87 protein-coding genes, 3 tRNA genes, 1 pseudogene and 1 riboswitch are annotated in these 111,065 nt (G+C 32.8%); of the genes and pseudogenes, 55 read left to right on the top strand and 36 right to left on the bottom strand.

What is annotated here, in order from left to right; all coding sequences use genetic code 11:
* Window positions 1-126 precede the first annotated feature (126 nt).
* Window positions 127-681: a hypothetical protein gene (locus BOW55_RS05175; RefSeq protein WP_129023270.1), complete on the top strand. Its 555-nt coding sequence runs from the start codon at window positions 127-129 to the stop codon at window positions 679-681.
* A 247-nt stretch (window positions 682-928) separates the two neighbouring features.
* Here the strand turns inward: BOW55_RS05175 and BOW55_RS05170 are convergent, their stop codons facing one another.
* From BOW55_RS05170 to BOW55_RS05135, 8 genes are all read right to left on the bottom strand, one after another.
* The gene (locus BOW55_RS05170; protein WP_129023269.1) at window positions 929-2,023 is read right to left on the bottom strand and encodes an exopolyphosphatase; all 1,095 of its coding nucleotides are present in this window, start codon (window positions 2,021-2,023) and stop codon (window positions 929-931) included.
* Between the two features lie 130 nt (window positions 2,024-2,153).
* Window positions 2,154-2,226: transfer RNA gene (locus BOW55_RS05165), tRNA-Met, on the bottom strand.
* 128 nt (window positions 2,227-2,354) lie between these two features.
* A complete protein-coding gene (locus tag BOW55_RS05160) occupies window positions 2,355-2,879 on the bottom strand; it encodes a DUF4269 domain-containing protein (protein WP_129023268.1) in 525 nt (174 codons plus the stop codon).
* A gap of 3 nt (window positions 2,880-2,882) precedes the next feature.
* Window positions 2,883-4,409 (bottom strand): glycosyltransferase family 39 protein, encoded by a 1,527-nt coding sequence (locus tag BOW55_RS05155; protein ID WP_129023267.1) that lies wholly within the window; start codon window positions 4,407-4,409, stop codon window positions 2,883-2,885.
* Between the two features lie 166 nt (window positions 4,410-4,575).
* A complete protein-coding gene (locus tag BOW55_RS05150) occupies window positions 4,576-5,124 on the bottom strand; it encodes a DUF4494 domain-containing protein (protein ID WP_129023266.1) in 549 nt (182 codons plus the stop codon).
* Between the two features lie 237 nt (window positions 5,125-5,361).
* Window positions 5,362-6,924, bottom strand: coding sequence for a PKD-like domain-containing protein (locus BOW55_RS05145; protein ID WP_129023265.1), 1,563 nt, complete (start codon window positions 6,922-6,924; stop codon window positions 5,362-5,364).
* Between the two features lie 20 nt (window positions 6,925-6,944).
* On the bottom strand, window positions 6,945-8,090 hold the full coding sequence (locus tag BOW55_RS05140; protein ID WP_129023264.1) for a YncE family protein: 1,146 nt from the start codon (window positions 8,088-8,090) through the stop codon (window positions 6,945-6,947).
* A 33-nt stretch (window positions 8,091-8,123) separates the two neighbouring features.
* The gene (locus BOW55_RS05135; RefSeq protein ID WP_241686480.1) at window positions 8,124-10,193 is read right to left on the bottom strand and encodes a TonB-dependent receptor; all 2,070 of its coding nucleotides are present in this window, start codon (window positions 10,191-10,193) and stop codon (window positions 8,124-8,126) included.
* A 79-nt stretch (window positions 10,194-10,272) separates the two neighbouring features.
* Window positions 10,273-10,510, bottom strand: a riboswitch (cobalamin riboswitch).
* Between the two features lie 175 nt (window positions 10,511-10,685).
* Between BOW55_RS05135 and BOW55_RS05130 the strand changes: the two genes are divergently transcribed.
* Window positions 10,686-11,636: a homocysteine S-methyltransferase family protein gene (locus BOW55_RS05130; RefSeq protein ID WP_129023263.1), complete on the top strand. Its 951-nt coding sequence runs from the start codon at window positions 10,686-10,688 to the stop codon at window positions 11,634-11,636.
* Window positions 11,637-11,795: 159 nt separating this feature from the next.
* Here the strand turns inward: BOW55_RS05130 and BOW55_RS05125 are convergent, their stop codons facing one another.
* A complete protein-coding gene (locus BOW55_RS05125) occupies window positions 11,796-14,180 on the bottom strand; it encodes an outer membrane beta-barrel family protein (RefSeq protein WP_129023262.1) in 2,385 nt (794 codons plus the stop codon).
* Window positions 14,181-14,301: 121 nt separating this feature from the next.
* Here BOW55_RS05125 and BOW55_RS21245 point away from each other — a divergent pair, with 121 nt between their 5' ends.
* Genes BOW55_RS21245 through BOW55_RS05115 form a run of 3 tightly spaced genes read left to right on the top strand, consistent with a single transcriptional unit; the run spans window position 14,302 to window position 16,030 of the window.
* A complete protein-coding gene (locus tag BOW55_RS21245) occupies window positions 14,302-14,670 on the top strand; it encodes a hypothetical protein (RefSeq protein WP_241686479.1) in 369 nt (122 codons plus the stop codon).
* Window positions 14,664-15,344, top strand: a complete 681-nt coding sequence (locus BOW55_RS05120) for a sensor histidine kinase (RefSeq protein WP_241686478.1) — start codon at window positions 14,664-14,666, stop codon at window positions 15,342-15,344. Before BOW55_RS21245 ends, BOW55_RS05120 begins: the two co-directional genes overlap by 7 nt.
* Complete coding sequence (locus tag BOW55_RS05115) at window positions 15,341-16,030, top strand: LytTR family DNA-binding domain-containing protein (RefSeq protein ID WP_129023261.1); 690 nt, start codon at window positions 15,341-15,343, stop codon at window positions 16,028-16,030. Before BOW55_RS05120 ends, BOW55_RS05115 begins: the two co-directional genes overlap by 4 nt.
* A gap of 57 nt (window positions 16,031-16,087) precedes the next feature.
* Here the strand turns inward: BOW55_RS05115 and BOW55_RS05110 are convergent.
* Window positions 16,088-16,159, bottom strand: a tRNA-Glu gene (locus tag BOW55_RS05110).
* A 556-nt stretch (window positions 16,160-16,715) separates the two neighbouring features.
* On the opposite strand from BOW55_RS05110, the gene pnuC reads away from it, so the two are divergent.
* From pnuC to BOW55_RS05075, 7 genes are read left to right on the top strand one after another with little or no spacing between them, the layout of a single operon-like run.
* Entirely contained in the window at window positions 16,716-17,291 is a 576-nt protein-coding gene (gene pnuC, locus BOW55_RS05105; protein ID WP_129023260.1) for a nicotinamide riboside transporter PnuC, read from the top strand.
* Entirely contained in the window at window positions 17,278-18,273 is a 996-nt protein-coding gene (locus BOW55_RS05100; protein WP_206733589.1) for an AAA family ATPase, read from the top strand. The genes pnuC and BOW55_RS05100 overlap by 14 nt, the downstream gene beginning before the upstream one ends.
* 24 nt (window positions 18,274-18,297) lie before the next feature.
* Complete coding sequence (locus BOW55_RS05095) at window positions 18,298-19,890, top strand: AAA family ATPase (protein WP_206733588.1); 1,593 nt, start codon at window positions 18,298-18,300, stop codon at window positions 19,888-19,890.
* The gene (locus tag BOW55_RS05090; RefSeq protein ID WP_129023259.1) at window positions 19,878-20,849 is read left to right on the top strand and encodes a hypothetical protein; all 972 of its coding nucleotides are present in this window, start codon (window positions 19,878-19,880) and stop codon (window positions 20,847-20,849) included. The genes BOW55_RS05095 and BOW55_RS05090 overlap by 13 nt, the downstream gene beginning before the upstream one ends.
* Entirely contained in the window at window positions 20,842-22,602 is a 1,761-nt protein-coding gene (locus tag BOW55_RS05085) for a hypothetical protein (RefSeq protein ID WP_129023258.1), read from the top strand. The genes BOW55_RS05090 and BOW55_RS05085 overlap by 8 nt, the downstream gene beginning before the upstream one ends.
* Complete coding sequence (locus tag BOW55_RS05080; protein ID WP_129023257.1) at window positions 22,595-23,176, top strand: hypothetical protein; 582 nt, start codon at window positions 22,595-22,597, stop codon at window positions 23,174-23,176. The genes BOW55_RS05085 and BOW55_RS05080 overlap by 8 nt, the downstream gene beginning before the upstream one ends.
* Window positions 23,163-24,521, top strand: coding sequence for an AMP-binding protein (locus tag BOW55_RS05075; RefSeq protein WP_129023256.1), 1,359 nt, complete (start codon window positions 23,163-23,165; stop codon window positions 24,519-24,521). The genes BOW55_RS05080 and BOW55_RS05075 overlap by 14 nt, the downstream gene beginning before the upstream one ends.
* 289 nt (window positions 24,522-24,810) lie before the next feature.
* On the opposite strand, the gene BOW55_RS05070 is transcribed toward BOW55_RS05075, so the two are convergent.
* A complete protein-coding gene (locus tag BOW55_RS05070) occupies window positions 24,811-25,365 on the bottom strand; it encodes a porin family protein (protein WP_129023255.1) in 555 nt (184 codons plus the stop codon).
* Window positions 25,366-25,453: 88 nt separating this feature from the next.
* Window positions 25,454-26,608: an AraC family transcriptional regulator gene (locus tag BOW55_RS05065; protein WP_129023254.1), complete on the bottom strand. Its 1,155-nt coding sequence runs from the start codon at window positions 26,606-26,608 to the stop codon at window positions 25,454-25,456.
* 309 nt (window positions 26,609-26,917) lie between these two features.
* Between BOW55_RS05065 and BOW55_RS05060 the strand changes: the two genes are divergently transcribed.
* Window positions 26,918-28,261 carry a serine hydrolase gene (locus BOW55_RS05060; RefSeq protein ID WP_129023253.1) on the top strand — a complete coding sequence of 448 codons (1,344 nt, stop codon included), beginning with the start codon at window positions 26,918-26,920 and terminating at the stop codon, window positions 28,259-28,261.
* Between the two features lie 443 nt (window positions 28,262-28,704).
* A complete protein-coding gene (locus BOW55_RS05055) occupies window positions 28,705-29,412 on the top strand; it encodes a DUF6090 family protein (RefSeq protein ID WP_129023252.1) in 708 nt (235 codons plus the stop codon).
* A 90-nt stretch (window positions 29,413-29,502) separates the two neighbouring features.
* On the opposite strand, the gene BOW55_RS05050 is transcribed toward BOW55_RS05055, so the two are convergent.
* Window positions 29,503-30,957, bottom strand: a complete 1,455-nt coding sequence (locus BOW55_RS05050) for a S41 family peptidase (RefSeq protein ID WP_164975001.1) — start codon at window positions 30,955-30,957, stop codon at window positions 29,503-29,505.
* A gap of 499 nt (window positions 30,958-31,456) precedes the next feature.
* Between BOW55_RS05050 and BOW55_RS05045 the strand changes: the two genes are divergently transcribed.
* The 10 genes from BOW55_RS05045 to BOW55_RS05000 all read left to right on the top strand — a co-directional run bounded on the left by BOW55_RS05045 (window position 31,457) and on the right by BOW55_RS05000 (window position 41,976).
* Complete coding sequence (locus BOW55_RS05045; protein ID WP_129023250.1) at window positions 31,457-33,469, top strand: M13 family metallopeptidase; 2,013 nt, start codon at window positions 31,457-31,459, stop codon at window positions 33,467-33,469.
* 326 nt (window positions 33,470-33,795) lie between these two features.
* Window positions 33,796-34,158 carry a lipocalin family protein gene (locus BOW55_RS05040; RefSeq protein WP_129023249.1) on the top strand — a complete coding sequence of 121 codons (363 nt, stop codon included), beginning with the start codon at window positions 33,796-33,798 and terminating at the stop codon, window positions 34,156-34,158.
* An 11-nt stretch (window positions 34,159-34,169) separates the two neighbouring features.
* Entirely contained in the window at window positions 34,170-34,754 is a 585-nt protein-coding gene (locus BOW55_RS05035; RefSeq protein ID WP_129023248.1) for a hypothetical protein, read from the top strand.
* 84 nt (window positions 34,755-34,838) lie between these two features.
* Window positions 34,839-35,390, top strand: coding sequence for a GNAT family N-acetyltransferase (locus tag BOW55_RS05030; RefSeq protein ID WP_129023247.1), 552 nt, complete (start codon window positions 34,839-34,841; stop codon window positions 35,388-35,390).
* A gap of 97 nt (window positions 35,391-35,487) precedes the next feature.
* Window positions 35,488-36,300, top strand: coding sequence for an SUMF1/EgtB/PvdO family nonheme iron enzyme (locus BOW55_RS05025; RefSeq protein WP_129023246.1), 813 nt, complete (start codon window positions 35,488-35,490; stop codon window positions 36,298-36,300).
* A 462-nt stretch (window positions 36,301-36,762) separates the two neighbouring features.
* Window positions 36,763-37,317 (top strand): hypothetical protein, encoded by a 555-nt coding sequence (locus BOW55_RS05020; RefSeq protein WP_089053910.1) that lies wholly within the window; start codon window positions 36,763-36,765, stop codon window positions 37,315-37,317.
* Window positions 37,318-37,428: 111 nt separating this feature from the next.
* Window positions 37,429-38,226, top strand: a complete 798-nt coding sequence (locus BOW55_RS05015; RefSeq protein WP_129023245.1) for a hypothetical protein — start codon at window positions 37,429-37,431, stop codon at window positions 38,224-38,226.
* Entirely contained in the window at window positions 38,219-40,468 is a 2,250-nt protein-coding gene (locus tag BOW55_RS05010; RefSeq protein WP_129023244.1) for a hypothetical protein, read from the top strand. Before BOW55_RS05015 ends, BOW55_RS05010 begins: the two co-directional genes overlap by 8 nt.
* A 421-nt stretch (window positions 40,469-40,889) precedes the next feature.
* A complete protein-coding gene (locus tag BOW55_RS05005) occupies window positions 40,890-41,438 on the top strand; it encodes a hypothetical protein (RefSeq protein ID WP_129023243.1) in 549 nt (182 codons plus the stop codon).
* A gap of 4 nt (window positions 41,439-41,442) precedes the next feature.
* Window positions 41,443-41,976 carry a hypothetical protein gene (locus BOW55_RS05000; RefSeq protein WP_129023242.1) on the top strand — a complete coding sequence of 178 codons (534 nt, stop codon included), beginning with the start codon at window positions 41,443-41,445 and terminating at the stop codon, window positions 41,974-41,976.
* Between the two features lie 150 nt (window positions 41,977-42,126).
* Here BOW55_RS05000 and BOW55_RS04995 read toward each other — a convergent pair whose 3' ends face one another.
* From BOW55_RS04995 to BOW55_RS04985, 3 genes are all read right to left on the bottom strand, one after another.
* Entirely contained in the window at window positions 42,127-42,666 is a 540-nt protein-coding gene (locus BOW55_RS04995; RefSeq protein ID WP_129023241.1) for a DUF3575 domain-containing protein, read from the bottom strand.
* A gap of 477 nt (window positions 42,667-43,143) precedes the next feature.
* The gene (locus tag BOW55_RS04990) at window positions 43,144-44,187 is read right to left on the bottom strand and encodes a serine hydrolase (RefSeq protein ID WP_129023240.1); all 1,044 of its coding nucleotides are present in this window, start codon (window positions 44,185-44,187) and stop codon (window positions 43,144-43,146) included.
* A gap of 404 nt (window positions 44,188-44,591) precedes the next feature.
* Window positions 44,592-44,664: transfer RNA gene (locus BOW55_RS04985), tRNA-Met, on the bottom strand.
* A gap of 117 nt (window positions 44,665-44,781) precedes the next feature.
* Here BOW55_RS04985 and era point away from each other — a divergent pair.
* The 4 genes from era (at window position 44,782) to BOW55_RS04970 (ending at window position 50,202) form a co-directional block, all read left to right on the top strand.
* Window positions 44,782-45,663: a GTPase Era gene (gene era / locus BOW55_RS04980; protein WP_129023239.1), complete on the top strand. Its 882-nt coding sequence runs from the start codon at window positions 44,782-44,784 to the stop codon at window positions 45,661-45,663.
* Window positions 45,664-46,009: 346 nt separating this feature from the next.
* Window positions 46,010-47,317: a ribosome biogenesis GTPase Der gene (gene der, locus BOW55_RS04975; protein WP_089053902.1), complete on the top strand. Its 1,308-nt coding sequence runs from the start codon at window positions 46,010-46,012 to the stop codon at window positions 47,315-47,317.
* Window positions 47,318-47,452: 135 nt separating this feature from the next.
* A complete protein-coding gene (locus BOW55_RS21240) occupies window positions 47,453-48,220 on the top strand; it encodes a carboxypeptidase-like regulatory domain-containing protein (RefSeq protein WP_241686477.1) in 768 nt (255 codons plus the stop codon).
* Window positions 48,175-50,202: an outer membrane beta-barrel protein gene (locus BOW55_RS04970; protein ID WP_241686476.1), complete on the top strand. Its 2,028-nt coding sequence runs from the start codon at window positions 48,175-48,177 to the stop codon at window positions 50,200-50,202. The genes BOW55_RS21240 and BOW55_RS04970 overlap by 46 nt, the downstream gene beginning before the upstream one ends.
* A gap of 129 nt (window positions 50,203-50,331) precedes the next feature.
* Here the strand turns inward: BOW55_RS04970 and BOW55_RS04965 are convergent, their stop codons facing one another.
* The 9 genes from BOW55_RS04965 to BOW55_RS04925 all read right to left on the bottom strand — a co-directional run bounded on the left by BOW55_RS04965 (window position 50,332) and on the right by BOW55_RS04925 (window position 58,753).
* Complete coding sequence (locus tag BOW55_RS04965; protein WP_129023238.1) at window positions 50,332-51,069, bottom strand: DUF2490 domain-containing protein; 738 nt, start codon at window positions 51,067-51,069, stop codon at window positions 50,332-50,334.
* A gap of 108 nt (window positions 51,070-51,177) precedes the next feature.
* Entirely contained in the window at window positions 51,178-51,720 is a 543-nt protein-coding gene (locus BOW55_RS04960) for a hypothetical protein (RefSeq protein WP_129023237.1), read from the bottom strand.
* Between the two features lie 222 nt (window positions 51,721-51,942).
* Window positions 51,943-54,489, bottom strand: coding sequence for a TonB-dependent receptor (locus BOW55_RS04955; RefSeq protein ID WP_129023236.1), 2,547 nt, complete (start codon window positions 54,487-54,489; stop codon window positions 51,943-51,945).
* A gap of 251 nt (window positions 54,490-54,740) precedes the next feature.
* A complete protein-coding gene (locus BOW55_RS04950) occupies window positions 54,741-55,154 on the bottom strand; it encodes an Rrf2 family transcriptional regulator (protein ID WP_053470541.1) in 414 nt (137 codons plus the stop codon).
* A gap of 109 nt (window positions 55,155-55,263) precedes the next feature.
* Window positions 55,264-56,094: a YgcG family protein gene (locus BOW55_RS04945; protein WP_129023235.1), complete on the bottom strand. Its 831-nt coding sequence runs from the start codon at window positions 56,092-56,094 to the stop codon at window positions 55,264-55,266.
* A 3-nt stretch (window positions 56,095-56,097) separates the two neighbouring features.
* On the bottom strand, window positions 56,098-56,535 hold the full coding sequence (locus BOW55_RS04940; protein WP_089053896.1) for a TPM domain-containing protein: 438 nt from the start codon (window positions 56,533-56,535) through the stop codon (window positions 56,098-56,100).
* An 86-nt stretch (window positions 56,536-56,621) separates the two neighbouring features.
* A complete protein-coding gene (locus tag BOW55_RS04935; RefSeq protein WP_129023234.1) occupies window positions 56,622-57,206 on the bottom strand; it encodes a LemA family protein in 585 nt (194 codons plus the stop codon).
* Window positions 57,207-57,240: 34 nt separating this feature from the next.
* Window positions 57,241-57,573, bottom strand: coding sequence for a MerR family transcriptional regulator (locus BOW55_RS04930; RefSeq protein WP_089053894.1), 333 nt, complete (start codon window positions 57,571-57,573; stop codon window positions 57,241-57,243).
* A gap of 202 nt (window positions 57,574-57,775) precedes the next feature.
* Window positions 57,776-58,753 (bottom strand): peptidoglycan DD-metalloendopeptidase family protein, encoded by a 978-nt coding sequence (locus BOW55_RS04925; RefSeq protein ID WP_129023233.1) that lies wholly within the window; start codon window positions 58,751-58,753, stop codon window positions 57,776-57,778.
* A 212-nt stretch (window positions 58,754-58,965) separates the two neighbouring features.
* On the opposite strand from BOW55_RS04925, the gene alaS reads away from it, so the two are divergent.
* Window positions 58,966-61,605, top strand: a complete 2,640-nt coding sequence (alaS, locus tag BOW55_RS04920; RefSeq protein WP_129023232.1) for an alanine--tRNA ligase — start codon at window positions 58,966-58,968, stop codon at window positions 61,603-61,605.
* A 296-nt stretch (window positions 61,606-61,901) separates the two neighbouring features.
* On the opposite strand, the pseudogene BOW55_RS04915 reads toward alaS, so the two are convergent.
* A pseudogene (locus BOW55_RS04915) lies at window positions 61,902-63,646 on the bottom strand (ABC transporter ATP-binding protein).
* Between the two features lie 218 nt (window positions 63,647-63,864).
* Here BOW55_RS04915 and BOW55_RS04910 point away from each other — a divergent pair.
* From BOW55_RS04910 to BOW55_RS04885, 6 genes are all read left to right on the top strand, one after another.
* The gene (locus tag BOW55_RS04910; protein WP_129023230.1) at window positions 63,865-64,662 is read left to right on the top strand and encodes a hypothetical protein; all 798 of its coding nucleotides are present in this window, start codon (window positions 63,865-63,867) and stop codon (window positions 64,660-64,662) included.
* Between the two features lie 230 nt (window positions 64,663-64,892).
* Entirely contained in the window at window positions 64,893-65,687 is a 795-nt protein-coding gene (locus BOW55_RS04905) for a hypothetical protein (protein WP_129023229.1), read from the top strand.
* A 97-nt stretch (window positions 65,688-65,784) separates the two neighbouring features.
* The gene (locus BOW55_RS04900) at window positions 65,785-66,735 is read left to right on the top strand and encodes a GSCFA domain-containing protein (RefSeq protein ID WP_129023228.1); all 951 of its coding nucleotides are present in this window, start codon (window positions 65,785-65,787) and stop codon (window positions 66,733-66,735) included.
* Between the two features lie 249 nt (window positions 66,736-66,984).
* Entirely contained in the window at window positions 66,985-72,075 is a 5,091-nt protein-coding gene (locus BOW55_RS04895; protein WP_129023227.1) for a translocation/assembly module TamB, read from the top strand.
* On the top strand, window positions 72,059-74,377 hold the full coding sequence (locus BOW55_RS04890) for a BamA/TamA family outer membrane protein (protein ID WP_129023226.1): 2,319 nt from the start codon (window positions 72,059-72,061) through the stop codon (window positions 74,375-74,377). The genes BOW55_RS04895 and BOW55_RS04890 overlap by 17 nt, the downstream gene beginning before the upstream one ends.
* Window positions 74,378-74,702: 325 nt before the next feature.
* A complete protein-coding gene (locus BOW55_RS04885; protein ID WP_129023225.1) occupies window positions 74,703-75,332 on the top strand; it encodes a DUF4230 domain-containing protein in 630 nt (209 codons plus the stop codon).
* A 236-nt stretch (window positions 75,333-75,568) separates the two neighbouring features.
* Here the strand turns inward: BOW55_RS04885 and BOW55_RS04880 are convergent, their stop codons facing one another.
* From BOW55_RS04880 to BOW55_RS04855, 6 genes are all read right to left on the bottom strand, one after another.
* Complete coding sequence (locus BOW55_RS04880; protein WP_129023224.1) at window positions 75,569-77,326, bottom strand: aromatic amino acid hydroxylase; 1,758 nt, start codon at window positions 77,324-77,326, stop codon at window positions 75,569-75,571.
* 215 nt (window positions 77,327-77,541) lie between these two features.
* Complete coding sequence (locus BOW55_RS04875; protein WP_129023223.1) at window positions 77,542-77,952, bottom strand: group III truncated hemoglobin; 411 nt, start codon at window positions 77,950-77,952, stop codon at window positions 77,542-77,544.
* 80 nt (window positions 77,953-78,032) lie between these two features.
* Window positions 78,033-79,277, bottom strand: coding sequence for a threonine ammonia-lyase IlvA (ilvA, locus tag BOW55_RS04870; RefSeq protein WP_129023222.1), 1,245 nt, complete (start codon window positions 79,275-79,277; stop codon window positions 78,033-78,035).
* Window positions 79,278-79,554: 277 nt separating this feature from the next.
* Window positions 79,555-80,094 carry a DUF4136 domain-containing protein gene (locus BOW55_RS04865; RefSeq protein WP_129023221.1) on the bottom strand — a complete coding sequence of 180 codons (540 nt, stop codon included), beginning with the start codon at window positions 80,092-80,094 and terminating at the stop codon, window positions 79,555-79,557.
* Between the two features lie 125 nt (window positions 80,095-80,219).
* Window positions 80,220-82,196, bottom strand: coding sequence for a urocanate hydratase (locus BOW55_RS04860; protein ID WP_129023220.1), 1,977 nt, complete (start codon window positions 82,194-82,196; stop codon window positions 80,220-80,222).
* A gap of 470 nt (window positions 82,197-82,666) precedes the next feature.
* Window positions 82,667-82,852, bottom strand: coding sequence for a DUF5522 domain-containing protein (locus BOW55_RS04855; RefSeq protein WP_071636586.1), 186 nt, complete (start codon window positions 82,850-82,852; stop codon window positions 82,667-82,669).
* 116 nt (window positions 82,853-82,968) lie between these two features.
* On the opposite strand from BOW55_RS04855, the gene BOW55_RS04850 reads away from it, so the two are divergent.
* The 5 genes from BOW55_RS04850 (at window position 82,969) to BOW55_RS04830 (ending at window position 89,120) form a co-directional block, all read left to right on the top strand.
* On the top strand, window positions 82,969-83,304 hold the full coding sequence (locus tag BOW55_RS04850) for a hypothetical protein (protein WP_129023219.1): 336 nt from the start codon (window positions 82,969-82,971) through the stop codon (window positions 83,302-83,304).
* A complete protein-coding gene (locus BOW55_RS04845; protein ID WP_129023218.1) occupies window positions 83,301-84,209 on the top strand; it encodes a 1-aminocyclopropane-1-carboxylate deaminase/D-cysteine desulfhydrase in 909 nt (302 codons plus the stop codon). Before BOW55_RS04850 ends, BOW55_RS04845 begins: the two co-directional genes overlap by 4 nt.
* On the top strand, window positions 84,202-85,104 hold the full coding sequence (locus BOW55_RS04840) for a glucosaminidase domain-containing protein (RefSeq protein WP_129023217.1): 903 nt from the start codon (window positions 84,202-84,204) through the stop codon (window positions 85,102-85,104). The genes BOW55_RS04845 and BOW55_RS04840 overlap by 8 nt, the downstream gene beginning before the upstream one ends.
* Before the next feature lie 74 nt (window positions 85,105-85,178).
* Window positions 85,179-86,465: a glutamate-1-semialdehyde 2,1-aminomutase gene (hemL, locus tag BOW55_RS04835; protein WP_129023216.1), complete on the top strand. Its 1,287-nt coding sequence runs from the start codon at window positions 85,179-85,181 to the stop codon at window positions 86,463-86,465.
* 177 nt (window positions 86,466-86,642) lie between these two features.
* Window positions 86,643-89,120, top strand: coding sequence for a zinc-dependent metalloprotease (locus tag BOW55_RS04830; RefSeq protein WP_129023215.1), 2,478 nt, complete (start codon window positions 86,643-86,645; stop codon window positions 89,118-89,120).
* Window positions 89,121-89,160: 40 nt separating this feature from the next.
* Here the strand turns inward: BOW55_RS04830 and BOW55_RS04825 are convergent, their stop codons facing one another.
* Entirely contained in the window at window positions 89,161-89,598 is a 438-nt protein-coding gene (locus tag BOW55_RS04825; RefSeq protein ID WP_129023214.1) for a hypothetical protein, read from the bottom strand.
* A 191-nt stretch (window positions 89,599-89,789) separates the two neighbouring features.
* Here BOW55_RS04825 and BOW55_RS04820 point away from each other — a divergent pair, with 191 nt between their 5' ends.
* Entirely contained in the window at window positions 89,790-90,809 is a 1,020-nt protein-coding gene (locus BOW55_RS04820; RefSeq protein ID WP_129023213.1) for a 2-hydroxyacid dehydrogenase, read from the top strand.
* 38 nt (window positions 90,810-90,847) lie between these two features.
* Window positions 90,848-91,444: a hypothetical protein gene (locus BOW55_RS04815; RefSeq protein WP_129023212.1), complete on the top strand. Its 597-nt coding sequence runs from the start codon at window positions 90,848-90,850 to the stop codon at window positions 91,442-91,444.
* A gap of 94 nt (window positions 91,445-91,538) precedes the next feature.
* On the opposite strand, the gene lysS is transcribed toward BOW55_RS04815, so the two are convergent.
* On the bottom strand, window positions 91,539-93,239 hold the full coding sequence (gene lysS, locus BOW55_RS04810) for a lysine--tRNA ligase (RefSeq protein WP_129023211.1): 1,701 nt from the start codon (window positions 93,237-93,239) through the stop codon (window positions 91,539-91,541).
* 225 nt (window positions 93,240-93,464) lie between these two features.
* On the opposite strand from lysS, the gene BOW55_RS04805 reads away from it, so the two are divergent.
* The 6 genes from BOW55_RS04805 (at window position 93,465) to BOW55_RS04780 (ending at window position 98,030) form a co-directional block, all read left to right on the top strand.
* The gene (locus tag BOW55_RS04805; protein ID WP_129023210.1) at window positions 93,465-94,181 is read left to right on the top strand and encodes a hypothetical protein; all 717 of its coding nucleotides are present in this window, start codon (window positions 93,465-93,467) and stop codon (window positions 94,179-94,181) included.
* Between the two features lie 60 nt (window positions 94,182-94,241).
* Entirely contained in the window at window positions 94,242-95,021 is a 780-nt protein-coding gene (locus BOW55_RS04800) for a hypothetical protein (RefSeq protein WP_129023209.1), read from the top strand.
* Window positions 95,022-95,089: 68 nt separating this feature from the next.
* Window positions 95,090-95,839, top strand: a complete 750-nt coding sequence (locus BOW55_RS04795) for a hypothetical protein (protein ID WP_129023208.1) — start codon at window positions 95,090-95,092, stop codon at window positions 95,837-95,839.
* Between the two features lie 5 nt (window positions 95,840-95,844).
* Window positions 95,845-96,558, top strand: coding sequence for a lipoyl(octanoyl) transferase LipB (gene lipB / locus BOW55_RS04790; protein ID WP_129023207.1), 714 nt, complete (start codon window positions 95,845-95,847; stop codon window positions 96,556-96,558).
* Window positions 96,559-96,656: 98 nt separating this feature from the next.
* Window positions 96,657-97,226: a Crp/Fnr family transcriptional regulator gene (locus BOW55_RS04785; RefSeq protein ID WP_241686475.1), complete on the top strand. Its 570-nt coding sequence runs from the start codon at window positions 96,657-96,659 to the stop codon at window positions 97,224-97,226.
* A 63-nt stretch (window positions 97,227-97,289) separates the two neighbouring features.
* Window positions 97,290-98,030 carry an SDR family oxidoreductase gene (locus BOW55_RS04780; protein WP_129023205.1) on the top strand — a complete coding sequence of 247 codons (741 nt, stop codon included), beginning with the start codon at window positions 97,290-97,292 and terminating at the stop codon, window positions 98,028-98,030.
* Between the two features lie 44 nt (window positions 98,031-98,074).
* Here the strand turns inward: BOW55_RS04780 and BOW55_RS04775 are convergent, their stop codons facing one another.
* Window positions 98,075-98,734, bottom strand: a complete 660-nt coding sequence (locus BOW55_RS04775) for a ribonuclease HII (protein WP_129023204.1) — start codon at window positions 98,732-98,734, stop codon at window positions 98,075-98,077.
* A gap of 699 nt (window positions 98,735-99,433) precedes the next feature.
* Between BOW55_RS04775 and BOW55_RS04770 the strand changes: the two genes are divergently transcribed.
* The 7 genes from BOW55_RS04770 (at window position 99,434) to BOW55_RS21235 (ending at window position 109,955) form a co-directional block, all read left to right on the top strand.
* The gene (locus BOW55_RS04770) at window positions 99,434-102,577 is read left to right on the top strand and encodes a TonB-dependent receptor (protein WP_129023203.1); all 3,144 of its coding nucleotides are present in this window, start codon (window positions 99,434-99,436) and stop codon (window positions 102,575-102,577) included.
* 11 nt (window positions 102,578-102,588) lie between these two features.
* Window positions 102,589-104,064 (top strand): RagB/SusD family nutrient uptake outer membrane protein, encoded by a 1,476-nt coding sequence (locus BOW55_RS04765; protein ID WP_129023202.1) that lies wholly within the window; start codon window positions 102,589-102,591, stop codon window positions 104,062-104,064.
* Between the two features lie 278 nt (window positions 104,065-104,342).
* Window positions 104,343-106,310 carry a putative porin gene (locus BOW55_RS04760; protein WP_129023201.1) on the top strand — a complete coding sequence of 656 codons (1,968 nt, stop codon included), beginning with the start codon at window positions 104,343-104,345 and terminating at the stop codon, window positions 106,308-106,310.
* Between the two features lie 47 nt (window positions 106,311-106,357).
* Window positions 106,358-107,719 (top strand): pyridoxal-phosphate dependent enzyme, encoded by a 1,362-nt coding sequence (locus tag BOW55_RS04755; protein WP_089053860.1) that lies wholly within the window; start codon window positions 106,358-106,360, stop codon window positions 107,717-107,719.
* A gap of 83 nt (window positions 107,720-107,802) precedes the next feature.
* Entirely contained in the window at window positions 107,803-108,285 is a 483-nt protein-coding gene (locus tag BOW55_RS04750; protein WP_129023200.1) for a 3'-5' exonuclease, read from the top strand.
* A gap of 75 nt (window positions 108,286-108,360) precedes the next feature.
* Complete coding sequence (locus tag BOW55_RS04745) at window positions 108,361-109,629, top strand: DUF2851 family protein (protein ID WP_129023199.1); 1,269 nt, start codon at window positions 108,361-108,363, stop codon at window positions 109,627-109,629.
* Window positions 109,630-109,727: 98 nt separating this feature from the next.
* Window positions 109,728-109,955, top strand: coding sequence for a PspC family transcriptional regulator (locus BOW55_RS21235; protein WP_007810860.1), 228 nt, complete (start codon window positions 109,728-109,730; stop codon window positions 109,953-109,955).
* A gap of 79 nt (window positions 109,956-110,034) precedes the next feature.
* Here the strand turns inward: BOW55_RS21235 and BOW55_RS04735 are convergent.
* On the bottom strand, window positions 110,035-111,065 hold a 1,031-nt coding region (locus BOW55_RS04735), incomplete at its 5' end, for an APC family permease (protein ID WP_129023198.1).

Raw genomic sequence — 111,065 nt, 5'->3', positions numbered from 1 at the left:
TTTTAGAACCTTACGTTTTTAAGAAGAAGATAAGGTAGCGCAAAGTCAGAGACATTTGCGCAGCGCTTGTCATGAACACTTTGGGGAGCAGGGTGAAATAAAAGAACAAATGCAAAATAAAAAATAATGAAGCAAAAATTAAATAAAGAATTTTATACAACGATTGGATTTGCAGTGTGTATATTTGTACTGACATTTTTCTTTTTTAAAGAATATGTTCTTCAATCTTCTTCACTATTAGGAAGTCTTTTTTTTAGTATTATAGGTGTGTTTTTAAGTTTTTGCCTTACATGGTTCTTAAAAAATAAAAGCCTTGTTCAAAAGCTAATTGTTCTCCTGATTTATGTTGTTTTTATTGCGGTTTTTGCTTACTCCAAAAATAATAATTTAATAACGGATAGTCCTGTTGGTAAAACAAATATAAATTCTGTTTGTGGTAACTGGGTTACAAAGGAAAATGACTTAATTCTTAAATTGAATATTAGTGATAAGGCAATGAAAATGAACTTTTATCCTAATGATAAGCAATTGTTTTTTGAGTATGAAATAAAAGGTAAAGTAATTGATTTTTTTAATGATGATGATGTGTCTAATTTTCAATGGAAAATTTTAAAGCTAACAAGTGATTCATTAGTTGTACTTGAAAAAAAACAGATTTTGAAATTTAAAAAGGAGAAATGAGGGTAATTGGTAGTGTATCAGATTGTTTTTTTTACTCGCTCCCGCACGAATCCTTTCGTGTGGCGCAAAGAGAATCGACAAAGAATGTAAAATAAAACATCCTCGCTTCACGAAGAATTCTAACTAAAAAATGCATAAGTATACATTTTTTATTCAAAAAAAAGCTCCAGATTTCTCTGAAGCTTTGATTAGTTTAAAATGCAAAATCGAATAACAATTGTGCAATGTATACATTAAATAGTGATCTTTAAAAATTAGTATTTACTTTTTTAGAGCGATCGGCAATGTAAGAGATCAACCAAGTTACTTGTCCTTCTTTTACAAAATATATTTTCTTTGTTTCTAAGTTTGGAATACTTTCTAAACACGTTACCAATATGTTGTTTGCCGAAATAAGGTATTTCTGGTCATAAGTGCTTAAAACTCTCGCCATTTCTTTGTTGGTTTTGGCAAGGTTTGTAAATTTTCCAAAGTTATTTTTCAGAATAGCGTCATAATCGATAACATCTTGAAGCGTCAAAGGAATGTAATGATCTTTAACGTTTTCATCATAATAAAGCGTTGAAAATGCCCAAACAGCACCGCCAGATAAATATAATTTATCTTTTTTCATTAAAAGCGGATTTGCGTCAAACAGCTCTTTAGTTTTCTTGCGTAATTTTGGATTAAAATCAAATGACTTTTCTTGATAGGTTGACATATCATTAAGCTGACTTTTATTGGTCACTGTTTTTTCTACAGCATCAGTAAGCGTCATGGTGCCAAAATCAAGTTCTAGAGGGATAAATTCTAATTTATTGTCTTTAAGTTCGTCAATGTAACCGCCTTTAGTAGTTTGAGCGCCAATATCTAAAAGAAAAGCATTTGCATAATCAACAGGCGGTATTGCGCCTTTAACTAACGTTTTGGCTTCTTCAGTACCATCAAGTATTTCAAGTTCTTTATTGGTAAGAGAAGTGATTTTGCTTTTTAAAACATCAAAGTTGCTGGCAGATGTAAATACAGGAGCGGCAACGATAAAGATATTTTCGTCCAGCATTTTATAGTCGGCTTTGATTTTTTTTAATTGATCGACTATAGTCAGACTCGTTTTGTTTATGTCTTCTGGTGTAAGTTTTCCAGAAGCGCTGATATGATCGGCAAACGGAATTCTTTCTGTCCAGAAAGAAAGTATTTTATAATCAGCTTTTTTAATGTTATTTACATCAACAACAGACACTTTAATAGCTCTGCGTCCAATTTCGATTCCGGCATAAATACTTTTTTGCGCAAACGAATTGAGGGTGAAAAATAAATTTAAAAGAATAAAAAATAGAACTTGGGGTTTGTTTTTTTTAAGCATTGGATTTTAATTACGATTATAATATAATTTATTTTTTATCGAACAAAGGCTGTAGGTAGTCTATTGTTTCTAATAGTTTAAGTCGTAGTTTAAAAAAAAAGCCTCAGATTTCTCTGAAGCTTTGTCTTAGTAGCGGGAACAGGACTCGAACCTGTGACCTTCGGGTTATGAGCCCGACGAGCTGCCTACTGCTCTATCCCGCGATGTTTCGGGTGCAAAGATAAGTACTAAATACGGTTATGCAAAGAAATAACTGAAAAATTTTGAATTATTGCTTTTTAGTTTCTAATTAATTGTATTTTAATATGTTGTATTTGGTGTTTGTTCTTGGTTAGATTTTGTAATCGAGTAATTCTGTATAAGGATCGTTTTTTAAACCCAATAATTTACCAAAAGCAGGTTCTGTTTTGTAACCATTTTGCTTGAGCGCAATGATTTTTAATCTGAAATTCTCATCTCTTGACTGTAGAATTTGATGTTCAATAAGCATATGTTTATAGGCGTTTTGATTTTTAGTCGGAGTATTTTGCCCGAAGATCTCTATTTCAAAACCATCAATTTTAAAATTTGCAATTACAGATTCATTGTTATTGATCAAACGGTTTCTAATTTTAAACTCAGGTTTAGTACTAAAAGCTGTGGAAATTTTGGTTATAAAATCGGTTTTGTTTGTCCAGTAACAAATAATATCAAGATCGCTGTTTTCAATATCAATATTTATAGGAATGGTGCCAGTTAAAATAGGATCAAATTCATATAGGATTTCTAAAATCTTATTTTGGGTTAAGATTTCATAAACTCGAACTTGTTTTGAATTTCCTGTTTTTAAATAGGTAATAGAGGTAAAATCAATCATTTTTTAGTCGGCATAATTTTTTTCTTCTTTAATTTCCTGCTCCAGTCTTTTGGTTATGTTGATTTTGGCATTGGTAAAAACAAAAAGGGTTGTTTTGTATTCTCTTGCGTATTGATTTGTTATTTCACCAGCGATAAAAGCAGTTTCAAAATACGGGCTTGTTTCTGCGAGTTCATTGCTGTTTTCTTCAAATTCCTTAACTCTAATCAAGTTTTGGTATTTGATATTCAAATTAAACCAATTCACATAATCAGCATTAAAAGAAACAGCTTTTATTCCTTTTTGAGTATAAAAATTTATTGCTCCCGCTTGTCCGTAATTATCGCAAAGCACCAACGTATTTTCTGATTTTGGGAATAATGCATAAACAGAATCCGTTTTTCGGGCAAGCTCTTTCCAACCCAGCATATCGGCAAAATCTTGCGGTAGTTTGTGATCTTTTCCATCTTCCCAGCGCAGCATTCCTAATTTTTTATACTTCTCAGGATGTTTTACAATGTATTCTGGCGTTTTGTTTGGAAACGCAATATTGTACATCGGAATAAACAATAATATCGGAATGGCGGCAAATACATATCGCAAATAATATTTCCATCCTTTTTGCAACACTTCAGAAAGGTATACGGCACCAAAAGCAATATAAATAGGATATAAACCAATGGCATAATACGCTTTGGCTTTGAAATAAATAAAGACAATGAGCGTAAAAATTATCGCCCCAAAAAAGAACCTGTATTTTGCAAAAGGCTTATAAAATAATAAGCTGTATAAAGCTGCGAAAAGAACAAAGATAGATCCTATAAAAAACAAGAGTTGTTCTTTTAGAAAATCGAGACGATCTACATTTACCAATTGTGTTTCTGCCAATTCTTTCATGTGATGTACAATCGGAAAATGATTATTATACTGCCATAATAAGTTTGGAAGTATTAAAAGAAGTCCTAAAATCAAGGCAGAATACAGCTTTTTTTCGGTCAGTATTTTTCTTTGGTTTGACAGTAAAAGTGCAGGTAAAAGACCAATCAGCAGGAAAAGAATGTTGTATTTGTTTAAAAACCCAAAAGCAAATACAATTGCGCCTATATAAAACCATTTTGATTTTTGAGTCGTGATAAATTGAATTATGATATAATAAAATAGTGTCCAGCACAAAACGTCGAGCGAGTTGGGTTGATACAACATATTGAGTCTTAAAAGAGACGAAAACAAAATACATATGGCGCCAAGAACCAATGCATAAAAACTACCTTTTAAAACCTCAATTGTTTTCCACACAAATAAAAGAGTGAGTGCGCCAAAAAGGGCAGGGAAGAACTTAACCCAAAAAACGGAATTTCCGAGTTGAAATATTAGATAAGAAAACCATGAAGTAACGGGAGGAACAGATAAATAGCCCCAAGCCAAATGGTGCGCTTGATCGAGATGCAAATATTCGTCGCGCTGCAAATCATATTCAGGACTTAAAAGCGTGTACTGTAAAACAAATTTTAAAATGATAAATCCAATTAAAACAAGTGTTTTTTTTGTCATGGAATTTTTGGTTTAGTGTGCAAGTGCTTTTAGGTCAGTTTTGTAATAACGAATATATGATTTATTTTAATTTTATAATTAATAGAAGTTATGTTGGCTGATAAAAAAAAGCTCCAGATTTCTCTGAAGCTAATTTGTAATTTTAATTTTTGGAGTTTAAGAAAATTTATTCCTCTGATGCAGTTTCAAATTCCATGTGGTCTATTGTTTCTTCGTCTGGTTTTACAGTTTTAGAAGCTTTTAGAGCATTGAATCTTTCCAGCATTTCGGTTTCTCCTTCTTCACCGCTGAAGTATGGGAAAACGTCCATAATTGGCGATTCAGAAATGGCAGGAATCGAATATTCTCCCATAGTGTTTTTCATAACATGAATCGTATTGTCATAAGCTTCTCTCACATCATTTGCCTGAATCAGCATATACATATTCGATTTTCTTTCCTTTCCGCTTTCTTCGTCATAAGCGATCAAAGAAACTTTTGATCTAAACCAACGATCTGTGTTTTCAAAAGGATGAATCTCGGCATAATTTGCCACTTTTATGTTCGTGATTTTGAATTCTTCACTTATATAAGCAGCCATTTCTTCATTGATTCTTTTTTCAGCTTCTGTATAAGATACTGCATCTACCAAATAAGGTTCTGTTAGTACTTTTTGGCCTCCAGTTTCATCTGTTTTTCTATATTTTACTTTGCATTCGTACCAAATTGCGCTCATCTCTTTAATTTTTTTAAGGATGCCAAAGATAGATTTTACAGGAAAATAAACTCATAAAATACTCAAATAGATATTCACAATTTGAGTATGATTTAGATAAAGTGTTGAGTGTTTTGTTTTTAAGTCGGCTTTAGAAGTGTAATTATTTCTCGGCCGCAGATTAGAAAGATTTTCAGGCATAAAAAAAGTCTCAGAGATTCTGAGACTTTCCTTTTTTCAAAAAATAAGAATACGGAATTATGGTAAATTTAAATCTTTAAATCCTGAAACTTCTGTTGAAACTTCTCCAAGCCATCCGCCTTCAGCACGGTTAGAATTGTATACCTTAATAAAATCAACTCCTTTTAGTTTTACTGATTCTCCTTTAGCATTTACAGCCCAGCTTATGTCGATTTGACCTCTTACATCAGCATTAGCCCAGTTGTCAGTATAACCCCATTCGTAAGCAGGATTTGCCCAGTTGTTTCCTTTTCCGCCAGATTTATCGTAAATATTAGATTTTAAGAATGTTCCTTTAAAAGTTACACTATTTCCTTTCCATAAAGGGAAAAACGTTTGTTTGTGGAATTGGTTTTTTGCTATATAACCAGTTTGTCCTTGATTGTCAGTCCAACGAATGTAATTTGGTTCATTCGGATTAGTTGGTTCAGCTTCTGGTTTATAATACGTCATTTCGTAATTTTTGATAGTCGTCGCTTTATTGTGTTCAGAACCTGCAATTTCAAACCATTCATCATCCGCTTTTCCGTTACCATTTGCATCGTAAGAAACCATTACAATTCCAGGTTCAGCCCAATCTGTAAAAGCATTTCCAAGAACAACAAAATCATTTCCTTCTTTATTGATAATCGTATGGTCAAAACCAAATTGCACATAACCTCCAAATCCTCCAAGGCTGATCATGTTTCCTGCTGTTAAAGCTGTTTCGGCTTTTACACGCATTGTTTCGTCAGTATCTGCGGCAGTCGCAGCAGGCAGCGCATTTACAAATTGTCCTGGAGCAGGAAAGAAGTCAAAAACACGTGTAATTTTGTTTAAATATGCTTTTTCGGCAACAGTAACAGTAAAAGATTTAGAACTTTCGCCAACTCCATTTTTAGCTTTAAACTCGATATTGTAAGTTCCTGCAGCACTAAAAATATAGAACAAGTCAGTTGTTGCAGCAACTTCTTGGCTGTTTACAATCCATCTATAAGTTGCATTTGCAGCATTTGTTAATTGAGGCTGAACTTTAAACCATTGCATTTTATCTACAGCAAAACCACCAGCTGGATTAGGCAGTGTAATTTCTGGAGCGCTTGCAACGATGCTGATTGTACGGCCATCGGCAAAAGTAAAAGTCATAATTCCGTTTGCCAATGCAACCGATGTAATTTCTGCAGCGTCCTTTCCTTTTTGACCAGAAGCAGAAACGCCAGTGTCTACATTATCAACAAACCAGTTTCCGTTAGTTCCAATAGTGATTTTTGCAGCTTCGCCTTTAGCTCCGCTTTCCCCTTTGGCAGATTTTCCAGTGTCAACACCATCGATCCACCAGTTTCCGTTTTCACCAATTTTTATAAACGATGAGGTATTGCGGACATTTAATTTAGATCCGTCGCTCATTGTAATTACATAACTTCCGTCTTTAGTTTCGTAGTTTACCACATACAACCTTTTGTTTAATACATCAAGCAGGTTCTCGTATTGTGCCATTCGGTTTTTCAAATCATTGACATCATTTTTTAGATCATTAATATCGTCTTTATAACAGCCCGAAAGAAGCAGGACAACCGACAATGCAAGTAGAATTTTCTTCATTTTTAAAATTTATGGATTAATTATTGTTTTTTTGTTTTAAAGGCAAAATGTGCAGGAATATCTCCAGTTGTAACCGTGAATTTTGTATTCCCGTTTTTGTCAATACAGTATAATTTTCCGGGCGAAACATAATCTCCAGCATCCGTTATAAAAACATTTAGAGAAACAGGATCAACCGCAAGCCCGTATGGAGTTTTAATTTCGTCGCTGACCGCTTTAGGTAAAAAGCTCTCTGTAAGTAAAGTTTCGGTTTTAACATTAATCAAATTGTAGTTTATGATATAATCGAAGGTGCTGTAACTAAATTCAGATCCAATTATATAAGCTTTGTCACCAACGATAGTAAGATTGGAGCAGGCAATATCAAAAGTTTTTTTAATGAGGTCAGTTTTAGTATCAATTACAAATAGTTTGGAAGGAATATCATAATAATCGCCGCGAGAGCTTACATACAAATCTCCATCTTCATCAGCCTCAAGTCTGTGCAGATTTATGGCAACATCAATATCTTTTGTTTTGGTAAAAGTTTTTAGATCAATTACAGAAACGGTTCTTTCGTAATTTGGCGGACTATATCCTCCTGAATTGGCAACATAAAGTTTATTGCCTACAACAGCCATTTCTTCGGGTTGACGGCCTACTTTCACTGTTTTTGTGATCGAAAGCGAAGTGGTGTCGATTTCGGCAACAAAGCCATTTGGAGAATTTTCTCCCAATTGTACTTCGCCGTCATAGGCGCTTGCGTAAGCTTTTCCATTGGCAAAAGTTATGTATCGGCAATTTTTGATGTCAATTACTTTAAGACGTTTTGCGGTAACCACATCCATAACTTCAATTTTGTTTGAGTTGTTGATAACCGAATACAATTTTGAACCGTAAATACCAATGTCGTTTCCTACATCGCCTAAACCTAAAGTCGCATCAGGATTTGCTTGACCGTAAACATTACGCTTGTAACTTCCGGTTTCATAATCGTAATAATCTAATGAAGCTTTATTCATGTTCATATTCCCCTCGTTAAGAAGATAAAAACCTTGTACGGTCGTAACGGTTTCGGGCGGTAAAACTTCTACTTCTTCACGAATAATAGGATCATCTTCCTGACATCCTTGAAGAGCTATTGCCGCAAAAGCGAGTAAAAGCCAAAATTTGAAATTTGTTTTCATTGCTGAGAATTTATTTAGTGTTGCTGTTTTATTTTAAAAATTTAGAGAAAGGCTTAATCGATAGTTTCTGCCCGGCATAGGAAAATTGAGTACTACATCATAATATTGATTGAATAAATTATTGACTTCGCCACTTAATTTTACAGGAATTTTTGAGAATTTTCCATTCCAAATAAGAGCCATATCGCTGGTGTACCAAGGTTTAACATAATTAACAGGAATGTTTGCTTTTTGACTGTAACGCTCGCCGGTATATATAAAACTGTAGTTAAGATTCCAGTTTTTCCAGTTGATCGATGAGGTTATTGTACCACTGTTTTCTGGTGTATAAGGAATTTGATCACCGTAAGTTGTTCCTTTTGCAGTAATGTCAATTGCTTTTTGATAGGTATAACTTAAACCTAAATCTAGAAAGATTTGCTGCGGGAATTTAAAAACGAAATTGGTGTTTAGTTCTAAGCCGCGAATATCGACTTCGCCCAAATTCATCATAGTCCATCTAAAAAGGTTAGATGACGGCATTGCGATAATTTTATCTTTTACACGATTGTAATAAACATCGGCTTGAAATGATATTGATTGCAGCATTTTTTTAGGCTCAATACTGTAAGTTGTTCCCACATCGTATTGCGTTGTAAATTCTGGACGCAAAGAACTGTTGCCTATAAAAGTGTAATACAGATCATTGAAAGTCGGCATTCTAAAAGACTCTTTGTAAAACGCTCGAACTCTGAAATTCTTTATCGTAAAAGGTTGATAAGAAGCGGATACAACCGGACAGAAAACATGCTGACTATCGCCTTGCTGATAATATTTAACCTGCTCGTCGATATAAGCTCCAAGCAAATTGGCTTGAATATCAAGTCGTTTCCAATGCATTTCGCTGGAAATAACGCCTAGATAAGAATATCGGGTAGGATAGGGAAAACGGTATAAATTAGCATCAAGCGTATTAATGGAGAAATCTGCTGCAAACGACATTTTCCACCAATCTTTTATAGTGTAGAGATTGACAATCGAAGCGTAAAATTCGTTTTGGTAATATTTATTATCCAATGCGCCTTCAAGAGTTTTATAATCAGGATCGATATAACGGCTGTAGTCTCTGCTGAATTTTACATTAGTAAGTATTTCATGTTTTTCGAAAAAGGAATTCTGTACAGAACCATGAATGAAAAAATTACGATCCCATTGTCTTTGCACATGTTCGTATCTATTAGCTAGAATAGCGCCCGGAAGTCCTCTTTCAGAATCGTAGTAATAAGCCTTAAAGTTGGCAATAGCGTTTGAACCAAATTTGGTATGCAGGTTCAATTCAGCCCGAAGTGCGGTTATGTCTCCGTTTTGGCGAACAGCCGTTGTATCATAACCGTCTTTTTTCTGATAGCGGTATTTGTATTTTCCATCGGCTTTAAGCCATTCAATATTGGAGGAAAGCGCTGTTTTAGAAGTTATTTTTTGCTGATAAAGAACAGAAGGATTTACTAATCCAAAAGATCCAGTTTTAAAAGAAGTTCTAATATTTGTGGTTTTACCCGATTCAAAAACAGGAATTTTTGTTTTTAGTAAAAGTGTACTTGAAGCGAAAAAACCTCGTGCAGGCTGAAAAATAGTCGATTTTTGACCATTATAAAGTTCGATGGCTTCAATATTATCCAAAGAATATTTTCCTAAATCAACTTGACCGTTTTGCGCATTTCCAACCGTCATTCCGTCATAAAAAACTGCTGTATGAGCGCTTCCTAAACTTCGAACGTTTATGGTTTTTAAACCGCCAATTCCGCCGTAATCTTTCAGTTGAACGCCCGAAAAATAACGAACCGCATCTGCAACCGAAAGACTGTTTAGTGCTTCGAGCTGTTTACCCGATAAAATCTGAACAGGCATAGGCGATTCGATCCTAAACTCGCGTTTGCTCGCAGTTAGAATCACTTCGTTTAACACAAGTGGTTTTAAAGAGTCTCGCTCCTTAGTTTTAGGATTATCCTGTGCCATAATCGGATTCATAAATAAAATCCATAATAAGGCACATAATCCACAATGCAGCAGACTTGAATGCCTGTTTTTACATACGTGCATAGCAAAATAGTCTATTTGTGACAAATAGTTTTAAACGGAAAAAATGAAATCAAATGTTTAGTTTGATAAATGTGTTTGTCTTTAAAACTCTGGTCCGCGAGAGCCTAAAATTATATGCAGTGGCAGGTCTCCTGACTTATTCCCATTTTGAGCCGCCTTCCCACATTTGATAAAAATGCAGTGGCAAAAGATTTGATTCCGAAAGCCAAAAAAGCTCTCCTAATCTGTCAAAATGTTGCATGGAATTTACAGTAACGGGCTTGTTCAGGATTTGCACCTGATTCCCTCTTCGTTAACTGCACTTGAAAAGTTGCAGCTAAACCATTGCGGGTGCAAAAGTAAATAAACTCTTTATGGTTATGGTTATGTTTTTGAAAAAAATGCCGAAAAGTATTCTTGAAAAGCAAAGTTCTTGATTTTGCTTTTGTTTGATTTTTTATTTGAAGAAGTCGAAATTTTGTATATTTATAGTGCTATTTGTTTGATTATTAATTATTTGTGTTTAATGAAGTGAAGATGAAAAAGACTAAAAATACACTGCCAAACGAATCTGAAGATTTGTTTTTAACCGATGGCGGACTCGAAACAACATTGTTTTTTCTAGAAGGTTATGATCTGCCTTATTTTGCTGCCTTTGATATATTAAAAGATCAAAAAGGATACGACAGCATGAAAAATTATTATTCGCGTTATTTAAAAATTGCCGAAAAGTATAAAACCAATTTTATTTTAGAAAGCCCAACTTGGCGCGCAAATCCAGAGTGGATTGAAAAAATTGGGTACTCAAAAGATTCCTTATTTGAGTTGAATAAAAAAGCAGTTTCGCTTTTATCAGATTTAAAAACAGAATTTTCGAATACTGTAAAATCTATTCTTATAAGCGGCTGCATTGGTCCTAGAGGCGATGGTTATGTGCCTGATAATTGTATGAATGTCGACGAAGCAAAGCAATATCATTTAACGCAAATAAAAGCATTGAGTCAAATGCCGGTTGATTTTGTTTCGGCACTTACCATGAATTATATCGAAGAAGTGATAGGTATTGTTCAAGCTGCAGAAACTGTAAGTTTGCCTGTAGTCATTTCGTTTACAGTCGAAACTGATGGAAAACTGCCAACTGGAATGAGCTTAAAAGACGCAATCGAAAAAATAGACAAAAGCGTGAATATTCCTCCAATGTATTATATGATAAATTGTGCGCATCCTACGCATTTTGTAAACGAACTGAAAGCGAATGCAAATGAAAATTGGATAAAAAGAATAAAAGGTTTTCGAGCAAATGCATCTTGTAAAAGCCACGCCGAATTAGACGAAGCCACAGAATTAGACCGAGGAATTCCTAAGGATTTGGGTAAAGAATACAAAAACTTAAAAGATACTTTTAGCCACTTAAATGTATTTGGCGGCTGCTGCGGCACTGATGAAGAACATATGCACGAGATTGTAAAGCAATTGAAAGTAATTTAAAACAGCTTTATAATTCTAAACTTAAATAATTTGCCTCTTTGATTGCAGAATTTTTTATTTGTTTTGAAAGCTCCAGCGGAGCGGAATATTTATAGCACAATTTATTTCCATGCACAAAAAGCCCCAGATTTCTCTGAAGCTCTGTTTTTGTTGCTGCAATTAGTTTATTCTATTTCTTTCGTCTTCGTTTCCAAAATCGCGTTGTTTTGATTTAATATTTTGATTTCCAAATTTATAACTTAACGAAATTCTAAAACCTCTAGTGTCACCGTAACTTTTTATATTTGTTTTTATTCCGTTTGAAGTGTAGGTAATTAATGGTTTTTGAGCATTCAATACGTCTTCGGCTAGAAATGTAATTGACAGGTTTTTTTTGAAAGTGAGCATTTTAACCGAGATATCTAAAATGTTCAAAGTCGAAATATTAAAAATTTGATAACGTCCAGGAAGCTGTAAACCGTAGTTTAATCCAATAAATACTGTTTTGTTAGTGCTTATCGTAAAGTCATTATTGCTGTAAATATATCCGTTGTATCCATCTATAGAACTAATGAAATTTGTTCTTGATTTTACATTTTGATAGTTTAAATTAAAACCTGTAAAACTGTTCCACCAAGAATATTTATTGAAGTTGTACGAAGTAGAAAACCCTATTTGATACGTATTTGCATAGTTTAACGGCATTCTTTTGGTGCTGTTTGTTTCAGGATCGATGATAGATAATTCCTGCCCAAAATCTGAAACCTGAGAAAAATAAACAGAGTTAACCCATTTTTGATTTCGGATAAACGAAAATTCAAAATTATCAATTAACGAAGGTTTTAAATATGGATTTCCCTGCGAATAAGAATAAGGACTTGTTTGAATTACAAAAGGATTTAAATACTCAAACTCTGGTCTGCGGATTCTTCGACTGTAATTTAAAGAGAAAGAATTGTTTTCATTTGGCGCATAAGTCAAATAAGCCGTTGGGAATAATTTGATATAATGGTTTTCAGTTGTTTGATTTAGATTTTCAGAATAACCTTTGGTTTGTGTAGCTTCAATTCGCAAACCCATTTGTGTCTCCCATTTAGAATTTATCTTTTTGCTTCCCGAAAAATATAAAGCTTGATTGTACTCTTTGTAATTAAAAATATTCGAATGGTTTGTATTGAAAACCGCAATTCCTGTTTCATTGTTGTATACGGCTAAATTGTTATCAGTATTGGTATGAAAAGCTTTTGCTCCAAAACTAATCTCTGCCCATTGATACGGTAACGAAACGTCGATATTTGCAGAGTAATTTTTGATTGTATTGACATTGCTGGTGGTCGACGAAAAAAAAGTGTTAGGAATAACATTTTTATTGCGATCTAATTCATTTCCAGAAAAGAAACGATAATCATTTTTACTGTAATTGAAGTAATCCAGATTAATCGAAATATTTTTCCCTAAGCTGTCTAATACAAAAGAATTTTGAAAATTAACAGTATTCATTTTCGGATTGTTGGCCGCATTAACATCCGAAGCGATATAAGAATCTGCCGTTCCGCTATTATTATATATAGTTGTAAACGGATTATTAGTTGAGGTTTTGTCTGTAAAACTGCCAAGATACTGAATTCCTGCTGTCCATTTATTAGTTAGTTTGTAATCAAGACCAAAGCCTAAACTCAATACATCAATTACAGATTTATTTTTAATATCTTCTTTCCATAACTCGTTTGTGTAAAATATAGCACTTTCTGAAGTAGAGCGTAATTTTTGTTTTCCTTTGTTAACAGAAGCCTGCACCGAAATTTTATCATAGTTGTAAGTAAATAATCCATTTAGGTTTTCGCCTGTATACGTTTTTTGTGTGTATGAAGTTCCAATATTCGCATTCCATGAATTTGCTTTGGCATTTTTTAATTTGATATTAATAAGCCCGCTGTTGCCCTCTGCATCATATTTTGCCGGCGGAGTAGTTATGACTTCAATACTTTTAATGTTATCAGACGGAATTGATTTTAGAAACGCAGCTAAATCTTCTTGCGGCATTTTTTGCAAGCGATCATCAATCATGACAAAAATTTCACCTTTTCCAACAATCGAAATAATTTCATTTTGAACTCTTACCGTTGGCGTTGCTTTTAAGGCATCTAAAGCTGTTCCGCCTGTGGCAGTTACAGAATTTTCGACATTAAAAACAAGTCGATCGACTTTTTGTTCAACCAGTTTTTTTCTAGATTTTATGGTTACTCCTTCAAGGTTTATTGATTCTTTAATTTCAATTACCGCTAGATCAATGTTTTGGTCAAGAGTAACTTCTTTGTTCAAGTATTCTGTTCCAAATTGTTCCAGCAGCAATCTATAGATTCCTTTTTCAGTTTTCAATTCAAAATTCCCCAAACTGTCAGTCGAAACGGATGTGACCATTTTGTTGTCCTTAAATAAACTGGCAATTACAAATTCGACTTGCTCTTTGTTTTGATTTATTACTTTTCCTTTAATAGAAAATTGCTGGCTGAATACATTAGTTTGACTAAGAAGAATAAACAATAGGATGATAACTTTTTTCATAGGTTTTGATTTAATTACCATGCAAAACTGTGCTGAAAAAATGCCTAAAACTAGTTTTATCGACAAACCCCCTTGAATAATCTACAAACCCGTTTTTAGACTTTTTTATGAATGTATATCTTTGAAAAAAATAAATATCAATATGCGTAAGGAAACATTATCACTAAAGGCAGAGATTATCATTCATGTTATATATTGGCTTTTGATGGCGTATTTTATATTTGCCAAAAATCCAATACAAACAAATGTTTTTGTTCTAGATTTGTTTTTTATAACTTATTGCATTGTTTTTGTTTTTACCTTTTACTTTCACTATTTAATTGTAATGAAAAGGGTTTTTAAAGCCTTTCAATGGAAAATATTTTTTGCAGGCGTATTAGTTTCTTACCTGTTTTTTACCTTATTAAGATGGCTTATTGAACAAGTTATAACAGCAGTTTTGTTTGATAAAATAAACTATATAAATCCTGAATTTTTAACTATATGTTAGATAATTTGAATTACTGCAGTATGGCTGTAATTTTGAGTTCACTGCTTTGGTTTGTAATTTATTTTATTCGTCTTTTAGAGTACAATCAGATTATTTTGGAAGAAAATAAAAATACCGAAATCAAATTTCTAAGAGCGCAGATTAACCCTCATTTTGTTTTTAATACACTAAATAATATTTACTCGATGGTCTATTTTCAATCGGATAAATCTTTGGAGGCGATTGAAAAATTAAGTCAAATTATGCGTTTTACGACTTATGAATCTCAAAAAGAAAAAATTAGATTGCAAGATGAAATCGATTATATAAAAGCCTACATCGAACTTGAACAATTAAGGCATCAGGAAAATGCTTATATCGATTTTCGAATTGAAACGGCAGAGGTTTCAGAAGAAATTCCGCCTTATGTTTTATCTCCATTAATTGAAAATGCTTTAAAACATGGATTAACTTCGAACGAAAATCCGATTTTAATTAATTTGAACTTGAAAGACAAAAAGCTCAATTTTAAGGTCGTAAATAGTATCGCAATACAAAAGAAAGATAAGCTGGGCGGAATTGGGCTGGATAATTTAAAGAAGCGATTAGAATTTCATTATCCTCAAAAACATCAATTAAAATTAGTGAATCAAAATAATCAGTTTACAGCTGAACTTGAAATAGATTTAAAATGAAAAAAATAAATTGTATTATATTAGACGATGAGCCGTTTGCAGTAAAACTTATGGCAGATTATGCATCAAAAGTTCCTAGATTGAATGTTTTGTATGCTGATTCGGATGTTTTTAAAGCAATAGAGATATTGAACAATGAAACAGTCGATTTGGTTTTTATTGATATTCAAATGCCGCAGCTTACCGGAATCGAATTAATGCAGATGTTTAATCAAAAACATAACTTTATTGTTACAACTGCTTATACAGATTATGCTTTAGATGTTTTTCAGTTTCATGTAATTGATTATTTACTGAAACCTATAGTGTTCAATAGGTTTTATCAAAGTGTTGAGAAATTCATTCGCTGGCAGGAAACTTTTCAGAACCAAGATTCTGAGGATTTTTTGCTTGTTAAAGCCGAAAGGAAGCATTATAAAATTGCGACAGCTAACATTCTTTACATTGAAGGATTAAAAGATTATATCCGAATACACACAAAAGGCGAAAAAATTATGGTTCTCGAAAATATGAAAGATATTCTCGAAAAACTGCCTGTAAACCAATTTGTACGCATTCACCGTTCGTATATTATTCCAAAGAACAAAATAAAAATTATTGATGGAAATCAAATTCAGTTGATTAGCGGAGAGCAGCTTCCTATTGGTGAAACCTACCGAAAATTAGTGTCTGATTGGTTAAATTAAAAGTAGTGCAAGTACCTAAAAACAAAAAAGCTTCAGATTTCTCTGAAGCTTTTTTTGTAGTCCGTGGGGGAATCGAACCCCCCTTACCAGGATGAAAACCTGGCGTCCTAACCGATAGACGAACGGACCTGTTTTGCTATTGCGGGTGCAAAAATGCAACTATTTTTGAAATACACAAAAAGATTCCGAAAAAAACTTTTTGAAATTAGGCTTGAAATAACACGTTTTGAGCTAGAAAATCACAAACGAAACGAGTTAGTTTAAGTGTATTTATTTGGTTAATAACAGGTTATTTTACACTAAAAAATAAGGTAAAGAAGGTTTTTATTCGAATAAAAATTTTTAATAAAATTTAGAAATGTTTTGTTTTAAAGAATATTCTTGCGGATTTTTCATAGTTTTTTTGAAAAGTCCAGCTGAAAATAAATGTCAATATCTCCTTTTTTAGACAATTGTATAGTTTTTTCTTCGTCCATAATTCGAAAGAACACATCAAAAACAGAAGGATGTGTTTTTCTAATTTTTTAGATCTCCATTTTTCAGACAATAAGATGGTTAATGATTCTAATTTGTTCAAAAAGTATTAGTCGTTCAAAAAGTACTTAAATAAAGAGATGCAAATTGTTTAAATGTTATTCGTTATCAATTAAAATTTTGATTCATTATTATATATTTATACCCAATTATGGATACAACTTTAGAAATATTTGGCGCATTTTTCGGCTTTATGGCTGTTTATTTTACTATTAAACAAAATATCTGGTGTTGGTATTTTGGTTTACTTCAAGTAATATTATATTGTTTTATTTTCTACACAGCCAAATTATATTCAGATATGATTTTGCATGTTGTTTATGTTTTTCTGCAAGTATTTGGCTGGTATAATTGGAAATATGGCGGTTCAAATCACAGTACATTGCGTATAACATTGATAAAAAACGAAACTTTTTGGATTGGTTCAACCATTTTATTATCCTTTTGTTTAGGTTATTTTATGCAGACAAAAACGGATGCATCTTTTCCTTATGAAGATGCTTTTATAACCATTGCAAGTCTTGTTGCTCAATATTTAATGATTAAAAAAGTATTACATTCTTGGATGTTTTGGATAGTTGTAGATGTAGTTGCTATAGGTGTATATTGGTACAAAGGTTTGTATTTTACAACAGGGTTGTATGTGCTTTTTTTAATAATGGCAATAATTGGTTATCTAGAATGGAGAAAAGTATATAATGAAGAATTTGAATATGAGCGAGCATAAAGTTGGATTAACACTAGGTAAGTTTGCGCCTTTTCATAAAGGACATCAATTATTAATAGAAACTGCTGTTAATGAAGTTGATGAATTAATAGTGTTAATTTATGATGATCCAGTAATAAATATTGCTTTAGCGACCAGAGCAGCTTGGATACGTGAAATATACCCGAAAATTGTAGTCATCGAAGGTGTGAATTCACCAAATGATACTGGTTATACGCCAGAGATTATGAAAATTCAGGAAGATTATGTTTTAAGTGTTTTAGGTAATCGTACTATCTCGCATTTTTACTCGAGTGAGCCTTATGGCGTACATATGAGTATTGCGCTGAATGCTGTAAATCGACAAGTTGATGTTAGTCGGAATATTATTCCAATCTCTGCCACAAAAATTAGAAAAGATTCATTTGAAAATAAGAAATTTATTCATCCCATAGTTTATAAAGATTTGATAACAAAAGTGGTATTGCTTGGAGCTCCATCAACTGGTAAAACTACGTTAGCAGAAAAATTGGCTCTTCATTTTGATACGCAATGGATGCCTGAATACGGAAGAGAATATTGGGAGAAGCATCAAATAAATAAAAGACTAACTTTAGAAGATCTTTTAAAAATTGCTGAAACACACATTGAGAGAGAAGATGCTCTTGTGCTGCAATCAAATCGAATTTTGTTCTCAGATACTAATGCGATTACGACCTATTTATTTTCGCTGGATTACCATGGAACGGCTCTTGCAGCCTTAGAAAATTTAGCAAAAGCAGCAGAGAACAGGCACGATATTATTTTTGTCTGTGATACTGATATTCCTTATGATGACACTTGGGATCGATCTGGTGATGTGAAAAGAAAGGAATTTCAGCAAAAAATAATAGAAGATTTAAACAATAGAAATCTTAAATATTATATGCTCAGTGGTACTATCGATGAACGAATTGAGCAAGTATCAAAAGTATTATCTGCTGCAGAGAATTGTAAATTTTAAATAACTTAGAATCAAAATATAGCTATGTCTGATTTATTAAATAAAACGATGGGATTTTTTAAGAAAGTTCCAGAATCACCAACAAATCCGCAAGATGCCAAAAGCAATAATAAATTTCAAGTAGAAGATCTTTATTCAACTGATGATTTTCAAAAAGAATCTGGTGATGCGATTACTTTAGATGAGAAATTGCGCCAAGCGTATTTTTGGATCGCTAATACGGCCATTATCAGTCCGTATTATGATATCGAATTTAATGACAGCGATCCTAAAAAGTTTTTATTTGGAGACAGTAAAGTACCTGTTTATCTGCCTACAGATCAAAGCTATTCTAGTTTTGTATTAATGCCTCTGTTAAATTTAGCTGTAAGAGGTAAATGTCTTATTGTTGGCGGGCCAGGTCGCGGAAAAACAGCTACTTCTGTTTTGATGGGTTTGCTGGCTGGATATGATAATAAAGATGTAATGCGAGCCATTCAGCATGGTCAGCCTCAAATGACAATTTCAGATTTATTAGGACATCCATTGCCTTCGGATATGGTAAAGGCCGAAAAAACTTCAGATATTCGAATTGCTTGGCGAAAATGGTTAGGCATGAGAGTAAAAATTATTGATGAATATAATCGAATTCCAACCAGAACGCAATCTGCTTTATTAACCGTACTGGCCGATAACTACGCTGAAATTTTTGATCAGATTTATGAATGTCCTGATGGCGCATGGTATCTGACTGCTAACGATGATGCAGGTGGAGGAACTTATCAGGTTATTGAAGCCTTAAAGGATAGAATTGATATTGTTATTAGAGCTATGCACTTTAATACAAGGTTTATTGAAGATTTATTGCAGCGCATTGAGCTCAATTTTAAGCCAGAAGCAATAATTCCTGAAGAAATTATTTTTACAGAAGAAGAATTAACGACTGTAAATAAACAAATTAGAGGGATTCAAATAGATCCAGAATTACGTAAACGTATTGAGTTTTTCTGTCGCCAGTTTGAATTTTTTGAACCTGCGTCTAACCGACTGGAATATATGACCAAAGACACGGCAAAATTATCTGGTATGGATATGCGTGTTCTTTTTAGAAAAGAAACAGGAAAAGATCCAATTAAAGATTTAGGTTCGCAGGCAAAGAATGGTTTATCTGTTAGAAAAATCATGACATTACTAATGTTTTCTAAAGCATTGGCTTATTTTAGAGGAAATCGAAAAGTAGAATTAGAAGATATTAGACAAGTTTTGCCATTTGTTTTACACGACAGTTTGACGCCGCATTTAGAATCTCCATTTTTCGATCAAATAGGCAATGAAGTATACAGAGTAGATAGAATTGTGTGGCTGCGAAACTTATTCGATTTGTCTTGCGATGAATATGTGAGTCAGGATTTGGATAGAAATGATCCAGTTGATCGATTTGAAGAGGAATTTAAAAAAGGTCTTGAAAATATATCTTCAAAAGAAATTGATAATCGACTTTTAAGTATTGAAAAGCAGCTGCAAAAGTGGTCTGAAGAGAAAAAGCTGTACGGTTATCGAGCTGATGATATTTTAAAACTAAAATATCTGCATCAACGATATACCAATTACAAAAGATGGCTGCAATGGAAAAAATAAGCTTTCAACCACTTATTGCAGAATTAAGCGAAAAAAGTACGTTATACAATCGATGGTACAATGAGAGCGAAATGAAATATGGCAATTTGCCTGCTCATGCAATTACGAGCTGGATGGTAGAAGTTGTTGAACCAATTGTAAAAGAAACGGCTGCTTTAAATTCTGCTCCAGAAAAAATTCATGAAATCGTAAAAGCGCTTTATCAAGAATCATTGAAGTTAATTGGAAACGGATCTGCAATTCGCTATAAAGACGAATACAAAGAGGCTTGGCTGTTAATGGCGCAAATGCCAAACTTGGTCGTGAAATTTCCTGTAAAAGTAATTTCATTGTTAAATGATGTTCTTTTTAATCTGCATATATATGCACCAGAAAAAACAATAGATTGGTGTAATCTAATCAAGCTCAGCAGCTCTGAGATTAAAACTATTGAAGATTTTAAAATTGCAGGACGTATTTATGCGTGGAGATGCGGTTTGGCGCATTTGAGGATTCGTTTAAATACAGATTTCAAAGAACTTTCTGAGAATCTGCAAGAAATAGTTAGTAATGCCATAAGTTCAGACAAAAGTTCGATTCAGCTTTTTAAGAATCCTTGGGCGGATGAAAAACCAAAATTTGAAGGCGTACAAGGCGGTTTTAAAGACACAGATGGATTTTTTGAAAATCCGCCGAGACTAGCAAAAATTGATGGAAACATATTTGTAACCGATTCGAAAAGCAGTTATGCACTTTTTGCAGACCAATTTGGAAAAGTTTTGGTTCCTGCAAATTCTGTTGATGCATCTCTAATTTTATCAAATTCTAATCGATTAGATAACTTGGAGAAATGGCTCGGAAAAGGCAACGAAAAAATTGACACAAAAAAGATTTCATCTTTTGCGACAACAGAAAACACATTGGTTTTAACGTTGCAAAATTCCTATTTTTTATACTTATTCAGTCTTGGAAATGCATAATCAATCTGAAATAAAAGAAACATTAGCCGCTTGGAAATCGTGCTGGCAGCAGGCAAAACTGGAGTGGAATCCTTTGCTGCGCTTGCAAGAACCTATTTGGTGTTTGTCGCATCAGGAAGCTCAAAAAGAAGGGCTTTCGGGCAGCTTTGCAATGATTCGGTTAACAGATCATCGCATAGTGATAAACTTAGAAGAAATTGTAGAACGCGGTATTGTCGATTACGCTGTTGAGGTATTAGCACACGAAATAGGGCATCACATTTTTGCACCTGCAAATTTATACGACAACGCTGTTTTGTTGAACCGAATTCGTTTTGCTTTACCCGGTATTGAGGATCGAGCACCTATGGTGTCAAATTTATATACTGATTTTTTAATCAATGATAAATTACAGCGTGTCAATAAATTAAAAATTTCAGAGGTTTATAAAGCGATTAATTCAGAAGATAATTTTTCTGAATTATGGACATTAATGATGCGTACTTATGAATATTTGTGGCGTTTGAAACGCGGCGAATTAGCAGTGAATTTATCATTTCACAGTAAAAAAATAGATGCTGATGCTTCATTATTAGCTTCTTTGGTTAGAAGTTATTCAAAAGGCTGGATTCATGGAGGAGGAAGATTTGCTGTAATGTTATATCCCTATTTAATGGATGATAAAACGTTTCGAGATGCACGTAAAAAGATTTTGATACTATTAGATGCTGAAGATGCAGGCAAAGGAGCTATGGATATCTCGGGCATGACAGAACTTGATTTAGAAGGCTATGATGAAATAGTCGATATGCGAAAAGAAGCGATTAGTTTAAAAGAAGACGGCGGCAAGAAAAACATCGATGTTTTAGGTTTAGATGAAAATATAAAAGGCGGATTTGGACCAAGAAATGGATATATGGGTCCGGGAAATTATATCGACTTAATGCAGCAAGTCAACCCAAATGCTGATGAGCAGAGTTTGGTTAATGCCTATTATAAGGAAATTGCTTTATCTCATTTAATTGATTTTCCTGTAGAGACTTCAGAAAATGTTTCTATGGATTTACCAGAAGGTTTGGAAACGTGGGATATTGGAGATGCCATAGAAGAAGTAGACTGGCTGCAATCGGCTATTTTATCACCAGCAATTATTCCCGGATTAACCACTCAAAAAAGAACTTACGGTGCAGACTCTGATAATAATATTTCAGAAGGACCTTTAGATGTATATATGGGGATAGACTGTTCTGGTTCGATGATGAATCCAAAAGAAAATTTTTCATGGCCGGTTCTCGCAGCAACAATTATTGGATTATCTGCTTTACGTGCTGGAGCATCCGTTATGGGGTGTTTATCTGGTGAACCAGGAAGTTACTTGGAAACAGATGGTTTTATTTCTGATGAAACAGATTTGCTAACTACCTTAACCTCTTATTTGGGAACTGGTTATGCTTACGGAATTGAGCGATTGCGAAAACCGTTTGGAGAAAAACCAAATAAAAAATCACATATTGTAATCGTTACGGACAATGATATATTCAGCATGTTAAATTCTGATACACAAAAGAAACAAACACATTGGGAATTGGCTGAAATTGCATTAAAAAATGCTGGCGGGCACGGAACTATGGTTCTGCATTCTTATCCAGATTACCAAAAAGATTTAGTAATACGGTTAGAAAAAATGGGTTGGAAAGTATATTATGTCACAAACGAAGCTGAACTTTTAAAATTTGCATCAGAATTTTCACAACAAAATTATGCCTATGTCTAAATATGATGTTTTTGAACTAGTTACCTATTTAAGAAAATGTCCAGACAGCTTTTTAAAGTCTTCGGATTTTCTTATTAAAGATGGATTGAATTCAACAGCCTTAATTTGTGATACATACAGAATTGTAAGTAATGATTTTTTAAGAACGGAATTTAACATACCAACCAATATTGATTTAAATCTTATTAAAGATAATCATTGGCTGGCAATTCATATTTCGGTATGGCTTCTTAGTCATCAAGATTTTATAAATAAGCCATTTATTGCAGATAAACTCTATAATTTTTGGTTTGAAGAATTGCGTGAAGCTGCTGCATATGTAAAATTTAAGGAATGGATTAATGATGATGAACGTGCGGAAGAAATGGTGCGTTTGCTGCTAAATTGTTGTGAGATCATACCTAACGGCGAAAGTTATGATGAAGCGGCAGATAAATTATCTTCATTAAGCAGTGCAGACAGGCATAAAGTTTTAAAACAATCTTATGAAGCGCACGAAAGAATAATGGCCATTAAAAGAGAAATGGCAGAGAAAAAAGCCAGAGAAGCAGCAAATACCTATGGACGCGAGTAGTAATCCACAAATTGCATTAACAGATGAGGAGCGTTTTCCGCTGCTTGATGATTTAAGTTTGTTAAATGAACTTAGACAAGATGCTTTTGCTCCAAAATTTAATTTTAAAAGCGGCGATCGATTAAACGCAGTACAACTTTTAAAAGTCCATTCCTATAAAAAAAAGTACTATGATAAAACAGTATTTTGGAACGAAGGACAAACGCCAATTTGGGTAAATGACTATTTAAAATGGTGTCTTAAAACAGTACCTTTTTATGAAAAAAAAGGCACTGATTTAGATTCTTTTCCAACCATTTCCAGAGAAGACATTAGAAAATATCCTTATTTATTTGTTTCTAATGAAGCAAATTTAGAGGAGTTGTTAGTGTATCATACATCTGGATCTACAGGACCAAAGTTAGATGTGCTTTTTGATGCCGTTTCACAAGCCAATTGGCTGCCGCAAATAGAATCGGTTCTAAAAGATTTCGATATTCATATAAAAGAAAGTAAAAATACAGCAGCAATTGCTTTGATTTGTGCACAGCAAAAAACATTGACATACGCTTCTTTATCAACCTATTTAGAAGGAGCGGGTATTTTAAAAATAAATCTAAATCCGTCAGATTGGAACCATCCTGATGATTGTAAAAAATACCTTGAGAAGTATAATCCGCAAATTCTTACTGGTGATCCAATCGCTTTTACAGCATTATTAGATTTAAAGCCTAAACTGAATCCAAAGGCCTTAATATCTTCTGCTATGAAGTTAACAAAAGGCACCAAAAGCAAATTAGAAAATTATTTTAAATGCCCTGTTATCGATCTTTATTCGTTAACAGAATGTAGAAACATAGCTTATGCTTCAGAAATTGGACATAAGGTTATTCGGCCGGATTTGTATTTAGAAATTTTTGATGAATATCAAGATGTGAAGCTTCCATATGGCGAAAGAGGAGAATTAGTAGTTACCGGAGGCAGTAACCCTTTCTTGCCCTTAATACGATATAGAACAGGTGATTTTTGTAGTTTAAAGATAGAAAATGGAGTTCCGTTTTTAATAGATTTAGAAGCTCGAAATCCAATAGTTTTTTTAACAAAATCAAACGTGAAAATCAATAATATTGATGTTTCTAATCGTTTGTCTCAGTTGTCTTTGGCAGGGTTTAAAATGCATCAGCAAAAAGATAAGCTGATTCAGTTTGTAGGATATTCTAATGAACATACTTCAGAGGAAGTTGCTGAAGTATTGAACACAATTTTTAAAAATGATGTTGATATTCTGGTAGATATTCAAAAAATATCTCAAAATAATGCTGTAGAAAAGACTCTGTATTCTTCAGACCTGCAGACAGATTTGTAATTATAAAATAAAGTGTCAATCAAGAAGCTGTCCTTTTAAAATACAACTGTTTGTGAGTAATGTACTTGAATTTATGTTTTATGAATTTTAGAAACGTAACACGACTGGAACTTGTATTTGTTACTACGGTTATGATTTTGCTGAATCTGAAATAGAAAAAAAACACCAGCTTTTTCAAGTGGTGTTTTACTTAGTTTCAGGCAGCGTTAAAATGTCTGACCAGTTTTTTTAAGATTTTGATAATGTTGTTACAAGAATTTGAATTCCTTTTTAGACCAAATCATAAGCTTTAGAAAAAGAAATAACCAACAGATACTTGAAACAGTCCGTTTTTATTTTTGCTAGAAGAATTATCTACATTATTAATGTCAGTTAATCCTAGATTATATCTTACGCCAAAATTAAGTCCGTTTTCAAGTTTATAGCCTAAACCAAAATTAACGCCAAAATCAAAAGTATTAAACGAATCTTTTACGTTTATTTTTTCATTTTTAGCATCAAGCAAAAAGCCTATTTGCGGTCCGGCTTCAACACTAAATCCTTTAGTTAGGTAATATTTTCCCATTAAAGGAAGGTTCAGGTAACTTAAAGCAATTGTATTATCATTGAAACTGTATCCTTGACCAGAATACATTAATTCAGGCTGAAAAGAAAATTTATCTGAAATAGGAATTTCTGATAAAACACCTAAGTTAAATGCTGTTACATAATCAATGCCTTTGGTGTTATCTCCGCTGACAGTTGCGAAGTTTATACCTCCTTTTGCACCAAATTTAATTTCTTGGGCATTAACATTTGCAAAACCTAAAACTGTAAGAACAGCTAGTAATAATAGTTTTTTCATAAAAAGTGATTTGAATTATTTGAGTACAAAATTGATTTTAAAAAAAGTAGAAAAGGTTTCAAAAACTTAAAATTGCACAAATCGGTACTTATTTAATAGTGTTTTTGTATTCATTAGGTGTTTGATCGGTTACTTTTTTAAACGCCTTATAAAAAGTGGTTTTTGAAGTAAACCCAGACTCTAATCCCATTGCCAGCAAATTGTAGTTTTCATAGTCAGAATTTGAAATCATTTTCTTGACCGCTTCAACTCGATAGTTATTTATATAATTGGCAAAATTGTCTCCAGTAATCGTATTTATAATTAGTGAAACATAACCTGCACTTATGCCAAGTTGTTCGGCAACTTTTTCTCTGTTTAATGTGCTGTCAGTATAAATATGCTGCTCTTTGCAAAGAAGTTCTAGTTTTTGAAAATAAAGATTATCTGCTGTGATAGATTCTCTGTATTCTTCCGAGGTATTATTTTCTTCTGTTGGGCCGCTTTCTATAATTTGAAGGCTGGCAGATGAAAGCGCTAAATCATTGTTTAGAAAATGATAAATAGCATCTTTGTTCTTGGCAAGTTTGTATTTGTAAATGCCGGCATAAGCTGTCCAATGAATTATAAAGGTAGCGCATATAGCCAGCCAGCTCATGGCAGCAGAAATATCTAATTGAAAAAAATAACCAGCCAAATAAGTAGTCAGCCATGTAACCAGCAGCAAATGCATGAAGGTTAATATGGTAATGACCCATTTTTTCTCCTGAGGGTCTTTTAAATGCCTTATCATAAAATAAGAATAAAGGGGCAGAAACAGGACAATGATAACGGCCATTAAAAGCTGAATAATCCTGAGTATATTGATTACAGGTATGTATGCCTCGGGAATTTTATAAATTCCTGCTATAATGTCAAGACAAACAGCAACATTAAGAATGCTGTTAAAGACAAATGGAATGTAATACAAATACGTTTTTTGTTTGTTTTTTACTGTATCATCAATGCGGTTTATAATAAACTGGAAAGTGAAAACGGGTAATAGAAATATCCAATCGACAGCGTCTGTAAAACGTATTAAGGGATAGGATTTAAACACATTTTCAAGTTCAAAAACATAGTTTAGTAAAACGATAGAAAGTGCAAATAGCAAGTAGGCTAGATATTTATTTGAATTACTATTGAATAAGGAAGATTTTAGAATAATGATGCCCAAGATTACTCCTTGAAAAATCGCAATATTTAAAATTGTGGTATAAATCAATTTTTTAAAGTAAAAGTTATTTTTAAGATTTGTTTTTGGGGAACAATGGTATTTAGTTGTTTTTTAAAACATAGCTTATTTCATACTAAATTACAGAACGAATTTAGGTTAATGCAAATGATTTTTTTGAAGGGATTAAGAAATGATTAACTAAAATGTAAATTAGAAATTTGATCTAAAAGAAACTTTTTTAAAATAATTAAGTAAAATATACAAATATAATTGATATGTCAATTATATTTGTATCAATAAAACTGAATTACTAGAAAGCAAACAGACTAAAACAATCTCAAACGGAAAAAAAATAATATGGAAAAAAAATATCTAATCAATAAATTGCTGCCAAGTTTGATATTCATTCTTTTCTCGACACTAATTTTTGGACAAAAAAAAGAAGCAGTTAATCTGGCAAATTATATGCAGGCACAGGTTGACGTAAATAATTTTAGCGGTACAGTCATAGTCACAAAAAATAGCTCAGTTTTACTAAAAAAAGCATATGGTTTGGCAGACTACGAGTGGAATACTAAAAATACAATTGATACTAAATTTCAGTTGGCATCTGTTACAAAGCAATTTACGGCAGCTGCTATTCTCTTGCTAGTCCAAGAAGGGAAGTTGTCACTTACCGATAAGTTAAGTAAATTTTTTCCAGATTATCCAAAAGCAGATAGTGTTACCATTCATATGTTATTATGTCATTCTTCAGGACTGGCGTTAGGTTTTAAAGAATTGGCATTAACTACTGTTTCTAGTGATGTTGCGTACGAAGAAATAAAAAAAATACCCTATGAGTTTTCGCCGGGAATTCAAAGTGCTTATAGTAATATCGGCTATTATTTATTGGGGAAGATTATTGAAAAAACATCTGGTGAAAAATACGCGGTTTTTTTGAAGAAAAATATATTTGACAAAGCAGGAATGAAAAATACAGGAGTAAGTAATAATGATTCGATAATTTCAAAAAAAGCAAGAGTTTATTATAGAACCGAAACAGGATTTGTTCAAAATCCTTATATCAATTGGGGATTTAATGTTGGACACGACGGCATTTATTCTACTATTGAAGATTTGGCATTATGGGACAATATACTTTATGGAACAACAATACTAACAGCCGAAATGAAAAAACTGATGTTTACTTCCTATAGTGATGAAGGTTTTGGATATGGATTTATGATTAATCCATTTTATAATCACGGACATCAGCTAATTGGACATGATGGAGGTTTTTTTGGTACAATGACTTCTTTTAATCGGTTTACAGAGGATAAAATTTTTGTGACAGTACTTTCAAACAACGAATCATCTTCGCAGATTATAGCTTACGGTCTTTCAGCAATTGCATTACAGATGGAGGTTGAACTTCCTTACAAACATCATCAAACGAAAGCAGATAGTGCTCAGTATGATAAATACGCAGGCAAGTATGGAAAAATCGAAATAATCAAAATTGGAGAAAAACTATTTTATAACAGTTCAGAAATGGAGCTTTTGCCTGAGTCAAAAACAAAATTTTTTAGAGCGGATAATAATGATAGGACGATAGAATTTATACTTGATAAATCAGGTGCTTACAATTCAATATTTCTAACAAAAGGAGGAGTGAAAGAAATTGTAAAGAGAAATGGCGCACTTACCAATGAACAATAATCCTTTGTCGATGCGAGTATTTTATTGGTGGATATAAAGTTATTTCAAAGTGTAAACAGACTACTAAAAAAAGCTTCAGAGAAATCTGAAGCTTTTTTAGTAGTAGAAATGGTCGATTAGTCAGCCAAATATAGTATTGCAGAATAAGAATCTTAGTTTTAAAATATCGTGATTGTTTGTGTGTAGAATAGAAAAAAACCTTTTTTGTTTTCATGTCCAGATTCATTTTATGCATCAAAAACAGCAGTAAAATAAAAGTCCATATGATGATTTATAATTGAAAAATTATATATTTGAGAATTAATATTGTGAGATATTTATATCACAATATTAGCCCAAATTTGCATGGATAAGTATCGATTTTCCAAATGCATAATAAGTTGTGCTATTTTATAAAACAAAGACAAAAACAAATTAATCAGAGAATATTTTAACCAAAAATTATGCAAGAAGAAGTACAAAAACACACTCAAAGAATTTACAAAGCGGCGAAAAATAAAGAGCACTCATTGGGAGATAAAGTGAAAGAAATCCTAATAGAAATATTCATAATTGTTTTTGCAGTAACACTTTCAATATCGCTGCACAGTTGGAGCGAACATAAACATCAACAAGAAGAAGTAAAGGTATTTCTTGAAAATTTAAAGAATGATTTGCAAAATGATGTAAAAAGCATCGACATTGAAAAGGAAGCATACAAAAAATCAAACATAGATTATGAAAAAATTTTAGCATTAACACCTCGCCAACTTGACAGTATTTATAAGTCTAAAAATAAAGTTGAGTTCCCAATTTATTCACATGGACCAAAAATGAATATTGGTAACTTTGAAGGCTTTAAGTCTAGTGGTAAAATTGGGTATATTGAAGACGAAAAATTAAAACAGAAAATCTTAAATTATTACCAAATATATGTACCGGCAATCAACGAAGTCGACAAATATTATAATGATTTTCTGTTTAAGTGTTTTGATAAAATGATAGAAAATGCAGATAAATCAGAACAAGAGATGTATGCAGACCCAAAATTTAAAAAGACAGTTGAATTTCTTGTCAAACTAGGTAAGAATAATATAAGGGTTTATGATCAAAACACAAGACCACTAACAATTGAACTTATTAAAGAAATTGAAAAAGAGCTGAATAAATAAAACACACATACCTGAGTCAGGCAATAGATAAACAAAAAAGCTTCAGATTCTCTGAAGCTTTTTGTTGTTTTTTAAAGTATAAAAAATAAATTATTTCATTTCTATAAGTTTAAGCGTAAATTCCATTTGCGTATCCTTATGTTGAAAAAAATCATCTAGAGACGGCCATACTTCATGATCAGGCATAATGCCGTGACCTTCTGACTGGTTATCCTTCTTTGGGGCATCCTGAACCAGATTTACAATTGAAAATTGTGTTTTTATCTTTGAATTTGGAAGCTCATAGACCAATGGTGAATGTCCGTTGTGACGATAGTAACCGCCTACAGTTTCTACGCCCACTATAGTAACATTTTCAACATACGCTTTTACCAGAGAAGCAAAATGTGAAGCAGCTGATGCCACATTTTCATTAATCAAAAGATAAATTTTGCCTTTAAATTTGGGTGATTTGGGATAATAAACGGGATTATATTTTTGGTTTTGCACACTAATATTGTTTTTGAAAACCGGATACACATCTTTTAAGTATTCTTTTCCCATTTTTTTGGTAATACTATCCATGCGTTCTGATGTCGAAACGCCCCAGAAATATTTCTCGAAAGGCAAAAAGTTGGGATCAAAGATTATGGTCGCCTTTACATTTTCTTTGAATGGTTTATCTGTAAGATACATTACAGGTTGTTCAAAGTTAGGATCACTTCCGCCTGGATTATTTCTAACATCAATGATCAGATTAGCAACCTTGTTTTTATCTAGTTTTGTAAAAACGCTGTCCAAAAATTGAACATACGTTTGAAACTTAGGATCGTCAGATCCGTATGCCATACCAAACCATCTTAGATTTAATAAACCTGTAACAGGATTAAGCATGCTAAAGCTGTAAGGAGCCTGCTTTTTGTAATCGATCAAATCAGTAACAGGAGCACTAAATCTATTTTTAATGTTTGCTTCTCTTTGCTTCAGTGTTACTGCAGAAAGCACCTTTTTTTCAAGAGATCCAGATTTTGGTGCATTGTATTCTATGACGAATTCTTTACAAAGACCATATTCCAGCAGATAGTTTATTCCAAACGATTTATTTACGCTTGCCGATAACTTTTCTGTACTATTATGACCATCCGCTGTATAATATTTATAAAAAGATCGCATCAATTGTGCGTCATTTATACCGTTTATGCTTCTTATTCTCGAACCAGCAGGTATCTCTGACGATTGACCATCGAAAATAATTTGTCCGTTAATATAAAGAAGAGGATAAGGGAAAAACGATTTCTGCCGATTTAAAAAATTTATTAAATCAAGATCAGGGATAGTATAGTTATGTACACTGCCTTCATAATCTGCCAAACGAAGCATTATTTTGTAAAACTCAGTAACGCTCAAAGGCTTTTTAATACTTTTAATGGCTGCGCTATAAATGCTGTCTATTTGTTTTTTAGAGCGGTATTGATATAAGCCCGAATTTGCTTTTTCATTTATGGCAAGAAGTAGTTTAAGATCCTCATGCATCTGTTTTTCTGAAAGCATTTTGTTGTAGATCATTACACTATCCTTCGTGTTCTTATCAAATCCTTGCGCCTGAATTTTACAGGAAAAGAAAAATAATAGTGCGAAAATGGAGATCAGATTTTTGTTTTTTATGTAATACATTAGTTATAGGTTATGGTTTATGGGGTTAATTTTTAGAGTTTAATCAATCATTTTTTACTTTATTTTTTTAGTGGTATTCTTGTGATAAAAGTAAGATAAAATTGTATTATAATAAAAGAAAAATGATGCTAAGAGATTTAATGAAAAGCACTGAAATTAAATAAGGTAAGATTGTAGTGTTTTGATTGATAGTTGTTTAGTTTTTATTTTTGAAAAATTCTCATGCGAGAGTCAGCGGCATTTGTCTTTGCTTTGGATTTGATAAAAAACTTTAGAATTAAAAACTGAATTCGTATATTGTTCTGCTAAAATTAACGATGCCAGGCATATCCATTTTAAAATTGCTTTTCAAACGTTTTTTCAGTTCATTTTAATAGAAACCATCTAGCTTATGAAAAAATCCTTATTGCTCTTTATTGCATTCTTAGCTTTTACAGCGTGTTCAAAACATCAGGAGAAAAAAAATGTCGTCATCACTGGAATAGATTCCACATTGACACCTGGTAATGATTTTTTTAAATATGTAAATGGCAAATGGTACGATTCTGTATCGATACCACCATCTCAAGCCGGAGTAGGCGCCTATATGTTTATGAATTTCCCGCAGCGAATGCGCCTGCAGCGAATATTAGACAGTATTTCTAAAAGTGAGAATTCAGCAGGAAGTATAGCACAAAAAGTAGGTGATTTTTATGCATCAGGAATGGATACCGTAACCATTGACAAACGTGGTTATACACCAATCAAACCCTTGCTTGCTAAAATTGAAGCCATTAGTGATTTACCGTCTTTAATGAAATTTGTAGCTAATGAAGAAAAAGCAGGCAATTCTTCTATAATAGCTTTTGGAGTGTCACCCGATGATAAAAACAGCAGCATGAACATTGCTCAACTTTATCAAACTGGGATTGGCTTGCCAGACAGGGATTATTATTTCAAATCAGATTCATCGACTGCTGCTATACAAGAATCATATAAAAAATACCTTACTGTATTATTTCAACAAACAGGCAGCAGTGCCGAAGAGGCTAAAAAGAATGCTGATTTAGTTTACGATATTGACAAACAAATTGCTGTTTCGCATAAAACAAAAGTTGAACTTCGAGATGTGCAAGCCAATTATAATAAAACGGCTGTGGCAGATCTTGTAAAAAGACATCCGAACATAGACTGGACTGCTTTTTTAAATAATTTAGGTGCTAAAACTGATTTTATTAATGTAGGTCAACCAGCCTATTATGACGCTCTAAATAAGCTTTTGAAAACCATTCCTATTAATAATTGGAAAATTTACTTGAAAGCGAATGCTATAGAAAGATATGCAGATGATTTAAGTAAACCTTTTGCAGATGCCTCATTTGAGTACACCAAAGTGCTTTCTGGTCAAGCTGTACAAAAAACACGCGGAGAAAAAATGGCTAATGTTGTTGATAATTACTTAGGCGATGCACTGGGTGAATTGTATGTAAAGAAATATTTTTCAGAAGATGCTAAAAAACGTATGTTAATCCTCGTGAATAATTTGCAAAAAGCGTACGGCAAAAGAATTGATAAATTAGAATGGATGAGTCCTATCACGAAACAAAAAGCCAAAGAAAAATTATTTGCCATTACTAAGAAAATAGGATATCCAGATAAATGGAGAGACTATAGCAATGTACACATAGCTAGAAACACTTATTTTGAAAATATGGTTTCGGCCGCTGCGGCTGCATATCAATTTCAATTGGCAAAATTGGGCAAACCAGTTGATAAATCAGAATGGTATACTACAACTCCAACAGTTACGGCATATAATAATCCCACTGCAAATGAAATTGTTTTTCCTGCAGGGATTTTACAAGCCCCATATTTTGATAACAATGCAGATGATGCCCTTAATTATGGCGGTATTGGAATGGTTATAGGTCACGAAATAACCCATACTTTTGATGATCAAGGTGCTCAATATGATAAGGATGGAAACCTGAAAAACTGGTGGACAAAAGAGGATTACGCGCAGTTTAAATCTAGAATACAACAGGTTGTCAATCTGTACAGTACCTATACTGTTTTGGGGGATTTACATATTAATGGTGCAATGACAGTTGGCGAAAATACGGCAGATATTGCAGGAATAGCAGTTGCTTATGATGCTTTTAAAATGACGGAACAAGGTAAAGGGAATACAAAAATCGACGGCTTTACTCCAGACCAACGCTTCTTTATTTCTATAGCTAAAATATGGAGAGTAAAAATGAAAGACGAGTTTCTGCGTTTATGGATCAACAATAATCCGCATTCGCCGCCAAATTGGCGTGTTAATGGTCCTTTAATGAATACGACACCTTTTTACAATGCATTTAATGTAAAACCTGGTGATAAAATGTTTTTACCAGAGAAAGATAGAATAACGATCTGGTAATACCCTTTCCAAAATCTTCAAATGAAAAGCAAAAGCTTCAGAGAAATCTGGAGCTTTTGTCTTAGTAGCGGGAAACATTCAAATATCTAATTGGACTATTGCACTTGCTTCTTAATTTAACTTTAAAATTACTGGTATTGTTAAGCTATATAGTTTCTTACCAATTAGAGAACTGTATTTTTTGTTTATACATTACCATTTTTTTTGTTTTAATTTAGCTGTTAATATTATAATGAATATTCGATTCAAATTATTTAATATTCAGATTTTTTTTTTTGTAATTTAGTTTTTGAAGCTGCAATATTGTACAACTTAAAAAACTATTTATGAAAACAACTCTCTCTCTAATCCTTCTCTTTTTTATGTGCACTATCTCTGCACAAACATCGACTCAGCTTATTGGTAAATGGCAACTGGTAAAACTAACAAAGAATGGCAAAGAGAAAAGTATAAAAGAAAAATTTAAAAGTGACCAGGTTTTCCAAGTCTTTACTGAGGATGGAAAATTTACTGGAATTGTTGGGGATAAGAGTACAAAAGGTAAATGGAAATTATCCAAAAACAATGAGGTGCTTACAGTGATTGTTGATCTTATCTCTGTAAAATTTCAAATAGAATATTTTGACAGTGATAAACGTATTATAACAAATGATCAGTTGGGGACATTGGAATATAAAAAAGTAAATTAATTATCTAGCACATGAAAAAACAATTATTACTTTCAATTTTTATTGTATTTGGATTTGTGATAACAGGACAAGCGCAAGAAAAAGGTACCAGCGACATTAGCTTTAGTGTAGGTGCAGCTACATCAACAGACTTAGCAAACCTTTTTACAGATGTCCTTACAGGAGGCTTTACAGGTGGTCAAATTACAACCCAGAATATGAATGCTGGTCCCACCTTTGGGTTAACGTATCGTTATGCTGTTGCAAAGAGATGGATGGTATATGCAGATGGTTTTTATCAAAAAATGTCACAAGATGTATATGTAAGTGGAGCAAAAAACGGAGAGCTTGATTATTCTTATATTACTGTAGGGTTGGGTACGGATTACCGTTATATTTCCAGTAGTTTTTTTCAAATGTACTCAGGAATTGCAGTTGCTTATACTTCTGAAAGTGTAGATTATTCAGGTCCGGGAAGCTCTCCTGATGGTGATGGTTTTGTAAACTATCAGTTAAACGCCTTAGGATTTCGTGTAGGAAAATCACTTGCAGGTTTTGCAGAATTTGGTTTTGGATACAAAGGGATCGCTAGTGCCGGTATATCGTACCAGTTTTAGAAATTATGATTTTGTAACTTGATGTAATATTGCTTTCCATCCTTAAAAGCACTTGGGTAATATTAATCAAACAAACAAAAAATCATGAAGAAAGAATTTCCAACTATAAAAACAGAAAGACTTTTACTGCGACAATTTGCAGATAGTGATCTTGAAAATGTTTTCAAAGGACTTTCACATCCAGAAGTTATTAAATATTATGGAGTGAGTTTTCAAACATTGGAAGCAACTAAAGAGCAAATGCTTTTTTTTGCTGACCTTGAAAAAAATGAAACAGGAATTTGGTTTGCTATTTGCTCGGCTGATAACAAAACATTCTACGGAGCGGGTGGATTAAATAATTTAAGCAAAGAACATAAAAAAGTAGAAATAGGTTTTTGGTTAATTCCAAATTTTTGGGGACAAGGAATTATGAAAGAAGCAATGCCCTTAATTTGTCATCATGGATTTGAGAATTTAGACCTTAACAGAATTGAGGGATTTGTTGAGTCGGAAAATATGAATTGTAAAAACGCAATGGCTAAACTTGACTTTCAATTCGAAGGAACTATGAAAGACTGCGAAATTAAAAATGGTAAATTTATAAGTCTTGATATTTATGCTAAAGTAAAAGATAATTTAATAAAGCCTGAGTAAGAAATCAAGTAGAAAAGGCCAGAACTTCTAAGGGCACTTCCCATCAGTTAGCACTTGCTTTTTTTTTACGTTTTGGAAGTAATTTTAAATAGATTATATGAAAACACAAATACTTATAATTTTTCTTGGATTTTTTGCATTCACTTCCTGTAAAGAAGACAATATTGATTGGGTTTTTGTAGAAGGAGGGACTTTTGAGCAAGGAAAAAACCAAATTATTATTACTCCCAAAGGTGATACAATAAATGGTTTTACAAGTCCACACCGAATGGTTGAACTTGATAATTTTTACATAAGTAAATATGAAATAACGGTTAAGCAGTTTAAAGAGTTTTGTAAAAAAACAGGCAGAAAAATGCCTGACGCGCCTATTGAAAATGCCTATGGAAAAAAGGTATATTATAAATGGATAGATAATAATCCAATGCTTGCAACTTGGGATGAAGCAAATGACTATGCAAAATGGGCAGGAGGAAGATTGCCAACAGAAGCAGAGTGGGAATATGCTGCCAAAGGTGGAAAGAAAACTAAAAACTACAAATATAGCGGCAGCAATAATCCAATCGAGATTGGTTGGGTAAAAGAAAACTCAGACAGCATTTTTCATAAAGTTGGACTTCTTAAACCTAATGAATTAGGAATTCATGATATGACTGGAAATGTTGGTGAATGGGTTTCTGATTGGTATAATCCTGAAAAGGATAGTTTGGTAAGCAAACAGAATCCTCAAGGACCAATAGAAGGAGAAGGGAAATATAAAATTTCGAAAGGCGTTAGTTGGTTTTACGAAACCCAAAGTGCAGATGGAAAACCATTAGAATATGGAATTCATATGCCCGAAGTGAGATATCAATCTCCGAAAGACACACGAAATGACGGTTTTGGATTTAGAATCGCGAAAAGTAAATAAAAAGAACCGCCGCTTATAGAAACATTTTTTATCTCAAATTTGAGCTGAATTGTCTTTATATATTTTTACTTCTTGTGTAAAATTATTTTAGAACAAGATAAGCAAATCCGTTACTTTCGGGGCGTAAATTTTTCTCTGGATCTTACAAAATAGAGTAATGATATTTTTTGCTTTTAGCAATGCTTTATGTTATAGGCAGCTTAATCTTTTTTATTAAAACGGTTGCACCAAAATGATTTTTATGAATTATAATCGGTATAGATTTACTTAACATATTTTGTAAAAGAAGCAATGGTGTTTTTTTTAATTTGTAGTAATGGTACTGTTAATCATTGTTGCGGCTATTATAGATGAAACAGGAACTTGAAGATTGTTAAGTAAAAAAACTTATTAAAATTGTAAGATTTTATAGAGATATGTTTGAAAATTTTATAAATTTATATAAAATATAAAACATTTCGTATGAAAAAATTTAACATTTTATCGGTTGTATTTTTTATGGTTGTTTTTGGCAAAGCCCATGCTCAAGACACTAGGACAGATTTTCACACAGTAGGAATTACAATTCCCACAGTCGCTATTGTGGATATTGAACCAGCGTTGTCAAAAAATATTACGATGGCTTTTACTGCTCCCGTAGAGGCAGGTTTACCTATTGTAGCTCCTGCTAACAATGCTAGTTTGTGGCTCAATTATTCTTACATTCCAACAGCAAGTGCAAAAACGGCTAAAGTATCTGTCAAAATGGATGCAGTTGTACCAGGCTTAGATGTAAGAGTTCAGGCAGCTACAGCTACTGGATCAAATGGCGGAGGAACGCTGGGAACTATTGCCGGCAGTGCAATTACTCTTACCGCTGCTGACCAGCAAATTGTATCAGCAATTGGAGCTTCATATACTGGAGATGGTGCTTCAAACGGACACAATTTGACTTATTCATTACATGCTAATAATTACACAGGTTTGTTTGCCTCGACGCCTTCGGTAACAGTTACTTATACTATTGCTGAAAACTAAAAGCAGTATTTTTTACAAGATCTTTGAGCAAAAATAGTGTCGCTTATGTAAAATCAGGAGGCACTTTTTTTGTTTACCCCAACTACCAGAATATCTTAAATACCTACTACAATGACTTTAAAAAAAACACTCTTTTTTATTGCAGTTTTCTTTGCGTATACTAATTTATTCGCAAGTATTGTTATTACCAATGGTTTGACGCATAATTACAGACTAAAAGAAGGAACACTGCAAAAAGGAATTATCACAATCGAAAATACTTCTGATATTCCTCAAAATGTAAGGCTTTATCAACAAGATTACAGCTACAATGCGACAGGTACTTCATTTTATGAAGATTATGGAAAAAATAAGAGGAGTAATTTAAAATGGATTAAATTAAATACTGATTTATTAAAAATAGAAGGTAAAGGTAAGGCCAGTGTATCTTATGAAATCATTATTCCAGAAAACACTCCTGGCGGCAGCTTTTGGAGTGTTGTAATGGTCGAGCCTGTTGACGATATTGTTCCAAATAATGTCAAAAATGGTATTCAGCTGCGAACACTCATTCGTTATAGCATTCAGATCATTACAACAAATGAAAAACCAGCAAGTGCTTTAATGACTTTTGATGCTATTGATTTAAAGAAAATTACTGGAAAGAATATTTTGGAACTTTCAATTTCAAATAATGGAGAAATATTTCATCTTGTTGAAGCCTCCATCGAGATATTTGATAGTAAAGACGGCAGTAATAAAGGAAAATTCAAGAGCGATATAATGAGTTTATTGCCTAATAATTCCAAGCTGTTTACTATAGATTTAAGTTCAGTTCCTGCTGGAAAATATAATGCTTCGATACTCGCGAGTAGTAGTGATGATAATGTTTTTGGAATAAATATTGAACTAAATATACCAAATGAATAAAATAATAATTATATTATTATTTATTATTCCTTATTTTTTTCAGGCGCAAAATCTCGCGGTTAATTTAGTAAACCAAAACGAGTTTCTTACCCCGGGAAAAGTACAAACATTGGTTTTTAAGATTACTAATCCATTTTCAAAAGATATTTTGGTTACTCCAAAAGTCACCCTTCCAAAAGGCTGGATTTTAGCTGCTGCACCTTATGATTTTGATTTAGCAGCAAATGAAACTAAAATATATTTAGCGGCTATTCAAGTACCAATTAATGAACCAAAAGGTAAAGACAGCATACATTTAATTATTAATGATAAAACAAATGCTATTTTGTATTCTCAAGAGTTTGCGTTAATGGTAAGTCAAGTGCAGCGGATAACATTAGATGTTATTTCTACGCCAAGCTATGTAAAAGCCGGAGATACTATTAATAGCTTTTTTATTCTAAAAAATGAGGGAAACGTTGAAGAAAATATCTTTATCGAGACCTCTGCAGCAACTTTTGTAAAAGGAGATAATCCTATTTTGTTATCACCCGGAATGGCAGCAACAATAAACGCATATCAATCTACTGATCTTAAACAACCCAAACCTTCTCAAAACTTAATTAAACTTACAGCTTCTGTAAAAAGCGACACTACGCAATCCGTTTTTGCTTCGCAGATTACAAATGTTATTCCCGCTTTTCCTGTAAATGAAGATGTCTGGCTTCGTTTTCCTATTAGAGTAGCGGCAACGTATATTGGGAGACAGCAGCGAAATGATTATGAATCTGGTTTTCAGGGAGAAATTTATGGAAGAGGAGCTTTAAATGAAGAGAATACAAAATTTCTTGAATTTAGAGCAGTCGGTCCAGATCGTTTCGGATTAACTGTCTTTTCTCAGTATGAAGAATATTTTGTTAATTATAAATCCAATAATTTTTATGCTCATTTAGGAGATAAGATCTTTTATTCGTCATTTTTGACCGAGTTTTCAAGATACGGGAGAGGTGTAGAACTAAGACAAAAATACAAGAAATTAGAGGTAGGTGGGTTTTACAATAAACCACGCTTTTTTAAAGATATTAAAGAAGAGATTAATGTTTATGCTAAAGTGAACTTTAATGCCAAAAATAATATACGCTACGGATATTTATTGAAACGAAAAGATAGTCATCAAGAGGATCATTTGCATTATGTTTCTGGAGAGACAAATGTTTTTGATAAAATAGGGATACAAGGAGAATATGCTGTAAGTAATAATGAAAAAACACAAGGAACTGCATGGCAGCTGCAAGCTCAAACTTATTTTAATGATCTAAATGTCAGTGCGAGTTATATATATGCGTCTCCTCATTTTTCGGGCTATTATACAGATACGCAATTTTTTACTTCCAATGTTAATTATCGGATTTTACCCAAACTAAACCTTTCGGCTAATTATCAAAAGGATGCGAGAAATTTTGAAAGAGATACGCTCTATGGTGCGGCTCCATTTAGAGAAGCTTTTCAAATAGGAATACGTTACAACTATTTAAAAACTGGTGCAGTTTCTTTGTTTAGTGGAACTCAGGAATACGAAGACAGAATGGAGCATAAACAGTTTTTTTATAAAGAAAGATTTAATCGTATCGAATTATCTCAGGATATTTATAAATTTTCGGTCAATTTTCAAATGTTTTTCGCAGAAACAACTAATTTTTTGATTAATTCAACAGGCAAAACATCAATACAAACTGCAAACGTCAGCTATAATTACAAACGAAATTCTATAAGTCTTTATGGCAGTTATTCTACCGTGAGTCGATATGCAGCAAAGGATGAGAAGCTGTTTTTATATGGAGGACGCATAAATGCGACTATTTATGATCGATGGTATTTGAGTTTATTCTATCAAAATACATATTATTTGGAGGAATACTATAGAGATCGAAATCTTCTGGAATTGGCATTAAATTACAGAATATCACCAAGACAGCAAATAAACCTGCTTTCTCGATATGCTTTAGCACAAAATCAACTTGAGAATAAAGATTTTTCATTTTCTGTACGGTATACGCTGGATATTCATGCGCCCATAAAAAAAGTCAAAGAGTATGGTTTTTTTGAAGGAAATATCACTACTTTAGAGAGTGCACAAATACAAGGTGTAAAACTTCATTTGGGACCTTACTCAGCTATTACTGATGAAAGAGGTCATTTTTTGTTTAAAAATGTAAAACCCGATACTTACTTTCTTGAGATAGAACAAGGCACACAGGGGTAAAAGATATTACAGATATTGATATTCCTGCTAAAGTCACAATAGCAGAAGGAGGAAATTATCTCAATTTTGGTATTACAAAAGCCTCAAATATTAAAGGAATTATAATACTCGATGACAAAGATATTGCCGACAAAGAACAAAGTGTAATTGTTGAAATAATATCAGATAGTCAGGTTTTTAGAAAAATATGTAAAATAACCAAGCCTTTTGATTTTACATATCTAAGACCAGGAGATTGGAAGTTAAAAGTATATCGCAACGCATTAGACAGCAAATATAAAATTCTTACCGATGATATAAATTTGACACTTAACCCTAATGAAGATAAGCAGGTTCAGCTTAAGATAAGTAAAACAGAAAAAGAAATAAAATATTTGCAAAAACCAATGAAAGTAGGTTTTAACACTTCAAAAGATAAAAAATGATTTTTAATTCAATTCAATTTGTTTTTGGGGTATTGCTGTTTTTTTGTGGTACTTTTTTTCTTTCAGCGCAAACGTCTGGAAACCGTAATATTAATATAAATCTTTCAGAAGTTGCATTACTTGATGTTGAGCCGAGTATGACTGCTATTTCTTTTAGCTTTTTAGCTCCAACAGAAGCGGGTCGTCCGCTGACGATTCCTGCTGTTAATACCACAAAATGGTTAAACTATACTTCTGCTAAAAAAACAACAACGCCGCCAAGATTTGTTACTGCCCAAATTGATCAGTCCTTTGCGGGACTATTTGTAAAGCTTCAAGCGGCGGCTGCTACTGGTAGCGGCGGAGGTACTCTTGGAACTTCAGCCGGTAAAGTTACACTAACAACTTCGCCTACTACGATTATAACGGGTATTGGTGGTGCTTATACAGGAAATGGCATTAATAACGGACACTTACTGAATATTTCTTTAGAAATTGATGATTATAAGAAATTGGTACAAACAACGAGTAAAATAATTACGATAACCTACACTATTAGTAACTAAAAAGATGGTGAAACAATCCTGTATAAAAAATCGAATAAATGCATCTATAAGGTTATTGCTTTTAGCGGGGGCTTTATTGGTGTGTATAGCCGGTAAATCTCAAACGATTACAGTAGTAGGTACAGATTGGAGTCCTGTTATTCCAACCATTACGGAAGCAGGGTCTGATTATGCAGGAACTTATGAAAGTACCTCTACTCAAATGAGTTTAAATTTGACAGTGCCGCTTCTTTTAGGTACAGGTAAGATTTCGGTACGATATGAACCCAATCCTACATGGAATAATACTCTAAAAATTGATGTTAGAAAATTAAACAATGGATCAGGATTATGTGTGGGTTGTAGTATGACTCCAAATCAAGCGGCACCCTATCAGGAGGTTCTTACAAATGATACAGAGTTATTTAAAGTAACTGCTGTTTTGTCATTGGCAACTGTAACTAATATAGGTTTAAACCTTCGAGTACGCGGCGTGTCTGTTACAACTCCAGTTGACAACTACACTGCTCGTATTGTATTTACTATTGGTCCGCAATAAAAAATGTCATATACAAAAAAAAGCCTCAGAATTTCTCTGAAGCTTTGTCTTAGTAGTGGGAAGCATTCAAATATCTAACCAGTTTATGGATGATTTTAATAAAGTTGTCGTAAGAATTTGACGTTTTTTTAGATTGAATCATAAGTTTTATTAAAATCTATATCCAGCAGTAAGCCCAAATTTTGCAACAATAGTATGATCTGTTTTATCTGCATTGATTAATATACCACCATAACCAATATTTGCTTCAAAAAGAAATCCGCTTTTACTGACCCATTTCCAGCCTCCGCCGGCACCGAGAGCAAAATTAATAACGTCGGGATTTTCAGTATATATAGAATGATCTTTTGAAGCGTATATTTTTTTTCCATCTGTTGAAGCCAGCATTCCAAATCCTTCAACAAACCAGCCTGATGCGTATTTTTTACCAAAATATCTTCTGTAATACGGAGATATTGAATAATTTAAATCCTTTTCATTCTTTTTATTGTCAAACACATAATAAAAAGAAATTCCTAATGACGAATTATGATTTAAATGTCTTTCATAACCAACCTGAAAAGATTGCCATAAAGGAGCAAGAGCATTTAATTTAATTTCATTATTTTTCTGATAAAGATCAGTTCCATTTTGAGCATTGGCAGAATAAAAGGCAAATAAAATGATCAGTAGTAAAAAGTTTTTTTTCATAAAAAGTGCTTTGAATTATTTAAATCCAAAATTCATATAAGAAAAATTAGAAAAGGTCTCAAAAGCTCAAAACTGTATAAATTGGTACCTATTTGCTTGTGGTTTTATATTCATTTGGCGTCTGGCTTGTAACCCCGCTCTTCGAAGATTTCTTGGGGAAAGCTGTCCGAATGTCTCGTGATTTCGCGCCCGCAAAGAGAATCAAGGTATAAACAAAAAAAGGCTCCAGATTTCTCTGAAGCTTTGTCTTAGTAACAGGAGCGGTCAATTATCTCACTAGTTTATTGAGGTTATTATGCGATTTTTGCATTAACATCTTAAAATTAATAATTAAAAAAAATAATATAAATTGACTTGATTTAAATCCAAGCGGTTTGCAGCTTGGCTAACTGGTGGAAATTGAAGCGGAAATATTCAGTTTTGCATTAAAGTTCAATTCAGAAACTAAACTCGAATTTAGCACTTAGTTGTTATGCGTTATTTATTTATGTCATCATACAATTTATCAACTACTTTTTCTAAAATTTCTCCTGTTTCATTAAAGCTGGTATTTGTCAATATGGATATCCCTATATTTTGTTTTGGATAAATCACAAACCAATTCTGCATTCCGTATATACCTCCGTGATGTCTATAAATTAATTCCTCATCATTTTCTATGATGTACCAATGGTAGCCTTCCCAAAAATCAGAACCTTCTTTGTATAATTTTTTATGAGATTCGTTTACAATAGGATTTGATTTGTCTAGTTGCAATTTCAAATATTTCACTAAATCCGTAGTTGTCGAATGCAATCCCGAAATTCCACCCCATAAAGTTCTATTGAAGTTAGGCATTAACTCGTTTTTGTCGTTATAACCTTTTACCAATCTTATTTTGTCATTTTCATTTAATGTAAATTTGGTTTGAGTCATTTTATTTGGCTTCAAAACAAAATCCATTACCAATTCCTCATATGGTTTTTGATATACTTTTTCAAGTATATATGCTGTCAACTCTGGAGCTGTGTTTGAATAGTAATATACTTCTCCAGGTTTTGTTTCAATTTTGATTAGTTTTAGTCCTTCAAAAAAAGCTTTTTTATTTTCGCTTTTTATAGGGAAATTCGGAAATCCACTTGTATGCGTAATGAGATGTTTTATTTTTATAGGTTCACCTTTAAATTCAAGATTAGGATAAGGTTTATCAAGGTAGATTCTAATATCATCATCTAAATTTATTTTTTTGTCAAGTACAGCTTTTGCAACTATATACCCTGTAAAAGTTTTAGTTACAGAAGCTAGTTCATATAGTGTAGAATCGTTTGGTTTATTTCCTTTTCCGATAGTTAATTCGCCAAAATGTTTTATTGTGGTTTTTCCATCTTTAAACACTGCAACGGAAACAGAATGAAACCGTTTGTCTTCTAATAACTGAACAGCATTATTCGTAATCGCATTTTCAACAGTTTGTTTATTGGTTTGATGCACACTTTTACAGGCAAGTAATGTAAAAAATAAAATAGTGGTTAAATATTTCATTGTCGTAATTTATAGTTTGATTCCCTGATTAAAGGGTTAAATAGCTGAGAGAAGAAGGAAGATGAAAATACTTTGTATTATAACTTTCGATGCTTTTATCATTTTTTAAGATTATTAATAATAAGTGCAAATATCCGGAATGCAGATTGTTTCTTAGTTTTAATTTATAAGATAGGAGTTCAATTCTATAATATTGAACTCATTTTAGGGAGGATTTTTGATATTCTGCAGGAGTTAGCCCTGTAGTTTTTTTAAATGCAGTAAAGAAGGAGAATTTTGAACTGAAACCCTGATCGCTCCGATATGTAGATAGCGATAGCGCAGATTTGTAATCTGTATTCGCAAAATAATCAGAAAGGTAGAAAATAAAAAAAGCCTCAGATTTCTCTGAAGCTTTGTCTTAGTAGCGGGAACAGGACTCGAACCTGTGACCTTCGGGTTATGAGCCCGACGAGCTGCCTACTGCTCTATCCCGCGATGTTTCGGGTGCAAAGATACGCCGATTTTTTAGAAATCCAACGAAAACTTAAAAAAATGTTTTATTTTCTGTATTGAGTTGATATGACTACCTTTGCACCTTAAAATATTATGCAAATGTCACATAAAGCAGGTTTTGTAAACATCATCGGGAATCCAAACGTTGGAAAATCAACACTAATGAATGCCTTTGTTGGTGAAAGACTATCTATCATTACATCAAAAGCACAAACAACACGTCATAGAATTCTAGGAATTGTAAATGGCGAAGATTTTCAATTGGTACTTTCTGATACACCCGGAATTATAAAACCGGCGTATGAAATGCAGGAGTCGATGATGAATTTCGTAAAATCGGCTTTTGAAGATGCTGATATTTTAATCTATATGGTCGAAATAGGGGAGCAAGACTTAAAAGACGAAGCTTTTTTCAATAAAATCATATATGCTAAAATTCCAGTTTTGTTATTGTTGAATAAAATCGACAATTCAAATCAGGAACAATTAGAAGAGCAGGTTGCTTTTTGGAAAGAAAAAGTGCCAAATGCAGAAATTTTTCCAATTTCCGCTTTACAAAACTTTAATGTACCAGAAGTTTTTGGCAGAATTATCGAGTTATTGCCAGAATCACCAGCTTATTATCCAAAAGATCAATTAACAGATAAGCCTGAACGTTTTTTTGTGAACGAAACTATTCGCGAAAAAATCTTGTTGAATTACAGTAAAGAGATTCCGTATGCAGTAGAAATTGTAACAGAAGAATTTTTTGAAGATGAAAAGATTATCAGAATTCGTTCTGTAATTATGGTCGAACGTGATACTCAAAAAGGAATTATCATTGGGCATAAAGGTACTGCTCTAAAGAAAGTAGGAATGGATGCTCGAGTTGATTTGGAGAAATTCTTCGGAAAACAAATTCACATTGAGCTTTATGTAAAAGTGAATAAAAACTGGAGAAGTAACGCTAATATGTTGAAACGATTTGGTTATAATCAGTAATTTTTTGTTGAATCGGTTAATCGTTTATTTGTTTAATCGTTAAATTAAAAGTTCTTGTTACCGAGATGTCCTAGCCTAGATGGGAACGGCATCCTTTTGTGGCGGGGTTCGCCACAAAAGATATAGTGGAAAGCTGGATTAAGCTCCTGAAAAAAAGTAGTCTGTTTTCAGTTTAAAGTCACAGTTTTATCAATTTTTTTACTGAATACTTAAAACTGATAACTGCAAACTAAAAAAGACTACCTTTGCAAAAAATTTAAATAAGGCATTTAAGGTTATTAGTTATTAGATTTTTAGGAAGCTAAAAGTCTGAAATCTAAAATCTAAAGTCTAAAATTCAAAAAAAATGAATAACATTGTTGCGATAGTAGGAAGACCTAATGTAGGGAAATCGACCCTTTTTAATAGGCTGATACAAAGAAGAGAAGCTATTGTAGATTCAGTATCTGGGGTTACCCGTGATAGAAACTATGGTAAAAGCGAGTGGAACGGAAAAGAGTTTTCTGTTATTGATACGGGTGGATACGTTCGCGGATCTGATGACGTATTTGAAGGTGAAATCCGTAAACAAGTAGAACTTGCTATCGACGAAGCCGATGTTATTATTTTTGTTGTTGATGTAGAAGAAGGAATTACTCCAATGGACGAAACGGTTGCTAAATTGTTGCGTAAAGTAACAAAACCAGTTTTATTGGCAGTAAATAAAGTTGATAACGCAATGCGTGAGAAAGATGCAATTGAGTTTTATAATCTTGGTTTAGGAGATTATTTTACGTTTGCAAGTATCTCAGGAAGCGGAACCGGAGATTTATTAGATGCTTTAATTGATGCATTTCCAGAAAAAGAACCAGTTGAGGTTACTGAAGAATTACCTCGTTTTGCAGTTGTAGGACGTCCTAATGCAGGAAAATCAAGTTTTATCAATGCCTTAATTGGCCAGGATCGTTATATTGTAACGGATATTGCTGGTACAACTCGTGATGCGATTGATACAAAATTTGACCGTTTTGGTTTTGAGTTTAATTTAGTTGATACTGCGGGAATCCGTCGTAAAGCAAAAGTTAAAGAAGATTTAGAGTTTTACTCTGTAATGCGTTCCGTAAGAGCAATTGAGCATGCCGATGTTTGTATCTTAGTAATCGATGCAACTCGTGGTTTTGAAGGTCAGGATCAAAGTATTTTTTGGCTTGCCGAGAAAAACCGTAAAGGGGTTGTAATCTTAGTAAACAAATGGGATTTGGTTGAAAAAGATACCATGTCAAGCCGTGATTACGAAGAAAGAATCAAAAAAGAATTAATGCCATTTACAGATGTGCCAATTTTGTTTGTTTCGGCATTAACAAAACAACGTTTACTAAAAGCATTAGAAGCTACAGTTCAAGTTTTTGAAAATAGAAAACAAAGAATTTCAACTTCGAAATTCAATGAATATATGTTGAAAGTAATTGAAGCATATCCGCCGCCGGCAACAAAAGGTAAATATGTAAAAATTAAATATTGTATGCAATTGCCAACTCAAACGCCTCAGTTTGTATTTTTCGCCAATATGCCGCAATATGTAAAAGAACCTTACAAAAGATATTTAGAGAATAAAATCCGTGACAACTGGGATTTTGCAGGAGTTCCGATCGATATTTATATTCGTGAGAAATAAAAATAGAAGTCCCCGTTTAAGGGGACTTTTTTTTGCTGTTAGTTTTTTAACGGCACGCTATTTGAATAAATGTAAAAGACACAATTAAACCTTTTGCAATTATTTGAGTCTTATTGATCTAACTAACCAAATTTTATGACCAAAATTTATTCATTTCTATTGTTTTTAGCTTTTGTTTATTCGGCAAATGCACAAAATAATATTGTTGTTAAAGGAACTGTGGTGGATATCAATTCGCAGCTTCCCCTTGAACTAGCTACGGTTTATTTTACAACAGTAAAAGATTCTACAATTATAGAATATGCTACAACCGATAAAAACGGAAACTTTATTATTAATACTAAAAAGTATGATAAACCAGTTTTTTTAAAAGTAAATTATACCGGATATCAGACCTATTACGAAGAGCAAAAAGGACTTACAGAAAGTAAAGACTTCGGAAAATTGTATATGCTTGAAAATGCAAATGTTTTAAATGAAGTAATAGTTAAAAGTGAAGCACCGCCAATTACCATTAAAAAAGATACACTAGAATTTAATGCAGGTTCTTATAAAGTGCGTCCAGATGCAAACGTGGAAACTTTATTGAAACAGCTGCCAGGATTTGATGTTGATAATACTGGGAAAATTACAGTAAATGGGCGAGAAGTCAATCAGGTTTTAGTCAACGGAAAAGCATTTTTTGATAAAGATGGCGCTATTGCCATTAAAAATCTTCCAGCCGATATTATTAAAAAAGTTCAGGTTTCTGATTTTAAAACCAAAAAAGAAGAACTGGCTAAACAAGAATCGACTTCAGATTTTTCAAGTATAAATATTACAATCGACGAGAAAAAAATAAAGGTTATTTCGGAAAAGTGCTTGGCGGATACGGTTCAGACGAACGCTACGAGAGCAGTTTAATGATGAACTTTTTTAAGAATAAACAAAAAATAAGTGTACTGGCTTCGTCCAACAATATCAACTCAACCGGCTTCTCTATGGATGAGGTATTTGATAATATGGGAGGCGGACGAAATGCAAGAGGCGGCGGTCAGGGTTCTGGCAGCGGAGGAAAGGGAATTACGCAGTCTACTTTGGCTGGAATTAATTATTCTGATGACTGGACAAAAGATTTGGAGTTTATGAGCAGTTATAATTTTACAAATGCTGTCACTAAAAATGAAAGTAAATCGAATCAGCTTAGTTTCTTGCCAACAGGAAATATTTTGACTGAAGCGGATTCTAAAACTAAAAATGAAAACACAGGAAATAAAGCCAATTTTGAATTAGAATACAAAATCAATCCTTCTATGCAGATTGTTTTTGCACCTAAATTGAATTTGTCCCAATCAAACAACAATTCATCTTCTTCGACTTTTTCTGAAAATGAAAATGGCGACGCTTTAAACGAAAGCACAGCTGCTTCACATACAGAAAGTTTTAATACAAGTTTTGCCAATAGCATTAATTTCAATAAAACTTTTGAAAAGGAATCGCGAAATTTAAGTGTGGTTTTTAATAACAATAACACTAAAAATGATTCGAACGGAATCAATATTTCTGAGACTATTTTTTATCAGGATAATAAACCAAATGATGAAAGAAATCAGAATGCAAAAAATGAATCAAAAAGCGATGCGTATTCACTTGATGTAGAATATACAGAACCAGTTACAGATTCACTTAGATTAAGATTCGGAACCAATTTTGATTGGCAGAGTTCTATGAACGATCAAAAAACATTTAATTTTGATGATGCATCACAAGAATATTCAGATTTAAATTTATCGCTGACTAATTATACAACATCAAAGCAAAACTCGATTACACCAAAAGTTGGGATTTCCTGGCAGAAAAGTAAATTTACACTTAATGTAAATTCGAGAACATCAATTGTAGAGTTTGATAATCATTCTTTTTATTTAAATCAAACTACAGATTTGAATAAAAGATATATGCTGCCATATGGAACAGCGCAGCTTCGATACAAATTTAATCGTTCTAAAAATTTGACATTTAAGTACGATTATTCAAACGCGCTTCCGTCAGCAACACAATTAATGCCTGTTGCAGATTTAAATAATCCGCTGAATAGCGTTGTAGGAAATCCAAATCTAAATCCGATTGAAAAAAATACAGCAGGTATCAATTTTAAGAATTTTGATTTTAGAACACGTTCAGGCTATAGTTTATTCCTAAAAGGAGATTATTATAATAATGATGTTGTTTCTACCTCGATTTATGATGAAAGTGGAAAAAGAAACACAACTTATGTAAACATTTCAGGAACTTATTCAGCTTCGCTTGGAGGAAACTGGAATCAGCAGATTAAAAAAGATGCTCACACTTTAAGATACGGTTTGCGTTTAAGCGGTAATTATAATTTTGATAAAGGATTTACAAATGCGGTTTTGTATTATGCAAAATCAGTTGTAATTACTCCAAGTGTATATGCTTCTTATGATTATGGAGAAGTGCTTTCAATTGCACCATCTTATAGTTTATCTTATAATGAAACACGTTATGAAAATTATTCTAGAGATGCTACTTCAAACGTAATTCACAGAATTAATATGCAGACAACATCGTATTGGCCTGCTAATTTAATCTTCGGAAATGATTTTGGATATACATATAATTCAAATATTTCAGATGATTTTAAAAAGGATTTTTTCCTTTGGAATACGAGTTTATCTTATGGATTTTTGGATAAAAAATTATATGCTAAAGTAAAAGTATATGATGTTTTAAATCAGAACCAAAGTGCAACAAGAACTATTTCGCCAACTTCGATCCGAGATGAAGAAAATACGGTTTTAAAAAGGTATGTAATGTTTTCTCTAGCCTATAAAATTGGAAACTTTGCCGAAAGTAAAAAAGGAAGAAAACAAAGAGGATTTTGATTTTTTTTAAGGGGCTAAGGGTCTAAGGTGCTGAGATACTAAGATGTAAAGGTACAAAGGCTCAAAGGGACAAAGAATAAAAAAAACGGTGAATCAAATTTCTGATTTGCCGTTTTTTTATTAGAAAATCTAAAATTCCCGATTAATCCTATGATAAATTGTAAATCGGATAATATCCCTATCATAAAAATCGACTCCGCTGGCGCGTCTTTGAAAGCTTTTTAAGTAACCTAATTCTAAACCAATGTTTGGGTTAATGTGATAGCGAAGCGCTGCATAAATCCTGTTTTGATCGAATGTATTTCGTTTATTGTCTTTTCCGAAATTAAACATAATTTCATCAGATATTGTTGCTTTTAAACTTCGTTTTTCTTTTTCCCATAACGTAAATGTTGACTGCAGTCTATAACGGAATCGGTAAGCAAACCAATAGTTGTCAAGTAACTCTGTTTTGGTTGCTTTCTGAAAAAAGCGTTCTTCAAGCTGAAAACGATTATGAAAAGTGATTTTGGCAATATCGTTTATAAAAGTAATATCCTGCTGTGCGCGATATTCTGGAATCGAAAAATCAGGATCAACATTTGGGTCTTGCGTATTTACATTAAAATAAGCAAAACCTCCACCTAAATCGATAGTTTTTGCAGCACGATATCGTCCTTGAACTCGTATTGCAAATAAGTTTTCATGAATAGGATTAAGAAAGCTTCGATTATCAAATTCAGAATGAAGCGCCCATTTTTCACTCAAAGGCAAGATATTATAATACCTAATCCAAGTTAATGTCTGCTGATCAGTTTTCTTTTGATTTTGCGCCGATAAAGAGGGACTTATTAAGCTTAAAATAAGTACTAATTTGAAAAACTTCATGCAACCAATAAATTCAGGCTGCGAATATATACAAATGAGAATAAATGAATTGAAATAGAAAACGTTTTTTATTACGCTTTTGGTTTGATTTTGTGATTGTTTTGAAAATTAAATATTAATTAATTCAGAATCAAAAACCGTAAAACCTTCTTTTTTTATGTTTAAAAAAGATTCCAATTGAGGAATAATTTCCATTTCTAAAAAACGAACTTCAGGATTATTTTGATTATCATTTTTAATAGTATTTGTTAAAGGAATATTTTTAAAGGAAGCTTTGTTTTGAAGTGTTAGAATGTAATAAAAATTTCGTGATCCCGATTTTGTTTTAATGTTTAAAATATCACTTAGAGCAGTAATTTTCTTTTTTGAAAGCGGTGTAATTTTATAAAAAGCGTCATCATTTTTGTCAAAAATAAAGGTCGTTTTATTTTTAATTTTCCATTCGTAAATACCACGAAAAAATAAAGCTGTACTAATTAGAATAGAAAGAACCAGTACACTTTTAAGATCATTTAAATGCGATGCGATAATTCCTAAAGTTAAAAGAATAATTCCTAAAAAAGAGTGTAAAAGCATGCTTGAGTTATCGTACCAATAAGGATCAAACGAAATCTGTTTTTTTGAAACTGTAAAATTGTAGTAGTGCTGCATTTTTGTATTTGATTAATTCCCGCTTAATATTGCTAATGCCGAGATTAGAAAAAAGTTCATTTACATAAAATCATCAATAAAGATCATTTTAAAAAATGAAATAAAATGCTGCTAAAAGTTTTTAAAATAACAGTTTATGTCTTTTTGTGTTGTTTTGATAAAAAAAAACGAGATACGTGTAAAACGCATCTCGTTAATTTAGTTTCTAACTTTAATTTAAATCTATAAGTTATATTTCAATGTAATTCCATAAGTTCTTTGATCACCAAGTACACCTGCATATTGTCCCGCATTTCCTCCTGCAGGTAATAATTGCTCATAATAATCTTTGTTTAAAAGGTTACGTCCCCAAAAGTGAACTGATAATCCTTGTGATGCACGGAAACCTAAACGAGCATTAAAGATCGCATAACCCGGAACAACTAAATATTTTGATGCCGAAGGGCTTGACGAAAATTCAGAACGAGCGTATGAATCAACAGCTAAAAAAACTTTTCCTGCGTTTCCAAAGAATCTTGCATTATCAGAAAGTTCACCACCTAAAGATCCTGCCCATCTTGATGCGCCCGGTAAAGCAGTTCCAGAAACATCTTTGAACGATACCGGAGCTCCGGTTTCTTCTAATGGAAGCGGTGCATTTGTAAATTTAACATACTTTCCATCAGTATAAGTAGCCGCTGCATTTATAGTTAAGTGTGTGTTTACAACAAAGCTAGCATCAAGTTCAGCACCTTTTACACGTACTTTGTCAGCATTAGCAAGATAACCTCTGTTTACACCCAATTCTGCAGCCTGAACGTTCGTTTGAAAATCTTTAATATCAGTATTAAAAAAGGCTAAATTGAAGATAGAATTTTTAAATGGAGAAGTCTTAATTCCAATCTCATAATGGTTTACCTTTTCTGGTTTAATAACTGCAAGATCTAACAATGGCTGTCCTTTCGAATCTGTTGGCAGACCGGCAACATTTACACCAACAGGTTTGTAACTTTTAGCATAAGTTCCGTAAGCATTAATTTTATCACTGAATTTATAAGTAACAGTTATGTTTCCTGAAAAATCCGTGTTGTCAGTACTAGAATCAAAAGCTTGATCAGAGTAAACTTGTTTTTTCAAAGCCAGCAATGCAGGATCAGTTGTTTGTAGTCCGCCGTATGTTGTACGAGCATAATGAGCATCTTTTTTGTCGAAATTATATCTCAAACCCGGTAAAACATGTAAACGCTCTGTTAATGCCCAGTCTAATTGTCCAAATACCGCAGCACTTGATGCTCTAATGCGAGCGTCGGTTTTGATGCCGTAACCTTCAAAAAGACCCGGAGTTTTCCATAATGGACTTGTTGAACTTTGAGCAAATCTCCATTGCGCATTTCCAGATTCTTCGGTACCATTTGTTTGTGATGTTTGGTCAATAAAGAATACTCCAGCAACACCGCTTAATTTTGATGTAAGTTGTCCCGCATAACGTACTTCTTGTGTTAACTGCGTTTGTCTTGTTGGGTTTTGCGATTTAGCCAATACTTGTAATCCTGTAAAATCTCTGTCGTTTGACGGATCCCAGTTCCAGAAACGCCAAGCTGTTGTAGACGTTAAAGTTCCTCCTCCAATTTTTGTGTCAATATTCAACGAAACACCTCCCATATCTTGTCCAGAACGCCATGGAGTATCTTGATCAATTTTACGGTCAAATGCATTTTGACTTGGAAGCTTGTAATTTAAATCTTTGATAATAGCATCAAATTGACGATATGCAGCTCTTTGTGTTGGTGCAACACCTGCAATAACCTGAGCGTATCCATCTGGACGCTGTGTTGTAATATCAGCAGCAAGAATAATGTTTGTATTTACAGAAGGAGTAAAAAGTAATTGACCTCTAATTCCTTGATTGTTTAATGTATTTGTAGGTCTTCCAGTTACGATATTATCAACTAAACCATCACGTTGCGTTCCAGAGAAAGACAATCTACCAGCAACCTTTTTTCCTAAAGCACCAGTGACCGAAGCTTTAGCTTGCAAGAATGCAAAATTTCCGTAGCTTACTTCAAAATCTGCACCAGTAGTAAAACTTGGTTTGCGAGTTGTTATATTAAAAGCTCCCGAAGTTGTGTTTTTTCCAAACAATGATCCTTGAGGACCGCGCAATACCTCAATTTGTTCGATGTCAATAAAATCTAGAGTTGTAGCTGCCGGACGTGCATAGTAAACACCATCAACGTAGAAACCAACACCTGGATCAATACCATCATTTGTTAATCCAAAAGGAGAGCCTAAACTTCTAATATTGATACCTGTGTTTCTTGGGTTTGAAGAATAAAGTTGTACTGATGGAACTAATTCTTTAATTCTATTAACATTAAAAGCTCCAGTTTGTTCCGCTTGTTTTCCTGTAATAACTGAAATAGCAATTGGCACATCTTGAACTTTTTCGATACGACGTCTTGAAGATACTACAACTTCAATAAGTTCATTTTCTTCTTTTAGCAGAACTTGAATCGGATTTACTGGTATTGCAGTTACTTCGATTTCAGCTGTTGTATATCCAACGTACTGAATTAAAAGTGTCAAAGGCAGTCTTCCTTTTGAATCGATTGTGAATTTTCCGCTGTTGTCAGTAACAGCGCTGTTAGTAGTTCCTTTAACTACTACGTTAACGGCTTCTAAAGGTATATTTTCGCTTGTTGTAACAACACCTTCAATGTTTTGTGCAAATGAGACAGAGAAGATTAAAAAGAATACTATTGTAAAGATATTTTGTGTAAATGTTTTCATTTTTATATTAAGTATATGTGATTAGTAGAGTTTAAAATAAAATTTTTTTAAATCAACACATACACATTATAGAGGAATTGCTTTTTGCAACTGCGAAAAGTCTTGTAGAATTGTTTTGCCAAAGTTTTGTTACACCTGATGAACTAAAATGTACTTTCATGAGTTAAAATTTTGTAAATGGTTTGTTAATTATTTTTGGCAAATATATATAATTAATTCTATGGATTTACTAGGAATTAGAAAATATTTTTTTATTTGTTTACTAATGAAGCGATTGTGATGCCTTCCATTGCCTTCAAAGTTTTATCTCTAATAAGCATTAAACCGTGACGCAGACTGCATTCAGACTCGGTTTTGCAATCAGAGCAAGGCTCATAAAAATTTAAAGAAGCGCATGGCAAAAGTGCAATTGCACCGTCAAATAATCGGTGAATTTCTGCCAAAGTGATGTCATTTTTTGATTTTATCAGATAATATCCACCAAATTTTCCTTGCTTGCTGCTCACAAAACGTCCTCGTTTTAGATCTAATAAAATTTGTTCTAAAAACTTTTTAGGAATGTTAGCGCCATCAGCAATTTCTATAGTTCTAGAAATGTGATTTTCGTCTTGTTCTGCTAAATAAAGTAAGGCCTTAAGGGCGTATTTTGCTTTATGTGATAACATCTATATTGAATTGTAATTTGTAAAAGTAAGATTTTTTAAACTTGAAACCTAAAACAATGAAAATTTGATACTAAGCTTTAGCCTGATTGACGTAGTAAACAAAATTAGTTTACCAGCTTCCTCCAGAACCACCGCCAGAGAATCCGCCTCCGCCAAATCCACCGCCGAAGCCTCCGCCTCCGCCAAAACCACCTCCAGATGATCCGCCGCCAAAACCTCCAAATCCGCCGCCGCTTCTTCCAAGATTACTTAGAATAATTACATCGAGCAGGCTGGGACCGCCGCCGCCATTGTTGCCAGAATTTCCTCCTCCGCCTCTTTTATTTCGAGAGAGTAAAATTAAAACAATTACAACAATTATAATGAACGGGAGTATTGGGAAATCTTTTCCTTTAGATTGTTTGCGTTCGCCTTTATATTTGCCTGTAAAAACGTCAAAAAGAGCATCGGCACCCTTATCAAGTCCTCGATAATAACTTCCAGCTTTAAATTCTGGAATAATAATATTACGAGTAATGGTTCCGCCAATACCTGCAGTCAAACGATCTTCCAATCCATAACCAGGTGAAATCCATATTTTTTTTTCGGCTTTAGCTAATAAAATCAATACACCATTATCTTCTTTAGCTTGTCCAATTCCCCATTCCTGAGCCCATTTGGGAGTAAGAATTCCAATATCTTCTCCTTTTAAACTTTCAATTGTAATGACTACAATTTGTGTTGACGTAGAATCGGAATATCGAATTAGTTTTTCTTCTAACTGCGTTTTTTCAGAAGCACTTAAAACATTAGCATAATCATAAACTGAGGTTTGAAAATCAGGTTTTTTAGGAATCTCAAATTGTGCAAAAATACTATTAGAAGTAAAAAGCACTATAAGTAAAAAGGCAAACTGAAAAATTCTATTGGAATTTGTGATTTTATTTTTTGAATTTTTCATTATTTATCCTTTTGAGATTTCGTTAGATAATTCGTTTGTATCGTCTGCCAATGAAGGGAAATATTTTTTCAGCTGTTCGCCTGCATTCAAAATACCATCAACAATACCTTGTTTAAAGTTTCCGGATTTAAAATGATTTGTCATAATGTCTTTGGTACAATGCCAAAAATCGTCTGCAACTAAATCATTAATTCCTTTGTCGCCGCAAATGACAAAATTTTTATCATCAACAGCAAAATAAAGCAATACACCATTTTTTAATCTGGTTTCATGCATTTTTAATTCATGGAAAACTTCTAAAGCTCGGTCATAATGAGCTTTAGAAGATGTTCTTTCTATATGAACTCTAATTTCGCCAGAAGTGTTTTTTTCGGCCATACGAATAGCTTCAACAATTTCTTGCTCTTCTTCTTTGCTTAAAAAATCTTCTACTTTTGACATTGAAATTATTTTAGAGTTTAGATTGTGGATTTTAGATTTCAGATTAAATCTGAAATCTAAAATCGTTAATCAAAAATATTAAATCTTTAGAATTTTACTTCAACTGGTTTATCAGCACCTGCAACAGCTTCAAAGTATGGTTTTTCTTTGTATTCACTCAAGAACCATTTGTTCGGGATTGATAAAATGTAACCATTATAAACTTGTACGCTTTCGTTAAAACGAGTCCTAGCTGTTAAAATTTGGTTTTCAGTACTAGCTAATTCATCTTGTAATTTCAAGAAATTCTCATTAGCTTTTAAAGTTGGGTATTGCTCAACAGAAACCAATAATTTTGATAATGATGAAGTTACACCGCTTTGTGCTTGGTTGAATTGTGCTAATTGTTCTGGAGTTACATTACTTGGGTCAATAGTTACAGAGGTAGCTTTTGCACGAGCTTCAATAACCGCCGTTAAAGTTGATTTTTCAAAATCAGCAGCACCTTTTACCGTGTTTACTAAGTTTCCAATAAGGTCATTTCTTCTTTGGTAAGCAGTTTGTACATTTCCCCAATCTTTGTTAACCGCTTGACTGTGCTGTAAAGCAGTATTTTTAATTCCAATTGACCAAAAAGCAATGATAGCAATTAGTGCAACAATAATTCCTACGGGGATTAACCATTTTTTCATATTAGTTTTGATTTAAGTTTATTTCTATTTTTAATTACAATTCGTTTTTTATTTCGTTCAATTGTGTTTTTATCGTCTCTAATTTACGTATTATTTCGAATTTATCTAATGTTTTCTTTTGGCCCTCTTTTAAGTGTGTTTTTGCGCCTTCCAGTGTAAAACCTCTTTCTTTAACAAGATGATAAATCAATTGTAAATTGGTAATATCATCCGGCGTGAACATTCTGTTGCCTTTGGCATTCTTTTTTGGTTTCAGAATATCAAATTCGCTGTCCCAAAACCGAATTAATGATGCATTGACATTAAAAGCTTTGGCAACTTCGCCAATACTGAAATATCTTTTATCTTTTGAAAGCTCAATATGCATGTTTTTTTCTTTCTAATTTATTTCAAAAATAGTACTTTTTAGAGTGGAACCCTAAAGTCGAAAGTCAAAAGTCATAAAGTTTTTAAAGTCCTGCATTTGTTTTTTTATTTTCACCCACTGGGTATGTTTAAAAAAAAGCACAAAGTCAACATCGGTAACAACTTTATGACTTTACAACTTTACAACTTTTGACTACCGTATGTTAATCTAATGACTGATTTTCTTGGTTTGCCATTTGAGAAATCGCAACATATTCGACTGCAGAAATGTTTCCGTAATAAAAATTCAACGGATTTACGACTTTACCATCTTTATGAACTTCATAATGGCAATGCGGTCCTTCAGATCTTCCGGTGCTTCCTACATAACCAATTATATCTCCTCTTTTTACTTTTTGCCCCGGTCTGCAATTGTACTTGCTTAAATGAGCGTACAAACTTTCATAACCAAAACCATGCCTGATTACAACATGATTTCCAAATCCAGATGCAGCGGCGTCAGCTCTTTCAACAACACCGTCTCCAGTGGCAAAAACGGGAGAGCCTGTGCTGGCAGTAAAATCCATTCCGTTGTGCATTTTTCTCACTTTCGTAAAAGGATCAATTCGATATCCAAAACCAGATGCAACTCTTTTTAGACTTTCATTTTGAACGGGCTGAATTGCCGGAATGGCTAATAATAAGTTTCCTTTTGTACTTGCCAATTTTAATATTTCATCTAATGATTTAGATTGAATAGCCAGCTCTTTTGAAAGTTTATCGATTCGTTTCGTGGTGTTTAGAACCAATTGCGAGTTATTGTATCCTTCTAATATTTTATATCTTTCAGGATCTCTAAACCCTGCTTTTCTAATAGAATCTGGAATTTCAGCTTTATTAAAATAAACTCTGTAAATATTATTGTCTCGATCTTCTAGTGCTGCAGCAACAGCGTCAATTTCCTCCAATTTTTTATTCAAAATAGAATAATGCAGTTTTAGATTTTCGATTTCTCGTGCTTGTAAACGATCTTTTGGAGTTTCAAAATAAGGAGTATTAAGCAGAACTACAAAAACTAAAAAACCAAATAACGCCGAAGCCAATAAAAACAGCATAGCATAGCCGAATTTAATCCTTTTTCTGGTTTTTATTTTTGTATAAGCCAGATTTTCTGAGTCGTAATAATATTTTACTTTCGCCATATTTTAAAATACCCTATTTTTGCAGCTTGTAAAAGTAGTTAGTCGAACAAAATTAGTAAATGTTTCAGTTGTTCGGGGCTTTTTTTCAAGATAAAGCAATTAGATAATTAGATAATGTGACAATTAGATAATTATTGTTTAAGAATTATTTTTAATTATTTAATTGTCGTATTATCTAATTGACACATTTTCAAATTATCTCATTATAAAACATGAAATCACAAGACGTACGTAAACAATTTTTAGATTTTTTTGAGAGTAAAGGACATACAATTGTTCCTTCGGCTCCTATTGTACTTAAAGACGATCCAACCTTAATGTTCAATAACTCGGGAATGGCCCAGTTTAAAGAATTTTTCTTAGGTAATGGAACGCCAAAAAGTCCAAGAATCGCCGATACGCAAAAATGTCTTCGTGTTTCAGGAAAACATAACGATCTTGAAGAGGTTGGTATCGATACCTACCACCACACCATGTTTGAGATGTTAGGTAACTGGTCTTTTGGTGATTACTTTAAGAAAGAAGCAATCAACTGGGCTTGGGAATTATTGACAGAAGTGTATAAAATTCCAAAAGAGAATCTTTATGTTTCTGTTTTTGAAGGAAGTAAAGAAGATAATGTTCCTTTTGATCAAGAAGCTTGGGATATTTGGAAAACTTTAATCGACGAAGACCGAATTATTCTTGGTAATAAAAAAGATAATTTCTGGGAAATGGGAGATCAAGGGCCATGCGGACCTTGTTCTGAAATTCACGTTGATTTACGTACTCCAGAAGAAAAAGCTGCAGTTTCAGGAAAAAGTTTAGTAAATAATGATCACCCTCAAGTAGTTGAAATCTGGAATAATGTATTCATGGAATTCAATCGTAAAGCTGACAGTTCTCTAGAAAAACTTCCTGCACAACACGTTGATACCGGAATGGGATTTGAGCGTTTGTGTATGGCTTTACAAGGAAAAATATCAAATTATGATACTGATGTTTTTATGCCTTTAATTAGAGAAATCGAAACTATTACAGGATCAAAATATACAACTAATGACGTAACGGATATTAGTGATGAGCAAAATAAAATGAATATTGCGATTCGTGTAATTGCAGATCACGTTCGTGCCGTAGCTTTTGCTATTGCCGATGGACAATTGCCATCTAATACTGGAGCTGGATACGTAATTCGTAGAATTTTACGTCGTGCTATTCGTTACGGATTTACATTCTTAAACACAAAAGAGCCGTTTATTTATAAATTGGTTGAAACTTTAAGCGAGCAAATGGGAGATTCTTTCCCAGAAATCAGAACGCAGAAAGCGCTTTGTTCAAATGTTATCCGTGAAGAAGAAAACTCTTTCTTACGCACATTAGATCAAGGTTTGATTCTTTTAGACGCTGTAATTTTAAATAATCAAGGAGATACAATCGATGGTAAAAAAGCATTCGAATTGTATGATACTTATGGTTTTCCAATCGATTTAACAGCTTTGATTCTTTCTGAAAAAGGATTGAAATTAGATGAAGCAGGATTCCAGGAACAATTGCAATTACAAAAAGAAAGATCTCGTGCTGCATCAAAAGTAACAGCTGGAGACTGGAACGTAATTGTTGAAGATGATATTCAGGAGTTTATAGGATATGATAGATTATCTCATCAGGTAAAAATCACTAAATACCGTAGAGTTGACAGTGTAAAAGATGGTGAAATTTACCAATTGGTTTTCAATGCAACTCCATTTTATGGAGAAAGCGGAGGGCAAACAGGAGATAAAGGATATTTAGAATCTCAAAATGGAGATATTATTTATATCATTGACACTAAAAAAGAGAATAACCAAACGATACATTTAGCAAAATCACTGCCTGAAAATATTACAGGTGCTTTTAATGCTGTTGTTGATGCTACACAAAGAGCTAAAACTTCATCAAATCACTCGGCTACGCATTTATTGCACCAAGGTTTGAGAAAAATTTTAGGAACTCATATTGAGCAAAAAGGTTCGATGGTTCGTAATTCTTCATTACGTTTTGACTTTTCACACTTTTCTAAAGTTAGTGACGAGGAATTGGTAGAAGTAGAGAATTTCGTAAATGCAAGGATTCGTGAAAGTCTGCCATTAATCGAGAAAAGAGCAATTCCAAAAGATCAAGCTCTTGAAGAAGGTGCTATCGCTTTATTTGGAGAGAAATATGGCGATTTAGTTCGTATGATTAAATTTGGTGATTCAGTTGAATTATGCGGAGGAACACACGTTGCAAATACATCTGATATCTGGCATTTTAAAATTGTTTCAGAAGGAGCAGTTGCATCAGGAATTAGAAGAATTGAAGCCATTACAAGTGAAGCTGCAAAAGAGTATTTTGAGTCGCAAGCTGTTTCTTTTAGTGAAATTAAAGAAGCACTTAAAAACGCTCAAGATCCTGTAAAAGCGATTCAGGCATTACAAGACGAAAACGCTCAATTGAAAAAACAATTGGAGGTTTTATTGAAAGATAAGGCTAAAAACATGAAAGCGGATTTGGCTAAAGAATTACAAGAAATCAACGGAGTACAATTCTTAGCGAAGCAAGTAGATTTAAATCCAGAAGGAGCAAAAGATTTAGCTTATGAGTTGGGTAATTCTTATAATAATCTTTTTGTAGTTTTCGCTACAGCTCACGAAGGTAAACCAATGTTAACGTGCTATATTTCTAAAGAAGTTGTTGCCACCAAAAACTTAAACGCTGGACAAGTGGTTCGCGAATTAGGAAAATATATCCAAGGTGGAGGAGGAGGTCAACCTTTCTTTGCAACTGCAGGAGGTAAAAATGTTGATGGAATTGCTGAGGCTTTGGCTAAAGCGGTTGATTTTGTTAAATAATTTAAAGGTGCTAAGAATCTAAGATACTAAGGTTCTGAGTTTTTTATAAAAGTAAACCCGACAGATTTTAAAAATCTGTCGGGTTTTGTATTTATAGTGTTTTCTCATTTCGTGTCATTTCGACGAAGGAGAAATCACACGCGGAAATCCGTAAAAGAAAGTCGCCAATCTTTGTCGATATATTAGTGCGATTTCTCCTTTCAGTCGAAATGACAAATAGTACGTGTGTTCGATTGTTTAAAAAACTTAAAATCTCAGTTCCTTAGCATCTTAGCACCTCAGAACCTTTAGAAAAACTATTTTCGTTCCCCAATTTGTTGGCGCCACATTGCATAATACAGCCCTTTCTCCACAATCAAATCATCATGTTTGCCTTGCTCGATGATTTTACCTTGTTCCAAAACAAAAATTCTATCAGCATGCATTACGGTTGATAAACGGTGTGCGATTAAAACTGTTATTCTGTTTTTATCTGAAATATTTCGGATTGTCGCATTAATTTCTTCTTCGGTAATCGAATCCAAAGCGGAAGTTGCTTCATCAAAAATCAATAAATTTGGGTTTCTAAGAATCGCTCTGGCGATAGATAAACGTTGTTTTTCTCCACCTGAAACTTTGATCCCGCCTTCGCCAATAGTAGTGTTTAAACCATCTTCGGCACGCTTAAGAAGTTTGTCGCAGCTTGCACGTTTTAAAGCATCGTATAAATCCTCGTCGGTTGCATTTGGTTTTACAAACAATAAATTTTCACGAATAGTTCCTGAGAATAACTGTGCATCTTGTGTGACAAACCCTAATTGTTTTCGTAAATCAAGTAAATCAATTTCGGTGGAATCAATATCATTATAAAGAACTCGACCTTCTGCGGGTGTATACAAACCAACCAATAATTTTACTAAAGTGGTTTTTCCTGAGCCCGACGGACCAACAAAAGCAACAGTCTGCCCTTGTTTTATTTCAAAGTTAATATTCTCAACCGCTTTAAATTTTGCCGTTCTATGTTTGAAACTTACATTCGAAAATAATAAAGATTGAATAGCTCCAACATGTTTAGGGTTTTTCGGTCGGAATTCTTTCGGAGCGCTTAATAATGTTTTGAAATTCTCCATAGAAACTTTCGTTTCATTAACCGCAATAATAAAGTTTCCAAGTTCTTGCAGTGGACCAAAGATGAAAAAAGTAAAAAATACCATCGTTAGTAAATCACCCACAATAATTTTATTACCAAATAAGAAATAATACAACGTAAAAACGACGCAAGTTCTTAAAAAATGAACTGTTGTTCCTTGAATAAAGCTCAAACTTCTAATAAAACGGATTTTTTCCAATTCCAACTGCAGAATTTTGAATGTATTTAAATTCAAACGTTTCTCTTCTTGATACGTTAAACCTAGACTTTTTACCAATTCGATATTTCGTAAACTCTCCGTTGTAGAACCAGCCAAAGCATTAGTTTGATTCACTATTTTTCTAGAAACAACTTTAATTTTTTTACCGAGATAAGAACTTACCAAAGCAATAATTGGAGCTGTAATTAAAAAGATGATTGAAATACGAAAATCGATTCTAGCTACGTAAACAATTACAAATATGAATCCGATGATCGTTTGAAAAATCAAGGAAATTGAAAGTGTAATCAGCTTTTCAGAATCAGTTCTAACTTTGGTTAATTTACTCAAAGTTTCACCGCTTCGTTGATCCTCAAATTCAGCATATGGTAAATCGAGCGATTTCTTAATTCCGTCCGTATACATTTGAGCGCCGGTTCTTTGAATTACGACATTGGTAAAATAATCCTGAAAGTTTTTGGTAATTCTGGAAATCATCGCGGCAGCGAGCGAAAGTCCAAGCCAGAAGGATAACGATTTTATAAACGCCATTTCGTTTCCTTTATATTTTGCCAGTCCAACACCGCAGTCCTGCATTAATTTACCCGTAATAATAGAGTCTGATAAACTGAAACAAATGTTTATAGAGGCCATAATCAAAGCAAAAATAAGAGCATTTTATGTTTGATTATATAAGAATATAATAATTTCATAGATGATTTTTAGAAAAGTGGAAGATGCAAAAGTAAGGAATTGTTTTAGTTTGTGAAGTTGGTTTTTGTTATTAAAAATGTAAATTTTGTTTGCTGTTATAATCTAATTATCAAGGTGTATGTTGTCTTATTTTGATACTTAAAAGACTTATGCTTCTAAATTTCAGATTTATGTGTCATTATTTTTGCAAAATATTATGAACTATAAATTTTTAATTATGAAAAAAACTTTATGCCTTTTTGGCGCTTTGATTTTAACAATTACATCTTGTTCTTCAAATGATAATGATTCAGGAACAGCAGAAACTGCAATTTTACCTAAAACAGTTAAGTTTTCTAAGCCTGATTATCCTTTAGAAAATACAACTTCCACGATTACTTATGATGGTAATAAAATAGTAAGCGCTATAGATCAGGAAACTAAAACTATTTTTACTTATGAAGGCAATGTTATTGTTAAAATGATAGAATATGATGTAACCAATGGTGATAAAGAAGAAGAAGAGTCATATTCTTATACAAACGGCAAGTTAACATCTACATTATATGCAAGAAACTTTACGTCTAAATACCCATTTGGACAATATAAAGGTAGATACACATATACTTATAATCTAGATGGTACTGTTAAAAAAGAGACTTACAGTATAAATGCTTCAACAGGAGTAGAAAGTAAAGATGATTATTCAGAGGTATATACTTTTCAGAATGGTAACTTGGTTAAGTTAGTTGCTACTGACCAGCCATCTGGATTAAGTTCAGTTCGAACAAGTCTTTATGAATATGACGCAAAAAATAATCCATTTAGAAATGTTTTAGGTTACAATTTATTAATAGACGCAGACAATTGTAGTGTCAATAATTTAATTAAGCATTCATATTCTTATTCTGGAGACGCTGCTTCATCTTCATATAAAACAGTTTATGAATATAATGATAAAGGATATCCAACTAAAGCTACTTTATATAAGCAAGATGGTGTAACAGTTAATGAAATAACAGAATACACATATTAATTATAAACAGTTTTAGCTTTTATCAAAACCAAATACTTCCGTATTTGGTTTTTTTACTTTGTTTTATTTTTTGATGTTTTTTTACTAAGGAATTGCTTATATATTTTGTTTGCCATTAGTACATTACGAAGCATATAAAGCTTATTTGTATTTTTTAATGTGGAATCCCGTAAGGTTTTGATATTTGGTTATACTACGTTTGCACCATTAAGAATTTTAACCAAATCAAAATGAAAAAATTATTATGCTTTTTTGGTGCTTTGGCACTAATTTTAACATCTTGTTCAAGTGATGATAGTCAAGAAGGAAGTGCTATTTTGCCAAAAACAATTAAATATTCTGATATAGAATTTCCTTCAGACAACTCTACGTATATATCTACTTACAATGGTAATAAGATTGTAAGTACGAAAGATGAAGCAGGAAGAACCGACTATACTTATGATGGTAATCTTTTGGTAAAAGAAATTAATTATGATACTGAAAGCGGTAAAGATATTACTAGTGACATCACAACTTATAAATATACAAACGGAAAGCTAACAGAGTCTACTTATGCAGAAGGCTTTTCAACAGCATTTCCTAATGGTGAATACAATAGCAGAATAGTATTTACGCATAACGCAGATGGAACAGTAAAAAGAGAGCGCTACAATATTAATGGTACTGTAGAAAAAAAGAGTATTTATTCTGAAGTGTTAACTTTTGCGAACGGAAATCTAGTTAAAAGTGTTCAAACAGATTCGGAAACAGGTAGTGTATTTACAGCTCAATATGAATATGACGATAAAAACAGTCCATATAAAAATATTGCGGGATTCAATTTGCTTATAGATCATAGTGAAGGTGAAGGTTCTATTAGCTCTGTGAACAATGTTGTTAAGTATACAGCATCTTATACAAATGAAAAAGCACGTGTATACAAAAGAGAAATTGTATATGATGCAAATAATTATCCGTCAAAAATCACTAATTACAAAAGTGACGGAACAACGGCTAGAGAAACAAATGAGTATTCTTATTAAGTCAAGACATACTTTAATTATAGAAAAACCAAATACTTTTGTATTTGGTTTTTTTATTGGCGAAAATTGGTGAAATTCGTGTTTAAATAAAAAAACCATGCAATTCAGAACCCAAATTCCAATTTCAAAAAGTAATAATCCAATTGATTATACTTCGAAAGTACTTTCTGTAGGTTCTTGTTTTGCAGAAAATATGGCGGAGAAATTTGATTATTTTAAATTTCAAAATGAAACAAATCCGTTTGGAATTATATTCAACCCCGTTTCAATTGAAAAAATAGTTGCGAGAGTTTGTAAGCAAGATTTATTTACAGAGAAAGATGTTTTTTTTCATAACGAGCGCTGGCATAGTTTCGAAGTCCATTCTGATTTAAGCAATTCAGACAGACAAGAATTGCTCGAATCGCTTAACAAAACTGTTACAGAAACACACAAAAGAATTAAAGAAGCTACTCACATTATTATCACTTTTGGAACTTCGTGGATTTACAGATATTTGGAAAGTGATGAAGTCGTTGCCAATTGTCATAAAGTGCCTCAAAAGCAATTTTTAAAAGAGTTGTTATCAGTTGATGTAATCCAGAAAAGCATCCAAAATACAATCGATTTAATTCATACTTTAAATCCAAATATCAATTTCATTTTTACGATTTCACCAGTACGCCATATAAAAGATGGATTTGTCGAAAATCAATTAAGCAAGTCACATTTATTTACAGCTTTGCATCAAACTTTCGACTTTCGACTTTCGACTTTCAATTATTTCCCTTCATACGAGATTATGATGGACGAACTTCGTGATTATCGTTTTTATGCCGAAGATATGTTGCATCCAAATCAAATAGCGATCGATTATATTTGGAAACTTTTCAGTGAGAATTGTATTTCACAAGAAAGCTTTTCAGCAATGCAGAAAGTAGATGAAATTCAAAAAAGCTTACGTCATCGCAGTTTTAATCCTGAATCAGAACAGCATCAAAAATTCTTAGCAAAACTTCAAAAGAAAATAGATCTTTTAGGAGAAAAATTACCGCATATTAAGTTCTAATTTTGAGAACTATATTGTTGTTTGATTAGTATTAGACAATAGATTTTTACTAAATGTATTTTAGAAACTTTGTGCCTAGCAGTCTTCGCCGCTGAACAAAAAAAGTAAGAAAACAATTATTTACCCATAAATTTGGAATAATTGCATGTAATTGTGTAAATTGTTAAGAATTAAAATTTACAAATTTGTAAACAGCAGCGATGCTGTTTTATACAAAATGCAACTATAATCTAATCGTATTTGCAGCGCATGAATAAGAAAACCATTCATTATATAAAAAAAACATTACGTGTACTATTATGGTGCTTGGTTTCTGTAATTATACTTTTATTGCTTCTTATCGTGTTAATTCAGGTTCCGTCCGTTCAGAATTATGTCAAAGACAAAGCGGTTACTTATCTTCAAGATAAAATTAAAACCAAAGTTTCCTTAGATCATATTTCAATTAAATTTCCAAAAGACATAGTTCTGGAAGGATTTTATTTTGAAGATCAAAAAAGAGATACACTTCTGGCAGGAAAACGCTTAGAATTGGATGTAGATCTTTTTAAAATCGTCAGCAGTGAGCTAGAGATTAACTCTGTTTCATTAGAAAATGTAAAAGCCAATATTTCGCGAAACAAAAACGGCGTTTTCAATTTCGATTATATCATCAAAGCCTTTAAATCTAAAGAGTCAAAGGCAGAAGATCCAGATAGTAAACCCTTCAAAATATCTGTTGTAAAAATAAATCTCGATAACATTAATTTTAACTTTAAAGATGATTATTCTAAGAACGATGTTCGTGTAAAACTGACACATTTTGATACCAAATTCAAAGAATTCGATCTCGATAAAATGAATTTTGATATTCCGAATATTGATCTTGACGGGTTTAAATTAGTTTTGAATCAGGACGTTGTAGAAAAAATTGCCGAAGTATCAGTAAAAACTGCTGATACAATTTCGCAGCGAACTGATTTCAATTTAAAACTAGGTAAAATCAGTTTGTCAAAAATTTATATTGCTTATGATAACAAAGATTCAAAATTAGATTCAGGAATAAAATTCGGCAGTTTAAAATTATCTTTCAATGAAATTAATTTAAACAAACAGCTTGTTGATCTTAATGCTTTTGAACTTAAAGATTTAAGCGGAAATCTGAGATTAGGAATAAAAGACAAACAAATTCAAACTCCAAATTTAGATACAACAGCAATCAAGCAAGCCGGCTGGAAAGCGAAACTAAATAAAATCGACATAGAAAATGTTGCTTTTAAATTTGATGATATGCAGTCAAAACCAACTTCAAAAGGTTTAGATTACAGTCATTTAAATTTAAGTAAAATGAATTTTCAGGCTGAGAAATTGTATTACGCCAATGACACAATTTCGGGAAATATAAAAGTGCTGACTGTAAACGAAAAAAGCGGTTTAAATATTCAGGCTTTAAAAACAGATTTCTTTTACGGACCTAAAAATGCTTTTTTGGATAACTTGTATTTAAAGACGCCTCAAACTCTTGTAAAAGATAAAATAAAGGTAGAATATAAATCGCTTGCGGCCTTGCAAAAAGACATTGCAAATCTTGTGATTGATGCCAGTTTAAAAGAATCGAAAATAGGTTTTAAAGACATTTTATTGTTTGTTCCGGATTTACAAAAAACAAATCCTTTTAAAAGTAATCCAAATGCAATTTTATATGTAAACAGCCGCGTGAGCGGAAAGGTAAAAGACTTAAATATTCCGAAGTTTGAAATGAGCGGAATTGGAACTACAAAAGTTTCTCTTTCGGGAAAAATTACGGGACTTCCAGACGCGCAAAAAGCATATTATGATTTAGATATTAAAAAACTGTCGAGCACTTCAAAAGATATTAATTCGTTTGTACCTGCAGGAACAATTCCCAAAAACATTCAATTGCCGTCTCAGCTCAATCTAAGCGGAAAGTTTAAAGGTTCGGCTCAGAATTTTAAAACCAATCTGACTTTAAACAGCAGTTTTGGAAATGCAAAAGTGGATGCTTTATTTGATCAACGCATTAAAAAAAGAGAGAAATATGACGCAACAGTTTATTTGCTTGATTTCGATTTAGGCAGATTGATCAAAAATGACTCCATCGGAAAAATTACGCTTAAAGCGAAAGTAAAAGGAAATGGCCTAGATCCAAAAACGGCAAATGCGGCAATTGAAGGATTGGTTAAGAAAGCGATTTTTAATCGTTATACTTATAAAGATTTAGCATTAAAAGGAAATATTGCAAACGGCTCTTTTGCTGTAAAATCTGGAATGCAGGATCCTAATTTGAATTTTAATCTAATAGCAAGCGGTGATACGAAAGATAAATTTCCAACAGTAAAACTTAAATTAAACCTTGATATTGCCGATTTAGAAAAATTGAATCTTCATGCGGGGCCAATGAAGCTTCGCGGAAATGTCGATGCTGATATAGCGAATAGCAATCCAGATTTTTTGAACGGAAAAGTATTTCTTTCAAATATTCAGATTTTGCAGGATACTGAACCAATTGTTTTAGATTCAGTTCGTTTAATTGCTTTTTCAGATAATACTAGAAATAATATTAAAATATCTTCTCAGTTTTTAAAAGCAGAAGTAGATGGAAAATACAAATTGACAACTTTGGCAGCAGCTATTAAAAAATCATTGTCAAAATATATCGATTTAAAAAATCCGAAAGTAAACGGAGAATCTGATGAACAAAGATTAGCTTTTACCTTGACCGTAAATAATGACCCAATTTTGTTTAAACTGATTCCAAAACTTACCAGTTTAGAACCCATTAAAATCTCTGGAAAATATAATAATATAACCGATTCCTTAGAAGTAAAAGGAACAATTCCGAGAATTGTATATGCTGAAAATACAATCGCTGACGGAAAAATTAATATCGAAGCCAAAGAAACTGCTTTAGAATATTCAGTTTCAATTGCAACAATTGAAAGCGGTTCGCTAAAAATTCCATTCACCAGTTTGTCTGGAAAAGTTGAGAATAATATACTGAATTATGCACTTGAAGTCAAAGATGCAAAAGAGAAACAGCAGTATTTTATTGCAGGAGAATTTAAGGCAGAAGATTCGAAAAACATATTTAAAATAGATGCTGAAAATTTCATTCTCAACTATGATAAATGGAATATCGATTCAGATAATGCGATTGAATTTGGCGACAAACGTTTGTATGTCAGTAAATTTTATTTGGATAATAACGGAAATGAATTAAAACTTCAATCGCAGGGAACACAAAATAATGCACCGCTTCAAGTTGATTTTGTGAACTTCAAAATCGAAACCATTATGAATATGGTTAAAAAAGACGAATTGTTGATGCAAGGTTTGATTAACGGTTCTGCTTTAGTCGAAAATATAATGACGAACCCAATTTTTACTTCAAATTTAAAAATTGATGATTTTACTTTTAAAGGTGAAAAAGTAGGAGATTTAGAAATAAAAGTAGACAACAAAGCGGCAAATCTTTTAGCCTCAAATGTGACTTTGAGTGATGAAGGGAATGATGTTAATTTGAATGGAACGTACACAATTGATGCAGGAAATTTTGATTTTGACGTTGTTATAAATAAACTCAATATTAAAAGTATTCAAGGCTTTAGTATGGGAAACATTACTGAGGGAACAGGATACTTATCGGGTAATTTTAAAATTATAGGAAATGCAGCTGCTCCAAAAATAAACGGAGAACTTAATTTTAATGATGCCGGTTTTAGAGTAACGCAGTTAAACTCTTATTTTAAAACAGGAAATGAAACAATTGCTTTTAATAACGAAACCATTTCATTTGATAAATTCTCTCTTTCTGATGAAAATGAAAATGAATTAGAGGTAAACGGAACTATAAAATCGACAGATTTTAGAGATTATAATTTTGATTTGGCTGTTACTGCAGACGATTTTAGAGCAATACATTCTAAAGAAGTTGACAATGATTTATTCTATGGAGATTTATTTTTAGACACCAAATTGACTATCAAAGGAAACCTTGAAAGTCCTGTGGTTGGCGGAACAATCAAAATCAATAAAGAAACTAAGTTTACGGTTGTAATGCCGCAGTCAGATCCTTCGATAGCAGATCGTGAAGGAATTGTAGAGTTTGTTGATGAAGATAATATGTATTTAAAACAAACTGTTGATCTACAAAATAAACTGGATCAATCGCAAGTAAAAGGAATGGATGTAAATGTTGCGATTTCAATTGATAAAGAAGCAGAACTAACTTTGTTGATTGATAAAGCAAATGGAGATTATTTAAAACTAAAAGGAGAAGCAGAATTAGTCGGCGGAATTGACCAGTCAGGAAAAACAACTTTGACAGGGAAATATGAATTTTCGGATGGTGCTTACGAAATGAATTTTAACGGAATTAAAAGAAAATTCGATATTCAAAAAGGAAGTTATATCACTTGGAATGGTGAGCCTACAATGGCAAATTTAAATATTACAGCAATTTATAAAGTAAATGCTGCACCTATTGATTTGTTAGGAAGTCAGCTGAAAAGTGAGACGCAGGCGATGCAAAATACATACAAACAAAAACTTCCTTTTCAGACGTTGTTGAAGATGAATGGAGAATTAATGAAACCGGATATTTCTTTTGGAATTAATCTGCCAGATGGTAATTACGATGTTTCTTCTGATGTTGTAACGAAAACAAAAGCAAAATTGAAGCAATTAGAACAAGATCCTGCAGAATTAAATAAACAGGTTTTTGCGCTTTTATTATTGAATCGATTTGTGGGTGAAAATCCGTTTGCGAGCGAGAGCGGAGGTACAAGTGCAGAATCTTTGGCAAGACAAAGTGTGAGTAAAATTCTTTCGCAGCAATTAAATAATCTGGCAGGCGATTTAATTACTGGATTTGAAATTAATTTTGATTTAGAATCATCAGAAGATTACACTTCTGGAACTATGCAAAATAGAACTGATTTGAATGTTGCAGTTTCTAAAAAACTGCTTGATGATCGTTTGAAAGTAACTGTTGGAAGCAGTTTTGGCGTTGAAGGTGCAGAACGTGCCAATGAAGAAAGCACCAATATTGCCGGCGATGTTGCCTTGGATTATCAAATTACAAAAGACGGCCGATATATGGTTCGTGCTTATAGAAAAAATCAGTACCAAGTTGCAGTAGAAGGTCAGGTTGTAGAAACTGGGGTTGCTTTTATTATTACGATGAGTTACAATAAATTTAGAGAGCTTTTTCATCGTTCAGAGCAAGAAAAGCAAATGATAAAGGAAGAGAAAATTCGTAAAGAAAAAAGAAAACAGAAAGAGAAAGAAGAGCAAGAGCTAAAAGAAAATCAAATAAAAGGTAATGAGCAAAAAACATAATCATATAGAAAATCGATATGTAAAGTATTTTGTACTGTTCAGCCTTTTTTTTGTTTTAAGCTGCAGTAATACAAAATATCTGCCAGAGGGCGATTTACTTTATACAGGAGCATCTGTTACGGTGAAAGATTCGATCATGAAAAAGAAAGATAGAAAAGCACTTGAAACAGAATTAGAAGGCTTATTGCGCCCAAAACCTAACAAACAAATTTTTGGATTACGCCCTAAATTACTGATTTATAATCTTGCCAGCGAACCTAAAAAACAAAAAGGAACTAGATATTGGCTGCGAAATAAAGTAGGCGAGGCGCCTGTACTTTTTAGCAAAGTCGATTTAGATTATAATGCCGCAGTTTTGCGAAATTTTACTGAAAATCGAGGTTATTTTAAAACGCAGGTAAGTGCAGATTCTACCGTTAGAAGTAAACGTGCTACGGCAGAATATATCGTTATACCTAAAAAACAGTATACAATAAAAAGTGTAACTTTTCCTGATGATTCTCTGGCAATGTCCAGAATAATTGGAAGATCAAGCCGAAGAAGTTTACTGAAAGTAGGAAAACCATACGACTTAGACGTTATAAAAGCAGAACGTGAACGTATTGATGCCAGACTAAAAGAGAAAGGTTATTTTTATTTTAATCCAGATTATCTTTTAGCTAGAGTAGACAGCAGTAAAGGCGATCACGAGGTAAAAATCAAAATAATAATAAAACCGGATACGCCGCCTAAAGCATTAACCGCATATAAAATTAATAACATATTTGTTTACCCAAATTATTCTTTGACAAACGACAGCGCAGTTTACAGAAAAAAGAATATCACACAATACAAAGATTTTACAATTATTGATACGACAGAGACTTTTAAACCAAGGGTTTTTGACAGAACAATATATTTTAAAAAAGGAGATTTGTATAATCGGAAAGATCATAATCTTACTTTGAATCGCTTTGTGAATCTAGGAACTTTTAGTTTTGTTAAAAATGAATTCAAGCCTTCAGACAGCATAAAGAATGCTTTAGATTCTTATTATTATTTAACGTTACTGCCTAAAAAGTTTATACGAGTTGAAGTTTTAGGAAAAACAAATTCAGCCAGTTATACGGGAACAGAAATTAACTTGAATTGGAATAACCGAAATTTACTTAAAGGTGCCGAATTGCTGACGGCTTCTATTTTTGGCGGAGCCGATTTTCAGCTTGGCGGCGTAAATAAAGGTAAAAATATTTATAAGCTTGGAGCTGAAACAAGTTTGACTTGGCCAAGATTTGTAACTCCTTTTAATATTGAGGGAAGCAGTGAATTTGTGCCAAGAACGAAAGCTACAGTGCGATATGAATATCAAAAAAGAACACAATTGTACGCCCTGAATTCTTTTAATACATCATTTGGTTATTTATGGAAAGAAAACATTCGTAAAGAGCATCAATTGAACGTTATAGATATAACTTATGTAAGTCCAAATCATGTTACGCCAGAATATTTAGAAGATATTAAAGAAGACGCAGCATTAGGAAAAGTAATTGAAAAGCAGCTGATTTTTGGCCCAACTTACAGTTATACCTATACTAATACGATGCAGAAACGTCGAAAAAATACGATTTATTTTAATGGCGAAATAGATTTAGCAGGAAACCTTACAGGTTTGGTTACAGGAGCCAATATTAAGAAAAATGACACGATAAAAATACTTGATGTTCCTTTTAGTCAGTATGTAAAAATTAGATCAGATTTTAGACATTATTTAAAATTAGGGAAAGAAAGCGAATTAGCCAGCCGACTTATTGTAGGTGCAGGATTTGCTTACGGAAATTCGAATACACTGCCAGCTTCAAAGCAGTTTGTAGTTGGAGGAACAAATAGTATCCGTGCCTTTAGAGCAAGAACTTTAGGGCCGGGAAGTTATGTGATTCCGCCAACAACAAACGACAATTATACACCAGATCAATCTGCAGATATAAAGTTGGAGTTTAATACCGAATACAGGGCAAAGCTTTTTAGTATTGTGAGAGGTGCAGTGTTTTTAGATGCTGGAAATATTTGGCTTTTAAATGCGGACCCAAATAAACCCGGAGCCGAGATTTCGAAAGATTTTATGAAACAAATTGCAATAGGTGCTGGAGCCGGATTGCGCTTTGATTTATCGTTCTTGATTCTAAGAACAGATTTGGCTTTTCCGCTTCGAAATCCTGCATTGCCAGACGGACAGCGCTGGGTTATTGATGATATTAATTTTGGAAGCAGTACATGGCGAAAAGATAATCTGATTTTGAATATCGCTATTGGATATCCATTTTAAAGGATTTTAGTCACTTTTTTTGCTGCAAAATTTACGAATTTTCACTAATACTATGCTTTGTATTTATTACCTAATTTTAAAAAGATCATACTGAAAAATTGGTGTAATTAGTGCAATTCGTGGCGAAAAAACTTTAGCCAGCTAAAAGAAAAAAAAGTTAGTAAGGATTTTTTTTGCCACGAATTTCACGAATTTTTGCTAATTCAATACTTTGTGTTTAGTGCTTAATTTTAAAAAGAACGCTTCAAAAAATTCCTGTAATTAGTGAGATTCATGGCGCAAAAAACTAAAAAAAGAAGTAAATTCGTCTAAACATTTTATCAGAATGCAAAACTTAGTAAAAAGAATTATTGGCGTTGGTGTTATTATTTTAGTCATTGTTTTGGCTTTTAAATATTGTGAGTTCAAAAAAGATGATGATTCAACAATTGATTATAATACCAATTTAATTCAAGAGAAAATACTTAATGTAGGGAAGTTGGTTGTTACCGAAGGACATTTCTCTGAAGTAATCACTTATAAAAACCAGCAGAAGTATTTGATGGATATGATTTCATTTGAGAAAAAAGCACTTATTGTGGTAAATGCAAATGTTACCGTTGCTTATGATTTGCATAAAATGAAATACGACATCGATGAAAAAAATAAAACCATTACGATTTTAAATATTCCAAAAGAAGAGATTATTATAAATCCTGATATTCAGTTTTACGATGTTGAACAAAGTAAGCTGAATCCCTTTACAGGCGACGATTATAATAAAATCAACAAATCGGTAAAAGCCAATCTAGCTAAGAAAATCGAAAAATCTTCATTAAAAAGTAATGCACAAAACCGTTTAATAAGCGAATTGTCTAAAATTTTAATCCTAACCAATTCAATGGGTTGGAAATTGCAATACAATGGCAAAACGATTGAATCTGATGCAGATTTAAGCGAAGATTTGAAATTGTAGTTTTTGAGGTTCAAAGAGGCAAAGACTCAAAGGGGCAGAGGTTTTTTCGCGACCTTGTCATTTCGACGAAGGAGAAATCTCCGCGAGAAGGTCTACAAAGATTGGATTATCGTTGCAGACTTACTTGTGGAGATTTCTCCTTCGTCGAAATGACATAAAATGAGGTAAAAGCTTTGCGGCTCTGCGTCTTTGCGAGATTAAAAATCGGTGAGAAAAAAAACTTTGTACTTTAAAACTTAAACAGTTTCTTTATCAAAAATCAAATCCAATCCACCAGAAATTAAATGTGCAATTTCAGGACGTTTTGTTTTCAATTGATCCAAGTAAACTAATACTTCTTGCAAAAGTTGTTTTTCGTCAGAATCTTTTAAGAGTTCTGTAATTTCAACAGACAACAGCCAATCATTTGAATGATTGTTTTTTAGATTTTCAAAAACAGATTTCAACTCCGTTTTAGAACCTTTATTTTTTCTAATATCTCTAACTTTTGCATACAAACCTTCTAAATCATTACGTTCTTGAGAATGTTTTGCTTTAATAGTTTTTGTTGTGGGAACAATATTGATTAAGTCAAAACTATTTACATCAGCAGGACCAGAAAATGCCGAAACGACTTTTTTACCAATTGCCATATCGTAATTTCCCCAATCTGGCTGAAACAAAATAGTTTCGCCATGCGTTACAGTACAATTTCTAAAGCTAATCAGAATAATTTCTCCGTGTAAGTTTCTTGAACCTGTAATAATTTCGCCTTCAACAATAATATTACCCTCAAATTCCAGTTTAACCGTTTCGTTTTCTACAATGCTGTAAGCTTGTAAATCTTTTGGGCTCATATCTTCAATGGCAAGATTAAAGCCTTTTAGCTTTCCAATCGGACTTCCAAAACCGTGTGGATGTGTTAAAGTTCCGTGACCAACTAATTCTTTTTCTCGGTATGCCAAAGCTGTTTTTCCAGTTGTTTGTATGTAAACTGGTTTTCCTTCATCTTCAAGAACATTGGTGAAAACTCCTGAAATTTGTAAACCAGTACTTAACTCAATTGTTCCTAAAGCATTTGACTGAATCAGTTTTTTAATTCCAGAAATACCTCCAGTTCTCAATGCCATTTTATTAGCAAACTCTTCCAGAATTAAGCTTAAATAAGAAAAAGTAGGTGTTACGTAAAGCTGCGGTTGTAACTGCGTAATATCAAAATTTTGATTTGCAGCCGAAATATCATAAGGGATTTTCTTTACATTATCTGTCATGCACCAAGCACTTTCTCCAATTGACGAAAGTAATCCTGCACCGTAAATTTTTGGGTCTTCGACAGTTCCAATCAAACCATATTCAACCGTCCACCAATGCAAGTTTCGAATTTGAGCCATTTCAGACAATTCGCCCATATCGTTTTGCAAATCGGCAACTGCTTTTTCAGCCTCGTCAATTTTTTCCTGCGGCGTATCTTCAGCTTCTTTCAAAATAGAAAGCAAACGAATCGCTTCATACATTTGGTAATCCTTATGAGATGAAATCGCTTTACATCCAATTTCGCCAAAACGTCTTAGATATTCTGCGTATTCTGGATTGGCAATAATAGGAGCGTGACCTGCACCTTCGTGAATAATGTCTGGAGCAGGAGTATATTCAATATGTTCTAATTGTCGAATATCCGATGCAATAACTAAAACATTGTATGCCTGAAATTCCATAAATGCATTTGGCGGAATAAATCCGTCAACAGCAACAGCAGCCCAGCCAATTTCAGTTAGAATTCGGTTCATTCCATACATACTGGGAATAGAATCTATTTCGATTCCTGTTTTGCGTAAACCTTCTAAATACGAATGATGCGCTACTTTTGAAAGATAATCTACATTTTTGCGCATAACGTATCTCCAAACCGCTTGATTAATTGGAGTGTAATCACTATAATCTTGAGGTTTAATAAATTGCTTTAAATGTTTTGGCAATCTCTCTAAAAGCGGATTGGTTTCTATATTTGGATTCATTTCGAAAACGTTCTAGGTTAAAATGTAAAATTACGAATTTAAACCACCTTTTTTGTGATAATAATCACAAAAGTTTTGTTCGAAAATGCCCTTTATTGCGTTTTTGTAGATTTTAAAGGAAGTTTACAGATTAGGCGCATATTGTAATTATTACCTAAATTAAATTGAGTTTAAGTAATAAAGTACTATTGCGATTGTATTAAAATATTGCTCTTTTAAGATTTATTAATTGCATTTTTTAGTTCATTTTCAACATTTCTAAAATGTTCAATTTTATGATTAAACATATAAGCCATGTTTGTTGCACGCATTTTAGCTTCTTCGGTAATTTCTCCAGCAAACTGCGCATCGATTGTAGTATTGAAAATTTGAATCCAACGGTCAAAATGAGTTCTATCTACAGGTAATTGTTTGTGAGGCGGAAATGGCGTGCCTGAGTAAGCACGAACATCAAATAATATAGTCTGCCAAAAACCGTACATTTTTTGCAAATGCGGTTCCCAGCGATCCTGCAGTTTATCATTGAAAATTGGACCAATAAGATCGTCTTTTCTAACATTATCATAAAAGCTGTTAACCATTTGTTTTATGTCTTCTATGTTTGAAATGTCTTTAAGCGTTTCCATGTTTTTCTAAATAAAATTGATTTGCAAAAATACGTCATAACTTCTTCTTTATTTGCTGATATTTATCAGGCAGGAAATAATTACCCAATTAGCTGCGTAAACAAATCCTGATTGTCGTTTAAATATTGAAATTCAAACCCATATTGCGTCATTTTCATTTTGATAGCCATAATATCTTTTTTGTTTTTCAACTCTAAACCAACCACAACAGATCCTACTTCTCGGCTGTTTTTCTTAGCAAATTGAAAATAAGTAATATCATCATCCGGACCTAAAATGTTGTTTACAAACTCCTTTAAAGCTCCCGGACGCTGTGGAAATTGAATCATGAAATAATGCATTAAACCTTCATAAAGCAGTGAGCGCTCTTTTATTTCGGCAGTTCTTTCAATGTCATTATTGCTTCCGCTGACAACGCAAACCACAGTTTTTCCTTTTATTTTATCTTTATAAAAATCCAGCGCAGCAATTGTTAATGCACCCGCAGGTTCTACAACCATCGCTTCTTCATTGTATAAACGTAAAATGGTTGTGCATACTTTTCCTTCTGGAACCAGAATAATATCTTCAAGATTATAACGGCAGATTTCAAAAGTTTTATCGCCAACTTGTTTTACAGCGGCACCATCAACAAATTTATCTATTGTTTTTAAGGCTGTATTTTTATTTTCCTCAATAGAAGTTTTCATCGAAGGAGCGCCTTTTGGTTCAACGCCAATGATTTTAGTATTTGGGCTTAAATGTTTAAAAACTTCAGACAATCCAGAAGCCAGTCCGCCGCCGCCAATGGGCACAAAAACATAATCTATAGGTTCTTTATAGCTTTCTAGAATTTCTAAACCTACAGTTCCCTGTCCGGCAATTACTTTTTCATCATCAAAAGGATGGATAAATGTTTTGTGATTCTTGATAGCATCTGCCGTTGCCGAAGCATAAGCATCATCAAAAGTATCTCCTGTTAAAACAATTTCTACAAACGATTTCCCGAACAATTGCACTTGTTTTACTTTTTGTTTTGGAGTAGTTTTTGGCATGTAAATTTTGCCTTTTATTTGCAGTAAATTACAAGAATAAGCAACGCCTTGAGCGTGATTTCCTGCACTGGCACAAACAATTCCGTTTACTTTTTCTTTTTCAGTTAAGGAAGAAATCTTATTGTAAGCACCTCTGATTTTATAAGAACGTACGATTTGTAAATCTTCTCGTTTTAATAAAATAGTCGATTTAAATTCGTCTGAAAGATTTAAATTTTGGGTAAGAGGCGTCGCAGCAACTACATTTTCAAGCTGCTTTTTTGCATTAAGGATTTCGTTGAATAAACTCATATTGTTTGTTTTTTTGCCGCGAATTACACGAATTTCTACTAATTTTATTTTAGATGCTGTCTATAAAAATTCGTGCTAATTTGTGTAATTCGTGGCGACTTTTTAATTATTCTTAAAATAAAAAACCTCCCAATGTGGGAGGTTCTTATAATTATATTTTACATACTTATATAACACCTCGCCATTATTGCTGAATTGCAATAATGCTGATAATAGCGATGATAATGTTGTTAAAGTTTGTCATTTTTTATACTAATTGAATAGCAAAAGTAAATAATTATTTTTTTACAGGAGGATATTGAGCTAAAATTTTGCCTACAAATTCTGCAATTCGCTCATCTTTTTTATCAATGTTTCTAGTTAAAACACCAATTCCCTCACCTTGCCAGATCATTTCTTTCTTTTTTGCATCAATTAGGTCGATGTATAAAGTTCCTTCAGTTGAAGTAGAAACGGTAGTTTGGTTTCCGCCGTACATCATATAAGGATTCCATCCCCATCCCCAGCCATAACCCCAGCCGGCGCTAAATTGATTTACATCAACTTGCTCTCTAGATTTGGTAAAAATGTTTACCAATAAGTCTGGATTATCACTTTTTGTAAATCCTTTTGCTTGCATTTGTTGATCGATTGCACGAAGAATACGTCTTTTATCCAAATCAGAAATTTCGACTTTATCAATTCCAGGTTTAAAGAAAGCATACGTTTTATAAGGCGCAAAATCGACACTTTTGTCGTAATCAGAATATACAGTAACACTGCTGCATGAACTTAAGATCAATAGCAGAAAAATCGGAACTAATTTGAATGTTTTCATAGTTATAAAAAATTTAATGTTCTCTTTTGTATTTATCAGGCTGAGTAAAATTAAAGGTCTTTTGTTACTATAAGCCTTCGACTTCGCTCAGGATGACATTTATTAAATAATAAATACCTTTTAAATTAAAGCAGACTTTCGTCAACAATATTAGGCAAAGTTACTTTTAATAATGGCTCTACTTGCATAGCTCTTTTTATGGCAAAAATGGCTTCATCATTTCGAGCCCAGCTTCTTCTTGAAATTCCGTTGTTAACATCCCAAAAAAGCATTGATGCTAAACGTTTTGAAGCCTCCTTAGAACCATCAAGAACCATACCAAAACCGCCGTTTATAACCTCTCCCCAGCCAACTCCGCCGCCATTATGAATAGATACCCAAGTTGCTCCTCTAAAGCTGTCGCCAATTACATTATGAATTGCCATATCAGCCGTAAAGCGTGATCCGTCATAAATGTTTGACGTTTCTCTATATGGAGAATCGGTTCCAGAAACGTCATGATGATCGCGTCCTAAAACAACAGCACCAATTTCGCCTTTTGCAATTGCCTGATTAAAAGCTTCGGCGATTTTAATTCTTCCTTCGGCATCAGCATAAAGAATTCGAGCTTGAGAGCCTACAACAAGTTTGTTTTCCTGCGCGCCCTTTATCCATTTAATGTTATCCTGCATTTGCTGCTGAATTTCACTCGGAGAAGTCTTGGCTAATTCTTCTAAAACTTGACTTGTAATAGTATCTGTTTTTTGCAAATCTTCTGGTTTTCCAGAAGTGCAAACCCATCTAAAAGGACCAAATCCATAATCAAAACACATTGGTCCCATAATGTCCTGAACGTAGCTTGGATATTTAAAATCAATATTATTTTCGGCCATTACATCTGCGCCTGCGCGTGAAGCTTCAAGTAAAAAAGCATTTCCGTAATCAAAAAAGTACGTTCCTTTTGCCGTATGTTTATTAATCGCAGCAGCATGACGACGTAATGTTTCCTGAACTTTTTCTTTGAATAAATCCGGATTTTCGGCCATCATTTTGTTTGCTTCTTCAAAAGAAATACCAACTGGATAATAACCTCCAGCCCACGGATTATGAAGCGAAGTTTGATCTGAACCCAAATCAATTTTAATGTTTTCTTGATCAAAACGTTCCCAAACGTCAACGACATTTCCTAAATAAGCAATTGAAACTGTTTCTTTATTGGCTTTCGCCAAAGCTACTCTCGCCACTAATTCATCTGTAGAAGTTACGACTTCATTAATCCATCCTTGCTCATGGCGAATTTTAGTTATTTTTGGATTTACTTCGGCACAAACTGTAATACAGCCCGCAATATTTCCAGCTTTTGGCTGTGCACCAGACATTCCGCCAAGACCAGAAGTTACAAATAAACTTCCTTCTGGATTTTGTTTTATTTTTCTAAAACCGTTTAAAACCGTAATTGTAGTTCCGTGTACAATTCCCTGCGGTCCAATGTACATATAACTTCCTGCAGTCATTTGTCCGTATTGCGAAACGCCTAAAGCATTCATTTTTTCCCAATCGTCAGGTTTAGAATAATTTGGTATAACCATTCCGTTTGTAACCACAACTCTCGGTGCTTCTTTATGCGAAGGGAATAATCCCATCGGGTGTCCTGAATACATCGTTAAAGTCTGCTCGTCTGTCATTTCAGACAAATACTGCATCGTCAATAAATACTGTGCCCAGTTTTGAAAAACAGCTCCATTTCCACCATACGTAATCAATTCGTGCGGATGCTGTGCAACGGCATAATCCAAATTATTCTGAATCATGTGCATAATTGCTTTTGCCTGCAGCGATTTTCCTGGATATTCGTCAATTGGCCTTGCGTACATTCTATAATCTGGACGAAGACGATACATATAAATACGTCCATATTTTTCTAATTCTTCTGAAAATTCAGGAATTAGTTCAGTATGATGTTTTGGTTCAAAATAGCGTAATGCATTTTTTAAAGCCAGTTTTTTCTCTTCTGCCGAAAGAATTTCTTTTCTTTTTGGAGCATGATTAATAGCTGGATCATATGTTGCCTTTGGAGGTAATATTGAGGGAATTCCTTGCTGTATTTGTTCTTTGAAAGTCATTTTTTTAAGATTCTAAGGTGCTGAGATTCTAAGCTACTAAGATATTGTGGTTAGATTAACAACAGATTAATTTTTTGTTTTTTAAATTATGCCGCCCCGCTGGGGCTTATATGTGACTGTCGATTTTGATTCTATAAATATATCGCTCTTCATGGAGCTTTGTGAAATGTAAAATTTACCAAATCCAAAAGCCTTGGAAAGGCGTAATATTTATAGAAAATAATGCGGTCAGTTGGTAAAAGCTCCATAGGAGCGAAATACCTATCAATGTAAATTCAATCTGAAATAATTATCTCATTTTCAAATTGACTCATCGGCACATTAACAGATTTTCTAATTAGAAAAACTAGGGATAACGGATATCCGACCTATGATAAGACTTGTGGATTTTAATCCTAAATTTTCGTGATTGGATATCCATTAATAATTTTAGATTTTTGAATTATCTAATTGACACATTTTCAAATTGGCTAATTAGTTTTCTTTCTTATTTCTCCAGTTCGTTTATCAAAACCGTACGGACAATGGCGGCAGCCGCTTTTGCAGCAATAACCACGTTTTAAATGATGTTTTTCAGTAAAGCATTTATAACCTTCGGGTGTATAGTAAAAATCTTCACCTTCGATTAATTTATTTTCATTACTTTGCTCTTTCATAAATCTGCTTCGCGTTCAATTTTAATAAAGATAAAAATCAAAAATAGGAATATTTGATTATGATTTTAATGAAAATGAACAATTTTATAGCTACAAATTTATAAATTTTATAGCCAATGTTTCTGATTGTTAGCAAATATTTAATTCCAAAAGGATATCGCGGAATGGCTGTATTTCCTTTTGTTTTGATGAAATATGATTTTGATAAAACAAATGGCGTTTTTGTTAATCATGAAAAAATTCATTTAAGGCAGCAGTTAGAACTTTTAATAATTCCGTTTTTTATTTGGTATGTTTTCGAATTTCTATTTCGTTTAATTCAGTATAAAAATAAAGATTTGGCGTATCGAAATATTAGTTTTGAAAGAGAAGCTTACAGTAATGAAACAAACTTAAATTATTTAAAAAACAGATCTTTTTTTCGGTTTTTAAATTATATCAAATTAAAATGAATCCAGTTTTTAATCAGACTATTAATATTAGTTTTCTAGATGGTATTTCTTTGACTATAAAGCGAGAAGATCTAATTCATCCGTTTGTTTCGGGGAATAAATTTCGGAAGTTAAAATACAATCTACTTCAGGCGAAAGCTAAAAATCAAGATACTTTATTGACTTTTGGCGGCGCATTTTCCAATCATATTGCTGCGGTGGCGTATGCAGGAAAAGAGCGGGGTTTTAAAACTATTGGAATTATTCGGGGCGATGAACTTGGAGATAAAATCGAAGAAAATCCAACTTTGAAATTTGCTCAGGAAAACGGAATGCAGTTTGAGTTTGTTTCGCGAGAAGATTATCGACTTAAGAGCGAAAATTCGTTTATTGAGCAATTAAAAAATAAGTTTGGCGATTTTTATTTAGTCCCTGAAGGCGGCACAAATGAACTCGCTGTAAAAGGCTGTGAAGAAATTTTAACACAGGAAGATGTTGCTTTTAATTATGTTTGCTGTGCTGTTGGAACTGGAGGAACTATTTCAGGATTAATAAATAGTTCGGCAAAAAATCAGAAAATTTTGGGCTTTCCATCATTAAAAGGTGACTTTTTACAAGATGAAATTCGTATTTTTGCCAAACAAGATAACTGGAATTTGATTTCTGACTATCATTTTGGAGGTTATGGCAAGATAAATTTAGAATTAATCGAATTTATAAATGCATTTTTTGAAAAAACAAAAGTGCCCTTAGATCCAATTTATACAGGAAAAATGGTTTTTGGCGTTATAGATTTAATAGACAAAAAATATTTTCCTGCACATTCAAAAATTTTACTTATTCACACAGGTGGATTACAGGGAGTTGATGGAATGAATATGAAGTTGAAGCAGAAAAAATTACCAATACTTAAAACGAATGATTAAAAAAATTGTACTGTTATTTACGATATTGGTTTTGGCAAGCTGTTCTTCTAGTAAACCAGCTATTGCCACGACAAAGAAAGCAGCGGCGGTCCAGAAACCGCGAGTAGCGACGACTAGAAAAACTACTCCTGCTAAGCCGATAGGTAAAAATTATCCTTCTACAAATAATACAACTGAGGTTATTCATTCTACTTCAAAAACAGTTGTAACCAATGATTTAATTAATAATTATGTTTTGCAGTATAAAGATATTGCTATAGGAAACATGAAAACATACGGAATTCCGGCTAGTATAATTTTGGCGCAGGGAATTTTAGAATCGGGTGCGGGAAGAGGTGATTTGGCACTTGAGGCTAATAATCATTTCGGAATTAAATGCCATAAAGATTGGCTGGGCGAAAGTGTTCGTCATGATGACGATTCTGCTCAAGAATGTTTTAGAAAATACCCAGAACCTGCAGAATCATATAGAGATCATGCTTTATTTTTGGTTGGAAAAAAGAGATACGAGTCTTTGTTTACTTATGAAAAAGACGATTACAAAGCTTGGGCAAAAGGACTTAGAGCTTGTGGCTACGCAACAGATCCGAAATATCCGGATAAGTTAATTAGTTATATTGAGCGTTATAATCTGCATCAATATGATTGTTTGGTTACAGGAAGAAACTATGTGCCAATAAATACTTCGGCTCCACCAAAAAAATCATCTTATGATGTAGCTTCTGATCCAAAAATCAACATGAGTCAATACGATCCGAATTTGTATGAGGTTCAAAAAGGAGATACACTATATTCAATTTCAAAGAAATTCAATTTATTGGTTGAAGATTTAAAAAGAAAAAATAATCTGACTGATAATGCAATTTCGATTGGGCAGAGGCTTAGGGTTAAGTAATTAAGTGTTCAGTTTTTTAGTGTTCAGCCCGTTTCAAACAATCTAAAATCTAATATCAGAAATCTAATATTATAATGTTATATAAAAGAAGTAGTCAGCTTTTTGCTGAAGCAGAAAAAGTAATTCCCGGAGGAGTAAATTCGCCAGTAAGAGCGTTTAAGGCAGTTGGAGGAACTCCAATTTTTGTAAAAAGCGCCAAAGGTGCTTATTTATATGATGAAGACGGAAACAAATTAATAGATTATATTAACTCTTGGGGACCAATGGTTTTAGGTCATGCGTATCAGCCGGTTGTTGATGCAGTAATCGAAAAAGCAAAACTGGGAACTTCATTTGGAATGCCGACTGAATTGGAAACAGAAATTGCAGCTTTGGCTGTTTCTATGGTTCCAAATATTGACAAAATTAGATTTGTAAATTCAGGGACAGAAGCTTGCATGAGTGCAATTCGTTTGGCTCGCGGATTTACGAAAAGAGATAAAATCATCAAATTTGCTGGTTGTTATCACGGGCACTCTGATTCGTTTTTGATTCAGGCTGGAAGCGGTGCTGTAACTTTTGGTTCGCCAAACAGTCCAGGCGTTACAGAAGGAACTGCAAAAGATACTTTGTTAGCAAAATACAATGATCTAGAGAATGTAAAAACTTTAATCGAAGCTAATAAAGGTGAGATTGCTGCTATTATAATTGAAGCAGTTGCAGGAAATATGGGTTGTATTCCGCCTGCAAAAGGTTTCTTAGAAGGTTTAAGAGAATTGTGTACAGCAAACGGAATTTTACTGATTTTTGATGAAGTTATGACAGGTTTCCGTTTGGCTCGCGGAGGTGTTCAGGAATTGTATAATATCAATGCTGATATCGTAACTTTCGGAAAAGTAATTGGCGGCGGATTACCGGTTGGTGCTTTTGCTGCACGTGAAGAAATAATGAATTATCTAGCACCTCTTGGACCAGTTTATCAAGCGGGAACATTATCTGGAAATCCGTTAGCAATGGCTGCTGGATATGCTATGTTGAAAGCGCTAGATAATGATCGTGAAATTTTTACTCGTTTAGAAGAAAAAACGGCTTATTTAGAAGCTGGAATAGACAGGGTTTTAAAAGCAAATAATGTTGTTTTTACGATCAATAGAGTTGGTTCTATGATTTCTGTTCATTTTGACGCAAATCCTGTTGTGGATTTTCAAACTGCTGCAAAAGGTGATAACGAAACGTTTAAAAAGTTTTTCCACGGTTTATTGCAGGAAGGTGTTTATATTGCGCCGTCAGCTTATGAAACATGGTTTATAACGGATGCTTTGACGTATGAAGATTTAGATTTTACAATTAATGCGATCGATAAAGTTTCGAAAACATTTTAATTTATAGTAACTATTTATTTTAAAAGGTTTGACTTTTACAAAAAGTCAAACCTTTTTTATTGTTGTAAACTGTAGTTTGTATTTAGTTAATAAAAAGTTAATGATAACTAAAATACTTGTATAATTGCATTCAAAAATTATTTTTGTTTAACAAATAACCATTAAAACCTATAATAAATGAAGAAAATTTTCATTTTTACTGCAATGGCAGTTTTTATGTTATTTCCTGAAAGTCAGTTTGCCCAATCGACAAAAAAGAAATCTAAAAAAGAAGAGAGCGCTGGAGCCCCAGTAGAAAAAAAATCTGAATCTTCTATCAAAGAGTACAGTAAAGTAATTACTAAAGATGCCGTTTCTGACGAAGGTCTTTTTACGGTTCATAAAGTAGATAAAAAGTTTTACTTCGAAATCCCAAATAAATATCTAAACAAAGATATGCTTCTGGTAAGCAGGTTGTCTAAACTGCCTTCTAATCTTGGAGGAGGATATGTAAATGCAGGTTCTGAAACAAATGAACAATTGATTGTTTGGCAGCGTTTTCAAGATAAAATTCTAATTAAATCAAAATCATATAATGCGGTTGCAAATGATACTTTGCCAATAAGTATTTCGGTTAAATCAAATAATTATGATCCTACATTGTTTGCTTTTGATATTGTTGCTTTTAGTAAAGATTCTGCAAACACCGTTATCGATGTTACTAAATTTTACAGTACAGATGTAAAAGCAATCAGCGGGATTTCTGGTCAAATGAGAGAAACGTATAAAGTAAAAGGACTTGATGATTCAAGAAGTTTTATCAATACGATTAAAAGTTTTCCTATGAATATTGAAGTTATTCAGGATATGACTTATAATGCTTCAAAACCTTCAATGCTGGAAGAAACAGAGTCAATTAGTATTCAGATGAATCAGTCGATGGTTTTATTGCCAGAAGTACCAATGAAACCTAGATTAGCAGATCCGCGTGTAGGGTGGTTTACCATAAGCCAATACGATTATGGAAGCAATGAATTGAAATCTGATCTTAAAACTTATATCAGACGTTGGAGATTGGAGCCAAAAGATCCTGAAGCTTATGCAAGAGGAGAATTGGTTGAGCCAATAAAACCAATTGTGTATTATTTAGATCCAGCTACGCCGGAAAAACTTAGAAAATATATTAAACAAGGAATTGAAGAATGGCAAAAACCTTTTGAAACTGCTGGTTTTAAAAATGCTATTATTGCCAAAGATGCTCCAACAAAAGAAGAAGATCCTGATTTTAGCCCAGAAGATGTTCGTTATTCGGTAATACGCTATGTTGCCAGTACAACAAGAAATGCTGTTGGACCAAGTGTTTCTGATCCTAGAACGGGAGAAATTATAGAAAGTGATGTTATCTGGTATCACAATCATTTGCGTTCATACAGGAATCGTTATTTGTTAGAAACTGGAGCGGCAAACCCATCAGCTAGAACATTGCAGACTAGTGATGAAGAAATGGGCGAAATGATGCGAATGGTAATTGCTCACGAGGTTGGTCACGCATTAGGTTTTCCTCATAATATGGGAGCAAGCTGTGCTTTTGATACAGAAAGTTACAGAAACGGTGATTTTACACAGCAAAACGGTATTGCAGCAAGTATCATGGATTATGCGAGATACAATTATATTGCGCAGCCGGGAGATAAAAATGTTCGTTTTATTCGTAAAATGGGAGCCTATGATCATTATGCTTTAAACTGGGGTTATAGAGTAATTCCAAATTCGAAAACTCCTCAAGACGAAACTCCGACTTTAGACAAATGGATTTTGGATAAAGCAGGAAATCCAATTTATAAATATGGTAAACAAAGCAGTACTTTCGATCCTTCTTCGCAAACAGAAGATATTGGAAATAACTCAATGAAAGCGAGTTCTTACGGACTTAAAAATCTTGAATTTGTTGCGAATCATTTAAATGAATGGACGAGCAATGTTACCAACAACTATGAAGATTTAGATGAATTGTATAAGGAATTATTGGATGTTTGGAGCCGTTATGTAGGTCACGTTGTAACAAATGTTGGCGGAGTTTATGAAAACCTTAAAAATCCAAATCAGGCAGGAAATGTATACGAAGTTGTTCCAAAGGCAAAGCAAATCGAAGCAATGAATTGGTTACAGATAAATGCTTTTGCATCTCCAACTTGGATTGTAAATTTAAATACTTTAAAGAATACAGATTATGCTGGTTATACTGAAAGGTTTAGAAGTTTACAAGTTAGACATCTAAATAACTTATTAAGTTTAGGACGTATTGGAAGATTAATGGATAATGAAATTTTGGGTGCTGATACTTATAAAGCTTTGGATTTCTTTAAAGATATGAGAAAAGGAATTTGGAAAGAAACAAGCAGTGCTGCTAGTGTTACCATTTACCGTCGAAACCTTCAACGTGCTTATATCGACAGAATGGGAATTTTGATGACAGAAGAGATGAAGCCATCAGACAGAGCAAGTGGATATTACAACGTTTCTCAGTCTGATCTTAGAGCTTTGGTACGCGGTGAGTTAAATACATTAAAAAAATCACTTACGGCTGCAAAAGCATTAGGAACAAATGCAGAAACAAAGTATCACTATGAGGATTGTATTAAACGAATTGATTTAATTTTAAATCCTAAGGTGTAGATTTATAGACAATAAAAAAGAGGCTTTCGAGCCTCTTTTTTTATTCTTGATCTTTTCGTTCTTTCATTTTATTTTTCATCTTATCTTGATTTTCTTTTTGAATGTTTTTCCATTTACTGTATTGATCAGCGTTCAAAATTGCTTTCATTTTAGCATCATTAGCCTCTTTTTCATCCATCATTTGTTTTTTGAAAGCTTCTTTTTCAGCAGCTGTTGGTTTTACATTGCTGTCTTTTTTGTCTTTTCTGGCTTCTTTAAATTTTTCAGCTTTTGCGTTGCGATCTGCTAAAAGTTGTTTTACTTGTGTTTGTTGGTTCGCATCTAAATTTAATTCAGAAGTTAGTTTTTTTAGCTGTTTTTCACTGCGTTGCTCTGGAGTTAGTTTTTCTTTGTGCTCGCGCATAGGTTTTTGGTCAGCTTCTTGTGCAAAACTTGCTATTCCAACAAATAGCAAAGCAGCGATAAATAATTTTTTCATGATGTAAGTTTTTTAATTGTTTATATCGGTTAGACAGTGTTAAAATCAATAGGTTTAATTGGGTAATTAGAATTGTGCTTTATTTAACAAATTGAAACGTAAAACATTAAAGCTTTATTTTAAAAGAGGCATCTAGAATTATTTTTGTATTTTTAAGCTATAAACAAATTAAAATCCAAGAACAATTTATTATGAGTTTAGTTACTACAATCAGCGGAAATAAAATCGCCTTTTTTTCAACACAGCCTTACGATAAAGCTTTTTTTAATCAGTATAATGATGGTTTTGAATTGGATTTTTTCGAAACCCAGCTTAATCCCCAGACTGTTATTTTAATTGAAAATACAGCTGTTGTTTGTGTTTTTGTAAACGACATAGTAAACGAAGCCGTAATTAAGCAGCTGGCAGAAAAAGGAGTAAAAATTATTGCATTACGATGTGCCGGTTTTAATAATGTTGATTTAGAAGCTGCAAAGAAATACAACTTAAAAGTTTGCCGTGTTCCTGCTTATTCTCCGCAAGCTGTTGCTGAACATGCAATGGCAATGATTTTGACATTAAATAGAAAAACGCATAAAGCGTACAATCGTGTTCGCGAACAAAATTTCTCTCTAAACGGATTGTTAGGTTTTGATTTATTTGGAAAAACGGTTGGGATTATTGGAACTGGAAATATAGGAAAGGCTTTTGCGAAAATTGCTTTAGGTTTTGGCTGTAAAGTATTAGCGTATGATATTGTTACTAATGATGAAATGATAAAGGACGGTGTAGAGTTTGTATCGCTGGAAACGATTTTTAAATCAAGTAATATTATCTCGCTCCATTGTCCGTTAAATGCTCAAACAAAGCACGTTGTCAATAAAGATTCAATTGCTTCTATGCAAGATAATGTGATGATTATTAATACAAGCCGAGGCGGATTGATTGAAACGGCTTCGGTTATTGAAGGCTTGAAAGAAGGTAAAATAGGTTATCTAGGAATTGATGTTTACGAACAGGAAGAAAAATTATTCTTTAGAGATTTATCTGCAGATATTATTCAGGATGATGCTATTCAAAGGTTAATGAGTTTTCCTAATGTTTTAGTAACAGCACATCAGGCATTTTTTACCAATGAAGCTTTAACTCAGATTGCTTTGGTAACATTTAATAATATTAAATCATTATTGACTGAGAATAATATTGAAAATAAAGCAGCTTTGCTTGTTTAGAATTGATTATAGAGATATAAAATTAAAAAGAACAAACTATGAAAAGTAAAATCGTAATTGCAATTGCAATTTTGGCATTGTATTCATGTCAAAATAAAACAGAATCGAAAAATATAGTAAAAACTATTGTGCAGGACACTTTGTCTAAAACATTGGGAGGAACAGCAAATCTCAACGAAGCGCCTCCGAGAGATGATAAAGCAGTCGAATTGATTAGGAAACAATTAAGTGTTTTGTTGAAGAAAGATATTCCAGCTATGACAAAAGACGATCGTTATTTTTATTATCAAGAATTTGATTTGAATAATGATAAGAAAAACGAATACTTCGTAGGTTTTTCAAACTCTTATTTCTGCGGAAGCGGAGGCTGTTCAGGATACATTTTAAACAATGACGGAAGCGTAATCAATCGTTTTACAGTAACTGATTATCCAATTTACGTTACAACTTCATCAACCGAAAAATTTTATGATTTAATATTTGAAAGCGGAGGGAAATTTCATCTTTTAAAAATGAAAGGCGGCAAATATCCTTCGAATCCATCTGTTCAGGAAGTTATAAAAGGCGATGTTCCTAAAGAAAGTACAAAGGTTTTGGATGTTAATTCTAAAAAAATAGAGAAGTATTCTTTTTAAAAATAAAAAACCCGACAGATTATCTGTCGGGTTTGTATTTTATAAAAATCAATTTTTGGAATTTGGAATTTCCAAAAATTGGGATTTTAATAATTTATCCTACCAATTCCACGAATTTAAATTCACCTTCAACGGCAACTTTAGTCAAACCATGTTTTGATAAATTTTTCATAGCTGCATCCCATTTTTTACCGCTTAAATTAGCTGTAACTTTTAGCTGCGCAAGATCCATTTTGTTTTCGTTCTCTTTAAGGAAGTGAATAATTGCTTTCTCTTCATCAGATAATTCAATTAATTGTTTTTTCTCCGGACGCATTTGCGGGAATAATAAAACTTCTTGAATAGAAGCATTGTTTGTTAAATACATAATCAAACGATCCATTCCAATTCCCATTCCAGAAGTTGGAGGCATACCGTATTCAAGTGCTCTTAAGAAATCTTCATCGATAATTCCGTTAGCCTCATCATCACCTTTTGCAGCCAAACGCATTTGATCTTCAAAACGCTCACGTTGATCAATAGGATCATTTAATTCAGAATATGCATTTGCAATTTCTTTTCCACAAACCATTAATTCAAAGCGCTCAGTCAAGTCTGGATTATCACGGTGTTCTTTACAAAGCGGAGACATTTCTTTTGGATAATCAGTAATAAAAGTTGGCTGAATATAGTTTCCTTCGCATTTCGCTCCAAAAATCTCATCAATCAATTTTCCTTTACCCATTGTTTTGTCCACTTCAATTCCCATTCCTCTTGCTGCTTCAAACAATTCTTCTTCTGATTTACCAGAAATATCAAAACCAGTAAAATGTTTGATAGAATCCGTCATCGTAACACGAGCGTAAGGCGCTTTAAAGTTAATTTGGTGTTCGCCAAAAGTAACTTCGCTAGTTCCGTTTACAGCAATTGCACAATGCTCTAATAAACCTTCAGCAAATTCCATCATCCAGTTGTAGTCTTTGTAAGCTACATATATTTCCATTGCAGTAAATTCAGGATTATGCGTTCTGTCCATACCTTCGTTACGGAAGTTTCTAGAAAACTCATAAACACCTTCGAATCCACCAACAATTAATCTTTTTAAGTATAATTCATTCGCAATACGCATATAAAGCGGAATGTCAAGCGAATTATGGTGCGTGATAAAAGGTCTTGCCGAAGCACCACCAGGGATTGACTGTAAAACAGGGGTATCAACTTCAAGATATCCTGCATCGTTAAAATAACCACGCATTGCTGTAAACAACTTTGTACGTTTGATGAAAGTTTCTTTAACCTGCGGATTTACAGTTAAATCTACATAACGCATTCTGTAACGTAACTCAGCATCATTAAACGCGTCGTGAACGTTTCCTTCTTCGTCAACTTTTGGTAACGGAAGCGGACGTAATGTTTTGCTTAAGAACGTAAAACCGCTTACACGAATACATTTTGCACCAACTTGTGTAGTAAACAATTCACCTTCGATACCAATAAAGTCACCTAAATCAGTTAATTTTTTAAACACTTGGTTGTATAAAGTTTTATCGTCGCCTTCGCACAAAACATCGCGATTCACGTACAATTGGATACGTCCTTCGCTATCTTGCAATTCAGCAAAACAAGCTTTACCTTGATCACGAACACTCATCAAACGACCCGCAACGATAACCTTCTTACCTTCTTCAAACGACTCCTTTATTTGCTTCGAAGTATGATTTACAGGAAAAAGATTAGCTGGATAAGGATTGATTCCTAAGCTGCGTAAGTTTTGAAGTTTTTCTCTTCTGATGATTTCTTGTTCTGATAATGCCATTTTTGTGCTTTTTTTAAGAGTGCAAAGATAAAGAAAAGAATGTAGATTTTAGAATGCGTGTTTTAGAATTTTTGCAACAGCAATTTATTGTATTTCAATCGCCTTTTGCCCCGTATAGACTGGCGTGGGGACTATGTGCTGTTTTAAAATAAAATAGTTTTGTAAGAAATTGAATCAGAATCTAGTTATCTTAGCGACTTATAAAAACTCAGAATATCCTAAAAAATGAAATTTATATCAGCCTTTTTATTGTTAATTCTGCTTACAAGCTGCACTATAACCGAAACAATAATAATAAACCCAGACGGAACTGGAAATATTGAAGTTTACAGTCTTAGAGATGAAAATAGTGTTATGCAGTTAGGGAAAAATAGTCCTTCTTCGGAGAAATTTATTGATACCATATTTGTTTTTCAAGATTACATTACTAAATATCAAGAAACTTTTGTGCGATTTAGTAAATCAGATCAAGCATTATTTCAGGAACATTCTAATGTGAAAATGCATGTAAAAATGGATCCAATTCAGATGGAGAATTTTAATATTGTTTCATGTGATTTTAAAAAGATAGAAGAAGTTCCTAATGTTTATGAAAGCCTTCGTTTAGCAAGTTGTTTAAAAGAAAATTATACAATAGTTAAGCCATTTTATAAAATAAAATACAGTTTTGATGGTGTTACATTTAGAAGAAATTTGATAATTACGGACCAAGAAAAATTTGATGAAAGAATGAAAGAAGTGCAGGATAAGAAAAAAATGTTTTCCAATTTTAAATTGAAACAATCTTATGTTTTGAACTACTATTTTCCAAGAAAGATAAAATCGGTTTCAAACGAAAAAGCAGTTATAAGTGCCGATAGGAAATCATTAAGTTTAGAATTTCAGCTTTCTGATTGCGTACAGAATCCTGATGAGACAAATTTGGAAGTGATTTTAGAATAAAACTTAAATTATTATCAAAAGAAGGTATCTTCGCAGCTTACTAACCAAAAATTTAAAATCATGAAAAAAGGACTGTTTTATATCCTTGCAGTATTATGTATGTCAAGTTGCACTATTAAAGAAAAAGTGGTTATAAATGAGGATGGCTCAGGGTCTTTTTCGTATGGATTTGACATGGCGGGAATGTATAAAATGGGAATGAAAAGTTCAGATTCTTTAAAGGATAAAAAGGTTATTGATACTACGTTTAATTTTAAAGAATTATTTGATAAAGCAAAAGATAGTATAGCAAAACTGCCGGCAGCAGAGAAAGAAATGCTTAAGGTTCTGGAGAATTTTAAAATTAGTTTAAAGGTGAACGAAGAGCAAAAGCAAATGGAGTATAATATGATATTTGATTTTCCTGATTTAAACAGTATTCAAAAAATGGCATCTCCAACTCAGGCGATGGAAAAATTAGCTCTTTCTGATAAAAAGCGACTTGGAGCTTTAAGTGCAGCACCAAAATCTGAGGATAATAACTCTACTTCGTTCCTTTATGATGGAAAGAGTTTTACAAAAGTGATTTCGAGTACTGAGGATAATAAAAAAGCAGTTTCGAAGCCTAAAAAGAAAAAGGGAAAAGAGGAAGATGATCCTTTTTCTAAGAAAATGGAGGATATGATGAAGGAATGCAAATATTCTATGGAATACCATTTTCCTAAAAAGATAAAAACGGTTTCTTTAAAAAATGCTGTGATTGCTGCTGATAGAAAGAGTTTTATTTATGATGTTCCTTTAGAGAATATACAGGACAACAGCAATATGAATATTGGATTTAAGGTAATATTTGAGGATTAATCAGCGAGTTTACAAAGTAATATTCTTTTGAATAGAGTTCGTATATTTGATAAAAAAATTACACAACGATGAAATTATTAAAATTATTAAGTTTTTCTTTTTTATTAGCCTTTTTAACAAGTTGTACTTTTACGGAAAGTATTTACATTAATGATAACGGAACTGGAAAATTTTCTGTAGATATGGATGGTTCTGCTTTGATGGAAATGGCAGGCGACCAAATTGGAAGTCAAATGGGAGCTGATGCCAAAAAAGATATTGATTCTAGTTTTACTTTCAAGCAATTGTTTGAAGAGAAAAAAGATAGTATTGCAAAGTTGTCTCCAGAGGTTCAAAAAGAACTGAAGAAACTGGAAAGTTTTGCTGTTCATACTAAAATGAGTAGTGAGAAAAAGCAGTTTTTGATGACTTTATCGACTGATTTTAAAAATGTAAATGAATTGCAGGATATTTTGCAAACTGCCAATGTGCTTCAAAAACTTGAAGGAGGAGCAGGAGCAAGTCCGTTAGGGAATGGTATTGGGAACAATAATAGTGTATTGACTTATACATATGATGCTAAAAAGTTTACTAGAAAGGCTATAATAGATCCTAAAAAAGTTGCCGAAATGGTTAAAGATTCTGCGGGAATGTCAAAAATGATGTTTGCATCTTCAACTTACGTTGTGAGTTATCATTTCCCGAAAAAAATCAAAAAAGTATCAAATCCGAATGCGTTATTCAGTGACGATCGAAAATCAATTACAATTCAATACCCTTTTACGGATTATATGGAGAATCCTGACAAACTCAACTTTGAAGTAGAGTTTGAAAAATAAATAAAATGAATAAAAAAATTCAACTTCAAGATCTAGGAAACAGAGATTATAAATCGACGTGGGAATATCAAGAAGAGCTTTTTAAAGCTATAGTTGATTTAAAAATCAAAAATAGAAGGGAAGAACTCGATTTGCCAACTCCCAATTATTTATTGTTTGTTGAGCATCCGCATGTTTATACTTTAGGTAAAAGTGGTGACTTAGAGAACTTGTTATTAAACGAAAAACAGCTTGAAGCCAAAGGAGCAACTTTTTACAAAATTAACCGCGGAGGAGATATTACTTATCACGGCCCGGGGCAAGTTGTAGGGTATCCAATTCTAGATTTAGAAAACTTCTTTACAGATATTCATAAATATTTACGTTTCTTAGAAGAAGCAATTATTCTGACTTTAGCAGAATACGGATTAGAGTCGGGCAGGAGTGAAGGTGAAACCGGAGTTTGGCTTGGTGTGGGAACACCATTTGCGCGTAAAATATGTGCAATGGGCGTTCGTGCTTCGCGTTGGGTTACCATGCACGGATTTGCATTAAATGTAAATGTAGATTTAGGATATTTTGATAATATAATTCCATGCGGTATTCGTGGTAAAGGCGTTACTTCTTTAAATGTTGAACTTGGTGTTGAACGTGTTGATGAGGAAGAAGTGAAGTCTAAAATCAATAAACATTTAGCTCATTTATTTGAAGCTGAATTTATTACAGAAAAATCGAACTAAAACTAGTTTTAGTTTTTGAATATTTAGTTTATACCTATTGAATATAATTGCTTTTATAGAAATTATATTCAACGGGTTTTTCTGTTTTAGGTATGGATATGATCGATAAAAAAGCAATATTAAATAGTTTAACACTTCCTGAAAAAGAGCTGGAGGAATTATCGAATATCTGTGAGCATAAAATAATTGATAAGGGAGATTGTTTTATTGTGGCAGGTCAAATTCCGCGTAAGATGGCTTTTGTTTTAAAAGGATTGTTTCGATATGTTTATACTAATGAAAATGGCAATGAGTTTACAAAAAGTATCATTTCCGAAAACAACTTCATAAGTTCCTACTCAGCAATGATTCATAATAGTATTTCTCATTTTTCTGTAGAAGTTTTAGAAAAGGCAGAAATTTTAGAAATTGATTATTTTAGATGGCTGGAAATGAAAGAGAAAAACTCTTTTTGGAGTATTTTTTTACTTCAAATATTAGAAAAAGCTTTTTGTGTTAAAGAGAAACGAGAGCGAGAATTACTGCTTTTAGATGCAGAAAAACGATATGAAATTTTTGTTGCCGAGTTTCCAAATTTAGAAAGTAGAGTTTCGCAGCAAATTATAGCTTCATATTTGGGTATTCAACCTGAATCACTTAGTAGAATTAGAAGAAAATTTAAGACTTAACATAGATCAATGCATAGTTTTGCGACGATGGGTATTTTTGATGCTTAATTTAAATATTGAGTTATGAAAATCACGAATAGTACTATCGTTATTACTGGAGGAAGTTCAGGTATAGGATTTGAAATGTGTAAGCAGTTTTTAAAACAAGGTAATACAGTAATTACGTGTTCACGTTCTGTTGAAAAACTCAAAGAAGCTCAAAGAATACTGCCCGATCTAATTGTTTACCCTTGTAATATTGCAAATGAGCATGAATGTGAAGTGTTTGCAAAATGGATTGAGGCTTCTTACCCTCAGATAAATATCTTGATTAATAACGCTGCGATTGTTCATAGAACAGCTTTTATAGAAGATGATTTGATTTTGCAAAAAATGAATGATGAAATTTCAACCAATTTTGAAGCTCCAGTTCGTTTGATAAAATTGTTGTATCCTATTCTGATCAAAAATAAAAATTCGAAAGTTATAAATATTACTACTGGTTTGGTGTATGTACCAAGAGGCGTTTATACTTTCTATAATGCCGTAAAATCAGCCTTACACTCCTTTACCCAAGTCTTGAGGTATCAGCTTAAAAATGAACCAATACAGATTATTGAGGTGTTATTTCCAGTTGTAAATACACCTTGGCATAATGGTAAACCTCCTAAAATTGCTATATCTTCAGAAAAGGCTGTTGGAGAAATGTTTAAAGGACTTGATAAGAACAAATTAGAAATAAGAATTTCGAAGGTAAAATTATTATATGTGCTTTTTAGAATTGCTCCACATTTTGCATTCAAAAAAATAAATAGTTTAAGCTGATTTTTTATTGTAAAATCAAAAGACGCTAATTTTTGCTTTATGATTTAGAATTCTAGAGCTAATTGATCAGGTAAAAGTCTGAAACTCATTCGGTGATATTTTGTTGTTCCGTATTTTCTAATTGCTTCTCGATGCTCTTTGGTTGGGTATCCTTTATTTTTTTTCCAGTTATACATTGGAAATTCTTCGTGAATTTGATCCATGTATTCATCTCGATAGGTTTTTGCTAATACTGATGCCGCTGCAATGCTTAGAAATTTGGCATCACCTTTTACAATACTCGTATTTGGGATAGATTTCAGCAATTCTATTTCAGCAGAAGAAAACTGTTTTCCAATAGTATTTTTTAATCCTAGTTTTGCATTTAAGGCACGGTTACCGTCTACAATAATATATTCAGGAACTTGACTTAATTTTAAGATACATTCCTGCATTCCCTTCATTGATGCATTTAATATGTTTATTTCATCAATCTCATCAGGAAATAAATGTGTTACAGAAAAACAAAGCGATTGCTCTTCGATAATTGGTTTTAAAAGTGCACGTGTTTTTTCAGACAATTGTTTACTGTCATTTAAAATCGTATTCTCAAAATCTTTTGGAAGAATTATAGCCGCTGCCGTAACAGGTCCTGCTAGACAACCACGTCCTGCTTCATCTGTTCCTGTCTCTAATGAAAATCCTGAATAATTAAGCTGCAGCATCTAGTTCTTTTTTTGAAGTGCAAATATTGTAATTTTTTTTCAAAATTTATTAAAAAGGCAAATTGATCAATAATGGTAGAAAGTATGTTTTTTTGCAAACTTATATTTAAGTAGATAAGGTATAGTTCTATAAAATAATTCTAAACACAAATCGTGTTTTGTATCAAGATTTCGATTTGCCTTTGATGTATGTTTTTTAATATTGTTAAAATTGCAGGTTATTTTCGTTTCAGTTAAGATATATTCTAAGTTGTAATCGAAGCATCTAAATTTTATTCTTTTTTCTCAGCTGTATTTATTATGTTAAAATAAATTAAAAATTATTGAGTTGAAAGTGGGGCATTTTTTGGGCTATCAATTGTAAATAATGAACTTAAATAACTAGTTAAGTGTGGAAATGTGCCTTTTTGCTATTTTTTTTGTTAGGATAATTGTTACATTTTAAACAAAATGCACTCCGTTTTAAGGGTTTTGTTACAGTTATAAATGTTAATATTGTGTTAAAATTATAAAATTAGATATATTCTAGATACAGCTGTATTGTTATATATAATAGGGTTTTAGCTAAAAAATGTTGATTTACTGCGTTTTACTGTTAATGCGCTATTAAAGTAATGTTGGTGTTCTGTTAAAAAGACTCTTGTTATTTTAAGAAATAATTAAGATGTTTGTCGCATACTAATTCAAATATATACCAAAATGAAATTAAAATTACAATGGATCTATTCGCTATTGATAGCGCTTTCTATTCAGTTTTCTTATGCTCAAGAGAGGACTGTTACAGGTATCGTTTCAGGTGATACAGGAGTTATTCCAGGGGTTAATGTTATTGTTAAAGGCACAAAAGTTAGTACGCAAACAGATTTTGATGGAGGTTTCTCTATTAAAGCTAAAACTGGTGATGTACTTCTTTTTTCTTATGTTGGGATGGATCAGGTTACAGCTGTGGTAGGACCTTCTTCAACAGTAAGTGTTAAAATGAAAGATTCAGGAAAATCTTTGGACGAAGTTGTTGTTGTTGCCTATGGTAAAGCAAAGAAAAGTTCTTATACAGGTTCTGCTGCTTCGATCAAAGCAGAAGATTTTGAAAATAGAGCAGTAACAAACGTTTTATCTACAATTGAAGGAGCTACTTCAGGTGTTCAAATTCAAAGTGCGTCTGGACAACCAGGTGCTGCTCCAGCAATTAGAATCCGTGGTTTTAGTTCTATCAATGGATCAAATACTCCACTTTATGTTGTAGATGGAGTTCCATTTGCAGGAGATATTAGTACTTTGAATTCTGCTGATATTGAAAGCTTAACAGTTTTAAAAGATGCATCTTCAACGTCTCTTTATGGATCGAAAGCGGCTAATGGTGTAATTATTATTACTACTAAAACAGGTAAATCATCAAAAGATAAGTTTTCACTAAATGTAAGTCAAGGTTTAACTTCAAGATTGATTAAAGAATACGATAGAGTTAATGTTTATGATTACTACCCTTTAGAGTGGGAAGCAATTAGAAACAGTCGTCCAATGGGAACACCTGCTCAGATAGATGCAGCTAACACATATGCATCTGGTAGAGTTCCAATCGAATTGGTTACAAACCCATTTAATGTTCCAAACGGACAAATCGTTGGTACAGATGGTAAATTAAATCCAAATGCTAAACTTTTATATCCAGATGATTTAGATTGGACAAAAGAATTAGAGAGAGCTGGTACAAGACAAAATGCTGACTTTTCGTACCAAGGAAAAAGTGATAAATCAAACTATTTCGCTTCTTTGGGATATCTTAATGAAGAAGGATATGTTCAAAAATCTGATTACGAGAGAATTTCTGCTCGTTTGAATCTTAACACTGCTTTGAAAGAGTGGTTCAAAACTGGTATTAATTTAACTGGTACTACTACAGATTCTAATATGGCAGTAAACGGAGTTGATAATACAAGCTCTTTTAATAACCCGTTTAGAGCAACTAGATATATGGGGCCTATTTACCCTGTTTATGACCATGCACCAAACGGAGATTATTTGTTAAATCCTGTTACTGGGGATAAAATCTACTCAACTCGTAGAGGTGCTGGTGCAGCACCAGGCAGAAATATTGTTTATGAAACACTAAACAATACTGATAATCAAAAAGGAACGGCTTTATCAGCAAGAACTTATGTTGAATTTAAGTTCTTGAAAGATTTTAAATTTACTGCAAACGCAGCATTGGATAAGACTTACTTAAACAGAACATATACATATAACACAGAAATTGGAGACGGTGCACCTACAGGATTGATAGCTAAAGAGAACAGGATTATGACTGGTGTTACTTATAACCAGTTATTAAATTATGACAAGAAAATTGGTGATCATACAATCTCAGTTTTAGCAGGACACGAAAGTTTCGACTACGAAAGAGAATGGTTGTCTGGTACTAAAACAGGTCAGGTTTTTCCAGATAATCCAGAATTTATTAATTATGCGACAGTAACTGACCTAACATCTTATACAAGAAATTATGGTACAGAGTCTTATTTGTCAAGAGTAGGATATGACTATAAAGATAAATATATCCTTTCAGGATCATTTAGAAGAGACGGTTCTTCTAAATTTGCAAATGATAACCGTTGGGGGAATTTTTGGTCAGTTGGAGGTGCTTGGGTACTTTCAAGAGAAAGCTTCTTAGAAAATAGCGGATGGATCAATGAGTTAAAATTAAGAGCTTCTTTAGGAGAGGTTGGTAATGATTCTCATTTAAGTTTTGATGATTTAAGTTATTATGCAAGCTTATCAACATTTAGTTTAGGATATGATAATCAGAGTGAAGGTGGTGCTATTGCAAGCTCTGCTGGGAACCCAAATTTGAAATGGGAAAAAAATACTCAAAAAGATATTGCTGTTGAATTTGGATTGTTTAAAAACAGACTTAGAGGTAGTGTTGAGTATTACAACAGAAGCACAGATGGTTTAATATTTTCAGTACCAAATCCATTATCTTCAGGGCTTGATAACAGAATCGAAAATATTGGTTCTATGTTTAACAGAGGTTTCGAAGTTTCTTTAGATGGAGTTGTTGTTAAAACAAATGACTTTTCATGGGGATTGAATATAAATGCATCTACAATTCATAATGAAATTACTAGTTTGCCTCAAAAAGAGATTATTAATGGAACTAAGAAATTAATGGTTGGGCAGTCTATGTACGACTATTGGTTGAGAGCTTGGTATGGTGTAGATTCAGCTGATGGATATGCTTTATACGTATCAGATCCAACTTTAATTGTTGCAGGAGATGCGACACAAAGAGTTGTTAATGGCGTTAATGTAACAACAGATCCAAATAAAGCGTTGTACCATTATGCTGATTCAGCAATTCCAGATTTGTTTGGTAGTTTTGGGACTAACTTTGAATATAAAGGTTTAAGATTGGAAGTTTTATTTGCTTATCAAATAGGTGGAAAAATGTATGATTCTAATTATGCAGCACTTATGCATACTGGAAACAATTATGGATCTGCTTTAAGTGTAGATGCTCTTAACAGATGGCAAAAACCAGGTGATATTACTGATGTTCCAAGAATGGACGTTAGTAGAAATACTCAATCAACTGCAGCTTCTGACAGATGGTTAATAGGTTCTGATTATTTATCTTTAAGACAAGTTAATTTATCTTACAAGATGCCTTCAGAGTTAATCACTAAATTAGGAGTGGATAATGCTACCTTGTATGTAAATGGTGAAAATTTATTATTATTCACTAAACGTCAAGGGATGGATCCAAGTCAAACTTTTAATGGAACAACTCAAAATAGATACATGCCATCTAGAGCTATTACATTAGGGTTAAACTTAAACTTTTAAAAAAAAACATTATGAAATCAAATTATATAAAACAGATATTTTTCGCAATATCGTTATTGGTACTCTCTTCATGTTCAGACGATTTTTTAGATAAAAAGCCTACGGAATATGTTACTTATGAGGATATTACTAAAACGACAGACGATTTAATGACGCTTTTAAATGGTATACACAGATCATTGTATATTAGATATGAAAGTAATCAGAATGAGAACGGTTTAGGAGGAATGATGCAGCAAGTTGATATTGCTGGAGATGATGTGGTTTTTCCTGCTACTAATGGATGGTTTTTGCAAGTTTACAACTGGAATGGTGTCGCAAACGAGAATGCTCAAGATGTTAGATTTCCGTACCGTACTTATTATAGAATAATTAGAAATGCAAACACTATCCTTGGTGCAGTAGATACAACAATAGGCCCAGATGCTGATAAAAAGGTTTTAAAAGGTCAAGCTTTATTGTATAGAGCATTTTGTCACTATCAATTGGTTCAATTGTTTGGAAAAAGATATGTTAATGGAGTTGATAACTCGCAATTGGGAGTGCCGTTAGTTTTAGTAGTTGGTAATGAGGGTTTTGCTCGTTCAACTGTTGAACAAGTTTACACACAAATCAATAAAGATCTAGATGAAGCAAATACTTTATTAGTAGGTTATACAAAACCAAATAATTCTCATTTAGGTTTAAGTGTAGCACAAGGTTTAAAAGCTAGAGTTGCATTAACTCAAGGAAATTGGGCTATTGCTGCAGATTATGCTGCTAAAGCTAAAACAGGTATTGCATTAATGAATGCTGAAGAATATGTAAAAGGGTTTAATGACTACGCTGGTAAAGAATGGATGTGGGGAAGCCATATTAATGAAGTTCAAACAGATTATTTTGGTAATTTTGGAGCTTACATGTCTAGAAATTACAATTCAACAGTTATTCGTACATGTCCAAAGGCAATTAATAGTAAACTTTATAATTTGATTCCTACAACGGATGTACGTTCAAAGTTATTTGATAAAACGGGAGTGCATGCTTCGCTGAATCTTCCAAGCTCTTTTACTAAATACCCTTACACAAGTCAAAAATTCTTATCTGTAAGTACTGGTGATAGTAGATGTGATGTTCCTTATATGCGTGTTGCTGAGATGTACCTTATCGAAGCAGAGGCAAAAGCAAGATTAGGGCAAGCTGATGCAGCTGCTGTATTATTTGCTCTAGTAAAAACAAGAGATACTGGATATACTTTGTCTACAAAAACAGGACAAGCTTTAGTTGATGAAATCTGGTTTCAAAGAAGAATTGAATTATGGGGAGAAGGTTTTAGATTTTATGACTTAAAGAGAACAAATTCTCCTCTTGATAGATCTGGAGCTAATCATAATTCAACGATCACAAACAACGTAATCAATGTTCCTGCAACAGATAAAAGATGGCAATGGTTGATCCCTAGAGCAGAGATCAATGCAAATCCACTAGTTAAGCAGAACGAACTATAATAAATTGTAAATTTAGTTTAATGGGATTTCTAATTTTTGAAAGATTTAAAAACTAGTAGAAAATTAAAGTAATCGTCCACATTAAGTTTATTTTACAGAAACAATAAATATTTTGATTTTCTTGAAAACCCCGTTTACGTTTGTAAACGGGGTTTTCATTTTAGAAGCGGTTATAAAAATGCGGCTATACTAACATTTTGTTTTTTTCGTTTATACGTTTTTATCTTTTACCTTTGTTCGACAAATTTTGCCGAAATAATTTTATATAACATTATCAAATGAGAATATTCATTTTTCTATATCTATTAATTATACCAACCTTATTGTTTTCTCAAGAAAAGACTACTTCAAAAAGTAGTTTAGATATGAATTCAAAATATTCAAGTATAACAGACACTGTTAAAAAGACGAAGGCGAAAATTGCTAAAATAGATCAATACCAGATTATTACTCTAGAGCATGATACTACTTATGTAGATACATCATTAACAATAAAAAGCGCATACAAACAAAATCATCTTCGAAAAGATCTTTTTGGACTGTTGGAATTTTCAAATATTGGACAGCCTTTAAATGTTTTGCAATACAGTTTAACTAGTTTTTCTCCTTATCCAGAGATTGGCTTTTCGGCAATGCACTATAATTATTTGCAGGCAGATGATATTAGATACTATTCGGCAGCGACCCCTGTAACAGAGTTGTTTTTTAATACAACAATTAATAAAGGACAAAATGTAGACTCGTTTATTACTCTAAATACCTCAAAAAACCTTAATTTCTCTATTGCGTATAGAGGATTACGTTCAGAAGGAGATTATATAAATCAGTTAGTAAGTTCAGGAAATTTTAGATTTACTACAAGTTATGCAACAACAGATAGAAGATATGCTTTAAATGCACACTTTACTTTTCAAGATAATTCAAACGAAGAAAATGGAGGTATTACCACACCAGAGGATTTTGAAAGTGATAATCCAGATTTTAAAAATCGTCAGCGATTACAAGTTTACCTGACAGATGCAAAATCTTTTTTGAAAGGGAAAAGGTTGTTTTTTGACCATGCCTTCAGAGTGAATCCAAAGAACGGAAATAATAATTTATATATAAATCATCAGTTTAACTTCGAAAATAAATTTTTCGAATACAACCAGCCTACTGTTCTTTCGACTGTTGATGGACAGCAAGTGCAGCGTTTTGGAGCTTCATATACCACAAGTGGTATAAATGATCAAACTCATTTTGAAAGATTGTACAATAAAGTTGGATTGGCTTATGAAAATTCTCTCTTAGGAAAGTTTAATTTTTTTGTAGACGATTACAGATCAAATTACAAATACGATCGAATTTTAGTTGATAAATCAGGAGGAGTGATTCCTGATAATTTGTTTCTTCAGATCAATAATGTAGGTGGGCAATATGAATATCAAAAGAATAAATGGAATGGCCGTTTTTTATATACAAGATCTATCACTAACCAGTCACTTTCTGATCTTGACGCAAAATTACGATATAATTTAAATGAGAAAATCCAGTTCGATTTTAAATATAGAAACGTAAATAAACTGCCAAACAATAATTACAATTTATATCAAAGCAGTTATGTACAATACAACTGGTCGAATGATTTTAAAAACGAAAAAATCAATACGCTTGGAGCCAGCGTATATACACCTTGGTTAAATGCCGAGGTTCAGTATACAGTTTTAAATGATCATTTGTATTTTAAAGATGTTTCAACTCCAGCTCAAGTATTAGCCCAAACACAAATTATAAATCCAGAGCAGTACGGAAACGCTATTAATTATTTAGAAATAAAAGCAAGCAAAGAATTTAAATTTGGGAAATTTGCATTAGATAATACTCTTCTGTATCAGAAAGTAGATCAATCTGATTTAATTTTAAATGTACCTGATTTTGTAACAAGAAACACATTCTATTATTCAAATCACTTTTTTAAGAAAGCATTATTTGCACAAGCAGGTGTTGTTTTTAATTATTTTACAAAATATTATGGTAATGGATATAATCCAGTTGTTGGAGAGTTTTTTGTTCAAAACAGTAAAGAGATTGGAAATTATCCACTTTTTGATCTTTTTATAAACGCAAGAATTCGTCAGACGCGTTTTTATCTAAAAGCAGAACATATAAATGCTCTTTTCGCAAAAAGCGATTATTATTCGGCGCCTAACAATCCTTATCGTGATTTTGTATTGCGATTTGGTTTAGTTTGGAATTTCTTCCAATAAAACAATAAAATTTATTTTAAAATACCACATATTAAAACTTAAACAAAATGGACTTTTCAAAAAATATTTTAGAAACAATTGGTAATACACCATTAGTAAAACTCAACAAGATTGTTGCTGAAATTGATGCATTAGTATTGGCAAAAGTCGAGACCTTTAATCCAGGAAATTCTGTAAAAGACAGAATGGCTGTAAAAATGATTGAAGATGCAGAGGCAGATGGACGCTTAAAACCAGGCGGAACTATTATTGAAGGTACTTCTGGTAATACAGGAATGGGGTTAGCACTTGTTGCAATTATTAAAGGATATAAATTAATCTGTGTAATATCAGACAAACAGTCTAAAGAAAAAATGGATATTCTTCGTGCTGTAGGTGCAAAAGTTGTAGTTTGTCCTACAGATGTTGAGCCTACAGATCCTCGTTCGTACTATTCAGTTTCTAAACGTTTAGCCGAAGAAACACCAAATTCTTGGTATGTAAATCAATACGATAATTTATCAAATTCATTAGCACATTATGAGCAGACCGGACCTGAAATTTGGAAGCAAACCGAAGGTAAAATCACTCATTTTGTTGTGGGAGTAGGAACAGGAGGAACAATTTCTGGAGTAGGGAAATATTTAAAAGAACAAAATCCAAATATTAAAATTTGGGGAATTGATACTTATGGTTCTGTTTTTAAAAAATACCACGAAACTGGAATTTTTGATGAAAACGAAATTTACTCTTATATAACAGAGGGAATTGGGGAGGATATTTTACCTAAAAATGTTGACTTTTCTTTGATCGATGGATTTACAAAGGTGACTGATAAAGATGCAGCAGTTTATACTAGAAAGATTGCACTAGAAGAAGCAATTTTTGTTGGAAATTCAGCTGGAGCCTGTATAAAAGGCTTGCTGCAGTTAAAAGAACATTTTAAACCAGATGATGTTGTAGTTGTCTTATTTCATGATTCAGGAAGTCGTTATGTAGGTAAAATGTTTAATGATGATTGGATGCGTGAGCGTGGATTCTTAGAAGAAAATGTTACCAAAGCTGAAGATGTTATTAAAGATCATATCGATAAAGAATTGATCGTTGTTCGTACAGAAGAGCTGGTTTCTCATGCTATTGAGCGTATGCGTAAATATAAAATTTCGCAGATTCCAGTAGTTGATATAAATGGTTTTGTAGGTTCTGTTGATGAAACAGATTTGTTTAGAAGTTATGTTGCAGATAAAAATGTAGCTGAAAAACCGATAAAAGATGTCATGGGGAAACCATTTCCAATCGTAAAATTAGGAACTCCAATCGAAGAAGTTTCTAAGCTTTTTACAAAAGAAAATGATGCAGTTTTGATTGATCTAGGAAATGGAAATCATCATATCATCACTAAATATGACATTATTGGATCTATTAAATAGAACAAAGTAATACTTTTATAAATCCATAAATCTGCTTTCTAAAGATAGATTTATGGATTTTTTTATCCTATAAAATTTTTAGAATGAACTTTACTGCAATTGATTTTGAAACAGCAACAGGTTATCATCCATGTTCTGTTGGAATTGTTACTGTCGAAAATGGAATTATTGTAGATGAATTTGTCACTTTAATAAAACCGCCAAATAACGAGTATAATCCATTTACTATTCGAGTACATGGTATTTATCCAAAAGATACAGTCAATTCAAAATCATTTTTACAGATTTATCCAGAGATCGAAAAAAGATTAAAAAATAGAGTAGTTGTGGCTCATAACGAAAGTTTTGATCGCAATGTTTTGGTGAAGTCAATGTTGCTTTACGGATTAAACTATGAAGATTTAAATATAGCTTCTAAGTGGGAATGTACCGTTAAGATTTATAAAGCAAAAGGTTTGAAGCCAACAAAACTGAGCGATTGCTGCAGAGAAATGAAAATACAACTTAATCATCATGAGGCGCTGTCTGATGCGCGTGCTTGTGCAAAACTATATCTACTTCGATAAAAAAAAACTTATTTTTGTAAGAATAATAGTAAAAAATGTTTATTTTTAGTTTTTATTTCAATTAAAAACCTAAAAATGAAAGAAGACTTTCTTCATTATCTCTGGAAATTCAAAAAGTTTGATACTCTAAATTTAAAAACAGTTCAAGGTGAATTGGTTACGATTATTAAAACTGGCGACTATTTGCAACTTTCGGGGCCTGATTTTTTTAATGCTCATATTAAAATTGGAGATCAAAAATGGGCTGGAAACGTTGAAATTCATCTAAAATCATCAGACTGGTATTTACATAATCATGAGAATGATTCAGCCTATGAAAATGTTATTCTGCACGTTGTTTGGGAGAATGATACTGCCATTTTTAGAAAAAATAATACTGAAATACCAGTTTTAGTCATTAAAGATTATGTGAAAGCAGAAGTACTTGCAAATTATCAAAACTTGTTTTCCACTAAAACTTGGATTCCGTGCGAAAAGCAAATAAGTGAAATTGATGAGTTTGTTTTAAAAAATTGGCAGGAAAGGTTGTTTTTTGAGCGATTAGAGCGTAAATCAGAACTTGTTTGTAAACTTTTAGACGAATTTAATCAAGATTGGGAAGCTGTTTTATTCTGCTTACTAGCTAAGAATTTTGGATTAAATACAAATGGTTCTTCTTTCTTGCAAATAGCCAAATCAATTCCTTTTTCGATTATTAGGAAAGAAAGTTTCGAGGCAGAAAATTTAGAAGCACTATTTTTTGGAACAGCCAATTTATTAAATGAAGAGAAAGAAGACGAGTATTTTAAAGATTTAAAATTTAGATTTTTTTACCTCTTACATAAATACCAATTAGAGAGATCTTATATTGACCCTCTTCAATTTTTTAAGCACAGACCAGACAATTTTCCGACAATCAGACTGTCGCAGTTGGCTAAATTATATTATAAACAGCAGAACTTATTTTCGAAGATTATTAGATTAAAATCAGTAAAAAATGTTTACGAAACCCTGAGTGTTTCCACTAGTCCTTATTGGAAAAAACATTTTCAGTTTGATAAAGAAAGCCCAAGCAAAGAAAAAATATTATCAAAGTCATTTCTTGATTTGGTAATCATTAATACTATTATTCCAATTCAGTTTGCTTATTCAAGAATGATTGGAGAATCTATTTCTGAAGATTTAATTAGTTTTATGGACGAAATCTCTCCAGAAAAGAACTCAATAATAGAAAAGTTTACCTCTTTTGGTATTAAATCAATAAATGCGTTCGAAACACAAACTTTATTAGAGCTTAAGAATGAGTATTGTAATAAAAAAGCTTGCTTGAAATGTGCTGTTGGAATGGAGCTTTTGAAAAAATAATAGGATATATTAAGTAATTAGAAAATGAGTAATTAGATAATTTGTATTTTTGTAATCAAGAATCATCCTGATATAATTAGGATAAAAAAAAACTAACAATGTCGGCTATCTTAAAATTAAAATTTTTTTTCGAAAAATATGGCTTTCACGTATCATCAAGACTAGCAGACAAACTAGGGATGCGTGTAACAAGTGTGAGGCTGTTTTTTATTTACATCTCTTTTGTTACGGCAGGTTTGGGTTTTGGGGTTTATTTAACTTTAGCTTTTTGGATTCGATTAAAGGATTTAATACGAGCCAAAAGAACTTCAGTTTTTGATTTGTAACTTATAATAGGCATAAAAAAAAGGATCTTAAAGTGGTAAAACTCTAAGATCCTTTTTTTGTTTGTTTATATAGCCAAAATTATTTTTCTGGATTATTTAATTTACTGTTTTTCTTACCATACATAAAGTATATTAAGACACCTAAAGCCATCCAAATAACAAGTCGTGCCCAGCTTTCGTTTGGTAAAGAATACATTAAAGCTAAACAAATTAGGATTCCTGCAATAGGTACAAAAGGAACTAAAGGAGTTCTAAATGATCTAGGTGCATCAGGCATTTTATAACGCATTACCATAACTCCAATACATACTAGAACAAACGCTAACAGAGTTCCAATACTTACCATATGTCCTAAGTCACTTACAGGAACTAGTCCAGCAAATAAACTTACGAATATTAAAAAGAAAACATTAGTTTTCCAAGGTGTACGGAATTTTGAATGTATTTCACTAAAGAATGGAGGTAATAAACCGTCTTTACTCATAGTATAAAACACACGGCTTTGTCCCATAAGCATTACCAGAATTACCGAAGTGTATCCTGCTAAAATGGCAATGATTAAACCTGTTTGTAAAAAATCATATCCTGTAACAGCAAATGCAGTAGCAGCAGGTTTTGCATCTCCAGCAAATTTGTAGTAAGGTACAAGTCCAGTCATTACGTGAGCAAATAACACATATAATATTGTGCAGATTACTAAAGATCCTAAGATACCAATAGGCATTCCTTTTTGCGGGTTTTTAGCTTCTTGTGCGGCAGTTGATACAGCATCAAAACCAATAAAAGCAAAAAATACAGTTGCTGCACCAGTTGCAATTCCTGACCATCCAAACTCTCCAAAAACTCCTGTGTTTTTAGGGATATATGGAGTGTAATTGCTAGTATCAATAAATTTCCATCCTAAAACAATAAAAACGATAACTACAGCCACTTTTACAACAACTAATACATTGTTGATAGTTGCAGACTCTTTTGTTCCTTTAATTAATAATAATGAAAGCAATGAAACAATGAATATAGCGGGTAAGTTTACGATTCCACCTTCAATTACAGTACCATTACTAAGTGTTAAAGTTTCCCATGGAGAACAAATCAAGTCCGGAGGAAGAT

The sequence above is a fragment of the Flavobacterium sp. YO12 genome (assembly GCF_004119495.1).
GTDB lineage: Bacteria > Bacteroidota > Bacteroidia > Flavobacteriales > Flavobacteriaceae > Flavobacterium.
The sequence above is the reverse complement of the archived record's forward strand: the minus strand, read 5'-3'. Positions and strand labels throughout refer to the sequence as shown.

What these genes read in the sequence shown, in the direction of transcription:
- BOW55_RS05175 (WP_129023270.1), top strand. Translation starts at nt 127, where the DNA reads ATGAAGCAAAAATTAAATAAAGAATTTTATACAACGATTGGATTTGCA.
- BOW55_RS05170 (WP_129023269.1), bottom strand. Translation starts at nt 2,023, where the DNA reads ATGCTTAAAAAAAACAAACCCCAAGTTCTATTTTTTATTCTTTTAAAT.
- BOW55_RS05160 (WP_129023268.1), bottom strand. Translation starts at nt 2,879, where the DNA reads ATGATTGATTTTACCTCTATTACCTATTTAAAAACAGGAAATTCAAAA.
- BOW55_RS05155 (WP_129023267.1), bottom strand. Translation starts at nt 4,409, where the DNA reads ATGACAAAAAAAACACTTGTTTTAATTGGATTTATCATTTTAAAATTT.
- BOW55_RS05150 (WP_129023266.1), bottom strand. Translation starts at nt 5,124, where the DNA reads ATGAGCGCAATTTGGTACGAATGCAAAGTAAAATATAGAAAAACAGAT.
- BOW55_RS05145 (WP_129023265.1), bottom strand. Translation starts at nt 6,924, where the DNA reads ATGAAGAAAATTCTACTTGCATTGTCGGTTGTCCTGCTTCTTTCGGGC.
- BOW55_RS05140 (WP_129023264.1), bottom strand. Translation starts at nt 8,090, where the DNA reads ATGAAAACAAATTTCAAATTTTGGCTTTTACTCGCTTTTGCGGCAATA.
- BOW55_RS05130 (WP_129023263.1), top strand. Translation starts at nt 10,686, where the DNA reads ATGAAAAAGACTAAAAATACACTGCCAAACGAATCTGAAGATTTGTTT.
- BOW55_RS05125 (WP_129023262.1), bottom strand. Translation starts at nt 14,180, where the DNA reads ATGAAAAAAGTTATCATCCTATTGTTTATTCTTCTTAGTCAAACTAAT.
- BOW55_RS05120 (WP_241686478.1), top strand. Translation starts at nt 14,664, where the DNA reads ATGTTAGATAATTTGAATTACTGCAGTATGGCTGTAATTTTGAGTTCA.
- BOW55_RS05115 (WP_129023261.1), top strand. Translation starts at nt 15,341, where the DNA reads ATGAAAAAAATAAATTGTATTATATTAGACGATGAGCCGTTTGCAGTA.
- pnuC (WP_129023260.1), top strand. Translation starts at nt 16,716, where the DNA reads ATGGATACAACTTTAGAAATATTTGGCGCATTTTTCGGCTTTATGGCT.
- BOW55_RS05100 (WP_206733589.1), top strand. Translation starts at nt 17,278, where the DNA reads ATGAGCGAGCATAAAGTTGGATTAACACTAGGTAAGTTTGCGCCTTTT.
- BOW55_RS05095 (WP_206733588.1), top strand. Translation starts at nt 18,298, where the DNA reads ATGTCTGATTTATTAAATAAAACGATGGGATTTTTTAAGAAAGTTCCA.
- BOW55_RS05090 (WP_129023259.1), top strand. Translation starts at nt 19,878, where the DNA reads ATGGAAAAAATAAGCTTTCAACCACTTATTGCAGAATTAAGCGAAAAA.
- BOW55_RS05085 (WP_129023258.1), top strand. Translation starts at nt 20,842, where the DNA reads ATGCATAATCAATCTGAAATAAAAGAAACATTAGCCGCTTGGAAATCG.
- BOW55_RS05080 (WP_129023257.1), top strand. Translation starts at nt 22,595, where the DNA reads ATGTCTAAATATGATGTTTTTGAACTAGTTACCTATTTAAGAAAATGT.
- BOW55_RS05075 (WP_129023256.1), top strand. Translation starts at nt 23,163, where the DNA reads ATGGACGCGAGTAGTAATCCACAAATTGCATTAACAGATGAGGAGCGT.
- BOW55_RS05070 (WP_129023255.1), bottom strand. Translation starts at nt 25,365, where the DNA reads ATGAAAAAACTATTATTACTAGCTGTTCTTACAGTTTTAGGTTTTGCA.
- BOW55_RS05060 (WP_129023253.1), top strand. Translation starts at nt 26,918, where the DNA reads ATGGAAAAAAAATATCTAATCAATAAATTGCTGCCAAGTTTGATATTC.
- BOW55_RS05055 (WP_129023252.1), top strand. Translation starts at nt 28,705, where the DNA reads ATGCAAGAAGAAGTACAAAAACACACTCAAAGAATTTACAAAGCGGCG.
- BOW55_RS05050 (WP_164975001.1), bottom strand. Translation starts at nt 30,957, where the DNA reads ATGATCTACAACAAAATGCTTTCAGAAAAACAGATGCATGAGGATCTT.
- BOW55_RS05045 (WP_129023250.1), top strand. Translation starts at nt 31,457, where the DNA reads ATGAAAAAATCCTTATTGCTCTTTATTGCATTCTTAGCTTTTACAGCG.
- BOW55_RS05040 (WP_129023249.1), top strand. Translation starts at nt 33,796, where the DNA reads ATGAAAACAACTCTCTCTCTAATCCTTCTCTTTTTTATGTGCACTATC.
- BOW55_RS05035 (WP_129023248.1), top strand. Translation starts at nt 34,170, where the DNA reads ATGAAAAAACAATTATTACTTTCAATTTTTATTGTATTTGGATTTGTG.
- BOW55_RS05030 (WP_129023247.1), top strand. Translation starts at nt 34,839, where the DNA reads ATGAAGAAAGAATTTCCAACTATAAAAACAGAAAGACTTTTACTGCGA.
- BOW55_RS05025 (WP_129023246.1), top strand. Translation starts at nt 35,488, where the DNA reads ATGAAAACACAAATACTTATAATTTTTCTTGGATTTTTTGCATTCACT.
- BOW55_RS05020 (WP_089053910.1), top strand. Translation starts at nt 36,763, where the DNA reads ATGAAAAAATTTAACATTTTATCGGTTGTATTTTTTATGGTTGTTTTT.
- BOW55_RS05015 (WP_129023245.1), top strand. Translation starts at nt 37,429, where the DNA reads ATGACTTTAAAAAAAACACTCTTTTTTATTGCAGTTTTCTTTGCGTAT.
- BOW55_RS05010 (WP_129023244.1), top strand. Translation starts at nt 38,219, where the DNA reads ATGAATAAAATAATAATTATATTATTATTTATTATTCCTTATTTTTTT.
- BOW55_RS05005 (WP_129023243.1), top strand. Translation starts at nt 40,890, where the DNA reads ATGATTTTTAATTCAATTCAATTTGTTTTTGGGGTATTGCTGTTTTTT.
- BOW55_RS05000 (WP_129023242.1), top strand. Translation starts at nt 41,443, where the DNA reads ATGGTGAAACAATCCTGTATAAAAAATCGAATAAATGCATCTATAAGG.
- BOW55_RS04995 (WP_129023241.1), bottom strand. Translation starts at nt 42,666, where the DNA reads ATGAAAAAAAACTTTTTACTACTGATCATTTTATTTGCCTTTTATTCT.
- BOW55_RS04990 (WP_129023240.1), bottom strand. Translation starts at nt 44,187, where the DNA reads ATGAAATATTTAACCACTATTTTATTTTTTACATTACTTGCCTGTAAA.
- era (WP_129023239.1), top strand. Translation starts at nt 44,782, where the DNA reads ATGTCACATAAAGCAGGTTTTGTAAACATCATCGGGAATCCAAACGTT.
- der (WP_089053902.1), top strand. Translation starts at nt 46,010, where the DNA reads ATGAATAACATTGTTGCGATAGTAGGAAGACCTAATGTAGGGAAATCG.
- BOW55_RS21240 (WP_241686477.1), top strand. Translation starts at nt 47,453, where the DNA reads ATGACCAAAATTTATTCATTTCTATTGTTTTTAGCTTTTGTTTATTCG.
- BOW55_RS04965 (WP_129023238.1), bottom strand. Translation starts at nt 51,069, where the DNA reads ATGAAGTTTTTCAAATTAGTACTTATTTTAAGCTTAATAAGTCCCTCT.
- BOW55_RS04960 (WP_129023237.1), bottom strand. Translation starts at nt 51,720, where the DNA reads ATGCAGCACTACTACAATTTTACAGTTTCAAAAAAACAGATTTCGTTT.
- BOW55_RS04955 (WP_129023236.1), bottom strand. Translation starts at nt 54,489, where the DNA reads ATGAAAACATTTACACAAAATATCTTTACAATAGTATTCTTTTTAATC.
- BOW55_RS04950 (WP_053470541.1), bottom strand. Translation starts at nt 55,154, where the DNA reads ATGTTATCACATAAAGCAAAATACGCCCTTAAGGCCTTACTTTATTTA.
- BOW55_RS04945 (WP_129023235.1), bottom strand. Translation starts at nt 56,094, where the DNA reads ATGAAAAATTCAAAAAATAAAATCACAAATTCCAATAGAATTTTTCAG.
- BOW55_RS04940 (WP_089053896.1), bottom strand. Translation starts at nt 56,535, where the DNA reads ATGTCAAAAGTAGAAGATTTTTTAAGCAAAGAAGAAGAGCAAGAAATT.
- BOW55_RS04935 (WP_129023234.1), bottom strand. Translation starts at nt 57,206, where the DNA reads ATGAAAAAATGGTTAATCCCCGTAGGAATTATTGTTGCACTAATTGCT.
- BOW55_RS04930 (WP_089053894.1), bottom strand. Translation starts at nt 57,573, where the DNA reads ATGCATATTGAGCTTTCAAAAGATAAAAGATATTTCAGTATTGGCGAA.
- BOW55_RS04925 (WP_129023233.1), bottom strand. Translation starts at nt 58,753, where the DNA reads ATGGCGAAAGTAAAATATTATTACGACTCAGAAAATCTGGCTTATACA.
- alaS (WP_129023232.1), top strand. Translation starts at nt 58,966, where the DNA reads ATGAAATCACAAGACGTACGTAAACAATTTTTAGATTTTTTTGAGAGT.
- BOW55_RS04910 (WP_129023230.1), top strand. Translation starts at nt 63,865, where the DNA reads ATGAAAAAAACTTTATGCCTTTTTGGCGCTTTGATTTTAACAATTACA.
- BOW55_RS04905 (WP_129023229.1), top strand. Translation starts at nt 64,893, where the DNA reads ATGAAAAAATTATTATGCTTTTTTGGTGCTTTGGCACTAATTTTAACA.
- BOW55_RS04900 (WP_129023228.1), top strand. Translation starts at nt 65,785, where the DNA reads ATGCAATTCAGAACCCAAATTCCAATTTCAAAAAGTAATAATCCAATT.
- BOW55_RS04895 (WP_129023227.1), top strand. Translation starts at nt 66,985, where the DNA reads ATGAATAAGAAAACCATTCATTATATAAAAAAAACATTACGTGTACTA.
- BOW55_RS04890 (WP_129023226.1), top strand. Translation starts at nt 72,059, where the DNA reads ATGAGCAAAAAACATAATCATATAGAAAATCGATATGTAAAGTATTTT.
- BOW55_RS04885 (WP_129023225.1), top strand. Translation starts at nt 74,703, where the DNA reads ATGCAAAACTTAGTAAAAAGAATTATTGGCGTTGGTGTTATTATTTTA.
- BOW55_RS04880 (WP_129023224.1), bottom strand. Translation starts at nt 77,326, where the DNA reads ATGAATCCAAATATAGAAACCAATCCGCTTTTAGAGAGATTGCCAAAA.
- BOW55_RS04875 (WP_129023223.1), bottom strand. Translation starts at nt 77,952, where the DNA reads ATGGAAACGCTTAAAGACATTTCAAACATAGAAGACATAAAACAAATG.
- ilvA (WP_129023222.1), bottom strand. Translation starts at nt 79,277, where the DNA reads ATGAGTTTATTCAACGAAATCCTTAATGCAAAAAAGCAGCTTGAAAAT.
- BOW55_RS04865 (WP_129023221.1), bottom strand. Translation starts at nt 80,094, where the DNA reads ATGAAAACATTCAAATTAGTTCCGATTTTTCTGCTATTGATCTTAAGT.
- BOW55_RS04860 (WP_129023220.1), bottom strand. Translation starts at nt 82,196, where the DNA reads ATGACTTTCAAAGAACAAATACAGCAAGGAATTCCCTCAATATTACCT.
- BOW55_RS04855 (WP_071636586.1), bottom strand. Translation starts at nt 82,852, where the DNA reads ATGAAAGAGCAAAGTAATGAAAATAAATTAATCGAAGGTGAAGATTTT.
- BOW55_RS04850 (WP_129023219.1), top strand. Translation starts at nt 82,969, where the DNA reads ATGTTTCTGATTGTTAGCAAATATTTAATTCCAAAAGGATATCGCGGA.
- BOW55_RS04845 (WP_129023218.1), top strand. Translation starts at nt 83,301, where the DNA reads ATGAATCCAGTTTTTAATCAGACTATTAATATTAGTTTTCTAGATGGT.
- BOW55_RS04840 (WP_129023217.1), top strand. Translation starts at nt 84,202, where the DNA reads ATGATTAAAAAAATTGTACTGTTATTTACGATATTGGTTTTGGCAAGC.
- hemL (WP_129023216.1), top strand. Translation starts at nt 85,179, where the DNA reads ATGTTATATAAAAGAAGTAGTCAGCTTTTTGCTGAAGCAGAAAAAGTA.
- BOW55_RS04830 (WP_129023215.1), top strand. Translation starts at nt 86,643, where the DNA reads ATGAAGAAAATTTTCATTTTTACTGCAATGGCAGTTTTTATGTTATTT.
- BOW55_RS04825 (WP_129023214.1), bottom strand. Translation starts at nt 89,598, where the DNA reads ATGAAAAAATTATTTATCGCTGCTTTGCTATTTGTTGGAATAGCAAGT.
- BOW55_RS04820 (WP_129023213.1), top strand. Translation starts at nt 89,790, where the DNA reads ATGAGTTTAGTTACTACAATCAGCGGAAATAAAATCGCCTTTTTTTCA.
- BOW55_RS04815 (WP_129023212.1), top strand. Translation starts at nt 90,848, where the DNA reads ATGAAAAGTAAAATCGTAATTGCAATTGCAATTTTGGCATTGTATTCA.
- lysS (WP_129023211.1), bottom strand. Translation starts at nt 93,239, where the DNA reads ATGGCATTATCAGAACAAGAAATCATCAGAAGAGAAAAACTTCAAAAC.
- BOW55_RS04805 (WP_129023210.1), top strand. Translation starts at nt 93,465, where the DNA reads ATGAAATTTATATCAGCCTTTTTATTGTTAATTCTGCTTACAAGCTGC.
- BOW55_RS04800 (WP_129023209.1), top strand. Translation starts at nt 94,242, where the DNA reads ATGAAAAAAGGACTGTTTTATATCCTTGCAGTATTATGTATGTCAAGT.
- BOW55_RS04795 (WP_129023208.1), top strand. Translation starts at nt 95,090, where the DNA reads ATGAAATTATTAAAATTATTAAGTTTTTCTTTTTTATTAGCCTTTTTA.
- lipB (WP_129023207.1), top strand. Translation starts at nt 95,845, where the DNA reads ATGAATAAAAAAATTCAACTTCAAGATCTAGGAAACAGAGATTATAAA.
- BOW55_RS04785 (WP_241686475.1), top strand. Translation starts at nt 96,657, where the DNA reads ATGATCGATAAAAAAGCAATATTAAATAGTTTAACACTTCCTGAAAAA.
- BOW55_RS04780 (WP_129023205.1), top strand. Translation starts at nt 97,290, where the DNA reads ATGAAAATCACGAATAGTACTATCGTTATTACTGGAGGAAGTTCAGGT.
- BOW55_RS04775 (WP_129023204.1), bottom strand. Translation starts at nt 98,734, where the DNA reads ATGCTGCAGCTTAATTATTCAGGATTTTCATTAGAGACAGGAACAGAT.
- BOW55_RS04770 (WP_129023203.1), top strand. Translation starts at nt 99,434, where the DNA reads ATGAAATTAAAATTACAATGGATCTATTCGCTATTGATAGCGCTTTCT.
- BOW55_RS04765 (WP_129023202.1), top strand. Translation starts at nt 102,589, where the DNA reads ATGAAATCAAATTATATAAAACAGATATTTTTCGCAATATCGTTATTG.
- BOW55_RS04760 (WP_129023201.1), top strand. Translation starts at nt 104,343, where the DNA reads ATGAGAATATTCATTTTTCTATATCTATTAATTATACCAACCTTATTG.
- BOW55_RS04755 (WP_089053860.1), top strand. Translation starts at nt 106,358, where the DNA reads ATGGACTTTTCAAAAAATATTTTAGAAACAATTGGTAATACACCATTA.
- BOW55_RS04750 (WP_129023200.1), top strand. Translation starts at nt 107,803, where the DNA reads ATGAACTTTACTGCAATTGATTTTGAAACAGCAACAGGTTATCATCCA.
- BOW55_RS04745 (WP_129023199.1), top strand. Translation starts at nt 108,361, where the DNA reads ATGAAAGAAGACTTTCTTCATTATCTCTGGAAATTCAAAAAGTTTGAT.
- BOW55_RS21235 (WP_007810860.1), top strand. Translation starts at nt 109,728, where the DNA reads ATGTCGGCTATCTTAAAATTAAAATTTTTTTTCGAAAAATATGGCTTT.